The 114307-nt window shown below is 66.6% G+C and carries 107 protein-coding genes and 1 tRNA gene (1 of these 108 cut by a window edge); 73 read left to right on the forward strand and 35 right to left on the reverse strand.

Annotated elements, in window-relative coordinates; genetic code table 11:
- Positions 1 to 387 precede the first annotated feature (387 nt).
- Both U5809_RS23550 and U5809_RS23555 read left to right on the forward strand, forming a co-directional pair.
- Entirely contained in the window at positions 388 to 2463 is a 2076-nt protein-coding gene (locus U5809_RS23550; protein WP_322088312.1) for a molybdopterin oxidoreductase family protein, read from the forward strand.
- Positions 2464 to 2599: 136 nt separating this feature from the next.
- The gene (locus U5809_RS23555; RefSeq protein WP_176050949.1) at positions 2600 to 4273 is read left to right on the forward strand and encodes a long-chain fatty acid--CoA ligase; all 1674 of its coding nucleotides are present in this window, start codon (positions 2600 to 2602) and stop codon (positions 4271 to 4273) included.
- Positions 4274 to 4543: 270 nt separating this feature from the next.
- On the opposite strand, the gene U5809_RS23560 is transcribed toward U5809_RS23555, so the two are convergent.
- Positions 4544 to 5695 carry a porin gene (locus tag U5809_RS23560; RefSeq protein ID WP_322088313.1) on the reverse strand — a complete coding sequence of 384 codons (1152 nt, stop codon included), beginning with the start codon at positions 5693 to 5695 and terminating at the stop codon, positions 4544 to 4546.
- 279 nt (positions 5696 to 5974) lie between these two features.
- Here U5809_RS23560 and coq7 point away from each other — a divergent pair, with 279 nt between their 5' ends.
- The 18 genes from coq7 (at position 5975) to lpxC (ending at position 26147) form a co-directional block, all read left to right on the forward strand.
- Positions 5975 to 6598, forward strand: a complete 624-nt coding sequence (gene coq7 / locus U5809_RS23565) for a 2-polyprenyl-3-methyl-6-methoxy-1,4-benzoquinone monooxygenase (protein ID WP_282506591.1) — start codon at positions 5975 to 5977, stop codon at positions 6596 to 6598.
- Between the two features lie 386 nt (positions 6599 to 6984).
- Complete coding sequence (mraZ, locus tag U5809_RS23570) at positions 6985 to 7413, forward strand: division/cell wall cluster transcriptional repressor MraZ (protein ID WP_006477025.1); 429 nt, start codon at positions 6985 to 6987, stop codon at positions 7411 to 7413.
- A gap of 23 nt (positions 7414 to 7436) precedes the next feature.
- Entirely contained in the window at positions 7437 to 8378 is a 942-nt protein-coding gene (gene rsmH / locus U5809_RS23575) for a 16S rRNA (cytosine(1402)-N(4))-methyltransferase RsmH (RefSeq protein WP_034206320.1), read from the forward strand.
- Positions 8375 to 8716: a cell division protein FtsL gene (gene ftsL, locus U5809_RS23580; RefSeq protein ID WP_322088314.1), complete on the forward strand. Its 342-nt coding sequence runs from the start codon at positions 8375 to 8377 to the stop codon at positions 8714 to 8716. Before rsmH ends, ftsL begins: the two co-directional genes overlap by 4 nt.
- On the forward strand, positions 8713 to 10560 hold the full coding sequence (locus tag U5809_RS23585; protein WP_176050945.1) for a peptidoglycan D,D-transpeptidase FtsI family protein: 1848 nt from the start codon (positions 8713 to 8715) through the stop codon (positions 10558 to 10560). The genes ftsL and U5809_RS23585 overlap by 4 nt, the downstream gene beginning before the upstream one ends.
- Positions 10557 to 12095, forward strand: a complete 1539-nt coding sequence (locus U5809_RS23590; protein ID WP_322088315.1) for a UDP-N-acetylmuramoyl-L-alanyl-D-glutamate--2,6-diaminopimelate ligase — start codon at positions 10557 to 10559, stop codon at positions 12093 to 12095. Before U5809_RS23585 ends, U5809_RS23590 begins: the two co-directional genes overlap by 4 nt.
- On the forward strand, positions 12092 to 13498 hold the full coding sequence (locus U5809_RS23595) for a UDP-N-acetylmuramoyl-tripeptide--D-alanyl-D-alanine ligase (RefSeq protein ID WP_322088316.1): 1407 nt from the start codon (positions 12092 to 12094) through the stop codon (positions 13496 to 13498). Before U5809_RS23590 ends, U5809_RS23595 begins: the two co-directional genes overlap by 4 nt.
- A gap of 16 nt (positions 13499 to 13514) precedes the next feature.
- Positions 13515 to 14684: a phospho-N-acetylmuramoyl-pentapeptide-transferase gene (gene mraY, locus U5809_RS23600; protein WP_006477019.1), complete on the forward strand. Its 1170-nt coding sequence runs from the start codon at positions 13515 to 13517 to the stop codon at positions 14682 to 14684.
- A gap of 28 nt (positions 14685 to 14712) precedes the next feature.
- On the forward strand, positions 14713 to 16233 hold the full coding sequence (gene murD / locus U5809_RS23605; protein ID WP_322088317.1) for a UDP-N-acetylmuramoyl-L-alanine--D-glutamate ligase: 1521 nt from the start codon (positions 14713 to 14715) through the stop codon (positions 16231 to 16233).
- A complete protein-coding gene (ftsW, locus tag U5809_RS23610) occupies positions 16230 to 17513 on the forward strand; it encodes a putative lipid II flippase FtsW (protein WP_176050941.1) in 1284 nt (427 codons plus the stop codon). The genes murD and ftsW overlap by 4 nt, the downstream gene beginning before the upstream one ends.
- A complete protein-coding gene (gene murG / locus U5809_RS23615) occupies positions 17510 to 18613 on the forward strand; it encodes an undecaprenyldiphospho-muramoylpentapeptide beta-N-acetylglucosaminyltransferase (protein WP_309290047.1) in 1104 nt (367 codons plus the stop codon). Before ftsW ends, murG begins: the two co-directional genes overlap by 4 nt.
- A complete protein-coding gene (murC, locus tag U5809_RS23620; protein WP_322088318.1) occupies positions 18610 to 20007 on the forward strand; it encodes a UDP-N-acetylmuramate--L-alanine ligase in 1398 nt (465 codons plus the stop codon). The genes murG and murC overlap by 4 nt, the downstream gene beginning before the upstream one ends.
- 1 nt (position 20008) lies before the next feature.
- Positions 20009 to 20950, forward strand: a complete 942-nt coding sequence (locus U5809_RS23625; protein WP_059236317.1) for a D-alanine--D-alanine ligase — start codon at positions 20009 to 20011, stop codon at positions 20948 to 20950.
- A 19-nt stretch (positions 20951 to 20969) separates the two neighbouring features.
- Positions 20970 to 21722 carry a cell division protein FtsQ/DivIB gene (locus tag U5809_RS23630; protein WP_205786305.1) on the forward strand — a complete coding sequence of 251 codons (753 nt, stop codon included), beginning with the start codon at positions 20970 to 20972 and terminating at the stop codon, positions 21720 to 21722.
- 26 nt (positions 21723 to 21748) lie between these two features.
- Complete coding sequence (ftsA, locus tag U5809_RS23635) at positions 21749 to 22981, forward strand: cell division protein FtsA (protein WP_006487138.1); 1233 nt, start codon at positions 21749 to 21751, stop codon at positions 22979 to 22981.
- Between the two features lie 116 nt (positions 22982 to 23097).
- Positions 23098 to 24294, forward strand: a complete 1197-nt coding sequence (ftsZ, locus tag U5809_RS23640; protein WP_021159911.1) for a cell division protein FtsZ — start codon at positions 23098 to 23100, stop codon at positions 24292 to 24294.
- Between the two features lie 188 nt (positions 24295 to 24482).
- Positions 24483 to 24989, forward strand: a complete 507-nt coding sequence (locus tag U5809_RS23645) for a peroxiredoxin (protein ID WP_322088319.1) — start codon at positions 24483 to 24485, stop codon at positions 24987 to 24989.
- A gap of 240 nt (positions 24990 to 25229) precedes the next feature.
- Positions 25230 to 26147 carry a UDP-3-O-acyl-N-acetylglucosamine deacetylase gene (gene lpxC / locus U5809_RS23650; protein WP_309290043.1) on the forward strand — a complete coding sequence of 306 codons (918 nt, stop codon included), beginning with the start codon at positions 25230 to 25232 and terminating at the stop codon, positions 26145 to 26147.
- Positions 26148 to 26226: 79 nt separating this feature from the next.
- Here lpxC and U5809_RS23655 read toward each other — a convergent pair whose 3' ends face one another.
- Positions 26227 to 26703, reverse strand: a complete 477-nt coding sequence (locus U5809_RS23655) for a DUF721 domain-containing protein (protein WP_322088320.1) — start codon at positions 26701 to 26703, stop codon at positions 26227 to 26229.
- A 257-nt stretch (positions 26704 to 26960) separates the two neighbouring features.
- Here U5809_RS23655 and secA point away from each other — a divergent pair, with 257 nt between their 5' ends.
- The 4 genes from secA (at position 26961) to U5809_RS23675 (ending at position 32473) form a co-directional block, all read left to right on the forward strand.
- Positions 26961 to 29759: a preprotein translocase subunit SecA gene (gene secA, locus U5809_RS23660; RefSeq protein ID WP_282506602.1), complete on the forward strand. Its 2799-nt coding sequence runs from the start codon at positions 26961 to 26963 to the stop codon at positions 29757 to 29759.
- A 143-nt stretch (positions 29760 to 29902) separates the two neighbouring features.
- A complete protein-coding gene (gene argJ, locus U5809_RS23665; RefSeq protein ID WP_322088321.1) occupies positions 29903 to 31144 on the forward strand; it encodes a bifunctional glutamate N-acetyltransferase/amino-acid acetyltransferase ArgJ in 1242 nt (413 codons plus the stop codon).
- 19 nt (positions 31145 to 31163) lie between these two features.
- Complete coding sequence (locus tag U5809_RS23670; RefSeq protein WP_322088322.1) at positions 31164 to 32033, forward strand: ATP-binding protein; 870 nt, start codon at positions 31164 to 31166, stop codon at positions 32031 to 32033.
- Entirely contained in the window at positions 32030 to 32473 is a 444-nt protein-coding gene (locus U5809_RS23675) for an NUDIX domain-containing protein (protein WP_039353126.1), read from the forward strand. The genes U5809_RS23670 and U5809_RS23675 overlap by 4 nt, the downstream gene beginning before the upstream one ends.
- Positions 32474 to 32533: 60 nt before the next feature.
- Here the strand turns inward: U5809_RS23675 and U5809_RS23680 are convergent, their stop codons facing one another.
- The 9 genes from U5809_RS23680 to U5809_RS23720 form a co-directional block, all read right to left on the reverse strand.
- Positions 32534 to 32734: a DNA gyrase inhibitor YacG gene (locus U5809_RS23680; RefSeq protein ID WP_174386149.1), complete on the reverse strand. Its 201-nt coding sequence runs from the start codon at positions 32732 to 32734 to the stop codon at positions 32534 to 32536.
- A gap of 25 nt (positions 32735 to 32759) precedes the next feature.
- Positions 32760 to 33515, reverse strand: a complete 756-nt coding sequence (gene zapD, locus U5809_RS23685) for a cell division protein ZapD (RefSeq protein WP_039353119.1) — start codon at positions 33513 to 33515, stop codon at positions 32760 to 32762.
- Positions 33516 to 33624: 109 nt separating this feature from the next.
- Positions 33625 to 34233, reverse strand: a complete 609-nt coding sequence (gene coaE / locus U5809_RS23690) for a dephospho-CoA kinase (RefSeq protein WP_322088323.1) — start codon at positions 34231 to 34233, stop codon at positions 33625 to 33627.
- A gap of 1 nt (position 34234) precedes the next feature.
- Entirely contained in the window at positions 34235 to 35146 is a 912-nt protein-coding gene (locus U5809_RS23695) for an A24 family peptidase (protein WP_322088324.1), read from the reverse strand.
- Positions 35147 to 35192: 46 nt separating this feature from the next.
- The gene (locus U5809_RS23700; RefSeq protein WP_322088325.1) at positions 35193 to 36404 is read right to left on the reverse strand and encodes a type II secretion system F family protein; all 1212 of its coding nucleotides are present in this window, start codon (positions 36402 to 36404) and stop codon (positions 35193 to 35195) included.
- Positions 36401 to 37678 carry a GspE/PulE family protein gene (locus U5809_RS23705; RefSeq protein WP_322088326.1) on the reverse strand — a complete coding sequence of 426 codons (1278 nt, stop codon included), beginning with the start codon at positions 37676 to 37678 and terminating at the stop codon, positions 36401 to 36403. Before U5809_RS23705 ends, U5809_RS23700 begins: the two co-directional genes overlap by 4 nt.
- A gap of 82 nt (positions 37679 to 37760) precedes the next feature.
- On the reverse strand, positions 37761 to 39053 hold the full coding sequence (locus tag U5809_RS23710) for an HlyC/CorC family transporter (protein ID WP_176050926.1): 1293 nt from the start codon (positions 39051 to 39053) through the stop codon (positions 37761 to 37763).
- A 142-nt stretch (positions 39054 to 39195) separates the two neighbouring features.
- Positions 39196 to 39272 (reverse strand) — tRNA-Pro (locus U5809_RS23715).
- Between the two features lie 180 nt (positions 39273 to 39452).
- On the reverse strand, positions 39453 to 40448 hold the full coding sequence (locus U5809_RS23720) for a polyprenyl synthetase family protein (protein WP_034182656.1): 996 nt from the start codon (positions 40446 to 40448) through the stop codon (positions 39453 to 39455).
- 210 nt (positions 40449 to 40658) lie between these two features.
- On the opposite strand from U5809_RS23720, the gene rplU reads away from it, so the two are divergent.
- The 4 genes from rplU (at position 40659) to proB (ending at position 43767) form a co-directional block, all read left to right on the forward strand.
- Positions 40659 to 40970, forward strand: a complete 312-nt coding sequence (gene rplU, locus U5809_RS23725) for a 50S ribosomal protein L21 (RefSeq protein WP_006025184.1) — start codon at positions 40659 to 40661, stop codon at positions 40968 to 40970.
- Between the two features lie 24 nt (positions 40971 to 40994).
- Positions 40995 to 41258, forward strand: a complete 264-nt coding sequence (gene rpmA / locus U5809_RS23730) for a 50S ribosomal protein L27 (RefSeq protein WP_006476999.1) — start codon at positions 40995 to 40997, stop codon at positions 41256 to 41258.
- Between the two features lie 187 nt (positions 41259 to 41445).
- A complete protein-coding gene (gene obgE, locus U5809_RS23735; protein ID WP_322088327.1) occupies positions 41446 to 42558 on the forward strand; it encodes a GTPase ObgE in 1113 nt (370 codons plus the stop codon).
- 90 nt (positions 42559 to 42648) lie between these two features.
- Positions 42649 to 43767: a glutamate 5-kinase gene (gene proB, locus U5809_RS23740; RefSeq protein ID WP_282506617.1), complete on the forward strand. Its 1119-nt coding sequence runs from the start codon at positions 42649 to 42651 to the stop codon at positions 43765 to 43767.
- 113 nt (positions 43768 to 43880) lie between these two features.
- Here the strand turns inward: proB and U5809_RS23745 are convergent, their stop codons facing one another.
- Positions 43881 to 44489, reverse strand: a complete 609-nt coding sequence (locus U5809_RS23745) for a CNP1-like family protein (RefSeq protein WP_176050923.1) — start codon at positions 44487 to 44489, stop codon at positions 43881 to 43883.
- A 13-nt stretch (positions 44490 to 44502) separates the two neighbouring features.
- Positions 44503 to 45150, reverse strand: a complete 648-nt coding sequence (locus U5809_RS23750; protein ID WP_176050922.1) for an RNA pyrophosphohydrolase — start codon at positions 45148 to 45150, stop codon at positions 44503 to 44505.
- Between the two features lie 218 nt (positions 45151 to 45368).
- Between U5809_RS23750 and U5809_RS23755 the strand changes: the two genes are divergently transcribed.
- Both U5809_RS23755 and U5809_RS23760 read left to right on the forward strand, forming a co-directional pair.
- Positions 45369 to 47105 (forward strand): proline--tRNA ligase, encoded by a 1737-nt coding sequence (locus U5809_RS23755; protein WP_322088328.1) that lies wholly within the window; start codon positions 45369 to 45371, stop codon positions 47103 to 47105.
- A 21-nt stretch (positions 47106 to 47126) separates the two neighbouring features.
- On the forward strand, positions 47127 to 47729 hold the full coding sequence (locus U5809_RS23760) for a MarC family protein (protein ID WP_048251148.1): 603 nt from the start codon (positions 47127 to 47129) through the stop codon (positions 47727 to 47729).
- A gap of 78 nt (positions 47730 to 47807) precedes the next feature.
- Here U5809_RS23760 and U5809_RS23765 read toward each other — a convergent pair whose 3' ends face one another.
- Together U5809_RS23765 and ffh are read right to left on the reverse strand one after the other, a co-directional pair.
- Entirely contained in the window at positions 47808 to 48359 is a 552-nt protein-coding gene (locus U5809_RS23765; protein ID WP_282506623.1) for a hypoxanthine-guanine phosphoribosyltransferase, read from the reverse strand.
- Positions 48360 to 48453: 94 nt separating this feature from the next.
- Entirely contained in the window at positions 48454 to 49821 is a 1368-nt protein-coding gene (gene ffh / locus U5809_RS23770; RefSeq protein WP_282506624.1) for a signal recognition particle protein, read from the reverse strand.
- An 89-nt stretch (positions 49822 to 49910) separates the two neighbouring features.
- Here ffh and U5809_RS23775 point away from each other — a divergent pair, with 89 nt between their 5' ends.
- The 7 genes from U5809_RS23775 to U5809_RS23805 all read left to right on the forward strand — a co-directional run bounded on the left by U5809_RS23775 (position 49911) and on the right by U5809_RS23805 (position 57866).
- A complete protein-coding gene (locus U5809_RS23775) occupies positions 49911 to 50804 on the forward strand; it encodes an inner membrane protein YpjD (protein ID WP_046544887.1) in 894 nt (297 codons plus the stop codon).
- A gap of 13 nt (positions 50805 to 50817) precedes the next feature.
- Positions 50818 to 51135, forward strand: a complete 318-nt coding sequence (locus tag U5809_RS23780; protein ID WP_322088329.1) for a PP0621 family protein — start codon at positions 50818 to 50820, stop codon at positions 51133 to 51135.
- Positions 51132 to 51722, forward strand: coding sequence for a 1,6-anhydro-N-acetylmuramyl-L-alanine amidase AmpD (gene ampD / locus U5809_RS23785; protein ID WP_322088330.1), 591 nt, complete (start codon positions 51132 to 51134; stop codon positions 51720 to 51722). The genes U5809_RS23780 and ampD overlap by 4 nt, the downstream gene beginning before the upstream one ends.
- Positions 51723 to 52184: 462 nt before the next feature.
- The gene (locus tag U5809_RS23790; protein WP_282506627.1) at positions 52185 to 55181 is read left to right on the forward strand and encodes a ribonucleoside-diphosphate reductase subunit alpha; all 2997 of its coding nucleotides are present in this window, start codon (positions 52185 to 52187) and stop codon (positions 55179 to 55181) included.
- 363 nt (positions 55182 to 55544) lie between these two features.
- Complete coding sequence (locus U5809_RS23795) at positions 55545 to 56756, forward strand: ribonucleotide-diphosphate reductase subunit beta (RefSeq protein WP_014898151.1); 1212 nt, start codon at positions 55545 to 55547, stop codon at positions 56754 to 56756.
- Between the two features lie 83 nt (positions 56757 to 56839).
- Positions 56840 to 57166, forward strand: a complete 327-nt coding sequence (locus U5809_RS23800; protein ID WP_282506628.1) for a hypothetical protein — start codon at positions 56840 to 56842, stop codon at positions 57164 to 57166.
- A gap of 28 nt (positions 57167 to 57194) precedes the next feature.
- Positions 57195 to 57866, forward strand: a complete 672-nt coding sequence (locus U5809_RS23805) for a histone H1-like DNA-binding protein (protein ID WP_282506629.1) — start codon at positions 57195 to 57197, stop codon at positions 57864 to 57866.
- A gap of 242 nt (positions 57867 to 58108) precedes the next feature.
- On the opposite strand, the gene U5809_RS23810 is transcribed toward U5809_RS23805, so the two are convergent.
- The 10 genes from U5809_RS23810 to U5809_RS23855 form a co-directional block, all read right to left on the reverse strand.
- On the reverse strand, positions 58109 to 58582 hold the full coding sequence (locus U5809_RS23810; RefSeq protein WP_282506630.1) for a glycine zipper 2TM domain-containing protein: 474 nt from the start codon (positions 58580 to 58582) through the stop codon (positions 58109 to 58111).
- Positions 58583 to 58601: 19 nt separating this feature from the next.
- Positions 58602 to 59540: a carbohydrate kinase family protein gene (locus U5809_RS23815; protein ID WP_322088331.1), complete on the reverse strand. Its 939-nt coding sequence runs from the start codon at positions 59538 to 59540 to the stop codon at positions 58602 to 58604.
- Positions 59541 to 59625: 85 nt separating this feature from the next.
- Positions 59626 to 60129, reverse strand: coding sequence for a thiol peroxidase (gene tpx / locus U5809_RS23820; RefSeq protein ID WP_027783488.1), 504 nt, complete (start codon positions 60127 to 60129; stop codon positions 59626 to 59628).
- A gap of 74 nt (positions 60130 to 60203) precedes the next feature.
- Positions 60204 to 61547: a DUF3426 domain-containing protein gene (locus tag U5809_RS23825; protein WP_322088332.1), complete on the reverse strand. Its 1344-nt coding sequence runs from the start codon at positions 61545 to 61547 to the stop codon at positions 60204 to 60206.
- Between the two features lie 45 nt (positions 61548 to 61592).
- Entirely contained in the window at positions 61593 to 62495 is a 903-nt protein-coding gene (prmA, locus tag U5809_RS23830; RefSeq protein WP_034186386.1) for a 50S ribosomal protein L11 methyltransferase, read from the reverse strand.
- 2 nt (positions 62496 to 62497) lie between these two features.
- The gene (gene accC / locus U5809_RS23835) at positions 62498 to 63865 is read right to left on the reverse strand and encodes an acetyl-CoA carboxylase biotin carboxylase subunit (protein WP_124455338.1); all 1368 of its coding nucleotides are present in this window, start codon (positions 63863 to 63865) and stop codon (positions 62498 to 62500) included.
- A gap of 86 nt (positions 63866 to 63951) precedes the next feature.
- The gene (gene accB, locus U5809_RS23840) at positions 63952 to 64425 is read right to left on the reverse strand and encodes an acetyl-CoA carboxylase biotin carboxyl carrier protein (protein WP_322088333.1); all 474 of its coding nucleotides are present in this window, start codon (positions 64423 to 64425) and stop codon (positions 63952 to 63954) included.
- Between the two features lie 66 nt (positions 64426 to 64491).
- Positions 64492 to 64944 carry a type II 3-dehydroquinate dehydratase gene (gene aroQ, locus U5809_RS23845; RefSeq protein ID WP_282506633.1) on the reverse strand — a complete coding sequence of 151 codons (453 nt, stop codon included), beginning with the start codon at positions 64942 to 64944 and terminating at the stop codon, positions 64492 to 64494.
- 194 nt (positions 64945 to 65138) lie between these two features.
- Positions 65139 to 65690 carry a TlpA disulfide reductase family protein gene (locus U5809_RS23850; RefSeq protein ID WP_322088381.1) on the reverse strand — a complete coding sequence of 184 codons (552 nt, stop codon included), beginning with the start codon at positions 65688 to 65690 and terminating at the stop codon, positions 65139 to 65141.
- A gap of 7 nt (positions 65691 to 65697) precedes the next feature.
- A complete protein-coding gene (locus tag U5809_RS23855) occupies positions 65698 to 66342 on the reverse strand; it encodes a UDP-N-acetylmuramate--alanine ligase (protein WP_282506635.1) in 645 nt (214 codons plus the stop codon).
- A 248-nt stretch (positions 66343 to 66590) separates the two neighbouring features.
- Between U5809_RS23855 and mpl the strand changes: the two genes are divergently transcribed.
- The 18 genes from mpl (at position 66591) to U5809_RS23945 (ending at position 86463) form a co-directional block, all read left to right on the forward strand.
- Positions 66591 to 67976, forward strand: coding sequence for a UDP-N-acetylmuramate:L-alanyl-gamma-D-glutamyl-meso-diaminopimelate ligase (mpl, locus tag U5809_RS23860; RefSeq protein ID WP_176050907.1), 1386 nt, complete (start codon positions 66591 to 66593; stop codon positions 67974 to 67976).
- Positions 67973 to 68542 (forward strand): YqiA/YcfP family alpha/beta fold hydrolase, encoded by a 570-nt coding sequence (locus tag U5809_RS23865; RefSeq protein ID WP_282506637.1) that lies wholly within the window; start codon positions 67973 to 67975, stop codon positions 68540 to 68542. Before mpl ends, U5809_RS23865 begins: the two co-directional genes overlap by 4 nt.
- Before the next feature lie 80 nt (positions 68543 to 68622).
- The gene (locus U5809_RS23870; protein ID WP_322088334.1) at positions 68623 to 70710 is read left to right on the forward strand and encodes an RNB domain-containing ribonuclease; all 2088 of its coding nucleotides are present in this window, start codon (positions 68623 to 68625) and stop codon (positions 70708 to 70710) included.
- The gene (aroE, locus tag U5809_RS23875; protein WP_322088335.1) at positions 70707 to 71573 is read left to right on the forward strand and encodes a shikimate dehydrogenase; all 867 of its coding nucleotides are present in this window, start codon (positions 70707 to 70709) and stop codon (positions 71571 to 71573) included. Before U5809_RS23870 ends, aroE begins: the two co-directional genes overlap by 4 nt.
- A gap of 14 nt (positions 71574 to 71587) precedes the next feature.
- The gene (mtgA, locus tag U5809_RS23880; RefSeq protein ID WP_322088336.1) at positions 71588 to 72325 is read left to right on the forward strand and encodes a monofunctional biosynthetic peptidoglycan transglycosylase; all 738 of its coding nucleotides are present in this window, start codon (positions 71588 to 71590) and stop codon (positions 72323 to 72325) included.
- Positions 72326 to 72750: 425 nt separating this feature from the next.
- The gene (locus U5809_RS23885; RefSeq protein WP_322088337.1) at positions 72751 to 74361 is read left to right on the forward strand and encodes a S10 family serine carboxypeptidase-like protein; all 1611 of its coding nucleotides are present in this window, start codon (positions 72751 to 72753) and stop codon (positions 74359 to 74361) included.
- An 82-nt stretch (positions 74362 to 74443) separates the two neighbouring features.
- The gene (locus tag U5809_RS23890; protein WP_322088338.1) at positions 74444 to 74845 is read left to right on the forward strand and encodes an EF-hand domain-containing protein; all 402 of its coding nucleotides are present in this window, start codon (positions 74444 to 74446) and stop codon (positions 74843 to 74845) included.
- Between the two features lie 349 nt (positions 74846 to 75194).
- Positions 75195 to 76094: an IclR family transcriptional regulator gene (locus U5809_RS23895; protein WP_282506648.1), complete on the forward strand. Its 900-nt coding sequence runs from the start codon at positions 75195 to 75197 to the stop codon at positions 76092 to 76094.
- Complete coding sequence (locus tag U5809_RS23900) at positions 76091 to 77116, forward strand: 2-dehydro-3-deoxygalactonokinase (RefSeq protein ID WP_282506649.1); 1026 nt, start codon at positions 76091 to 76093, stop codon at positions 77114 to 77116. Before U5809_RS23895 ends, U5809_RS23900 begins: the two co-directional genes overlap by 4 nt.
- Positions 77117 to 77138: 22 nt before the next feature.
- Positions 77139 to 77816, forward strand: coding sequence for a 2-dehydro-3-deoxy-6-phosphogalactonate aldolase (locus U5809_RS23905; RefSeq protein ID WP_322088339.1), 678 nt, complete (start codon positions 77139 to 77141; stop codon positions 77814 to 77816).
- A complete protein-coding gene (locus U5809_RS23910; RefSeq protein WP_322088382.1) occupies positions 77816 to 78595 on the forward strand; it encodes an SDR family oxidoreductase in 780 nt (259 codons plus the stop codon). Before U5809_RS23905 ends, U5809_RS23910 begins: the two co-directional genes overlap by 1 nt.
- A gap of 102 nt (positions 78596 to 78697) precedes the next feature.
- Positions 78698 to 79693 carry an arabinose ABC transporter substrate-binding protein gene (locus U5809_RS23915; RefSeq protein WP_176050898.1) on the forward strand — a complete coding sequence of 332 codons (996 nt, stop codon included), beginning with the start codon at positions 78698 to 78700 and terminating at the stop codon, positions 79691 to 79693.
- A gap of 68 nt (positions 79694 to 79761) precedes the next feature.
- The gene (araG, locus tag U5809_RS23920; RefSeq protein ID WP_322088340.1) at positions 79762 to 81273 is read left to right on the forward strand and encodes an L-arabinose ABC transporter ATP-binding protein AraG; all 1512 of its coding nucleotides are present in this window, start codon (positions 79762 to 79764) and stop codon (positions 81271 to 81273) included.
- Between the two features lie 70 nt (positions 81274 to 81343).
- Positions 81344 to 82360, forward strand: a complete 1017-nt coding sequence (gene araH / locus U5809_RS23925; protein WP_166964877.1) for an L-arabinose ABC transporter permease AraH — start codon at positions 81344 to 81346, stop codon at positions 82358 to 82360.
- Between the two features lie 28 nt (positions 82361 to 82388).
- A complete protein-coding gene (locus tag U5809_RS23930; protein ID WP_322088341.1) occupies positions 82389 to 83204 on the forward strand; it encodes an SDR family oxidoreductase in 816 nt (271 codons plus the stop codon).
- Positions 83205 to 83254: 50 nt separating this feature from the next.
- The gene (locus U5809_RS23935) at positions 83255 to 84316 is read left to right on the forward strand and encodes an aldose 1-epimerase (protein WP_322088342.1); all 1062 of its coding nucleotides are present in this window, start codon (positions 83255 to 83257) and stop codon (positions 84314 to 84316) included.
- A gap of 39 nt (positions 84317 to 84355) precedes the next feature.
- A complete protein-coding gene (gene pyrF, locus U5809_RS23940; RefSeq protein ID WP_282506655.1) occupies positions 84356 to 85183 on the forward strand; it encodes an orotidine-5'-phosphate decarboxylase in 828 nt (275 codons plus the stop codon).
- Between the two features lie 221 nt (positions 85184 to 85404).
- Positions 85405 to 86463 (forward strand): haloacid dehalogenase-like hydrolase, encoded by a 1059-nt coding sequence (locus tag U5809_RS23945; RefSeq protein ID WP_322088343.1) that lies wholly within the window; start codon positions 85405 to 85407, stop codon positions 86461 to 86463.
- Positions 86464 to 86499: 36 nt separating this feature from the next.
- Here the strand turns inward: U5809_RS23945 and U5809_RS23950 are convergent, their stop codons facing one another.
- Genes U5809_RS23950 through thiL form a run of 3 tightly spaced genes read right to left on the reverse strand, consistent with a single transcriptional unit; the run spans position 86500 to position 88565 of the window.
- Positions 86500 to 87000 (reverse strand): CinA family protein, encoded by a 501-nt coding sequence (locus U5809_RS23950; protein WP_034186407.1) that lies wholly within the window; start codon positions 86998 to 87000, stop codon positions 86500 to 86502.
- A 31-nt stretch (positions 87001 to 87031) separates the two neighbouring features.
- Positions 87032 to 87577 (reverse strand): phosphatidylglycerophosphatase A, encoded by a 546-nt coding sequence (locus U5809_RS23955; RefSeq protein ID WP_322088344.1) that lies wholly within the window; start codon positions 87575 to 87577, stop codon positions 87032 to 87034.
- Positions 87567 to 88565 carry a thiamine-phosphate kinase gene (thiL, locus tag U5809_RS23960; protein WP_322088345.1) on the reverse strand — a complete coding sequence of 333 codons (999 nt, stop codon included), beginning with the start codon at positions 88563 to 88565 and terminating at the stop codon, positions 87567 to 87569. The genes U5809_RS23955 and thiL overlap by 11 nt, the downstream gene beginning before the upstream one ends.
- A gap of 134 nt (positions 88566 to 88699) precedes the next feature.
- Between thiL and U5809_RS23965 the strand changes: the two genes are divergently transcribed.
- The 4 genes from U5809_RS23965 (at position 88700) to U5809_RS23980 (ending at position 93342) form a co-directional block, all read left to right on the forward strand.
- Positions 88700 to 91042: an NADP-dependent malic enzyme gene (locus U5809_RS23965; RefSeq protein WP_279612985.1), complete on the forward strand. Its 2343-nt coding sequence runs from the start codon at positions 88700 to 88702 to the stop codon at positions 91040 to 91042.
- Positions 91043 to 91417: 375 nt separating this feature from the next.
- Positions 91418 to 91849, forward strand: coding sequence for a ribonuclease domain-containing protein (locus U5809_RS23970; protein WP_006476946.1), 432 nt, complete (start codon positions 91418 to 91420; stop codon positions 91847 to 91849).
- 16 nt (positions 91850 to 91865) lie between these two features.
- On the forward strand, positions 91866 to 92429 hold the full coding sequence (locus tag U5809_RS23975) for a barstar family protein (protein WP_322088346.1): 564 nt from the start codon (positions 91866 to 91868) through the stop codon (positions 92427 to 92429).
- Between the two features lie 205 nt (positions 92430 to 92634).
- Positions 92635 to 93342, forward strand: coding sequence for a hypothetical protein (locus tag U5809_RS23980; RefSeq protein ID WP_322088347.1), 708 nt, complete (start codon positions 92635 to 92637; stop codon positions 93340 to 93342).
- A gap of 78 nt (positions 93343 to 93420) precedes the next feature.
- Here the strand turns inward: U5809_RS23980 and U5809_RS23985 are convergent, their stop codons facing one another.
- The 3 genes from U5809_RS23985 to speE all read right to left on the reverse strand — a co-directional run bounded on the left by U5809_RS23985 (position 93421) and on the right by speE (position 95598).
- A complete protein-coding gene (locus U5809_RS23985) occupies positions 93421 to 94188 on the reverse strand; it encodes a 16S rRNA (uracil(1498)-N(3))-methyltransferase (protein WP_322088348.1) in 768 nt (255 codons plus the stop codon).
- Positions 94189 to 94205: 17 nt separating this feature from the next.
- Positions 94206 to 94622 (reverse strand): VOC family protein, encoded by a 417-nt coding sequence (locus U5809_RS23990; RefSeq protein WP_129513689.1) that lies wholly within the window; start codon positions 94620 to 94622, stop codon positions 94206 to 94208.
- A 118-nt stretch (positions 94623 to 94740) separates the two neighbouring features.
- Positions 94741 to 95598: a polyamine aminopropyltransferase gene (speE, locus tag U5809_RS23995; protein ID WP_322088349.1), complete on the reverse strand. Its 858-nt coding sequence runs from the start codon at positions 95596 to 95598 to the stop codon at positions 94741 to 94743.
- A 215-nt stretch (positions 95599 to 95813) separates the two neighbouring features.
- On the opposite strand from speE, the gene tkt reads away from it, so the two are divergent.
- Together tkt and gap are read left to right on the forward strand one after the other, a co-directional pair.
- Positions 95814 to 97886 (forward strand): transketolase, encoded by a 2073-nt coding sequence (gene tkt / locus U5809_RS24000; RefSeq protein ID WP_282506663.1) that lies wholly within the window; start codon positions 95814 to 95816, stop codon positions 97884 to 97886.
- An 87-nt stretch (positions 97887 to 97973) separates the two neighbouring features.
- Positions 97974 to 98984, forward strand: a complete 1011-nt coding sequence (gene gap / locus U5809_RS24005; protein WP_166964849.1) for a type I glyceraldehyde-3-phosphate dehydrogenase — start codon at positions 97974 to 97976, stop codon at positions 98982 to 98984.
- Positions 98985 to 99073: 89 nt separating this feature from the next.
- Here gap and U5809_RS24010 read toward each other — a convergent pair whose 3' ends face one another.
- Positions 99074 to 99964, reverse strand: coding sequence for a LysR family transcriptional regulator (locus U5809_RS24010; protein ID WP_322088350.1), 891 nt, complete (start codon positions 99962 to 99964; stop codon positions 99074 to 99076).
- A 151-nt stretch (positions 99965 to 100115) separates the two neighbouring features.
- Here U5809_RS24010 and U5809_RS24015 point away from each other — a divergent pair, with 151 nt between their 5' ends.
- The 4 genes from U5809_RS24015 to U5809_RS24030 all read left to right on the forward strand — a co-directional run bounded on the left by U5809_RS24015 (position 100116) and on the right by U5809_RS24030 (position 104572).
- Positions 100116 to 100889: an SDR family NAD(P)-dependent oxidoreductase gene (locus tag U5809_RS24015; protein ID WP_282506665.1), complete on the forward strand. Its 774-nt coding sequence runs from the start codon at positions 100116 to 100118 to the stop codon at positions 100887 to 100889.
- 142 nt (positions 100890 to 101031) lie between these two features.
- On the forward strand, positions 101032 to 102480 hold the full coding sequence (locus tag U5809_RS24020) for an MFS transporter (protein ID WP_322088351.1): 1449 nt from the start codon (positions 101032 to 101034) through the stop codon (positions 102478 to 102480).
- A 69-nt stretch (positions 102481 to 102549) separates the two neighbouring features.
- The gene (locus U5809_RS24025) at positions 102550 to 103503 is read left to right on the forward strand and encodes a 2-hydroxyacid dehydrogenase (RefSeq protein WP_322088352.1); all 954 of its coding nucleotides are present in this window, start codon (positions 102550 to 102552) and stop codon (positions 103501 to 103503) included.
- Between the two features lie 10 nt (positions 103504 to 103513).
- A complete protein-coding gene (locus U5809_RS24030; RefSeq protein ID WP_322088353.1) occupies positions 103514 to 104572 on the forward strand; it encodes an L-idonate 5-dehydrogenase in 1059 nt (352 codons plus the stop codon).
- A gap of 105 nt (positions 104573 to 104677) precedes the next feature.
- On the opposite strand, the gene U5809_RS24035 is transcribed toward U5809_RS24030, so the two are convergent.
- Positions 104678 to 105877, reverse strand: coding sequence for an MFS transporter (locus U5809_RS24035; RefSeq protein ID WP_322088354.1), 1200 nt, complete (start codon positions 105875 to 105877; stop codon positions 104678 to 104680).
- A gap of 306 nt (positions 105878 to 106183) precedes the next feature.
- Here U5809_RS24035 and cynR point away from each other — a divergent pair, with 306 nt between their 5' ends.
- Complete coding sequence (gene cynR / locus U5809_RS24040; RefSeq protein ID WP_282506670.1) at positions 106184 to 107074, forward strand: transcriptional regulator CynR; 891 nt, start codon at positions 106184 to 106186, stop codon at positions 107072 to 107074.
- A 36-nt stretch (positions 107075 to 107110) separates the two neighbouring features.
- Here cynR and U5809_RS24045 read toward each other — a convergent pair whose 3' ends face one another.
- Entirely contained in the window at positions 107111 to 107833 is a 723-nt protein-coding gene (locus U5809_RS24045; protein ID WP_322088355.1) for a FadR/GntR family transcriptional regulator, read from the reverse strand.
- Positions 107834 to 108046: 213 nt separating this feature from the next.
- Between U5809_RS24045 and U5809_RS24050 the strand changes: the two genes are divergently transcribed.
- The 3 genes from U5809_RS24050 (at position 108047) to U5809_RS24060 (ending at position 111028) form a co-directional block, all read left to right on the forward strand.
- Entirely contained in the window at positions 108047 to 109369 is a 1323-nt protein-coding gene (locus tag U5809_RS24050) for a C4-dicarboxylate transporter DctA (RefSeq protein WP_322088356.1), read from the forward strand.
- A gap of 103 nt (positions 109370 to 109472) precedes the next feature.
- A complete protein-coding gene (alc, locus tag U5809_RS24055; protein ID WP_322088357.1) occupies positions 109473 to 110480 on the forward strand; it encodes an allantoicase in 1008 nt (335 codons plus the stop codon).
- Positions 110481 to 110494: 14 nt separating this feature from the next.
- Complete coding sequence (locus tag U5809_RS24060; RefSeq protein WP_322088358.1) at positions 110495 to 111028, forward strand: ureidoglycolate lyase; 534 nt, start codon at positions 110495 to 110497, stop codon at positions 111026 to 111028.
- A 102-nt stretch (positions 111029 to 111130) separates the two neighbouring features.
- Here the strand turns inward: U5809_RS24060 and fur are convergent, their stop codons facing one another.
- Positions 111131 to 111559 (reverse strand): ferric iron uptake transcriptional regulator, encoded by a 429-nt coding sequence (gene fur / locus U5809_RS24065; RefSeq protein ID WP_011350926.1) that lies wholly within the window; start codon positions 111557 to 111559, stop codon positions 111131 to 111133.
- A 141-nt stretch (positions 111560 to 111700) separates the two neighbouring features.
- Here fur and bamE point away from each other — a divergent pair, with 141 nt between their 5' ends.
- The 4 genes from bamE to U5809_RS24085 form a co-directional block, all read left to right on the forward strand.
- Complete coding sequence (bamE, locus tag U5809_RS24070) at positions 111701 to 112522, forward strand: outer membrane protein assembly factor BamE (RefSeq protein WP_282506675.1); 822 nt, start codon at positions 111701 to 111703, stop codon at positions 112520 to 112522.
- A 63-nt stretch (positions 112523 to 112585) separates the two neighbouring features.
- A complete protein-coding gene (gene dapB, locus U5809_RS24075) occupies positions 112586 to 113383 on the forward strand; it encodes a 4-hydroxy-tetrahydrodipicolinate reductase (RefSeq protein ID WP_282506676.1) in 798 nt (265 codons plus the stop codon).
- An 18-nt stretch (positions 113384 to 113401) separates the two neighbouring features.
- The gene (locus U5809_RS24080; RefSeq protein WP_322088359.1) at positions 113402 to 114070 is read left to right on the forward strand and encodes a MotA/TolQ/ExbB proton channel family protein; all 669 of its coding nucleotides are present in this window, start codon (positions 113402 to 113404) and stop codon (positions 114068 to 114070) included.
- Positions 114071 to 114094: 24 nt separating this feature from the next.
- On the forward strand, positions 114095 to 114307 hold the 5' end (the start) of the coding sequence (locus U5809_RS24085) for a biopolymer transporter ExbD (RefSeq protein WP_322088360.1). The gene runs 246 nt beyond the window's last position; the window shows 213 of its 459 coding nt (coding positions 1–213); the start codon lies at positions 114095 to 114097; the stop codon falls past the right edge of the window.

The following is a 114307-nucleotide window of genomic DNA, read 5'->3' on the forward strand; positions in this document are numbered from 1 at the left end:
TAATCGTCAGGCTCCCTAAGCCAAGAACCCTCGCCCGAAAGGCGGGGGTTTTTGCATTGGTGCGGCAAAAATGTGCGTGGAATCGAGAGACGCCATTGGAGCCGCCCAAGCCACTCCTCCAAGAAACAGTCGCGGTACCAAATTCTCCCGCTGATCGATATCAGACGCGATTTATCGGCTTACTGAGCCCATCATCGATCAAAATTCGCGCTCCGTCCTCTCCGCTTCTCGCCGAACACCGCAGTGTGTAATCGGCCTCCCGTTCTCCACGGCTCCCCGAGTCATCAGTTGATCTTCGGTCAGATAACCCACGATCCGAACGAAATGAACGCTTTATTCGGCGTGTCCACGTAAAATTTGCGAATCCCCCTCTCTGCATTCAAAACGATGAACGCCGCCACACAGGTAGCCCGGGCCGTTTGCCCGCACGATTGTCCGGACACGTGCGCGATGCGCGTGACCGTCGAGAACGGCAAGGCGATCAAGGTCACGGGCGATCCCGACCATCCGCCGACACAAGGCGTGCTGTGCACGAAAGTCAGTCGCTACGCCGACCGTGTTCATCATCCCGATCGCCTGACGGTTCCGCTCAAGCGAGTCGGCGTGAAGGGGGAGGGGCGCTTCGTGCCGATCAGCTGGAGCGAGGCGTTCGACGAGATCGGCCGTCGTCTCGGTGAAATCGCTGCACGTGCGCCGGAAGCGATCGTGCCGTACAGCTACGCGGGGACGATGGGGCTCGTGCAGGGCGAGGGCATCGCCCAGCGCTTCTTCCACAAGCTCGGCGCATCGCGGCTCGAGCGCACGATCTGCGCGGCAGCTGGCGCGGCGGGGCTGCGATACACGTATGGCGGCAGTCTCGGCATGCACCTCGAGCACTTCGAGGAAAGCGAGCTGATTCTTATCTGGGGCGCGAATCCGATCGCGTCGAGCCTGCACTTCTGGACGCGCGCGCAGGAGGCGAAGCGCCGCGGCGCCCGTCTCGTCGCGATCGACCCGTATCGCTCGCTGACTGCGGAGAAATGCCATCAGCACATCGCGCTGAAGCCCGGTACCGACGGCGCATTTGCGCTCGGCATGATGCATGTGCTGATGACCGAAAACCTGCTCGATCACGAATACATCGCCAGCCATACGCTTGGTTTCGATGCGCTTAAAGAGCGCGCAATGTCCTATCCGCCGGATCGCGTTGCGCAGATCTGCGGTATCGATGCGACCGAGCTGGTGGATCTTGCGCGTCGCTACGGCGCGACCCGCAAGGCGTCGATCCGCCTCAACTACGGCATGCAGCGCGTTCGTGGCGGCGGCAATGCCGTGCGCGCGATTGCAAGCCTGCCGGCGCTGACGGGCGCGTGGCGCGATCGGGCTGGCGGGCTGTTGCTTTCGTCGTCGGAATCCGCGCCGGTCAACCAGGCGGCGCTGCTGCGTCCGGACCTGATGCCCGGTTGGCCGCACAAGCTGCCGCGCATCATCAACATGAACGCGATCGGCGACGCGCTGCTGCACGCGGGCGACGCGACGTTCGGGCCGAAGGTCGAGGCGATGATCGTGTACAACTCGAACCCGGTCGCGGTCGCGCCGGACTCTTCGAAGGTCGCCGAGGGTTTTGCTCGCGAGGACCTGTTCACGGTCGTTCTCGAACATTTCAAGACGGATACCGTCGATTTCGCCGACATTGTGTTGCCGGCGACCACGCAGCTCGAGCATCTCGATATTCACAAATCGTACGGCCATACGTACGTGATGGCGAACCTGCCGTCGATCCCGCCGGTGGGTGACGCGCGGCCGAACACGGAGATCTTCCGTGGCATCGCGCGCAGCATGGGGCTCGACGAGCCGGCGCTGTATCACAGCGATGAAGAGGTCGCGCGCGTCGCGCTCCGCTGGGATGACCCGGCACTCGACAGCGACTGGGAAACGTTGAAGCGGGAAGGCTGGCTGAAGCTCAAGCTGCCGGATGCGCCTTTTGCGAACGGCGGTTTCCGCACCCCGTCAGGCAAGTGCGAGTTCTACAGCGCGCGGCTTGAACAGATGGGCATGGACCCCGTTCCCGACTACCTGCCGCCGTTCGAATCGGCCGAAGCCGCGCCCGAGCTCGCTGCGCGTTATCCGCTGGCGATGATCTCGCCGCCGGCGCGCCACTTCCTGAACAGCACGTTCGTGAACGTCGACAGCCTGCGTACGACGGAAGGCGAGCCTCATCTCGACATCCATCCGTCCGACGCCGATGCGCGCGGCATCGCCGAGGGTGACGTCGTGCGCATCTTCAACGACCGCGGATCGATGCAGGCACTCGCGCGAATTACCGATCGCGCGCGTGCGGGCCTCGTCGTCGGGCTGTCGATCTGGTGGAAGAAACTGTCGCCGGATGGCCGGAACGCAAACGAGGTGACGAGCCAGGCGCTGACCGATCTCGGCAATTCGGCGACCTTTTACGATTGTCTTGTCGAAGTTGAGCGAATTTGATCGAATATCGCCTTATGATCGGACGAATGTCCTCGGAAGTTCGAAGTGGACATCTAACTCTGTTGTCTCGGGGCGGGGGAGCCGTTACGATGCGTTTTAGCACGACCATTCGAAAATCTGTGAGGAGACGCGCAGTATGGATAAAATTTGGCTGAAATCGTACCCACCCGGCGTTCCAGCCGAAATTGACGCGTCCCCCTATCCTTCTGTCCCGGACCTGCTCGACGAAAGCTTCCGGCAGTATCGCGATCGCACCGCGTTCGTCTGCATGGGCAAGGGCATCACGTACGGTGAACTCGACAAGCTGTCGCGGCAGTTCGGCGCGTGGCTGCAGTCCCGTGGCCTTGCACGCGGCGCGCGCGTCGCGATCATGATGCCGAACGTGCTCCAGTATCCGGTGGCGATCGCCGCCGTACTGCGCGCCGGTTATGCCGTCGTCAACGTCAACCCGCTCTATACGCCGCGCGAGCTCGAGCATCAGTTGAAGGACAGCGGCGCGGAGGCGATCGTCATCCTCGAGAATTTCGCGTCGACGTTGCAGTCCGTCATCGCCAATACGGCCGTCAAGCACGTCGTCGTCGCATCGATGGGCGACCTGCTGGGCATCAAGGGATGGCTCGTCAATTACGTGGTACGCAACGTGAAGAAGATGGTGCCTGCGTGGCAGCTGCCTTCGTTCACGCGCTTCAAGGCTGCGCTGTCGGAAGGCGCGCGGCAGGCATTCAAGCCGCAGAAGATCGGCCCCGACGACGTCGCATTCCTGCAATACACGGGTGGGACAACCGGCGTCGCGAAGGGCGCAACGCTGTTGCACCGGAACATCGTGTCGAACGTGTTGCAGGCCGGCGCCTGGCACCATCCGGCTCATGCGAAGTACCCGGACGTGAAACAGTTCGTGACGGTCGTCGCGCTGCCGCTGTATCACGTGTTCGCCCTGACCGTCTGCGGTTTCCTGACGATGCGTACGGGCGGCATGGGCATCCTGATCCCGAACCCGCGCGACATCGCCGGCATGATCAAGGAACTGAAGGGCTATCAGATCTCGACGATTCCGGCGGTCAACACGTTGTACAACGCGCTGCTGAACCATCCCGAATTCAACCAGCTCGACCTGTCGAAGCTCGTGATCGCCAACGGCGGCGGCATGGCGATCCAGGAAGGAGTCGCGAAGCGCTGGTATGAAAAGACCCATACCGCGATCATCGAAGGATACGGGCTGTCCGAAACGTCACCGGTGGCGACCTGCAACCCGGTGACGGCAACCGAATACAGCGGGACGATCGGCTTGCCGCTACCGTCGACCGAGGTGGCGATCCGCGACGATGCCGGCAACGACGTGGCGCTCGGCGAACCTGGCGAGATCTGCATCCGCGGGCCGCAGGTGATGGCAGGCTACTGGAACCGGCCGGACGAGACCGAGAAGGTCATGTTCCCGGACGGCTTCTTCAAGACGGGCGATGTCGGCGTGATGGACACGCGCGGCTACGTGAAGATCGTCGACCGGAAAAAGGACATGATCCTCGTCTCCGGCTTCAACGTGTATCCAAACGAAGTCGAGGACGTGGTGGCGTCGCATCCGGGCGTGTTCGAGGTGGCGGCGGTCGGCGTGCCTGACGAGCATTCCGGCGAAGCCGTGAAGCTGTTCGTCGTGAAGAAGGATCCGGCGCTCACCGATAAAGACATCCTGGCCTACTGCAAGGAACGGCTCACCGGCTACAAGCGGCCGAAGCTGGTCGAATTCCGCACGGAACTGCCGAAAACGAACGTCGGCAAGATCCTGCGGCGCGAGCTGCGCGACGGACGCGCGTAAGTCACCGCGAGATTGAACGGAAAAGCCCGGCCGACGCCGGGCTTTTTTGTTTTCGGCTGAGGTGGATCGGGAGCGGCCGTGTTCCGCCGCGGGCCATGTGCGGCCGGTCGCGTGTCCCGACACGACGGACGCACATGGCGCACCGGTGGCGCTTCCGCCGCGATCAGCCGGCCGATTCCCGGCGCTTCGGTCTCGCGTTGCAGCCGCACCGGAAAAGAAAAAGGCGCCCGAAGGCGCCTTCAATATGCTGCGGCTTGTCAGGCAAGCTGATTAGAACTTGTGACGGATACCGACGCGCGCTGCGACCTGGTTGGCGGAGCTCGAACCGGCGAGGCCGTTGATCGCTGCCGTTGCCTTCAGGACGTCGCCGTTCGCGTCGAGCACGTTGCCCGAAGCGTGTTGATACACGCCGATTGCGTAGACGTCCGTGCGCTTCGACAGGAAGTAGTCGACGCCCAGCGAGCCTTGGTGGTACTTGGCTGCCGAGTTGCCGTCGATCTTGCTGCCTTGCGTGTAGTCGTACGCTGCGCCGAGAATCAGCGCCGGGGTCAGCTGATACTTGAAGTTGATTTCGCCGTTGTTGAACGTCGCGGTCTGGTTCACGAACGGGCCTGCCGAGAAGCCCTTGAACTTCGTGTTCGAGTACGTCGCGCCGATCGTTGCTGCGCCGAACGTGTAGGCGCCGCCTGCACCGATGACCTGGTACGTGTTCGCGTTGTTCGCGTACGCGCCGTAGATCGGCGACGAAACCGACGACGATGCCGAACCGTTGTTGAACATGCCGCCGAACTGGTTCGGCGTACGTGCGTTCAAGTAACCAACGCCGAGGACCAGCGGGCCGTTGTTGTAGCCTGCGCCGAGCGACCAGACCTGGTTCTTCGAGAACTGGCCTGCCTGGCCACCGAAGCTGTACAGGCCGCCGAACGTGAAGCCGCCGTAGCTCTGGCTCGTGAACTTGACCGCGTTGTTCACGCGATAGGCGTTGTTGAAGTTATCCAGGTCGCCCGGGTGAGCGGCGATGTAGCCACCCCACTGGTCGCCTGCCTCGAGCGGGCCGACGAAGTCGACGACGGAGTCGTACTGACGACCCAGCGTGACCGTGCCGTACTGGCTCGACAGGCCGACGTAAGCCTGACGGCCGAACATCAGGCCGCCCTGACCGAGCTTGCCGCTGTTCACGTCGAAACCGTTTTCGAGGGTGAAGATCGCCTTGAGGCCGCCACCGAGGTCTTCGGTGCCGCGCAGGCCGAACCGGCTGCCTTGCATCACGCCGCTGGCCATGCTGTACAGATGCTTGCCGCCTGCGTTGTTGTTGAAGAGCAGGCCTTCATCGATGATGCCGTAAAGCGTCACGCTGCTTTGCGCTTGGGCAGCGCCAGCGAACGCGCCCAGCGCGACGAGCGCGAGAAGCGACTTTTTCATTAACGGATCTCCAAGAATCACTGAATTTTTTTGGCGGGGCAGATAGTTATGTTCTGTTGACGGGCCCCATCAACTTCGCAAGAAGTCGGACGTAATGTAGCAAAACCGGTTTTTGCCACAAAGCGAAATGCCGTGGCGCAAGGCCGCCATGTTTCCTTTATGCAACAATGGTTAAAATCACGGGTTAACCGCAATTTCCGCTGAATAATCAAGTCGGTTACGCAGCGGACTCGTGCCCTTGCCGCTCGCGGCGGCACCTGCAGCCAGGAGAACAGGAACGTGTTGGATGAACTGATCAGCGAATTCGATCGCGGCTTGCGATCGCTGACCGGCATTAGCCGGATGAGCCGCCCGGTGCCCGCGCCGGCCGAGGCGCCGGACGTCGAGTTGACGCCCGCGGAACGGACGCATGCCGCCGGGCTGATGCGTGTGAACCACGTCGGCGAGGTCTGCGCGCAGGCGCTCTACCAGGCGCAGAAGCTCACCGCGCGCACGGCGTCGGCGAAGGCGATGTTCGAGGAAGCCGCGCGCGAGGAAGAGGATCACCTCGCGTGGACCGCGCACCGCCTGAAGGAGCTCGATTCGCGCCCGAGCCTGCTGAACCCGCTGTGGTATGCCGGCGCGCTCGCGATCGGCGTGGCGGCCGGCACGCTCGGCGACAAGGTCAGCCTCGGCTTCATGGCCGAGACGGAGCGGCAGGTCGAGAATCATCTCGAAGGCCATATGTCCGAGCTGCCGGCGGCCGACGTGGCGTCGCGCGCGATCGTCGACCAGATGCGGATCGACGAGGTGAAACACGGCAAGGCCGCGACCGACGCAGGCGGGATCGAACTGCCGCTTCCCGCGCGGATGCTGATGCGCGCCGCGTCGAAAGTCATGACGAGCACTGCGTACTATCTCTGAAATTTGCGCCGGGGCGACGCGTGACGCCGCCCCGGTTCGCCGCCCCCGATACCGCCCGCCGCCCCCTCGTTTTCCCACCCCCAAAAGCCCCGTCCGCACGCCAGTCTGGCCCGTCTTTCTCACGTATCACCTTCACAAGTTGCACTAGCTCTTTCATTTATAACGGTTTTTGGAATGAGGGGTCGCATGAGCATGTGCGCGTAAGTCCTTGTTCTAACTAACAAAATTCGTCAAAAAAGCGGGCCGCTCCCTTGACCGTGCCACACCCTTCCTCTAAAGTGGGAGACAGTGTGAGAAAGTGTATTTTTGTGTGATTTAGCAGGCTATTCCGGCTAAATTCTCAGCATTGAGCGGGTGCTTCGGTGCCCTGAACGGGAGAGCGGATCGTGTTCCAAGGGGCGTCGGCGCTGACGCTCGATGCGAAAGGGCGGATGTCGGTGCCGTCTCGCTATCGCGAAGCGCTGCAAGGACAGGCAGAAGGACGGGTGACTGTGACCAAGCACCCGGACGGCTGCCTGTTGCTGTTTCCGCGCCCCGAATGGGAAGTATTCCGCGCCAAGATCGCCGCGCTGCCGATGGACGCGCACTGGTGGCGGCGAATTTTTCTCGGCAATGCGATGGACGTCGATCTCGACAGCGCGGGCCGGATTCTTGTATCGCCCGAGCTGCGCATGGCAGCCGGACTGGAAAAGGAAGTCATGTTGTTGGGAATGGGTAGTCACTTCGAGCTGTGGGATTCGCAAACCTACAACGCGAAGGAGCAGGCAGCGATGGCGCAGGGCATGCCCGATGCGCTGAAGAATTTCACGTTCTGATTGCGGTGACGGAGACGCCCGCGATGGGAAATGAATTGCGGCATCGGACGGTGCTATTGGATGAAGCGGTCGAGTCGCTCGTGACGCGGCCGGACGGCGTGTACGTCGACGGTACGTTCGGGCGGGGCGGTCATAGCCGCGCGGTGCTCGCGCGGCTGGCGCCGGCCGGACGGCTGATCGCGTTCGACAAGGATCCGAGGGCGATCGAGACGGCGCAGGGTATCGAGGATGCGCGCTTCTCGATCGTGCATGACAGCTTTGCATCGATGCGCGACGCGCTTGCGGCGCGCGGCGTCGAGAAGGTGTCGGGTGTGTTGCTGGACCTGGGCGTGTCCTCGCCGCAGGTGGACGATCCGGCGCGCGGCTTCAGCTTCCGCGCCGATGGTCCGCTGGACATGCGAATGGATCCGACGCGTGGCGAGTCGGCGGCCGAATGGCTCGCGCGGGCTTCGGTGCAGGAATTGACGGAGGTGATACGGGATTATGGGGAAGAACGGTTTGCTTTTCAGATTGCAAAGGCGCTTGTTGCTCGCCGGGCAGAGTCCGACCGTCTTGGGCCTCTCGACACCACGGGCGAGCTTGCCCAAATCGTGGGTCACGTCGTCAAAACCCGTGAGAAGGGCAAGGATCCGGCAACCCGCACCTTTCAGGCTATACGGATTCACGTCAATCAAGAGCTTGCGGACCTGCAAGTCGTACTAGACGCGGCACTGTCGTTGCTGGAGCAAGGGGGGCGGCTGGTGGTCATCAGCTTTCATTCACTCGAGGACCGGATCGTCAAGCGATTCATGCAGGCGCACGCGAGTGCGCCTGCGGTCGATCGTCGCCTGCCGATCCGCGCCGTCGACCTCCCGAGCCCGCCGCTCAAGATCATCAGCCGCCAGTTTCCGAGTGAAGCGGAAGTCGCCGCGAATCCGCGCGCGCGCTCGGCCGTGATGCGCATTGCGGAGCGCGTCACGCCATGAGCCGCTTCAATATCTTCCTGCTGATCATCGTGATGGGTTGTGCGCTGTCGGTCGTCAACTCGTCGAACCAGCAGCGGCAGATCTTCATCCAGCTGCAGCGCGCGCAGTCGCAGGAGCGTCAGCTCCAGCAGGACTACGCGCAGCTTCAATATCAGCAGAGCGCGCTGTCGAAGACGTCGCGCATCGAGCAGCTCGCGAACGATTCGCTGAAGATGCAGCCGATCTCGACCGGCCGCACGCAATACCTGACGCTGCCGACGGGCGCCGCGAAGGCGATCGACGCGCCGATCCCGGCTTCGGCCGACACGGCAGGCAAGGGCAAGGGAGGCGCGCGATGAAGCCGTCCCAGAAGCGCCAGAACGTGAAGTTCTCGTCCAGCCCGGTGCTCGGCGTGCATCTGCCGATGTGGCGCTCGAAGTTCGTCGTGTTCCTGCTGTTCATGGCGTTCGTCGCGCTGGCCGCGCGGGCGTTCTGGATCCAGGGGCCCGGCAACGCGTTCTATCAGAAGCAGGGCGAGAGCCGCTACCAGCGCACGCTCGAATTGCCCGCGACGCGTGGCAAGATCCTCGACCGTAATGGGCTCGTGCTCGCGACGAGCCTGCCCGTGCGCGCGATCTGGGCGATTCCCGACGCGGTGCCGGACGATCTCGACGCCGACAAGGTCAACCAGCTCGGCAAGCTCCTCGGCATGACGCCGAAGGAACTGCGCGTGAAGCTGTCGGAAGACAAGGGGTTCGTCTACGTGAAGCGCCAGGTGCCGCTCGACGTCGCGGACAAGGTCGCCGCGCTCGACATTCCCGGCATCTACCAGCGCAACGAATACAAGCGCTTCTATCCGGAAGGCGAGATCACCGCTCACCTGATCGGCTTCACGAACGTCGAGGACGAAGGGCAGGAAGGCGTCGAACTCGGCGACCAGAAGATGCTGTCCGGCACGTCGGGCGTGCGTCGCGTGATCAAGGACCGGATGGGGCACATCGTCGAGGACGTTGCCGAGCAGATCCCGCCGCACAACGGGACCGACGTCGACCTGTCGATCGACAGCAAGATCCAGTACATCGCGTACGCGAATCTGAAGGCCGCCGTCGAGAAGTTCAAGGCGAAGGCCGGCGCGGCGATGGTCGTCGACGTGCGTACCGGCGAAGTGCTCGCGCTCGTCAACTATCCGACGTACAACCCGAACGACCGCTCGCGCATGACGGGCGAGCAGCTGCGCAACCGGATCATGACCGACGTGTTCGAGCCGGGCTCGATCATGAAGCCGTTCACGGTGTCGCTCGCGCTCGACCTGCACCGCGTGACGCCGAACACGCTCGTCGAAACGGGCAACGGGCATTTCGTGCTCGACGGCGCGCCGATCACCGACGACGCGGGTTTCGGCACGCTGACGGTTGGCGGCGTGATCCAGAAGTCGAGCAACATCGGCGCGACGAAGATCGCGATGACGATGCGGCCCGAGGAAATGTGGAATATGTATACGAGCATCGGCCTCGGCCAGGCGCCGAAGGTCGGGTTCCCGGGCGCGGTGGCCGGCCGCCTGCGTCCGTGGAAGAGCTGGCGCCGTATCGAGCAGGCGACGATGTCGTACGGCTACGGCCTGTCGGTGTCGCTGTTCCAGCTCGCACGCGCGTACACGGCGATCGCGCACGACGGCGAGCTGATGCCCGTGACCATTTTCAAGACCGACCCCAATCAGCCGATCGCGGGCACGCAGGTGTTCAACCCGACCACCGCGCGCGAAGTGCGTGCGATGCTCGAGACGGTGGTCGCGCCGGGCGGCACGTCGCCGGATGCGGCCGTGCCGGGCTATCGCGTCGGCGGCAAGAGCGGTACCGCATACAAGCATGAAGGTCACGGCTACACGCGCAAGTACCGCGCGTCGTTCGTCGGGATGGCGCCGATGCCGAATCCTCGCATCGTCGTCGCGGTGTCGGTCGACGAGCCGACCGCCGGCAGCCACTTCGGCGGCCAGGTGTCCGGCCCCGTATTCTCGGCGATCGCCGGCGACACGATGCGCGCGCTGAACGTCCCGCCGAACATGCCGATCAAGCAGCTCGTCGTGTCTGACGATTCGCCGGCAGCACCGGCTGCAACGGGGCCGCAAAAGCTGGCCGCGGGAAGCGGTGCGAAGCATATGATCGTGTCCAGCACGACGCGTAATTCACCAGGAGTTGTTCGATGAGCGCCGCCCGCAGTTCCCATCCGGCGCATCAGCAGATCGCAGCCGCGCTTGCGTGGCTGCGTCAGCATGTGGCCCCCGCGGCGCAACTGCATGCCGACACGCGCAGCCTCAAGGCTGGCGACGTGTTCGTTGCGTATGCGGTCGACGGTGCAGACAACCGCGCTTTCATCTCCGCTGCCGTCGCACAAGGCGCGGCCGCCGTGCTGTATCAGCCGGAAGGGCTGGCCGAAGCGCCGGCCGTACCCGTTGCGCTCGCGGTGCCGGCGCTCGACCAGCTCGCCGGCGAGATCGCCAGCGGCTGGTACGGCGATCCGAGCGACAGCCTGCTCGCGGTCGGCGTCACGGGGACGAACGGCAAGACGTCGTGCACGCAATGGATCGCCGCCGCGCTGACGGCGCTGCACCAGCCGTGCGCGGTAATCGGCACGCTCGGCACCGGGATGCCCGGCCAGCTCGTGCCGACCGGCTTCACGACGCCCGACGCGCCGCAGCTTCAGCGCAGCCTTGCGCAATTGCGCGATGCGGGCGCGAAGGCCGTGGCGATGGAAGTGTCGTCGCACGCGCTGCATCAAGGCCGCGTGAACGGCACGGCCTTCGATATCGCGGTATTTACGAACCTCACGCAAGATCACCTCGACTATCACGGCACGTTCGATGCGTACGAAGCCGCGAAGGCGAAGCTGTTCGCGTGGCGCGGCCTGCGCACGGCCGTGATCAACCGCGACGACGTGGCCGGTCAACGTCTGCTCGAGAAGCTGGCCGGCCGCGTGCGCACGATCGCGTACGGGATCGGCGACGCACCGGCGCCCGAGGCCGATCGCGAACTGGTCGCGCTCGACGTGCGCGCCACCGCGACCGGCACGGCATTCCGCCTGCGTTCGTCGTGGGGCGACGCGGACGTCGAGGTCGGCACGCTCGGCACGTTCAACGTCAGCAACCTGCTTGCCGTACTCGGCTCGCTGCTCTCGGCCGACGTGCCGTTCGATGCGGCGCTCGCCGAGGTCGAGCGGCTCGAGTCCGTCAACGGCCGGATGCAGCGGCTCGGCGGCCGGCTGCAGAACGACGAACCGCTCGTCGTGATCGACTACGCACATACGCCCGATGCGCTCGAAAAGACGCTGGATGCGCTGCGCCCGATCGCCACGGCGCGCGGCGGCCGGCTCGTCTGCATGTTCGGCTGCGGCGGCGATCGCGATGCGACGAAGCGCCCGCTGATGGGCGCGATCGCGGAGCGGCTCGCCGACGAGGCCGTCGTCACGAGCGACAACCCGCGCAGCGAAGATCCGCGGCGCATCATCGACCAGATCGTCGCGGGCATGACCGCGCCCGATCACGCACGTCGCATCGAGGATCGCGCGAGCGCGATCCTGCAGGCCGTGCGCGGCGCCGCACGCGAGGATGTCGTCGTGCTGGCCGGCAAGGGCCACGAGGCCACGCAGGAAATCATGGGCAAGAAGCGTACGTTCTCCGACCAGGATCACGCGCGGCTCGCGCTGGCAGCGCGCGCGACGCACGGCAAGGGAGGCGGCGAATGACGATGCTCAGTCTCGGCGAAGCCGCCCGCCTGATTCCCGGCGCAACCGTCCACGGCGACGCGGGCGTCACGTTCGATCGCGTATCGACGGACAGCCGCACGGCCGGCCCCGGCGACCTGTTCGTCGCACTGAAAGGCGAGCGCTTCGACGCGCACGACTTCCTCGGTGACGTCGCCGCGCGCGGCGCTGCCGCGACGCTCGTCGCGCACGTGCCGGCCGGCGTCGCGATTCCGGCGATCGTGGGCGGCGAAACGCGCGCCGCGCTCGGCGCGCTCGCACACGGCTGGCGCAAACGATTCGCGCTGCCGCTCGTCGGGGTGACGGGCAGCAACGGCAAGACGACCGTCAAGGAAATGATCGCGTCGATCTTCGCGGCGGCGGTCGGCGCCGACGCACGGCTCGCGACGGCCGGCAACCTGAACAACGATGTCGGCCTGCCGCTGACGCTGCTGCGCCTGTCGGCCCAGCATCGTCTCGCGGTGATCGAGATCGGGATGAATCACCCGGGCGAGACCGAAGTCCTCGCGCGCCTCACGGCGCCGACGGTCGCGCTCGTCAACAACGCGCAGCGCGAGCACCAGGAATTCATGGCGACGGTGGAAGCCGTCGCGCTCGAACACGCGGCCGTGATTCACGCGCTGCCGCCGGACGGCGTCGCGGTGTTCCCGGCCGACGACGCGTACGCGGGCATCTGGCGCGTCGCGGCAACCGGCAACCGGATCCTCGATTTCGCGCTGCACGACGCCGAGCGGCAGAACGCCGCGCAGGTCATCGGCCGCCTGCACGGCGGCGAACTCGCGATCGACACGCCGGCCGGCGCCGTCACGGTGCGGCTGCGTGCGCTCGGCGAGCACAACGCGCGCAATGCGCTGGCCGCGACGGCCGCGGCGCTCGGCGCCGGCGTCGCGCTGTCGGCAATCAGGCAGGGCCTCGAATCGTTCGAACCGGTCAAGGGCCGGCTGCAGGTGAAGCAGGCGATCGCCGGCAGCCTCGCGGGCGCGACGGTCGTCGACGATACGTACAACGCGAACCCCGATTCGATGCGTGCCGCGATCGACGTGCTCGCCGCGCATCCGGCACCGCGCGTGCTGGTGATCGGCGACATGGGCGAGGTCGGCGACGAAGGGCCGGCCTTCCACCGCGAGATCGGCGCCTATGCGCGCGATCGCGGGATCGATGCGCTGTTCGCGCACGGCGACGCATCGCGCGATGCGTGCACGGCGTATGGCGACACGGCGCGCCACTTCGACGACGTCGGTGCGCTCGTGGCGGCGCTGCTCGCGGCCGGTTACGGCGCGCAGGCGACGGTGCTCGTGAAGGGCTCGCGGTACATGAAGATGGAGCGCGTGGTCGACGCGCTGACGAACCAACCCGCGGCGGGCACTGCGCCCGCGGCACACTGAGTAGAAGGAAGGAAGCATGCTGCTGGCGCTGGCGCAATGGCTGCAAGGAGACGCAAGCTTTTTGCGCTTGTTCACGTACCTCACGTTCCGGGCGGTGATGGCCACCATCACCGCGCTGGGGATCGGGCTCGTGTGCGGACCGTGGGTGATCCGCAAGCTGACGCAAATGAAGGTCGGGCAGGCCGTGCGCAAGGACGGCCCGCAGACCCACCTCGTCAAGTCCGGCACGCCGACGATGGGCGGCGTGCTGATCCTGATCGGCATCGCGGTCGCGACACTGCTGTGGGGCGACCTGACGAACCGTTTCATCTGGATCGTGATGCTCGTCACGTTCGGCTTCGGCGTGATCGGCTGGGTCGACGACTACCGCAAGGTCGTCCACAAGGACCCGCGCGGGATGTCGTCGCGCGAGAAGTATTTCTGGCAATCGGTGATCGGGCTGTTTGCGGCCGTCTACCTCGCGTTCAGCGTGTCCGAGGCGAACAATGTGCGCGTGTTCGACCTGTTCATGGCCTGGGTGAGGAGCGGCCTGTCGATGGGGCTGCCGGCACGCGCCGACCTGATGCTGCCGTTCCTGAAGTCGATCAGCTATCCGCTCGGCGTGTGGGGCTTCATCGTGCTGACCTACTTCGTGATCGTCGGCGCGAGCAACGCGGTGAACCTGACGGACGGCCTCGACGGCCTCGTGATCATGCCGGTCGTGCTGGTTGGCGCGTCGCTGGGTGTGTTCGCGTACGTGATGGGCAGCGCGGTCTATTCAAAATACCTGCTGTTCCCACACATCCCGGGCGCGGGCGAACTGCTGATCTTCTGTTCCGCGATGGGTGGGGCAGGGCTTGCGTTCCTCTGGTACAACACGCACCCCGCGCAGGTGTTCATGGGCGACGTCGGCGCGCTGGCGCTCGGCGGCGCGCTCGGCACGGTCGCGGTGATCGTGCGCCAGGAAATCGTGCTGTTCATCATGGGCGGTATCTTCGTTGCGGAAACGCTGTCGGTGATGCTGCAGGTTTCGTGGTTCAAGTACACGAAGAAGCGTTATGGCGAAGGGCGGCGCCTGCTGAAGATGGCGCCGCTGCATCACCATTTCGAATTGTCCGGTTGGAAGGAAACGCAGGTGGTCGTGCGTTTCTGGATCATCACGCTGATGCTGTGCCTGTTCGGTCTGACCACCCTCAAGCTGCGGTAAAGGAAAGGTAACAAGGATGTCTGGCGAGATGTTTGGAGATCGGCAACGGCCGATGGTGCTCGTACTGGGGCTCGGTGAATCGGGTCTCGCGATCGCGCGATGGTGCGCGAGGCACGGGTGCCGGCTGCGTATTGCCGATACCCGCGAGGCGCCGCCCAACCTTGCCGCGCTGCAGGCCGAAGGCATCGATGCGGAATTCGTCGGCGGCGCGTTCACGCCCGCGCTGCTCGACGGTGGCATCGAACTCGTCGGGCTGAGCCCCGGCCTGTCTCCGCTCGAACCGGCGCTCGCTGCGCTGGTCGCGGCCGCGCACGAGCGCGGGATCGCGGTGTGGGGCGAGCTGGAATTCTTCGCGCAGGCGCTGCGCGCGCTCGGCACGAGCGGCTACCAGCCGAAGGTGCTCGCGATCACCGGCACCAACGGCAAGACCACGACGACGAGCCTCACCGGCCTGCTGTGCCAGCGTGCGGGCAAGAAGGTCGCGGTCGCCGGCAACATCAGCCCGGCGATGCTCGACCGGCTCGCGAACGCGATCGACGAAACGGCGCTGCCCGACGTCTGGGTGCTCGAACTGTCGAGCTTTCAGCTCGAGACCGCGCGCACGTTCGCGCCCGATGCGGCCACGATCCTCAACATCACGCAGGATCACCTCGACTGGCACGGCAGCTTCGACGCGTACGCGCAGGCCAAGGGCCGGATCTTCGGCGCGACGACGACGCGCGTGCTGAACCGCGACGATTCGGCCGTGATGAAGTTCGCACCGGCGGCCGGTGCGGCCGGTGCGGCCGACGCGCCGCGCACGGTCACGTTCGGCCTGAACGAACCGGTGCAGGACGGCGACTACGGGCTGTCGCGCGACAACGGTATCGCATGGCTGGTGGAAGCCGTCGATCGCGACGCGCCCGATGAAGTGGCGACGACCCGCCGGCGCAAGCGCGACGCGGCCCATACGCCCGACATTGCACAGAAGCGCCTGATGCCGGCCGACGCGCTGCGGATTCGCGGGTTGCACAACGCGGCGAACGCGCTGGCCGCATTCGCGCTCGCACGCGCGATCGACCTGCCGGCCGCGCCGCTGCTGCACGCGTTGCGCGAATACCGCGGCGAAGCGCATCGCGTCGAAGTGATCGCGACGATCGACGACGTCGACTACGTCGACGACAGCAAGGGTACGAACGTCGGCGCGACGGTCGCCGCGCTAGACGGGCTCGCACAGAAGATCGTGCTGATCGCGGGCGGCGACGGCAAGGGGCAGGATTTCGCACCGCTGGTCGCGCCGGTCGCGCGCTGGTGCCGTGCGGTGATGCTGATCGGCCGCGATGCGCCGGCGATCCGCGACACGCTCGCCGAAACGGGCGTGCCGCTCGCCGACCACGTGACACTCGAAGGCGCCGTGCATGCGGCCGCCGATCTCGCGGAGCCGGGCGATGCGGTGTTGCTGTCGCCCGCGTGCGCGAGCCTCGACATGTTCAGGAACTACGCCCATCGCGCGGATGTGTTCCGCGCGGCGGTCGACGAAATCGCCATCGACAAAGGAGCGACGCCATGAGCTGGTCCGATCGCCTCGTCTCCCGTTTCAACGACCGGCGCGACACCGGCGGCAATGCCGCGGGCGGTCGCGTCGCGTCGGCCACGCGTGCCGCGACGGGCGGCCTCGCGAGCGTCGTCAACGGCGTGCGCCCGAGCCGTTCGCGGATGCTCGACTTCGACTACTCGCTGTTGTGGGTCGCGATCGCGCTGCTCGGGCTCGGCGTCGTGATGGTGTATTCGGCGTCGATCGCGATGCCCGATTCGCCGAAATACGCGTCGTATCACGATTACGCGTTCCTGATGCGCCACTGCATCTCGCTCGCCGTCGCGTTCATCGCGGCGGTGATCGCGTTCCGCGTGCCCGTCTCGACATGGGACAAGTACGCGCCGCATCTCTTCCTGATCGCGCTCGTCGGCCTCGTGATCGTGCTGATCCCGCACGTCGGCAAGGGCGTGAACGGTGCGCGCCGCTGGATTCCGCTCGGCATCACGAACATGCAGCCGTCGGAAATCATGAAGCTCGCGGTGACGATTTACGCGGCGAACTACACGGTGCGCAAGCAGGAATACATGCAGAGCTTCGCGAAGGGCTTCCTGCCGATGGCATTCGCGGTCGGCCTGGTCGGTGCGCTGCTGCTGCTCGAGCCCGACATGGGCGCGTTCATGGTGGTCGCCGCGATCGCGATGGGCGTGCTGTTCCTCGGCGGCGTGAACGGCAAGCTGTTCGGCGGCCTCGTCGCGACGGCGGTCGGCACCTTCACGATGCTCGTGTGGCTGTCGCCGTGGCGTCGCGAGCGGATCTTCGCGTATCTGGATCCGTGGGACGAGCGCTACGCGCAGGGCAAGGCGTACCAGCTCACGCACTCGCTGATCGCGTTCGGCCGCGGCGAGTGGTTCGGCGTCGGCCTCGGCGGCAGCGTCGAGAAGCTGAACTACCTGCCGGAGGCCCATACCGACTTCATCCTCGCGGTGATCGGCGAGGAACTCGGCTTCGTCGGCGTGCTGGTCGTGATCCTGCTGTTCTACTGGATCGTGCGCCGCGCGTTCGAGATCGGTCGCCAGGCGCTCGCGCTCGACCGCACGTTTGCGGGCCTGATGGCGAAAGGCATCGGCATCTGGTTCGGCGCGCAGACGTTCATCAACATGGGCGTGAACCTCGGGTTGCTGCCGACCAAGGGCCTGACGCTGCCGCTGGTGAGCTACGGCGGCTCCGGCATCCTGCTGAACTGCGTCTCGCTCGCGGTGCTGCTGCGGGTCGACTACGAAAACCGGGTGCTGATGCGCGGAGGGAAGGTATGACCGCGTCGCAACGCACGCTGATGGTGATGGCAGGCGGCACCGGGGGCCACGTGTTCCCGGGGCTCGCGGTCGCGCACCGGATGGAAGCGGCGGGCTGGCGCGTCGTATGGCTCGGCAATCCGGCCGGGATGGAAGCGACGCTCGTGCCGAAGCACGGCATTCCGATGGAGTACGTGCGGTTCGGCGGGCTGCGCGGCAAGGGCCTGAAGACCAAGCTGACGCTGCCGGTCAACCTGCTGCGCGCATGCTGGCAGAGCCTCGGCGCGCTGCGTCGCGTGCGGCCGGACGTCGTGCTCGGGATGGGCGGCTACATCACGTTCCCGGCGGGCGTGATGACCGCGCTGTCGGGGCGTCCGCTCGTGCTGCATGAACAGAATTCGATCGCAGGCCTGACGAACAAGGTGCTCGCGAAACTCGCGAAGCGCGTGCTCGTCGCATTCCCCGGCGCGCTGCCGCACGCGGAATGGACGGGCAACCCGATTCGCGCGGAACTTGCGCGCACGGAACCGCCCAAAGCACGCTATGCGTCGCGTAGCGGCCCGCTGAACGTGCTGGTCGTCGGCGGCAGCCTCGGTGCGGCCGCGCTGAACGAAGTCGTGCCGCGCGCGCTGGCGCTGCTGACGCCGGGCGAACGCCCGCGCGTCGTGCACCAGGCCGGCGTGAAGCACATCGAAGCATTGAAGACGAATTACGAAGCGGCCGGTTTCGCGGCCGGCGAAGACGTGCGGCTCGTGCCGTTCATCGACGACATGGCGGCCGCGTATGCGGCGGCGGATCTCGTGATCTGCCGGTCGGGTGCGATGACGGTGTCGGAGATCGCGGCGGTGGGCGTGGCGGCGCTGTTCGTGCCGTTCCCGTACGCGGTCGACGATCACCAGACGACCAATGCCGCGTTCCTCGCCGATGCGGGGGCGGCCGTGCTGGTGCAACAACGCGACCTGTCGGCGGAACTGCTCGCCGACTGGCTGCGCGGCCAGTCGCGGGCATCGCTCGCGGACATGGCGGAACGTTCGCGCTCGCTGGCGAAGCCCGAGGCCACCGACGAAGTCGCGCGCGTGTGCGCGAAGGCGGCCGGCGCGAACCTGGAAGAACTGCAATGAAACACATCGTCAAACACATTCATTTCGTCGGGATCGGCGGCGCGGGTATGAGCGGCATCGCCGAAGTGCTCGTCAACCTCGGCTACGAGGTCAGCGGCTCGGATCTCTCGCGCAACGCGGTGACCGATCGCCTCCAGGCGCTCGGCGCACGGATCGCGATCGGCCACGACGCGGCGAACATCGAGGGCGCGAATGCGGTCGTCGTGTCGACGGCCGTGCGCTCCGACAACCCGGAAGTGCTGGCCGCGCGCAGCCAGCGCGTGCCGATCGTGCAGCGCGCGGTGATGCTCGCGGAGCTGATGCGCCTGAAGCAGGGGATCGCGATCGCCGGCACGCACGGCAAGACCACGACGACGAGCCTCGTCGCGAGCGTGCTCGCGGCAGGCGGCCTCGATCCGACCTTCGTGATCGGCGGCCGGCTGATCAGCGCCGGCGCGAATGCGCGGCTCGGCACGGGCGATTTCATCGTCGCCGAGGCCGACGAGTCGGATGCGTCGTTCCTGAACCTGTATCCGGTGATCGAAGTCATCACGAACATCGACGCCGACCACATGGATACCTACGGGCACGATTTCGCGCGGCTCAAGCAGGCGTTCATCGAATTCACGCAGCGCCTGCCGTTCTACGGCAGCGCGGTCGTGTGCGTCGACGATCCGAACGTGCGCCAGATCATCCCGTTCATCTCGAAGCCGGTCGTGCGCTACGGCCTGTCGCCGGACGCGCAGGTGCGTGCCGAGAACATCGACGCGCGCGACGGCCGCATGCATTTCACGGTGATCCGCGAAGGGCGCGCGCCGCTCGCGGTGGTACTGAACATGCCGGGCCTGCACAACGTGCAGAACGCACTCGCGGCGATCGCGATCGCGACCGACCTCGGCGTGACGGACGACGCGATCCAGCTGGCGCTCGCGGAATTCAACGGCGTCGGCCGGCGCTTCCAGCGTTACGGCGAGGTGCCGACCGCGGACGGCGGGCAGTACACGCTGATCGACGATTACGGCCATCACCCGGTCGAGATGGCCGCGACGATCGCGGCCGCGCGCGGCGCGTTCCCGGGGCGCCGCCTCGTGCTGGCGTTCCAGCCGCACCGCTACACGCGCACGCGCGACTGCTTCGACGATTTCGTCAACGTGCTGTCGACGGTCGATGCGCTGGTGCTGACGGAAGTCTACGCGGCCGGCGAGGCCGCGATCCCGACGGCCAACGGCGACGCGCTGTCGCGTGCGCTGCGCGCGGTCGGGAAGGTTGACCCGGTGTTCGTCGCGACGGTCGACGACGTGCCGGACGCATTGGCGAAGGTCGCGCAGAACGGCGACGTGGTGATCACGATGGGTGCGGGATCGATCGGCGGCGTGCCGGCGAAGCTCGTGCAACACATTCAACAGAAGGCATGACATGAGCGGGATCGATCCGAAACGTTTCGGCAAGGTGGCGGTGTTGTTCGGCGGCGAATCCGCCGAGCGCGAGGTGTCGCTGACCTCGGGCCGCCTCGTGCTGCAGGGCCTGCGTGACGCGGGCGTCGATGCGCATCCGTTCGACCCGGCCGAGCGGCCGCTGTCGGCGCTGAAGGACGAAGGCTTCGTGCGCGCGTTCAACGCGCTGCACGGCGGCTACGGCGAGAACGGCCAGATCCAGGGCGCGCTCGATTTCTACGGCATTCGCTACACGGGCAGCGGCGTGCTCGGGTCGGCGCTCGGCCTCGACAAGTTCCGCACGAAGCTCGTATGGCAGCAGACGGGCGTGCCGACGCCGCCGTTCGAGACGGTGATGCGCGGCGACGACCTGGCCGCGCGCGCGACCGACATCGTCGCGAAGCTCGGCCTGCCGCTGTTCGTGAAGCCGGCGAGCGAAGGCTCGAGCGTCGCGGTGCTGAAGGTGAAGACGGCCGACGCGCTGCCGGCCGCGCTCGAGGAAGCCGCGACTCACGACAAGATCGTGATCGTCGAGAAGAGCATCGAAGGTGGCGGCGAATACACCGCGTGCATCGCCGGCGATCTCGACCTGCCGCTGATCAAGATCGTGCCGGCGGGCGAGTTCTACGACTACCACGCGAAGTACGTCGCCGACGACACGCAGTACCTGATCCCGTGCGGCCTGCCGGCCGAACAGGAAGCGGAACTGAAGCGCATCGCGCGCCGCGCATTCGACGTGCTTGGCTGTACCGACTGGGGCCGGGCGGATTTCATGCTCGACGCGGCCGGCAATGCGTATTTCCTGGAAGTGAACACGGCCCCCGGGATGACCGACCACTCGCTGCCGCCGAAGGCCGCGCGCGCGGTCGGCATCAGCTATTCGGAGCTGGTCGTGAAGGTGCTGTCGCTCACGCTCAACGACTGACGCAGGAACGGAACGACGTATGTGGAACAACGTTCGCCAACTCAACCTTGCCGCCAGCGCGCTGTACGCGCTGTTGCTGCTCGTGTTGGCGGCGGCCGGTTGCTACTGGCTGATTCAGCGCCCGACGTTCGCGCTGCGGGAAATCCGGATCGACGGCGATACCGAGCACATCAACTCGCCGACGGTGCGCGCAGGCGTGGTCGGCCGGCTGAAGGGCAATTTCTTCACGGTCGATCTCGATACGGCGCGCGCCGCGTTCGAGCAGATGCCATGGGTGCGCCACGCGAGCGTGCGTCGCGTGTGGCCGAATGCGCTGGCTGTCACGCTGGAGGAGTACAAACCGCTCGGGACCTGGGGCAGCGATCAGCTGGTGAGCGTCGACGGCGAGCTGTTCACCGCGAACCAGGGCGAACTGGAGCAGGAACTGCCGGCGTTCGACGGCCCGGAAGGCAGTGCGAAGGAAGTCGTCACGCGGTATCGCGACTTCGGGAAATGGTTTGCGCCGCTGAAGGCGGCGCCGGAAGAAGTGACGCTGTCGGCGCGGTACGCGTGGACGGTGAAGCTGTCGAACGGCATGCAGGTCGAGCTGGGCAAGGAACGCAACAGCGAATCGCTGCATGACCGAAGCCAGCGTCTGGTCGCGGCCTGGCCGGCGGTCACGGAGCGCTGGGGCAACGACATCGAGTACGCGGACCTGCGCTATCCGAACGGATTCGCGATTCGCGCGGCAGGCATGCGGTTCCTGACCGATACCGACAAGCGCAAGAAGTAACGAGAGATCACACGCAAGAGCACTTTATGAGCAAAGACTACAAGGATCTGCTGGTTTCCCTCGACATCGGCACGTCGAAGGTGGTGGCCATCGTCGCCGAGCTGAAGGGCGAGGGTCACTACGAGGTGATCGGTCTCGGCCAGAGCGAGTCGAAGGGTCTGAAGAAAGGTGTGGTGGTCAACATCGAGGCCACCGTGCAGTCGATCCAGCGCGCGCTCGAGGAAGCCGAGCTGATGGCCGACTGCAAGATCACCAACGTGTTCACGGGGATCGCGGGCAGCCACATCCGCAGCTTCAACTCGAGCGGGATGGTCGCGATCAAGGACAAGGAGGTCACGCAGACGGACGTCGCGCGCGTGATCGAGACCGCGAAGGCGATCAACATCCCGACCGACCAGCAGGTGCTGCACATCCTCACGCAGGAATTCATCATCGACGGCCAGGAAGACGTGCGCGAGCCGATCGGGATGAGCGGTATCCGCCTCGAGGTGAAGGTGCACATCGTGACGGGCGCGGTGAGCGCCGCGCAGAACATCGTCAAGTGCGTGCGCCGTTGCGGGCTGGAAGTGAACGACCTGATCCTGCAGCCGCTCGCGTCGTCGCTGGCCGTGCTGACGGAAGACGAGAAGGATCTCGGCGTGGTGCTGGTCGACATCGGCGGCGGCACGACGGACATCGCGATCTTCGCCGAAGGCGCGATCCGCCACACGGCGGTGATTCCGATCGCCGGCGACCAGATCACGAGCGATATCGCGATGGCGCTGCGCACGCCGACGCCGGATGCGGAAGACATCAAGGTCGGCTACGGGATCGCGAAGCAGGCGCTCGCCGATCCGGACGAAATGGTCGAAGTGCCGGGCCTCGGCGAACGCGGCCCGCGCACGCTGTCGCGTCAGGCGCTCGCGGCCGTGATCGAGCCGCGCGTCGAGGAACTGTTCTCGCTCGTGCAGCAGGTCGTGCGCGAATCGGGTTACGAAGAACTGCTGAGCTCCGGCGTGGTCATTACTGGCGGTGCATCGATGATGCCCGGCATGGTCGAGCTCGGCGAAGACATTTTCCTGAAACCGGTGCGCATCGGCGCGCCGGAATATGCAGGCGGCCTCTCCGACGTCGTGCGCAATCCGCGCTACTCGACGGCGATGGGGCTGCTCGTCGAAGGCAGTGCCCAGCGCATGCGCGGCCGCAAGGTCGCCGTGCAGTCCGGCAACGCGGGGCAGGTGTTCTCGCGGATGAAGGAATGGTTCCTGAGCAACTTCTGACGAACTGAACCGAATTGAAATTCGCGCCGGTGCCGGCGGCTGGCGCGCGACAGGGGGTTGCCCGATCTCCTGCCGAATAACGGCCGATTAGCAGTCATTCTCTTGACGGAGGCAACATGGAATTCGAAATGCTGGAAACCGAGACCAACGGCACCATCATCAAGGTGGTCGGCGTTGGCGGCGCTGGCGGCAATGCCGTCCAGCACATGATCAACCGCGGCGTGCAGGGCGTCGACTTCATCGTGATGAACACGGACGCTCAGGCGCTGTCGCGTTCGCGTGCATCGTCGGTGATCCAGCTTGGCAACACGGGCCTCGGCGCCGGTGCGAAGCCGGAAATGGGTCGTGCGGCAGCGGAAGAAGCGCGTGAGCGCATCGCCGACGCACTGCGCGGCGCGCACATGGTGTTCATCACCGCCGGCATGGGTGGCGGCACGGGCACGGGCGCGGCACCGGTGGTCGCGCAGATCGCGAAGGAGATGGGCATCCTGACGGTTGGTGTCGTCAGCAAGCCGTTCGAGTTCGAAGGTGGCAAGCGCATGCGCGTCGCCGAAGCAGGTTCGCAGCAACTGGAGGATCACGTCGACTCGCTGATCGTCGTTCTGAACGACAAGCTGTTCGACGTGATGGGCGACGACGCCGAGATGGACAAGTGCTTCCAGTGCGCGGACGACGTGTTGAACAACGCGGTCGCAGGCATCGCTGAAATCATCAACGTCGATGGTCTCGTGAACGTCGACTTCGAAGACGTGAAGACGGTGATGGGCGAGCAGGGCAAGGCGATGATGGGCACGGCGACGGTTGCCGGCGTCGATCGCGCACGCCTCGCGGCGGAACAGGCCGTGGCGAGCCCGCTGCTCGAAGGCGTCGATCTGTCGGGTGCGCGCGGCGTGCTGGTCAACATCACGTCGAGCCGTTCGCTGCGCCTGTCGGAAACGCGCGAAGTGATGAACACGATCAAGAGCTACGCGGCGGAAGATGCGACGGTGATCTTCGGTGCGGTGTACGACGACGCAATGGGCGATGCACTGCGCGTGACGGTCGTGGCAACGGGTCTGGGCCGTGCGGCGAAGAAGCAGCAATCGGCACCGATGACGCTGCTGCGCACGGGTACGGACAACCAGCCGGTCAGCGCGGTGTCGCACGGCTATGCACCGGCCCATCACGTCAGCACGGCAGACTACGGCGCGCTGGATACGCCGGCGGTGTGGCGCAATTCGCGCGAAACCGCGGCATCGCACGTGCAGGCGCTGCAGGAGAAGGGTGTCGACACGTACGACATCCCGGCTTTCCTGCGCAAGCAGGCTGACTGACGCAAACACAGGCGAAGCCGCGGCGAAACTGCCGCGGTATCGCCGGCGTGACGGATGCTACGGACCACGACAGGCCGCGTCGACTGCGACGCCGGGCCGGGAAACGTGCCCTCTTCGCTCAAGCGAGGCGGGATGGGCCGTGCTGTCCGCAACACGCTGAAAAACCGTATCGCTATGAGGGACCAGCCATGATTCAAGTGGGCGACGCGCTGCCCGACGCGCAGTTGTTCGAGTTCATCGACGACGCGCGCGACGGGTGCACGCTGGGGCCGAACGCCTACAGCGTGCGCGACCAGGTTGCGGGAAAGCGGGTGGTGATCTTCGGATTGCCGGGCGCTTTCACGCCGACCTGCTCGGCGCAGCATGTACCGGGCTATGTCGAATACGCCGAGCAACTGCGCGCGGCGGGTATCGACGAGATCTGGTGCGTGTCCGTCAACGACGCATTCGTGATGGGCGCATGGGGACGTGATCTGCACACCGCGGGCAAGGTGCGCATGATGGCGGACGGCAGCGCGGCTTTCACTCATGCGCTGGGGCTGACGCAGGATTTGTCCGCGCGTGGCATGGGAATTCGTTCCCTGCGCTACGCGATGGTGATTGACGGCGGTGTGGTCAAGACGCTGGCCGTCGAGGCGCCGGGCAAATTCGAAGTGAGCGATGCGGCGAGTGTTCTCGCGACGTTGACGTCCTGATCGTGCGGTGCGCCGTTGCCTGCCGGCAACGCTGCTCACCGGCCTCAGGGCAGTTGTAACACGGGCTGATGACCGGAAACGCCTCCGTTCCGGGCATCGGCCCGTCCCGTATCGGCGCGGGTAAACTGTCGAAACAGATTGATACGCAGTTTCAAACAGCGTTGAATAGGGAATTACGCTATAATCCCGTCTATCGAATACAACTCCTGATTGATGTTTTCAATCACGACGAAGAACACCATGTTGAAGCAGCGCACCATCAAATCCATCGTCAAGACCGTGGGTATCGGTGTCCACTCGGGCCACAAGATCGAGTTGACGCTCCGTCCCGCCGCACCGGGCACGGGCATCGTCTTTTCACGTGTCGACCTGCCCACGCCGGTCGACATTCCCGCGTCGGCGATGTCGATCGGCGACACGCGGCTCGCGTCGGTGCTGCAGAAGGATGGCGTGCGCGTGTCGACCGTCGAGCACCTGATGTCCGCGTGTGCTGGCCTCGGCATCGACAACCTGTACGTCGACGTGACGGCCGAGGAAATCCCGATCATGGACGGCAGCGCGGCTACGTTCGTGTTCCTGATCCAGTCCGCCGGTATCGAGGAGCAGAACGCGCCGAAGCGCTTCATCAAGGTGAAGAAGCCGGTCGAAATCCGGGATGGCGACAAGTTCGCGCGTCTCGATCCGTATTTCGGCTTCAAGCTGAAGTTCTCGATCGATTTCCGTCACCCGGCCGTCGACAAGACGGGCCAGGAGCTCGAAGTCGATTTCGCGACCACGTCGTACGTGCGCGAGATCGCGCGTGCGCGCACGTTCGGCTTCGCGCACGAAGCCGAGATGCTGCGTGAGATCGGCCTGGCGCGCGGCGGCAGCATGGACAACGCGATCGTGCTCGACGAGTACCGCATCCTGAACAACGACGGGCTGCGCTACGACGACGAATTCGTGAAGCACAAGATGCTCGACGCGATCGGCGACCTGTACGTGATCGGTCATCCGCTGCTGGCGTCGTACACCGCGTACAAGTCGGGTCACGGCCTGAACAACGCGTTGCTGCGCGAGCTGCTCGCGCACGAAGACGCGTACGAGATCGTGACGTTCGACGATCCGCAGGCTGCGCCGAAGGGCTTCGCGTTCGACGCGCAGACGGCCTTCGCGTAACCGGCGTTCAGCGCAAGTGACAAAAAAAGCGGCCTGGGCCGCTTTTTTGTTGGCCGGCCGCTGCCGGTGAGCGGTGCCGTCAACGTGGCTTCGCGCCGTGCCGGGCGGCCATTCGCGCAAGCGCGTCCTGCAGCGGCGACGGTTCGAGATGATCGGCGAGATCGCGCAACGCGGCGGCGCCGACCGAGGTCATCCGCGCCTGCTTCACGTGCGGCGGCTCCGGCGCGTCCTTCGGCCGCACGCGCACGCGCAGCGTCGATACGGCCCAGCCGCGCTTCTGGAGATCGCCGAGCAGCCGCGGCTCGACTTGCCGCAACCGGGCAGCCAGCGCATTGTGCGCGGCAAAGAGGGTCAGGGTGCCGTCCTTGATGAAGCCAGGTTCGACATGATTCGCGAGGTATTCGGGCAGGAGCGCGGCGAGGTCGCGCTGCAGCGACGCGATCTGCTCGACACCGGCGCGCAGCGCCGCAAATGCGTCGGTGCGGCCGAGCACTTCCGACACGGGTTGCGGGCGATAGGCGGCGAGCGGGCCGAAACGCTTGGAAAATCGGTTCATCGAGGCATTCTTCGGGCGCGCACGCGCGCGGAGGTTGCTGCCGATTGTACCCGCGCCGGCCCGTACCCGGGCGGCTTTCGCCCCGCCAGCCCGGCCGTCGGCGTGTAGTGCCCGTCCCGCCGAGACACGGGGCGCACGCCTCCCCGCGTGCTAAAATTCGACGTTTGAGTCCACTAATTCGCTAAGCCGCCGAGGCTCGGGCGTCGGGGCGCGCAACACGCGCCGGGCGCCGGTGCTGCGACGCAGGATCCGATCCGATGACAACCGGTTTTCTCCAGAAAATTTTTGGCAGCCGCAACCAGCGGCTCGTCAAGCAATACCAAAAGACCGTCACGACGATCAATGCGCTCGAAACGCAGATCGAGAAGCTGACGGACGACCAGTTGCGCGGCAAGACGGACGAATTCCGCCAGCGGGTCGCGGCCGGCGAGTCGCTCGACAAGCTGTTGCCCGAGGCGTTCGCGGTCTGTCGCGAGGCCAGCCGTCGCGTGCTGAAGATGCGGCACTTCGACGTGCAGATGATCGGCGGCATGGTGCTCCACTACGGCAAGATCGCGGAAATGCGCACCGGCGAAGGCAAGACGCTCGTCGCGACGCTGCCCGTGTACCTGAATGCACTGGCCGGCCGCGGCGTGCACGTCGTGACCGTCAACGACTACCTCGCGCAGCGCGACGCCGAATGGATGGCGCGCCTCTACAACTTCCTCGGTCTGTCGGTCGGCATCAACCTGTCCGGCATGGAGCACGACCAGAAGCAGCAGGCGTATGCCGCGGACATCACGTACGGCACGAACAACGAGTTCGGCTTCGACTACCTGCGCGACAACATGGTCTACGAGACCGATGCGCGCGTGCAGCGGGCCCTGAACTTTGCGGTCGTTGACGAAGTGGACTCGATCCTGATCGACGAGGCGCGTACGCCGCTGATCATTTCGGGCCAGGCCGAGGATCACACCGAACTGTACGTGCGGATGAACGCACTGCCGCCGCTGCTCGAGCGCCAGATCGGCGAAGAGAAGGCCGACGGCACGGGCGTCGAGAAGCCGGGCGACTACACGCTCGATGAAAAGGCACGCCAGGTGTTCCTGACGGAATCGGGCCACGAGAAGGCCGAGCGCCTGCTCGCCGAATGGGGCCTGATCGGCGAGGGCGAGAGCCTGTATGCGCCGCAGAACATCACGCTGATGCACCACGTGTACGCGGCGCTGCGTGCACACACGCTGTTCCACAAGGATCAGCACTACGTCGTGCAGAACGGCGAAGTGGTCATCGTCGACGAATTCACGGGCCGCCTGATGGCCGGCCGCCGCTGGTCCGACGGCCTGCACCAGGCCGTCGAGGCGAAGGAACACGTGAAGATCCAGAGCGAGAACCAGACGCTCGCCTCGATCACGTTCCAGAACTACTTCCGGATGTACGCGAAGCTGGCCGGCATGACCGGTACCGCGGACACCGAGGCATACGAATTCAACGAGATCTACGGTCTCGAGACGGTCGTGATTCCGACCAACCGTCCGCCGAAGCGGATCGACAAGCAGGACCAGATCTACAAGACGGCCAAGGAGCGCTACGACGCGGTGATCCGCGACATCCGCGACTGCTACGAGCGCGGCCAGCCGGTGCTGGTCGGCACGACGTCGATCGAGAACTCCGAGCTGCTGTCGCACCTGCTGAAGCAGGCCGGGCTGCCGCACGAAGTGCTGAACGCGAAGCAGCACGAGCGTGAAGCGGCGATCGTCGCGGAAGCCGGCCGTCCGAACCGCGTGACGATCGCGACCAACATGGCCGGTCGCGGTACCGACATCGTGCTCGGCGGCAATGCCGAGAAGCAGGCTGCATTCATCGAGGCCGACGACGCGATCCCGGCCGACGAAAAGGCACGCCGCATCCAGCAACTGCACGACGAGTGGGAAACGCTGCACGAGCAGGTGAAGGCCGCGGGCGGCCTGCACATCATCGGCACCGAGCGCCACGAATCGCGCCGGATCGACAACCAGCTGCGCGGCCGTGCGGGCCGTCAGGGCGATCCGGGCTCGTCGCGCTTCTACCTGTCGCTCGACGATCCGCTGCTGCGCATCTTCGCGGGCGACCGCGTGCGCTCGATCATGGATCGCCTGAAGATGCCGGAAGGCGAGGCGATCGAGGCCGGCATCGTCACGCGGTCGATCGAATCCGCGCAGCGCAAGGTCGAAGCGCGCAACTTCGACATCCGCAAGCAGCTGCTCGAATACGACGACGTGTCGAACGACCAGCGCAAGGTGATCTACCAGCAGCGCAACGAACTGCTCGAAGCGCACGACATCACCGAGACGATCACCGCGATGCGTCACGGCGTGGTCACCGAAGTCGTTCGCCAGTTCGTGCCGGAAGGCAGCATCGAAGAGCAGTGGGACGTGCCCGAGCTCGAGGAAGCGCTGCGCAACGACTGGCAGCTCGACCTCGCGATTCAGGAAATGGTGAACGAGTCGTCGTCGATCACGGCCGAGGAAATTCTCGACGCCGTGATGACGGCAGCCGACGAGCAGTACGAGAGCAAGGTCGCGATGGTCGGCCGCGAATCGTTCAGCGCGTTCGAGCGCTCGGTGATGCTGCAAACGGTCGACCGCCTGTGGCGCGAACACCTCGCGGCGCTCGACCACCTGCGCCAGGGCATCCACCTGCGCGGCTATGCGCAGAAGAATCCGAAGCAGGAATACAAGCGCGAAGCGTTCGAACTGTTCGCCGCGATGCTCGAGGCGATCAAGCAGGAAGTCACGCGCGTCGTGATGAACGTGCAGATCCAGTCGCCGGAACAGCTCGAGGAAGCCGCCGAGCAGATCGAGGAGCGCGCCGGTCATCTCGAGAATGTCGAGTACCAGCACGCCGACTACGCGGAAGCCGGTGCGCCGGTAGCGAACGTCGCGGCTGCCGCGGCGGCCACCGCTACGGCCGACATGGTCGGCAGCGCGATGACGCACAGCGGCCCCGGCGGCGAAATGCCGAAGGTCGGCCGCAACGACCCGTGCCCGTGCGGCAGCGGCAAGAAGTACAAGCAATGTCACGGGAAGCTGTCATGATCGACGGCGGCGCGCGTCACGCGTGCCGCTTCGTTCCAGCTTCGAGTAACTGATGCGAGTTGCGGCGGCCCGCGCGTGCGGCCGCCGGTTCTTCCAATCGATGCCGGCGCATGCCGGCATTTTCCATCCGGCAGGTGTGCCCCATGGCTGTCAATTTTCCGTCGATCGATCCCGCCCAACTGCATCCCGTCGCCGGCGTCACGCTCGGCTGGGCGGAAGCGAATATCCGCAAGCCGAATCGCAAGGACGTGCTGGTCATCTCCGTCGATGAAAGCGCGACGGTCGCGGGCGTGTTCACCGAAAACCGTTTCTGCGCCGCGCCGGTCACCGTTTGCCGCGAGCATCTGGCGAAAGTGCGCGCGGGCGGCGCGGGCATCCGCGCGCTCGTCGTGAATACGGGCAATGCGAACGCCGGCACCGGCGAGCCGGGCCTCGTAAACGCCCGTGAAACCTGTACGGAACTCGCCCGCCTCGCGGGCATCGAGCCGGCGCAGGTGCTGCCGTTCTCGACCGGCGTGATCCTCGAGCCGCTGCCGATCGATCGCCTGAAGGCCGGCTTGCCGGCCGCGCTCGCGAACCGCAAGGCCGCGAACTGGTTCGACGCCGCGCAGGCGATCATGACGACCGACACGCTGCCGAAGGCCACGTCGCGCCAGGTGGCGATCGACGGCCACACGGTCACGCTGACGGGCATCAGCAAGGGCGCGGGCATGATCAAGCCGAACATGGCGACGATGCTCGGTTTCCTCGCATTCGACGCGAACGTCGCACAGCCGGTGCTCGACACGCTCGTGAAGGAAGTCGCCGATCGCTCGTTCAACTGCATCACGATCGACGGCGATACGTCGACGAACGACTCGTTCATCCTGATCGCATCGGGCAAGAGCACGCTGCCGGCCATCACGTCGACCGATTCGCCGGCCTATGCGGCGCTGCGCGATGCGGTGACGGAAGTCGCGCAGGCGCTGTCGCAACTGATCGTGCGCGACGGCGAAGGCGCGACGAAATTCATGACGGTGCAGGTCGAGGGCGGCAAGAACGTCGCCGAATGCCGCCAGATCGCCTATGCGATCGGCCATTCGCCGCTCGTGAAGACGGCCTTCTACGCATCCGACCCCAACCTTGGCCGGATTCTCGCGGCGATCGGCTACGCGGGCGTCGCGGATCTCGACGTCGGCAAGATCGACCTCTATCTCGACGACGTGCTCGTCGCGAAGGCAGGCGGCCGTAACCCGGCCTACCAGGAAGAGGACGGCCAGCGCGTAATGAAGCAGAGCGAAATCACGATCCGCGTGCTGCTCGGCCGCGGCGACGCGCAGGCCACCGTCTGGACGTGCGACCTGTCGCACGATTACGTGAGCATCAACGCGGATTACCGCTCCTGATCGGGAGCGTTCGAACGACATGGACAAGCTTGAACAGTTTCTGACGCGCGCCGAAGCGCTGCTCGCCCGTCTCGAGGGGGTGCTGCCACCCGCGCCGGCGGCCGTCGACTGGACCGCCGCCCACGCATTCCGCTGGCGCAAGCGCCAGGGGCGCGGTTACCTGCAGCCGGTGCCGGCCGTGTCGTCGATCACGCTCGGCGACCTGCACAACATCGATCGCCAGAAAGGGTTGATCGAGCAGAACACGCGGCAGTTCGTGCAGCAGAAGCCAGCCAACAACGTGCTGCTGACCGGCGCACGTGGTACCGGCAAGTCGTCGCTGATCAAGGCGTGCCTGAACGCGTATGCGCAGGACGGGCTGCGCCTGATCGAAGTCGACAAGGACGACCTGCACGATCTCGGCGACATTGTCGACCTGATCTCGCAGCGTCCCGAGCGGTTCATCGTGTTCTGCGACGACCTGTCGTTCGAGGAAGGCGAATCGGGCTACAAGGCGCTGAAGGTTGCGCTCGACGGCTCGATCGCCGCGCAGTCGGACAACGTGCTGATCTACGCGACGTCGAACCGCCGCCACCTGCTGCCCGAGTACATGAGCGACAACGAGTCGTACAAGCATCTCCCGGATGGCGAGATTCACCCCGGCGAAGTCGTCGAGGAAAAGATCTCGCTGTCGGAGCGCTTCGGCCTGTGGGTCAGCTTCTATCCGTTCAAGCAGGACGACTATCTCGACATCGTCGCACACTGGCTGCGCCACTTCGGCTGCCCGGACGCGGAGATCGAGTCCGCGCGTGGTGATGCGCTCGTGTGGGCGCTCGAGCGCGGTTCGCGGTCGGGGCGCGTCGCATGGCAGTTCGCGCGTGACTGGTCGGGCCGAAAGGAGCAGGCATGAGCGCGGATCTCGCACAAGGCGCCGTGCGCGCACCGGATGGCCGCAAGGTGACCGAAGTCGCGGTCGGCGTGATGGTCCAGCCGGACGGCAGTTACCTGCTCGCGCAGCGCCTGCAGGGCAAGCCGTATGAAGGTTACTGGGAGTTTCCGGGCGGCAAGCTGGAGGCCGGCGAAAGCGTCGAGGACGCGCTCGCGCGCGAACTGCACGAGGAACTCGGCATCGAAGTCACCGCCAGCCATCGCTGGCACACGCTCGAGCACGATTATCCGCATGCCTACGTGCGGCTTTATTTCTGCAAGGTGACGGGCTGGACGGGCGAGCCGCACAGCAAGGAAGGGCAGGCGTTCGTATGGCAGCAACTGCCGGTCGCCGTTGCGCCGCTGTTACCGGCGGCGCTGCCGGTGCTCGAACTGCTCGAGAAGGAAGCAGCGTCGAACTGACGCCGTGACGGCCTGCCGGAAAGGCGGGCCATATCGCCGGCGGGCGGTGCCGCCTGCCGCTCAGCTGTCGCGACGGCCGTCCGTGCCGTCTTCTTCCGACGAGGGGCCCTCGTCGGAAGCGCCGCCGATCCGGTACTTTTCCGCGGCCCATGCGCCGAGGTCGAGCTGCTTGCAGCGGGCCGAACAGAATGGGCGGAACTGATTTTCAGGCGTCCAGCGCACTTCGGCGCCGCACGACGGGCATTTCACAACGGTAGTCATACGAAAGCGATCCGGCACGCGGCCGTTACAGATTGCACAGTGTCAGATGGAACGGCACGTCGATGTCCACCGCGCGCGGCCGCACATCGCCGTCCTGCATGGTGAACCGTACCCACAGCATGTATTTGTTGGCGCTCGCTTCGGGAATGACGCGCAGCTCCGGCGGCACACGTACCTGCATCAGCTGGTAGGTGCGGCCCGACAGCATTTGCTGATAGCTGCCCTGCATCGCCATCACCTTCGACGCCTGGCCCGATTCGCGCGCGAGCCGCAGCACGATCGTCACGGCGTCGCGCAGCGGCAGCATCGGCAGGATCCACTTCGCGATGTCCTGGCGCCGCTGCTCGGCGGGCCATTGCTGCCACGCATAGTACGACGGCAGGTCGAACTTGCACGTGCCGCCGGGAATCACCGCGCGGCTGCGGATGCTGGCGAGCCATTCGTTGTCGACGAGGTGCTGGCCGGTCTTGCCCTGCATCTGCGCGAGATTGGCCAGCGTCTGCTCGATTTCGCCGAGCACGGCCTCGAGCGCATTCTGCTCGATGCCCGGATTGCCGCGAAAGGGAGCGAGCGTCTGGCGTTGACGTTCGAGCTCCTTCATCAGATCCGATTTCAGGTCCGCGCGGCCCGTTACCTCGGCGATTTCGAACAGCGTCGTCAGCGCGACGTGGTGTTCACGCGGGTCCTCCTGAGCCAAAAAGAACGCGAAGCGCTCGAAGAGATCTTCGAGGCGCAACAGCGTGCGAATTCGCTCGTTGAACGGATACTCGTAAAGAATCAAGCGCGCTCGCCTCTTGGGTAGGGATTGAAACAATGCAGGACATTCTAATGCTCACTCTCTACCCTAGCAACGCGCCAATTTCGTACACCATCACGATCGCGCGCGATGCTCAGTGCGCGGCGGCCGCGAACGCGACATAGCGTTGGTGCAGTGCGTCGACCTGCGCGGCGAGTGCATCGGGCGTAACCGCGTCGTTGACGATCACGTCGTCGGCCGCCGCGAGGCGGGCTTCGCGCGTTGCCTGTCGCGCGATGATCGCTTCGACCTGCTCGCGCGTGAAGCCGTTGCGCCGCATCACGCGCGCGATCTGCGTTTCGACCGGGCAATCGACGACAAGCACACGATCGCTGCGCGTCTTCCAGTTGCCTGACTCGACGAGCAGCGGCACGACGAACATCACGTACGGGCCCTGCGCTTCGCGTGTCTCGCGATCGGTCTCCGCGCGGATCAGCGGATGCGTGATCGCTTCGAGGCGCCGGCGCGCATCGTCGTCGCTGAAGATCAGCGTGCGCATCTTCGCGCGATCGAGCGAGCCGTCGGCGGCAACGAAGCCGAGGCCGAACGCCTGTTCGATCGCGGGCATCGCAAGGCCGCCGGGAGCGGTTATGCGGTGGGCGATCAGATCGGTATCGACGAGCGACGCGCCGCGGGCGCCGAACAGGTCGGCGACGGTCGTCTTGCCGCTGCCGATGCCGCCCGTGAGTCCTACTGCGAACATGTCAGCCTCCGAGCGCGAAATAGAAAGGCGTGCCGAAAAACAGCGTCGCGACGCCGCCGGCCGCGAGGAACGGGCCGAACGGAATCGGCTCCTCGAAGCGCATGCGGCCGCGCCAGGTCGCGACGAGCCCGACGATCGCGCCCGTCACCGCGGCGAACAGCACGACCTGCGGCAGCGCGGCCCAACCCATCCACGCGCCGAGTGCGGCAAGCAGCTTCAGGTCGCCGAAGCCGATGCCCTCGATGCCGCGCAACCATTTGAACAGCCAGTAGATCGACCACAGGAACAGGTAGCCGGCCATCGCACCGATCACGGCCGAGCGCAGCGACGTGAACGTGCCGCCGAGATTCAGCGCAAGCCCGGCCCAGAGCAGCGGCAGCGTCATCGAATCGGGCAGGTAGCCGGTGCGGATGTCGATCGCGCTCATCGCGAGTAGTGCGGCGCACAGTGCGAACGCGGCGAGCGCGGCGAGCGTCGGGCCGAACGCGGCGAGCGAACCGGCGGCGAGCAGTGCGCACGCGAGCTCGACGAGCGGATAACGGATGCCGATCGCGTGGCCGCAGCGGCGGCAGCGCCCGCGCAGCATCAGATAGCTGACGAGCGGGATGTTCTCCCATGCGCGCAGCACATGGCCGCAATGCGGGCAGGCACTGCGCGGGCGCCACAGGTCGTAGCGCGGCGGATAACCGTCGTCGGGCGCGGCGCTGGCGTTGCCGGTCGCTTCATCGATCTCGGCCTGCCACGCGCGCTGCATCATCACGGGCAGCCGGTGCACGACCACGTTCAGGAAGCTGCCGATGCAAAGGCCGATGACGACCGCGAACGCGTACTGCAGCGCGGGCGGCAGCATCGCCAGCGCGAGCAACGTGCTCTCGGGCGAATCGGGAACGGCGGACAGGGGCACGGGCGTCATGAGGCTCAAGGTTCGGACTTAAAAGGCGACAGAATCGGTTGCGATGCTACACCACGTTGCCGAGCTGAAGGATGGGCAGGTACATCGCGATCACGAGGGCGCCGACGAGCGCGCCCAGGACGATCACGATCAGTGGTTCGCCGAGCGCGGCGAGCGCATCGAGACGTGCGTCGAGCTGGCGTTCGCACAGCGCGGCGATGTCGGCGAGCATCGTGTCGAGCGCGCCGGTTTCCTCGGCGACGGCGATCGGCTGGACGACGTCGTCCGGAAAGCAGCCGGCCGACTGCATCGCATCGGCGAGACGTGCGCCGCGCAACACGCGTGCCGCGATGTGCGCGGTGGCGTGCGCGAACACGGGGTGGCCGGCCGTGCGCTCGAGCGTGGCGAAGGTGTCCGCGAGCGGCACACCTGCGCCGAGCAGCGTCGCGAGCGAACGGCACCAGCGGGCGGCCGCGTAACGCTCGAGCACGCTGCCTGCGAGCGGAGCGCGCAGCAGGTGCCGCGCGACTGCATGGCGCAACGGCGCCGACCGCCGAAGCGCGTGATGCGCGGCGAGCGCCGCTGCCGCAGCGCCGGCCGCGAGCATGCCGCCCCACGTCGACAGCGCGGCGGAGAGCGCGAGCAGTGCGCGGGTCGGCGCGGGCAGGGCCGCGCCGAATCCGTCGAAGATCTGCCGGAATGTCGGCACGACCCATACCATCAACGCGACCGAGATCGCGAGCGCGAACAGGATGACGGCAGCCGGATACGCGAGGGCGGCCCGCAGCTTGCGCCATTGCGCGTCGGCGCGCTCGCGGTGTTCCGCGACGCGTGTCAGCACGATGCCGAGCGAGCCGGACGCTTCGCCGACTTCGATCAACTGGCGATAGAGCGTGCCGAACTGCGACGGATAGCGTGCGAGCGCATCGGCGAAGCGCCGGCCGCCGACGATCTCGCGGGCGAGGCCCGCCGCAATGCGCGGCAGGCCGTCGCGCGATCGTGTATGGGCGAGCGTCTCGAGCGACGGTGCGAGCGGCAGCCCGGCCTGCAACAGGCTCGCGAGCTGGCGCGTGAAACGCGTGACCTCGCGGGCGTCGGCGGTCGGCGGCCGGGCCGGCCCGCGGACGTCGAGCGACAGCACCGCGATGCCGTCGCGCGCGAGCGTGGCGCGCGCGGCTGCGGCGTCGAAAGCGACGACGGTCCCGTGGCGCAGCGTGCCGTTGCGACGGCGGCCGCGCCAGGCGAAGCGGGTTTCGCGCGGTGGCGTGCGCATGTTCATACCGCGGGGGTGGTGGCGACGGCTTCCGCGATGCTCGTCGTGCCGTCCCGCACGCGGGCGAATGCCGCGTCGCGCAGGTTGCGCACGCCTTCGGCCGCCGCGCATTGCGCGAGCTCGCCGACGCTTGCCCGCGCGACGATGCGTTCGGCCAATTCAGGCGAGACCGGCATCGTCTGATGCAGCCCGATGCGGCCGCGATAGCCGATCCCGTGACAGGCGGCGCAGCCGCGCGCGACGAACGGCCGCCATCCGTCTGCCAGCGCCGCCGGGTCGCAGCCGGCTTCCCGCAGCACGTGCGCCGGTGCATCCGACGGCACACGGCATGCGACGCACAGACGCCGGACGAGGCGCTGCGCGGTGACGAGTTGCAGCGCGGCGGCGAGGTTATACGGTGCGACGCCGATATCGAGCATGCGTGCGATGGCGGCCGGCGCGTCGTTCGTATGCAGCGTCGACAGCACGAGATGGCCGGTCTGCGCGGCCTTGATCGCGACGTCGGCCGTTTCCGCATCGCGGATCTCGCCGACCATGATGATGTCCGGATCCTGCCGCAACAGCGCACGCAGCGCCGTCGCGAATGTGAGCCCGGCCTTGTCGGCGACGCCGACCTGGTTGATCCCGTCGAGCTGGATTTCGGCGGGATCCTCGACCGTGCAGACGTTGTGCGCGTCGCGATCGAGCATCTGCAGTGCGCAATACAGCGACAGCGTCTTGCCGCTGCCGGTCGGGCCCGTGACGAGCACGAGGCCGTGCGGTGCGCGTATCGCGGCCTCCATCGCGGCGGCCTGCTGTGTGTCGAAGCCGAGCCGCGTGAGCGTGAGATCGGGCGGCAGCGTTTCGAGGCGCCGTAGCACGAGCTTTTCGCCGAACAGCGTCGGCAGCGAACTGACGCGGTAGTCGCCGCGCGTACGGCCGTCGATCGCGATGCGCAGCCTGCCGTCCTGCGGGAGCCGCCGCTCGGCGATATCCATGCGCGCGAGCACCTTGATCCGCGTGACGAGCGCGTCGCGCAGGTGCACGGGCGGCTGCGCATGGTCGTGCAGCACGCCATCGATGCGCAGGCGGATGCGCCAGCCGGTTTCGAACGGTTCGACGTGGATGTCGGATGCGTCGCGCACGCGTGCCGCGTGCAGCGTGTCCGTCAGCAGCCGCACGGCCGGTGCATCGTCGAGCTGGGCCGCATCGAGTGCGCGAGGCGCGGCGACAGGCGGCGCGTCGGAGCGGGTGGGCGACGGCTGCGTGCGCAGCGGCGCCCCGGGAGGAGGGAAGGGCATGTGAGCCGGCACGCTGGCCGCCTGTTGACGTGACCTGCAGATGGTCGCGCGTCGCGGGCGGCGCCGGCAGTCAGCCGTTCGGCTAGCGGCCGGTGGCGCGTGCGGTGCGCGAGCCGCGCGGCTTGAAGAGCTTGACGGTGCGCACGGCCTGATCGTCGCTGCGCATCACCTCGAGCATCACGTCGCCGATTTTCAGGCACACGTCGTCTTCCGGAATTTCCTCGAGGATTTCGAGCACCAGTCCGTTCAGCGTCTTCGGCCCGTCGGTCGGCAGCTTCAGGTGCAGCCAGCGGTTCAGTTCGCGCAGCGGCATGCTGGCCGAGACGATGCATTCGCCGTTCTCGTCCCAGCCGCCCGCGCGTTCGCTGCGCGGCATCGACGTCGTGAATTCGCCGATCAGTTCCTCGATGATGTCCTCGGGCGTGACGAGCCCTTCGAGCTCGCCGTACTCGTTGACGACGAGCGCGGTCCGCTGCCGCGTTTCCTGGAAAAACTGCAGCTGCTGGACCACCGGCGTGCCCGACGGCACGTAGTACGGCTCGGAGAGCAGCGTGCGCAGCGTCTCGCGGTCGAACTCCTGGTTGTGCAGCGCGGTGAGCGTCTTGCGTACGTGCAGCACGCCGAGCACCCTGTCGATGTCGCCTTCGTAGACGACGAGCCGGTTGTGATAGCAGGTCTCGAGCTGGTGCAGGACGTCGTCGAGCGGCGCGTAGAAGTTGAGCGACTCGATCTGGCGGCGCGGCACCATCACATCGTCGACCGTGATGTTCTCGAGGTCGAACAGGTTGAGCAGGATGCTGCGGTGCTTGGTCGGCATGAAACTGCTCGATTCGAGCACGATGGCCCGGAGCTCGTCGGCCGACATCCGCTGGTCGCGGCCCTTCTTCGTGTTGATGCGCAGCACCCACAGCACGCCGTTCGCGAGCGCGTTGACGAACCAGACGACCGGCTTGAACACGCGCATCAGCGGCGCGATCACGAGGCTCGCGGGCAGCGCGATGCGTTCGGGGAAGGTCGCGCCGACGATCTTCGGCGCGATTTCCGCGAACACGATGATCAGGAACGCGACGATGCCGGTCGCGATCGACAGCGCGAGGTTGTTGCGGCCGAACGTATGCAGCGCGAGCGACGTCGTCAGGACCGGGATGATCGTGTTGAACAGGTTGTTGCCGATCAGGATCACGCTGAGCAGCAGGTCAGTGCGCGTGAGCAGGCCTTGCGTGGTCTTCGCGCCGAGCGCGCCCTGGCCGGCGAGATGCTTCAGCCGATGGCGGTTGAGCGCCATCATCGCGGTCTCGGAAATCGAAAAGAAGCTGGAACAGAGGAGAAGCAGGAAGACGGCGCCGATTTGCGCCCATAAGGGAATTTGGTCCACGCGTCGGAATGGGCAGTGAAGGACAGGGATGGAGGGAATATAGCAGAGGCCGGCGACCGCGATGTGTCGTGCGCGACACGAGGGGCCCGCGGCGGCCGGGTAAAAAAAAACCGTGCACATGGTGCACGGTTTTTTACAAATCTGGTCGGGGTGAGAGGATTCGAACCTCCGGCCTCTACGTCCCGAACGTAGCGCTCTACCAGGCTAAGCTACACCCCGATTTGGACTCTTCCGATTTCGCAGTCTTCTTCAAGACCGCTGCGTCGTCGAGCAAGAACATAACTATAACGACGTTTCTTCAGAAAGGGAAGACCTTGGAGAAGAAAATTTTCGAGACAGGTGATTTCCCCGTCTCGAACGCGCGTCGTCGCAACCGTGGCGACGACGTGCGCGATTGACTTACGACTGTCGCGACGTCGAATACGAGCACAGCGCGAGCAGGCTTTCCTTGTAGATCGAATCGGGGAACGCCGCGATTGCTGCCGCTGCGGCCTGTGCTTCCTGGCGTGCGCATTCGAGCGTGTGATCGAGCGCACCCGAGCGCGTGATCGCTTCGAAGATCGTGTCGAAGCGATCGGTGCCGCCCTGTTCGATCGCCTCGCGCGCCAGCGCCGATTGCTCGGGCGTGCCGCGTTCGATCAGATAGATGAGCGGCAGCGTCGGCTTGCCTTCGCGCAGGTCGTCGCCGGCATTCTTGCCCATGGCCTCGACGGTGCCCGCGTAGTCGAGCCAGTCGTCCATGATCTGGAATGCGGTGCCGATCCGGCGCCCGTATTCGGCGGCGGCGGCTTCGGTCGGCGCATCGGCGCCCGCGAGTACCGCGCCCAGGCGGGCCGACGCCTCGAACAGCTTGGCCGTCTTGTAGCGGATCACCTGCATGTAGCGCGTTTCGTCGACGTCGGCGTCGTGCATGTTGAGCAGCTGCAGCACCTCGCCTTCGGAAATGATCGTCGTCGCTTCGGACAGGATCTCCATCACGCGCATCTTGCCGACGCCGACCATCATCTCGAACGAGCGCGAGTAGAGGTAATCGCCTACCAGCACGCTCGCCGCGTTGCCGAACAGCGCATTGGCGGTCTGCCGGCCGCGGCGCAGCTCTGATTCGTCGACGACGTCGTCATGCAGCAGCGTGGCCGTGTGGATGAACTCGACGACGGCGGCCAGCACGTGCCGCTGGTGCGACGTTTCGCCGAGCGCGCCGGCGACGAGCAGCAGCAACGCCGGACGCAGCCGCTTGCCGCCCGCGCCGATGATGTACTCGGCGATCTGGTTGATCAGCAGCACGTCGGACGCGAGGCTTTGCCGGATAACGCGATTCACCTGCTCCATGTCGCTGGTGATCGGGGCGAGCAGGTGGGCGGCGCTGAGGGTGGGGGAGGCGGTGGACGACGACATGATGATGGAATTGGGTGATGCGGCGGATTATAAGTCGAATCCGCGAAATCCCGGTCTGTCAGACGTGCCGCAGCCGTGATTTTGGCCGTTCGGCCAGGGCTTGCGCGCGGCAATCGTCGATCGGTTTTGACTTCGGTGCTAAGCCCATGTATAATCACGTGTTTTCCGCGCGTGGTGTGCGGAAAAATTGGATCCAGAGTGAGGTTCTCAATGTACGCGGTCATAAAAACCGGCGGCAAGCAGTACAAGGTTGCCGTTGGCGAAAAACTCAAAGTAGAACAGATACCGGCTGACATTGACGCTGAAATCACGCTCGACCAGGTTCTCGCAGTGGGCGAAGGCGAATCGATTAAGTTCGGTACGCCGCTGGTCAGTGGGGCTTCCGTCAAGGCCACCGTTGTGTCGCACGGTCGTCATGCCAAGGTCACCATCTTCAAGATGCGTCGCCGGAAGCACTACCAAAAGCACGGCGGCCACCGCCAGAACTACACTGAGCTGCGCATCGACGCGATCAACGCGTAAGCGCCTCGGTAAAGGAGCAATCAGATGGCACACAAAAAGGCAGGCGGCTCTTCCCGGAACGGCCGCGACTCCGAGTCGAAGCGTCTCGGCGTGAAAGTGTACGGCGGCCAGGCAATCAATGCCGGCGGCATCATCGTGCGTCAGCGCGGTACGCGCATGCACGCAGGCGAGAACGTCGGCATGGGCAAGGATCACACCCTGTTCGCGCTGGTTGACGGTCACGTCAAGTTCGCGACGAAGGGCGCGGACAAGAAGCATCTGGTCATCGTTGTCCCGGCGGCTGCCTAAGTCAGGCACCTACGGGCTTCGTAGCCGAAAGGCCCCGCAGTCTTCGCGGGGCCTTTTTTTATTTGGTCGCCGGGCGCAGGTGCGTGCCGGCGGCCCTCGCGCAACCGGCGTACGATCGGCCGAATGGCAGATTGTTCAAGCGTGCCGGCGCGCGGCACAATAGCGGAAATACTGGGCGGAGTGACGAATGAAGTTCATTGACGAAGCACGAATCGAAGTCATCGCCGGCGACGGAGGCGATGGCAGCGCGTCGATGCGCCGCGAGAAATTCGTCCCGTTCGGCGGGCCGGACGGCGGCGACGGCGGCCGGGGCGGTAGCGTCTACGCGATCGCCGACCGAAACATCAACACGCTGATCGACTACCGATACGCGAAGAAGCACCTCGCGCGCAACGGCGAAAACGGCCGCGGCTCGGATTGCTACGGCAAGGGCGGCGACGACGTCACGCTGCGCATGCCGGTCGGCACGATCATCAACGACATGGATACCGGCGAGCTGATTGCCGACCTGACCGAGCACGACCAGCAGGTGATGCTTGCCCAGGGCGGCTCCGGCGGCCTCGGCAACCTGCATTTCAAGTCGAGCACGAACCGTGCGCCGCGCCAGAAGACGGACGGCAAGCCGGGCGAGCGGCGCATGCTGAAGCTCGAGCTGAAGGTGCTCGCCGACGTTGGCCTGCTCGGCATGCCGAACGCAGGCAAGTCGACGTTCATCTCGTCGGTGTCGAACGCGCGGCCGAAGATTGCCGACTACCCGTTCACGACGCTTGCGCCGAATCTCGGCGTGGTGCGCGTCGGCCCGAGCAAGAGCTTCGTGATCGCCGACATCCCGGGGCTGATCGAGGGTGCGGCTGAAGGCGCGGGCCTCGGGCATCAGTTCCTGCGCCACCTGCAGCGCACGGGCGTGCTGCTGCATCTGGTCGATCTCGCGCCGTTCGACGAAAGCGTCGATCCGGTCGCGGAAGCGACTGCGATCGTCGGCGAGCTGCGCAAGTACGACGAAGCGCTGTACGAGAAACCGCGCTGGCTCGTGCTCAACAAGCTGGACATGGTGCCGGAAGACGAGCGCGAAGCGCGCGTCGCCGATTTCCTCGACCGTTTCGGCTGGGACGGCCCCGTGTTCGAGATTTCGGCATTGACGGGCCAGGGCTGCGAAGCGCTGTGCTACGCGATCTACGATTACCTGTCTGAACATTCGGACGCGCACCGTGCGGCAAAGGCGGAAGATCTTGCGGCGGACGTGCGTTTCCGCGATGCGCCGCCGGCAGACGGCGGTGCAGTGCCGGGCGACGACGCCTGAGCGATTCCGGAATGCGCCGGGCGTGCCGCCCGGCGTCGGCGTTCAATCGCGCCCGGCCGGGCAGGCATCAGATACAGGAGACAGTGCAGGATGCGTTCGATCATCGCGGATTCGAAGCGATTGGTGGTGAAGGTGGGTTCCAGCCTCGTGACCAACGACGGAAAGGGGCTCGATCATGCTGCAATCGGCCGCTGGGCAGCCCAGATCGCCGCGTTGCGTGCGCAGGGCAAGGAAGTCGTGCTCGTCAGTTCGGGTGCGATTGCCGAAGGGATGCAGCGGCTCGGCTGGAGCAAGCGGCCGCGGGAAATCGACGAGTTGCAGGCCGCCGCGGCAGTCGGCCAGATGGGGCTCGCGCAGGTCTATGAGAGCCGCTTCACCGAGCACGACATCCGCACCGCGCAGATCCTGCTCACGCACGCCGACCTGGCCGATCGCGAGCGCTACCTGAATGCGCGTTCGACGCTGCTCACGCTGCTGCGGCTCGGCGTCGTGCCGATCATCAACGAGAACGACACGGTCGTCACCGACGAAATCAAGTTCGGCGACAACGACACGCTCGGCGCGCTGGTCGCGAACCTGATCGAAGGCGATGCGCTGATCATCCTGACCGACCAGACCGGGCTGTTCACGGCCGATCCGCGCAAGGACCCGAACGCGACGCTCGTCGCCGAGGCCAATGCGGGCGCACCGGAACTCGAGGCGATGGCTGGTGGCGCCGGTTCGAGCCTCGGTCGCGGCGGGATGCTGACGAAGATCCTCGCGGCGAAGCGTGCGGCACACAGCGGCGCCAACACCGTGATCGCGAGCGGCCGGGAGACCGACGTGCTCGTGCGCCTGGCGGCGGGCGAGGCGATCGGCACGCAGCTGATCGCGCGTACCGCGCGGATGGCGGCGCGCAAGCAATGGATGGCCGACCATCTGCAGGTGCGCGGTCATGTCGTGATCGACGCCGGCGCAGTCGAAAAGCTGACGGCCGGTGGCAAGAGCCTGCTGCCGATCGGCGTGATCGACGTGCAGGGCGCGTTCGCGCGCGGCGAGGTGATCGCGTGTGTCGGCCCCGACGGGCGCGAAGTGGCGCGCGGGCTCACGAACTACAGCAGCGCGGAAACGAAGCTGATTCACCGCAAGCCGAGCGGCGAGATCGAGACGGTGCTCGGCTACATGCTGGAGCCCGAACTGATCCATCGCGACAACCTCGTGCTGGTGTGATCGCCGGCCACGGTTTCGGCACTCCAGGCAGTCCAATGAAAAAGCCCGCGCGATGCGGGCTTTTTTCATGCGGCATGGTGACTGGTGACGCGGATGGCCCGCGCCGCGCGCCGTCAGCGCAACTGCGTCATCGCGGTGCGGTGGAACCGGATGTTTTCCAGGATCTGCCGGGTCGAGCCTTGCGGCATCTTGTTCGAGCAGAAGTAGTCCTGATAGAGCGCGGAGTGGTAGGCGTTCAGCTCGCCGTTCTCGATGCGCCGCCAGTCGTTCTCGACGGTGCGATCCCAGCCGTTGTGGTCGGAGTTCAGGCCGGCATATTGGCGCCATTCGTAGGTGTCGCAGCGGATGCCTTCGTAGTTCACATTGCGCGCGCCGGCCGGGCTCGTGATGACGACCGCGTAGCGCACGACGCCATCGGTGCCGACGTCGAGCGACTTCGCATCGACGAAGAACTTGAGCGGCGTGTTCTGCGAGACGTTGAACGGCAGCAGGTCGCCCGTTTGCGGCAGCGGCGGCAGCGTGTCGACCGTGTTTTCCTTCCAGTTCCCCTGACGGTCAAGCAGATAGACGAACTCGCTGTCATCCTTGTTGGACGGCGCTTTCGAATTCGCGCAGCCGGCCAGGGCAGCCATCGCGGCGATCGATGCGAGCGCGAGAGCAATCGCTTTCAATATGCATTCCTCGTAAAAAAAGGGCGCGACACCAAGGTCGCGCCCGGTCATGCAGTCCGACTCGTCATTTGCCGACGATCACGTGGGGCGGCATCTCGTCGAGCGTGCTCGCTTCCACTTCGATCTCCGAACAGACTACCGATGTGTCGACAATCGTCAGCGTCTGCTGGGCCTGTATGCCAATGACGCGCGGATAGCGCGACATTCGCGGCCCACGCGGCTTCTCGGCTCGCTGCGCCGGGCGGCGCAGGAAGCGCGACAGTTCCGTCAGCGCCAACTGATAGACATCCCGCTTGAACTCGATCACCGCATCGAGCGGTACCCAGTACTCGTTCCAGCGCCACGCATCGAACTCCGGGTGGTCGGTCGCGCGCAAGCAAATGTCGCAATCGCGTCCAACCATCCGCAGCAGGAACCAGATCTGCTTCTGGCCGCGGTAATGACCGCGTACTTCGCGTTTGATGAACTTGTCAGGCACCTCGTAACGCAACCAGTCGCGCGTGCGACCGATTATCTTGACGTGTTCCGGATGCAGGCCCGTTTCCTCGTGCAGTTCCCGGTACATCGCCTGCATGGGGGTCTCGCCATACTTGATCCCACCTTGAGGAAACTGCCAGGAATGCTCGCGGAGCCGCTTGCCCCAAAACACCTCGTTGCGCGCGTTCAAGAGGATGATGCCGACGTTCGGGCGAAAGCCTTCACGATCCAGCATACAACCACCTTCGAATCCTTTAAAATTGCTTTGATTATAAACAGATAACGGGCGCTGCGCACCGTGACGGAGCGAATCCGCACGGGGTACACCGGCTGAATTGTCCCTGATTAGTCTGCTACGTCGTCTGCGCCATCGTCGTTCGTCGCGCGCAGCTTTTTCACCTTGAAACTTTTTCGGGCGCCCCGCCAGGGGGCGCCGTTTTTGGAACCGTCCGCATGAAAGCTTCCCGTTTCTTTATCGGCACCCTGAAAGAAGCTCCCGCCGACGCAGAGATCGTCAGCCACAAGCTGATGGTCCGCGCCGGCATGATCCGTCGCGTCGCCGGCGGCATCTATAACTACCTGCCGGTCGGCCTGCGTTCGATTCGCAAGGTCGAAGCGATCGTGCGCGAGGAAATGAACCGGGCGGGCGCCATCGAGCTGCTGATGCCGGCCGTGCAGCCGGCCGAGCTGTGGCAGGAATCGGGCCGCTGGGAACAGTACGGCCCCGAGCTGCTGCGCTTCAAGGACCGCAAGGACAACGACTTCGTGATCGGGCCGACGCACGAGGAAGTCGTCACCGACATCGCGCGCAACCAGATCAAGAGCTACCGGCAGATGCCGGTGAACTTCTACCAGATCCAGACGAAGTTCCGCGACGAGATCCGCCCGCGCTTCGGCGTGATGCGCGGCCGCGAATTCATCATGAAGGACGCGTATTCGTTCGACAAGGACGCGGCCGGCCTGAACGAGTCGTATCGCAAGATGTACGACGCGTACGTGCGCATCTTTACGCGCCTCGGCCTCGAGTTCCGTGCGGTCGCGGCCGACAGCGGCTCGATCGGCGGCAACTTCTCGCACGAATTCCACGTGATCGCCGATACCGGCGAGGACGCGATCGCCTACTGCCCGACCTCCGAGTTCGCGGCGAACATCGAGGCGGCCGAAGCGTTGCCGCTGATCGCCGAACGCGCAGCGCCGGCCGAGGCGATGGCGAAGGTCGCGACGCCCGGCAAGGCGAAATGCGAAGCCGTCGCCGAACTGCTGGCGATCCCGCTCGAGCGCACGATCAAGTCGATCGTGCTCGCGACCGACAACGAAGGCGCCGAGCCGACCATCTGGCTGGTGATGCTGCGTGGCGACCACGACCTGAACGAGATCAAGGTGTCGAAGCTGCCGGGCCTGAAGAACCACCGCTTCGCGACCGAGCAGGAAATCGTCGAGTGGTTCGGCACGCCGCCGGGCTATCTCGGCCCGGTCGGCACGAAGAAGCCCGTGAAGGTGATCGCGGACCGCACGGTCGCGAACATGAGCGACTTCGTCGTCGGCGCGAATGAGGTCGACTATCACATCGCCGGCGTGAACTGGGGCCGCGACCTGCCGGAACCGGACGTCGCCGACGTGCGCAACGTGAAGAAGGGCGACGCGTCGCCGGACGGCAAGGGCGTGATCGACATCTGCCGCGGCATCGAAGTCGGCCACGTGTTCCAGCTCGGCACCAAGTACTCGGAAGCGATGGGTGCGACGTTCCTCGACGAGTCGGGCAAGCCGCAGCCGATGCTGATGGGCTGCTACGGCGTCGGCGTCACGCGCATTCTCGGCGCGGCGATCGAACAGAATTTCGACGACCGCGGCATCATCTGGCCCGAGTCGATCGCGCCGTTCGAAGTCGTGCTGTGCCCGATGGGCTATGACCGCAGCGAGATGGTTCGCGAAACGGCCGACAAGCTGTACGCGGAACTCGTCGCGGCCGGCATCGACGTGATCCTCGACGATCGCGGCGAGCGCCCGGGCGTGATGTTTGCCGACTGGGAACTGATCGGCGTGCCGCACCGCCTCGTGATCGGCGAGCGCGGCCTGAAGGAAGGCAAGGTCGAGTACCAGGGCCGCCGCGACGCCGAAGCGACGCTGCTGCCGGCCGACGAAGCTGCGGCGACGGTCGCGGAGAAGATCCGCGCCGCGCTCGCACGCTAAGCACGGCGACCGGGGGACACGATGGAATACACGTTCCTGTCGGCCACCGTACTCCTGGTGCTGATCACCGATCCGCTCGGCAACATCCCGCTGTTCATTTCGGCGATGCGGGATGTGCCGCGCGAGCGGCGCGTGAAGCTGATCCTGCGTGAAGTGGGGATCGCGTTCGTGATCCTGCTGTTCTTCATGGTGGTCGGCGACCGCTTCCTGCGGATGATGAGCCTCACCGACCTGTCGCTGCGGCTCGGCGGCGGGATCGTGCTGTTCCTGATCGCGCTGCGGATGATCTTCCCGCATCCGGATGGCGCGCTCGGCAGCGATCCGCGCGCGGGCGGCGAGCCGTTCATCGTGCCGCTGGCGATTCCGGCGCTGGCCGGGCCGTCCGCGCTGGCGACGGTGATGCTGCTGACGTCGCAGGCGCCCGGCAAGATGCTCGAGTGGGTCGGTGCGCTGACGGTCACGATGATCGTCTGTGCGATCACGCTGGTACTGGCCGAACGGATCCAGCAATGGCTCGGCGAGCGGACGGTTGCCGCGTTCGAGCGGCTGATGGGCCTCGTGCTCGTCGCGATCTCGGTCGAGATGCTGCTGGCCGGCATCCGCGCGTTCGTGCACCAGTTATAAGGCGGCACGCGCACGAAAAAAAGCGGCGCTCCGGGAAACCGGAGCGCCGCTTTTCTTATAGGGCGGGCAGGGCGACGGTCAGACGTTGGTGGTCAGCGCGCGGATCGTCGGCAGGTTGCGCCAGTAGCCCTTCGCGTCCATCCCGCAGCCGAACACGTAGCGGTCCGGCACCGGGAAGCCGCAGAAGTCGGGGTGCAGCGGCTTCGCCTTCGCGAGCGTCTTCTCGCACAGCACGGCCGACATGAAGCGCTGCGCGCCCATGTCGAGGATCCGGTCGCGGATCGCGGCCATCGTCTCGCCTTCGTCGAGGATGTCGTCGAGCACGAGCACGATGCGGTCCTTCACCGATTCGCGCGGCGCGACGCGCCAGTGCATCTCCGGGCTGCCCTGCGTCGTATTGCGGTAGCGGGTCAGGTGGATGTAGTCGAATTCGAGCGGGAAATCGAGATGCGGCAGCAGCATCCCGGTAAACACCGCGGCGCCGCCCATCACCGAGAGAACGAGCGGGAACGCGTCGCCGATCTCGGCGCGGATCGCGTCGGCCATCTTGGAGATCGACGCGTTGACGGCATCGGCCGACACGATCTCTTCGGAGTGGTTGAAAATGTGGAGGGCTTCTTCGCGGTTCATGTGTTCTGGCGGGCAGTCGGTATACAAATAAGAATGAAGCAGAACGGCGGGCGCGCGCTACAGCAAAAACCCGCGCGCCGGCCGACGGGCGGAATCAGCGCATGCCGGGCATCATGCCCTTCAGGCCGCGCATCATCTTCTGCATGTTGCCGCCCTTCAGCTTCTTCATCATCGTACGCATCTGGTCGTACTGGTTCAGCATCCGGTTGACTTCCTGCACCGGCACGCCCGCGCCGGCTGCAATGCGGCGCTTGCGCGTCGCCTTGATGATTTCGGGCTTCGCGCGCTCGGCCGGCGTCATCGAGCTGATGATGCCTTCCATCCGGCGGATCGACTTCTCGGCCTGGCCCATGTCGGCGCCGGCGGCCGCCTGCTGGAATTGCGCGGGGAGTTTATCCATCAGCGACGACAGGCCGCCCATGTTCTTCATCTGCGAGATCTGCGCGCGGAAATCGTTCAGGTCGAAATCGCCGCCTTTCTTGACCTTGTCGGCGAGCTTCTGCGCGGCCTGCACGTCGACGCCGCGTTGCGCCTCCTCGACGAGCGCGAGGATGTCGCCCATGCCGAGGATCCGGTTCGCCATCCGGTCGGGGTGGAACACTTCCAGGCCGTCGAGCTTCTCGGCGACGCCGACGAACTTGATCGGCTTGCCCGTGATGTGACGCACCGACAGCGCGGCACCGCCGCGCGAGTCGCCGTCGAGCTTGGTCAGCACGACGCCGGTGAGCGGCAGCGTGTCGTTGAACGCCTTCGCGGTGTTGACCGCGTCCTGGCCGAGCATCGCGTCGACGACGAACAGCGTTTCGGCCGGCTTCAGCGTGCCGTGCAGCGCGGCGATTTCCTGCATCATCGCCTCGTCGATACCGAGGCGGCCGGCCGTATCGACGATCAGCACGTCATGGTAGTGGCGCTTCGCCCAGTCGACGGCCGCGACCGCGATGTCGACGGGCTTCTGGTCCGGCGTGGACGGGAAGAAGTCGGCGCCGACCTGTTCGCTCACCGTTTTCAGCTGCATGATCGCGGCCGGGCGATATACGTCGCACGACACGGTCAGCACCTTCTTCTTGTACTTCTCGCGCAGCAGCTTCGCGAGCTTGCCGACGGTCGTGGTCTTGCCCGCGCCCTGCAGGCCGGCCATCAGGATCACGGCGGGCGGCGTGACAGCCAGGTTCAGCTCGGCGGCCTTGCCTTCGTAGTCGCCGCCGATCACGGCGGTCAGTTCCTTCTGGACCACGCCGACGAGCGCCTGGCCCGGCGACAGGCTGCTGATCACTTCTTCGCCGAGCGCCTTTTCCTTGACCTTGGCGATGAATTCGCGGACGACGGGCAGCGAGACGTCAGCCTCCAGCAGCGCGAGACGCACCTCGCGGAGCATCTCCTGCGTGTTCGCCTCGGTAAGCCGGGCTTCGCCGCGCAGCGTCTTGACGACGCGCGCCATCCGTTGAGTGAGATTGTCGAGCATGGGGAGCGATGGACAGTGGGGCCCGAAGGCGCGGCGGAACCGAACAAAGGGAGCCGTCGCGGGAAGGGGGCCTAGTGTAAACTTCGAACATGGATATTGTACTGTATGCCCTCACCGCATTCCTGTACGGCGGCCTCGCCGTCGCAGGCTGGCGCACGCACCGCCAGGGCGCGACGCCGCTCGTCGCGAGCGTGCCGGCCGTGCCGGTTCCCGCGTCCGCCGCGTCCGGGATGAGCGGGGCCGGCCGAGCGCTGCTGTTCGCCGCGCTCGTCGCGCACGGCGTACTGCTCCATATGACGATCTTTCCGAACGACTCGATGGTGTTCGGCTTCGCGTTCGCGCTGTCCGCGATGTTCTGGCTCGGCGCAGGCATCTACTGGATCGAGAGCTTCTTCTTCCCGCTCGACAGCCTGCGCCTGCTGGTCTTGCCGCTCGCGTGCGGCGCGTCGCTGCTGCCGCTCGTGTTCGGCGGCGTGCGGGTGCTTCCTTATGCCGCAGCGCCGCTGTTCAAGCTGCACTTCCTGATCGCGAACATCGCGTACGGCCTGTTCGCGATCGCCGCGCTGCACGCGATCCTGATGCTGATGGTCGAGCGGCGCCTGCAATCGCTGAGGAGCGGCGGGCGCGACGGCTCGACGGGCTGGATCGCGAGCTGGCTCGAAACGCTGCCGCCGCTGCTCACGCTCGAGAAGCTGCTGTTCCGCCTGATCGGCGCCGGCTTCGTGCTGCTCACGCTGACGCTCGCGTCGGGCATCCTGTTCAGCGAGCAGGTCGACGCGCGCGCGCTGCGGCTCGACCACAAGACCGTGTTCGCGATCCTGTCGTGGCTGATGTTCGGCGGTCTGCTGGTTGCGCGCAAGACGTCGGGCTGGCGCGGCCGTGGCGCCGCGCGCTGGGTGCTCGTGTCGTTCGCCGCGCTGCTGCTCGCGTATGTCGGCAGCCGGTTCGTTTTCGAGGTGCTGCTGCACCGTTCCGTGGTTTGAACGCAGGTTTCCGATGCGACAGATTCTTCTCCTGATTCTTCTCTTCTTCGCGGGTTCCTGGCTCACGCGCAAGCTGCGCCAGGCCCAGGAGCAAGCGCAGGCCCGCACCGGCCGCGGCGCGGGTCACGACGGCGCGCCCGGTGCCGGCGGCGCCGGCGCCGCGCGCCCGAACGGCGACGCGCGCTCGCTGCCCGAGCCGATGGTGCGCTGCGCCGAATGCGGCGTGCATGCGCCGAAGGGCGACGCGGTCGCCGCGGGCGGCGAATACTTCTGCAGCACCGAGCACGCACAGCGCCACGCCGCGCGTGCAAGCGGTCACGACGCACGATGAGCGACGCGCCGTTGTTGTCGGTCGACGCGAACGGCTGGGTGCGCGAAGCGCGCCATGCGCCGTCGCCGAACTTCGAGGTGCGGCCCGCGGGTGCGGTGCCGACGCTCGTGATCGTCCACAACATCAGCCTGCCGCCCGGCGAGTTCGGCGGCGACGCGATCGAGGCGCTGTTCCTGAACCGCCTCGACTGCGATGCGCACCCCTATTACCAGAGCCACCTGCGCGGCGTGCGCGTGTCCGCGCACTTCCTGATCCGGCGCGGCGGCGAGCTCGTGCAGTTCGTGTCGTGCGACGAGCGCGCGTGGCACGCGGGCTCGTCCGAGTTCTTCGGCCGGGTGCGCTGCAACGACTTCTCGATCGGCATCGAGCTCGAAGGCGCGGACGACGTGCCGTTCGACGATGCGCAATACGCGGTCCTGGCCGCGCTCTCCCGCGCGCTCGCCGGGCACTATCCGGTCGACGCATTCGCGGGGCACTCGGACGTCGCGCCGGGCCGCAAGACCGACCCGGGCCCGCACTTCGATTGGCAACGCTTCGCGAGCGATGCCGGTTTTTCCGCCGAATACTTTCCTTTCCGTCAGCACTGATCGCAGGGTTTTTGAGCCGGCGAAATTTTTTTTTCCGACCAATGCCTTGTCACGTCTGCCCCTCCGGGCGGCCGGTGTGATGTCAATACCTTCAGCGCAAATTATCCGTTTTGACCTCCTTCGAATGTCCACTATACTTGGTGCCAGTTGAGTAGTTCTGTACTAGATATAGTGTGTGTCGCAGGGGAAACCCGAGCGGCACCGGCCGGCGGGCAACGCCGGCGGACAGGGTTCTCAGGGCGGCGCGTCAGGCCGGGTGGTCCGGGCGTCGCGATCAGCGCAGCGAACATCGACGGGGCAGGGGATACATGACGAAGCACACGACCGGATCGGTTGTCGCGCATCGACCCAACCGGCTTCCCCGGCGCATCGCTCGCCTCTTACCGCTCGCGCACCACGTTGCGCAGCGTTCGTTTTAATCCGCGGTTCTCTCCGCACCATCCAACACCAGGAGCTTTGCACATGCAAACCACCGACAACGCGACGTCCCAGTACGAGAGCGCCTCGAGCCGTCCGCTCGGCGGGACCGAACAGGGCGCGAAGGCGCTCGCGCCGCAGGCCACGTTCGCCGACTACAAGGTGATCCGCCGCAACGGCAGTGTGGTTTCGTTCGAACCTTCGAAGATCGCGATCGCGGTGACCAAGGCTTTCCTGGCCGTCAACGGCGGGCAGGGCGCGGCATCGGCGCGCGTGCGCGAGCAGGTCGAACAGCTGACGCAGAACGTCGTGCGCGCACTCGTGCGCAGCCGCCCGAACGGCGGTACGTTCCATATCGAAGACATCCAGGACCAGGTCGAACTCGCGCTGATGCGCGGCGGCGAGCACAACGTCGCGCGTGCGTACGTGCTGTATCGCGAGAAGCGTCACCTCGAGCGCCAGCATGCGGGCGAGGAAGCAGCGGCAGCGGGCGGCGAGTCGAGCACTGGCATCAACGTCGTCGACAACGGCGTCACGCGTCCGCTCGACCTGAACGCGCTGCGCGCGCTGATCGTGTCGTCGTGCGAAGGCCTCGGCGCTGCGGTTAACCCTGACCCGATCGTCGCCGAAACGGTGAAGAACCTGTACGACGGCGTGCCGATGAGCCAGGTCTACGACTCGGCGATCCTCGCAGCGCGCACGATGATCGAAAAGGATCCGGCATACAGTCAGGTCACGGCCCGCATCCTGCTGCACACGATCCGTCGCGAGATCCTCGGCGAGGAAGTCGTGCAGGCCGAGATGTCGGCCCGCTACGCGGAATACTTCCCGCAGTTCCTGAAGCGCGGCGTCGACGCCGGCCTGCTCGACGACAAGCTGCTGCAGTTCGACCTGAAGCGCCTCGGTGAAGCGCTCGACGCGAACCGCGACCTGCAGTTCGGCTACCTCGGCCTGCAGACGCTGTACGACCGCTACTTCCTGCACGTCGAAGGCAGCCGCATCGAAATGCCGCAGGCATTCTTCATGCGCGTCGCGATGGGCCTGTCGCTGAACGAGATCGACCGCGAAACGCGCGCGATCGAGTTCTACAACGTGCTGTCCAGCTTCGACTTCATGAGCTCGACGCCGACGCTGTTCAACTCGGGCACGCACCGCTCGCAGCTGTCGTCGTGCTACCTGACGACGGTCGCGGACGATCTCGACGGCATCTATGAAGCGCTGAAGGAAAACGCGCTGCTGTCGAAGTTCGCCGGCGGTCTCGGCAACGACTGGACGCGCGTGCGTGCACTCGGCTCGCATATCAAGGGCACGAACGGCAAGTCGCAAGGCGTGGTCCCGTTCCTGAAGGTCGTGAACGATACGGCCGTCGCGGTGAACCAGGGCGGCAAGCGCAAGGGCGCGGTCTGCGCGTACCTCGAATCGTGGCACCTCGACATCGAGGAGTTCCTCGAGCTGCGCAAGAACACCGGTGACGACCGCCGCCGCACGCACGACATGAACACGGCGAACTGGATTCCCGACCTGTTCATGAAGCGCGTGATGGAAGGCGCCGACTGGACGCTGTTCTCGCCGTCGACCTGCCCGGACCTGCACGACAAGTTCGGCGCCGATTTCGAGAAGGCTTACACGGCTTACGAAGAGAAGGTCGCACGCGGCGAGATCAAGCTGTTCAAGAAGATCCCGGCGGCGCAGCTCTGGCGCAAGATGCTCGGCATGCTGTTCGAGACGGGCCACCCGTGGATCACGTTCAAGGATCCGTGCAACGTGCGCTCGCCGCAGCAGCACGTCGGTGTCGTCCACTCGTCGAACCTGTGCACGGAAATCACGCTGAACACGAGCGACACCGAAATCGCGGTGTGCAACCTCGGCTCGGTGAACCTCGTCGCCCACCTGGTGAAGCAGGCCGACGGCAGCTACGCGCTCGACCACGACAAGCTGAAGCGCACGATCAGCGTCGCGATGCGCATGCTCGACAACGTGATCGACATCAACTACTACGCGGTGCCGAAGGCGCGTAACTCGAACCTGAAGCACCGTCCGGTCGGCATGGGCATCATGGGCTTCCAGGACTGCCTGCACCTGCTGCGCACGCCGTACGCGTCGACCGAAGCAGTCGAGTTCGCCGATCGTTCGATGGAAGCGGTGTGCTACTACGCGTACCACGCGTCGACCGAGCTGGCCGAAGAGCGTGGCCGCTACTCGAGCTACCGCGGCTCGCTGTGGGATCGCGGCATCCTCCCGCAGGACACGCTGAAGCTGCTGGCCGAAGCGCGCGGCGGCTATGTCGAGGTCGACACGTCGGAGTCGCTCGACTGGACGACGCTGCGTTCGCGGATCGCCACGCACGGCATGCGCAACTCGAACTGCGTCGCGATCGCGCCGACGGCGACGATCTCGAACATCATCGGCGTGTCGGCCTGTATCGAACCGACCTTCCAGAACCTGTACGTGAAGTCGAACCTGTCGGGCGAATTCACGGTGGTGAACGAGTACCTGGTGCGCGACCTGAAGGAACGCGGCCTGTGGGACGAAGTGATGGTCGCCGACCTGAAGTACTTCGACGGCATGCTGTCGCGCATCGACCGCATCCCGGCCGACCTGCGCGCGATCTACGCGACCGCGTTCGAAGTCGACCCGACGTGGCTGGTCGAAGCGGCATCGCGTCGCCAGAAGTGGATCGACCAGGCGCAGTCGCTGAACATCTATATGGGCGGCGCGTCGGGCAAGAAGCTCGACGAGGTCTACAAGCTCGCATGGCTGCGCGGCCTGAAGACGACCTACTACCTCCGCACGATGGCGGCGACGCACGTCGAGAAGTCGACGGTCGCACACGGCGCGCTGAACGCGGTGCCGACGAGCGGCGGTTCGAGCAGCGGCGGCGCGCAAGGCGCAGCCGGCGGCTTCGGCGCGGCAGGCGGCGCAGCATCGTCGTCGGGCGCAGTCGACGCGGCACCGGCACTCGCGCCGGTCGAGGCCGACGGTCCGGTGTGCACGATGCGTCCGGGCGATCCCGGCTTCGACGAGTGCGAAGCGTGCCAGTAACGCAACGCGCCTGACCTGAAGAAGGTTCGGGCGGCGCACACGACGACCGATCGAGGTTGAAGTGTGCGCCGCTCTCAACTAAAAAAATGATAAGGAATCTGTAACGCGGCACCTGCGTTGCAGGCAGTGACAAGCGATCGAAACATCCCCGACGACGTCGCGTTTCGATCAGCGTTCGATGCGTCGAGCGCACCTCGCGATACACACGCGACTCACGTCGCGCGCTGCATGAACGACGAAGCGTTGCTCAAAGTGTTGTATCGAGGTCGCAAGGCGAATCGAAAAAAGGATTTTTCGTGAGCGAACCCTTTTATCGCTCAGGAAAAGATGGTACAAACCGTTCTAAATTGATGGTGAGAATTTATGCTCAACTGGGATGACGAGAAGACTGCCGTAACCCCCGCGAGCGGAGCGCAGCAAAACGCGATGCGCACCTCCGCCGGGATGGCTGTCGGAATGCAGGCTGCAACGCCTGCCGCCCATCAGGTCCGTGACATTTTCGAAGGCGATCTTGCGGTGCCGCCGCAAGCATCGGCTGTTCCCGCCGGCGGTTCGGAAGCGCGGGTCAATGTCGCCGACAAGCGCATCATCAACGGCCAGACTGACGTGAATCAGCTGGTGCCGTTCAAGTACAAGTGGGCGTGGGAAAAGTATCTGGCCGGTTGCGCGAACCACTGGATGCCGCAGGAAATCAACATGTCCCGCGACATCGCACTGTGGAAGGACCCGAACGGTCTGACCGAGGACGAGCGCCGCATCGTGAAGCGCAACCTCGGCTTCTTCGTGACGGCCGATTCGCTCGCGGCGAACAACATCGTGCTCGGCACGTACCGCCACATCACGGCGCCCGAGTGCCGGCAGTTCCTGCTGCGCCAGGCGTTCGAGGAAGCGATCCACACGCACGCGTACCAATACATTGTCGAATCGCTCGGTCTCGATGAAGGCGAGATCTTCAACGCGTACCACGAGGTCACGTCGATCCGCGCGAAGGACGAATTCCTGATTCCGTTCATCCACACGCTGACGGATCCGGCCTTCAAGACCGGCACGCTCGAAGCGGACCAGAAGCTGCTGAAGTCGCTGATCGTGTTCGCCTGCATCATGGAAGGCCTGTTCTTCTATGTCGGGTTCACGCAGATCCTCGCACTCGGCCGCCAGAACAAGATGACGGGTGCTGCAGAGCAATATCAGTACATCCTGCGCGACGAGTCGATGCACTGCAACTTCGGCATCGACCTGATCAACCAGATCAAGCTCGAGAATCCGCATCTCTGGACCGCGGAATTCCGCGCCGAGATCCGCGAGCTGTTCAAGCAGGCTGTCGAACTCGAATACCGCTACGCCGAAGACACGATGCCGCGCGGCGTGCTGGGTTTGAACGCGTCGATGTTCAAGAGCTATCTGCGCTTCATCAGCAACCGCCGTTGCCAGCAGATCGGCCTCGATCCGCTGTACCCGAACGAGGAAAACCCGTTCCCGTGGATGAGCGAGATGATCGACCTGAAGAAGGAACGCAACTTCTTCGAGACGCGTGTGATCGAGTATCAGACGGGGGGCGCGCTGTCCTGGGAATAACCCGCAGCAGCGAACCCGTCACGTGATGTGAGCAGCCGGTGGCCTCTCGGCGCCGGCCCAAGGTTTAGGAGCAAGAACGCCTGATGCAAAGCATGCCCGGTGCCTCAACGGCCCAACGATACGACCGGCACTTTGCGAACCCTTCAGTGGGATGGGCAAACTTCCCTCCGGATAAAGCGGACGGCCGTGTGGCGGTCCGCTTGATCAAGCGATTAGGGGTAGCGGCGCGAGGTGCGCCGGCTACCGACTTGATTTGGCGCGCGAGGCCGAGTGGTCACGCGCGCCATACCGTATTCATTAGCGTAAGCGCGTGGTATCCGCGTACGCCGATGAATAGCCCGCTTCGAAGCGCACGTCCTGAACAGCGTCCGCGGGAAGCGGGTTTTGACGAAGGGTGTAGTTTGAACTGACTCTCATCTGAACCTGAAGGAGAACAACATGGCTACTGCCAAGAAGAAACCGGCTGCTAAGAAGGTTGCTGCCAAGAAGACCGTTGCGAAGAAGGCTGCTGCTCCGGCGAAGAAGGCCGCTGCAGTGAAGAAGGTCGCAGCGAAGAAAGTCGCAGTGAAGAAGGTTGCTGCGAAGAAGGCAGCACCGGCGAAGAAGGCCGCTGCGAAGAAGGTTGCAGCCAAGAAGGTCGCAACGAAGAAAGTCGCAGTGAAGAAGGTTGCTGCGAAGAAGGCGGCACCGGCGAAGAAGGCCGCTGCGAAGAAGGTTGCAGCCAAGAAAGTCGCAGTGAAGAAGGTTGCTGCGAAGAAGGCAGCACCGGCGAAGAAGGCTGCTGCGAAGAAGGCAGCGCCGGCGAAGAAGGCTGCTGCCAAGAAGGCTGCGCCTGCCAAGAAGGCTGCTGCCAAGAAGGCTGCGCCTGCGAAGAAGGCCGCTGCGAAGAAGGCTGCGCCTGCCAAGAAGGCTGCCCCTGCGAAGGCGGCTGCTGCTCCGGCGAAGAAGGCTGCTGCCCCGAAGAAGGCTGCTGCTCCGAAGAAGGCCGTCGTGAAGAAGGCTGCGCCGGCAACGACCGCGTCGACCGCATCGGTTGCGCCGGCATCGGGCGCGAAGACCGCGCTCAACCCGGCAGCTGCATGGCCGTTCCCGACCGGCAGCCGTCCGTAATCACGGCTGACCAGCACCACCCGGACACTCACGTGGTGTCCGTGGGTTGAGTAGCGCTACTCAATCAGTCCCGCCATCTGGCTCAGGTGGCGGGATTTTTTTCGTCCGCATTCGCCGAGGCGTCGAGGGGCGTACGCCGGCTGCCCGTACGCCGACTGCGGCGAGTACGGACGAAAAAAAACGCATGTGCAGCTTCGCACATGCGTTCGACCGCGGCTTGCGCCGCGCGCTGAGGATACCGGTTAGTGCGTGACGCGCGTGACGCCGCCGCTCGACAGCAATCGCACACGCTCGCCGGCGCGGAACGCTTCGCCGCTTGCCGCTTGCGTGATCGAGCGCAGATCGCCGTTGTCGAGGCGCACGGTGATTTCGACACCGTTCGCCGTGCTGAGGTTTTCGCCGACCGCGTTACCCGCGACCGCGCCGACGAGGCCGCCGGCGATTGCCGTCAGGATCGAGCCTTTGCCGCCGCCGATCGCGCTGCCTGCGACCGCGCCGAGTGCGCCGCCGCCGAGCGTGCCGATCGCGCTGCCGCCGCCGTCGGACTGGATGCGTACCGCGCGGACGCTTTCGACCGTGCCCATGCGGACCGTCTGTTCGCGCTGCGCCTGGCCGACGCTATAGACATCGGCCGAACCGGGTGCCGTGAAGCAGCCGGCGAGCGTCAGCGTGGCCGTCAGCATGGCCGCGAGCGTGAGGGTTTTTTTCATCAACATCTTTGCTCTCCCACAATATTCATTTGAGACTGTAACCGAATGCAGTCTCGAAGCGCGCGTCGATTTCGGCGCGCGTCAGTACGTAAGTCTGGGGCCCCTGGTGGGCGATCTTGAGCGAGCCCATCAGGCTCGCGAGGCGCCCCGTGGTTGCCCAGTCGAGGCCATGCTCGATGCCGTACAGCAGACCGCCGCGGAAGGCATCGCCACAGCCGGTCGGATCGGCGATGCGCTCGGCCGGCACGACAGGAATCTGCTCCGTGCCTTGCTTGTGGCGGATGGTCGCGCCATGTTCGCCACGCGTAATGACGAGAGCGTCGACCCGGCTGGCGATTTCATCTTCGGACCAACCCGTCTTGTCGCTCACCAGCTTCGCCTCGTAGTCGTTGACCGCTACATAGGTCGCAAGTTCAATGCTGCGGCGCAGCGTCGCACCGTCGAACAGCGGCAGACCCTGGCCCGGGTCGAACACGAACGGCACACCGGCCTTGGCGAGCTCTTCCACGTGCTGCACCATCCCGTCGAAGCCGTCCGGGCCGACGATCGCGAGCTTGATGTCCGGCGCGTCGCCCGCATGGTTCAGGTGCGACTGCATCATCGCGCCCGGGTGGAACGCCGTGATCTGGTTGTTGTCGAGATCGGTCGTGATCATCGCTTGCGCCGTATACGTATCGGGCAACACACGAACGTGGTCGCGGCGCAGGCCGAGCTGGTCGAGCCGGTCGAGATACGGCTGCGCGTCGAGCGCGCCCATCGTCCCCATCACGCGCGCATCGCCACCCAGCAGGTGCAGCGCGTACGCGATGTTGCCCGCGCAGCCGCCGAATTCGCGGCGCATCGTCGGCACGAGGAAGCTCAGGTTGATGAGGTGCACCTGGTCGGGCAGGATGTGCTCGCGGAACCGCCCTTCGAAGGTCATGATGGAGTCGTAGGCGATCGAGCCGCAAATCAGCGTAGCCAAGGTGTGCGTTCCTGTAGAAATGAGGGACCCTGCGCGACAACGCCGCGCGAAGGGCGCGGCGCGGCAGGGGAAAGCGGTAGAAAGCTTACTTCAGTGCGGCGAGCGCTGCGTCGTAGTTCGGCTCGTCCTTGATTTCGCCGACGAGTTCCGCGTGGATCACCTTGTCCTGCGCGTCGAGCACGACGACCGCGCGTGCGGTCAGGCCGTTCAGCGGGCCGCTCGTCACGTCGACGCCGTATGCGTTCGCGAACGCGCGGCCGGTGCGGAACGTCGATGCCGTCACGACATTCTCGAGGCCTTCGGTCGTGCAGAAGCGCGTGGCGGCGAACGGCAGGTCGGCGGACACGACGACCACGACCGTGTTGTCGAGCGACGATGCAGCTTCGTTGAACTTGCGGGTCGACGTCGCGCAGGTCGGCGTGTCGAGGCTCGGCACGATGTTCAGCACCTTGCGCTTGCCGGCGAAGCTGGCGAGCGACAGGTCGGCGAGGTCCTTGCCGACCAGCTTGAAATCGGCGGCTTGGGCGCCGACGGCCGGGAACGTGCCGGCGAGATCGATCGGGTTGCCACCCAGCGTAACTTTGCTCATGTTCGTGCTCCGAAATAGCGCGCCGTTCGAGGCGCGCGGGTTGAGACGGGCGCGCATGCGCGCGCCGCGGCGCGTCACGGATAGAAGATCTGGACGCGGAAATTCGACGCAGGCGTGCCGTTCGTTTCGAGGCGAACGACCATCGTCTGCGTGGTGCCGGGCGGCAGCCCGGCGTCGATCGGCGTGCCCGGGCGCACGTAGTCGCGCGGCGCGAGCACGCGGCGCACGGTCACGTGATTGGTGTCGTCGAGCAGCGTAAGTTCGAGCGACGGATACGCGAGCGCGACGCGGAAGCGGTTCGTCAGCGGTACCTTCAATTCGAGTTCGCGCGGCCCGTCGAGCTGGCGCAGATCGGTTGCGTCGAGCCGCAGGCCGTCGATCGCGCGCGGCGGCGCGACCGTGCAGCCGAGCGGCGCGCAGGCCTGCCGGAACCAGCCCTGCGTGACGGGCCAGTAGATCATCAGTGTTTCACGTTGCCACCACGCGAGCTGCGCGACGAGCAGCACGGCCAGCACCGCGGCGACGAGGCCGCCGAAGAAACCGCCGAGCATCCCGCGCTGCTGCGGCGCGCGCGTCTCGCGCGTGACGGCGAAGTGCGGGCGATCGTCGTCGTTCAGTGCGGCCGGGAACGGTGCGGCCGGCTCGCCGGCTGCGGGCGCGGTCTTGTCATGCGCGGTGAACGCACCGGGCTCGGATCCGGTTTCGGGTTCAGGTTCGGTGACGGCCGGTGCCGGTGTGAACGCAAAACGCGGCTCGCGCGGCGCGCGGTCGTCGTCCGGCACGGTGAAGTGCGCGTGGCCGGCGGGTTCGGCGGCTTCGGGGGGGGCTTCCGGTTCCGACGGAACATGGGCGACGAAGCGGGGCTCGCGCGGATCGCGCTCGACTGGCGCGGGCGAGGCGGCGGTGTCGGGTTCCGTCTGCTGCGAATGCGGTTCGGCCGTTAGCGCGACGTCAGTCGAAGATGCGTCGAGTTCGGTCGGGGACGGGAACGGCGCGGGCGTACCCGACAGGTGAACGACGCCGGCTTCCGTGGACGGGAGCGCGAGCGGTACCAAAGGCTCGGTGCGTACGGTCTCGACGCTGTGCTGCAGCGACGGATCGACGCCTGCGTCGAGCCACGGCGCCCACATGTCCCAGCCTTCCGGCTTGTAGTCGGAGTCGGACGGCGACCCGGCCGGGGCGTCGACGTTGAACAGCCTAGCGGGCGGGGCCGGATGGTGTGCGTCGTCGTCCGGCGCCGCAGCCGTTTCGGTCAGTGCCGGTTCGGGCTGCTGCGCATGCTCGGGGACGAGCGATTCGGACGCGTTGAAGACTTCGTGGCAATGGCCGCAGCGCACGAACCCTTCATGCAGCGAGAGCTGTTCCTGCTGCAGCCGGAAGACGGTTTCGCAATGAGGGCAGCGCGTCGCAAGAAGCATGTCGAGCCGGGCGGCCTGCTGGCCAGAGTGAAGGACAGCGCTATTCTAATGGCTTTCGCGCCGGGTTCCGGCAAGGCATACCCAACCTTCGTGTTCACGCCAGACCGAGATGTCGACGTAGCGCGCGTAGACGGCGGCGACTTCGTCCGCCTGGCGCGCGAGCACGCCCGACAGCGCGATGCGCCCGCCCGGTTTGACCTTCGATGCGAGCATCGACGCCATCAGCTTCAGCGGGTTCGACAGGATGTTCGCGACCACGATGTCGAATTCACCGTCCGGGCATGCGTCGGGCAGCCCGTACGTGACTTCCGCACGGTTGCGCTCGCTGTTCTGGCGCGCCGATTCGACGGCTTGCGGATCGATGTCGATGCCGATCACGGGGTTCGCCCCGCATTTCTTCGCGAGGATCGCGAGAATGCCCGAGCCGCAGCCGTAGTCGAGCACCGACTGGCCGGGTTTAACCGACTGTTCGAGCCACTCCATGCACAGGCGGGTAGTGGGGTGGCTGCCGGTGCCGAATGCGAGGCCCGGATCGAGTTCGAGGACGAGCGCATCGGGATCGGGCGCATCGTGCCACGACGGCACGACCCAGATCCGCTCGCCGATCGGGATCGGCTCGAACTGCGATTGCGTGAGCCGCACCCAGTCCTGTTCCTCGACTTCGCGGACGACGAACTTCGGCGTTTCGGCGATGCCGATCTCGTTTGCAGCCGCGGCCAGCAGCACGGCCGGCTCATGGTCGGCCGACAGCAGCGCGACCACGCGCGAGTGCTGCCACGCGGTGCGGTCGGGCACGAGGCCCGGCTCGCCGAAGAGCGGCTGTTCGTCGGGCGTGTCGGCGTCGGCGTCCTCGACGGACACCGACAGCGCGCCGAGGTCGAGCAGCGCGTCGGACAGCGCCTCCGCATGCTCACGGGCCAGTTCGACGACGAGTTCGCGATAGCTCATGCTTACGCTTCTTCCGGTGCGACCTGCTGCTTCTGCGCGAGCCGGTTTTCGAGGTAGTGGATGCTGGTGCCGCCTTCGACGAACTTCGAGTCGATCATCAACTCGCGGTGCAGCGGGATGTTGGTCTGGATGCCTTCGACGACCATTTCCGACAGCGCGATGCGCATCCGGCGGATCGCCTGTTCACGCGTCGCGCCGTAGGTGATCAGCTTGCCGATCATCGAATCATAGTTCGGCGGCACGAAATAGCCATTGTAGGCATGCGAGTCGACGCGCACGCCGGGGCCGCCCGGCGTATGCCACGACGTGATCCGGCCCGGCGACGGCGTGAACTTGAACGGATCTTCGGCGTTGATCCGGCATTCGATCGCATGTCCGCGGAACTGGATGTCGCGCTGGCGCAGCGTGAGCTTCTCGCCGGCCGCGATGCGGATCTGTTCCTGCACGATGTCGACGCCCGTGATCAGCTCCGATACCGGGTGCTCGACCTGTACGCGCGTGTTCATCTCGATGAAGTAGAACTCGCCGTTTTCGTACAGGAATTCGAACGTGCCGGCTCCGAGGTAGCCCATCTTCTTGCACGCGTCCGCGCAGCGGTCGCCGATGCGGTCGATCAGGCGGCGCGGAATACCGGGCGCCGGCGCTTCCTCGATCACCTTCTGGTGGCGGCGCTGCATCGAGCAGTCGCGTTCACCCAGCCAGATCGCGTTCTTGTACGCGTCCGACAGCACCTGGATCTCGATGTGGCGAGGGTTCTCGAGGAACTTCTCCATGTACACCTGCGGGTTGCCGAACGCACGGCCGGCTTCCTCGCGGGTCATGTTGACCGCGTTGACGAGCGCGGCCTCGGTGTGTACGACGCGCATCCCGCGCCCGCCACCGCCGCCTGCCGCCTTGATGATGACCGGATAGCCGATCGCGCGCGCAATCTTGACGATCTCCTTCGGATCGTCCGGCAACGCGCCTTCCGAGCCCGGCACGCACGGCACACCGGTCTTGATCATCGTCTGCTTCGCGGTGACCTTGTCGCCCATCATGCGGATCGTTTCCGGGCGCGGGCCGATGAACGTGAAGCCCGACTGCTCGACGCGTTCCGCGAAATCGGCGTTCTCCGACAGGAAGCCGTAGCCGGGGTGGATCGCTTCGGCGTCGGTGACTTCCGCGGCGCTGATCAGCGCCGGCATGTTCAGATAGCTCAGGTTCGACGGGGCCGGGCCGATACAGACGGCTTCGTCCGCGAGGCGCACGTACTTGGCTTCCTTGTCGGCTTCCGAGTAGACGACCACCGTCTTGACGCCGAGCTCGCGGCACGCGCGCTGAATGCGCAGCGCGATTTCACCGCGGTTGGCAATGAGGATTTTTTCAAACATAGCGAGTATTCGTCTCTTCGAGGGGCGCGCGAACGGCGCCTGGCGAGCATCGGCGGCGCGCGGCCGACAGGGGCCGCGCGGCGGGCTTAGCCGATCACGAAAAGCGGCTGGCCGTATTCGACGGCCTGGCCGTTCTCGACGAGGATTTCCTTGATCACGCCGGCCTTGTCCGACTCGATCTCGTTGAGCAGCTTCATCGCTTCGATGATGCAGATCGTCTGGCCTTCCTTGACCGTGTCGCCGACCTGGACGAACGGGTCCGCGCCCGGCGACGGTGCGCGATAGAACGTGCCGACCATCGGCGACGTCACGATGTGGCCCTGCGGGACGGCCGGTGCGGCAGCGCCGCCCGCGGCCGGCGCGGCAGCGCCTTCGGTCGGCAGCGCGACCGACGGAGCGGGCGCGCTGACTTGCGGGGCATACCCAGCCGTCGGCTGCACGTAGACCGGCGGCGCGTTCTTGACGATGCGCACCTTGCCTTCGCCTTCCGTCACTTCCAGCTCGGAGATGCCGGATTCGGAAACGAGGTCGATCAGAGTTTTCAGCTTACGAAGATCCATCGGGAATTCCCCTTTCAATACGTGAAAGCGCCGGTTAGGGGCCGGCGCTGAATCTAGATCGCGAAATCAGCCGCGCGACGTGCCTTGCAGCTTGTCCAGCGCGTACTCGAGCGCGTACAGATAACCTTTCCAGCCGAGCCCGCAGATGACACCTTCGGCCTGGTCGGAAAAGTAGGAGTGGTGCCTGAACGCTTCGCGGCGATGGACGTTCGACAGATGAACCTCGACGAACGGGATGCCAACGCCTGCGATCGCGTCCCGGATCGCGACGCTCGTGTGCGTATACGCGGCCGGATTGATCAGGATGAAATCGGTCTGTTCCTCCCGCGCGGCCTGGATGCGGTCGACCAGCGCACCTTCATGGTTGCTCTGGAACGACGACAGCTCGGCACCGGCTTCCCCGGCGCGCGCGGCAAGCGCCTGATCGATCTGTGCGAGCGTGACGCGGCCGTACACCTCCGGTTCCCGGGTGCCGAGAAGGTTCAGGTTGGGGCCGTGCAGCACCAGCAATCGTGTCATGGTCGCTTCTATTTCTGCGGAATTGCGCGAACTTTAGCGCTATTTAGAGAAATTTGTCTAGTTTTGCCGAACGGCCGGGCGCGCCGGACCTGCAAGAATTACCGGCATGGATGCAAAGTATCGGCGAATTCACGCGAAATTGCGGCGATCGACGGGCAAATCGCCGCCAACTTGCGGGCCGCCGTTCGGGCCGGTTACAGCGCGTCGAGCGTCTTTTTCAGCTCGGCCGGTTGGATTTGTCCCAATTTTGTCTCGCGAATCTTGCCGGTTTCGTCGATCACGACCGTAAACGGCAGCGCGCCGGCAGTATTTCCAAAATTACGGGCCAGATCGGCGCCTGCATAACCGCTGACGAAGACCGGATAGTCGACCTTCACCTTTTGCAGAAAGTTCTTCACGTTCTGCTCGGAATCGACGCCGATCCCGATGAAACGGATGCCTTTCTGCTTGTACTGGTGTGACAGCGCGACGAGCTCGGGCATCTCCTCGACGCATGGGCCGCACCACGACGCCCAGAAATTGACGACGACCTTCTGGCCCTTGAAGGCGGCCAGTGTGGCCGGCTTGCCGTCGGTGCCCGTCAGCGACGACGCCCACAACTGCTCGACCGGGTTGCCCTGCGCGGTGGGCGCGGCGACGGCGACGCCGTCGTCGGCGCTGCCGCGGAACCAATGGCCGGCGGTGAGCCCGCCGGCAACGGCGGCGGCCGCGACGACCGCGAGCGCCAACATGCGTTTCATCATCATCGTTGAATCATTCCGGTTCGGAAGGGGTCTTGCCTGCTTCGACGAGCGCACGCAGCGCGGCGGCATCCGCGCGGGCGACGCGGCCGCGCGCGTCGGCCTTGACCGCGCCGCGCAGGTCGTCGCTCGCATAGAGCGCGAGATGGATGCCGATCGCATCCACGTCGCGCCGCGGGCGCCACAGGAAGCTGAGCGTCTCGACGTCGGCGCGGCCCGCGAAGTGCCGCGTCTCGGATACGTCGTACTGGACGTTCTGGTTCAGCAGGTAGATGGCGACGTCCTTCGGGTTGTCGGTGAATGCCTGCAAATGGATATCCGAATGGGCGTTCGCGGTGCCGTTCAGCACGGCACCCGTCACATAAGGATGGAACTCGGCGAGCCGGCGCATCCAGTCGAGCGCGATCTCGCGCAGGCGGCGCAGTTCGTCCGGCTGCGTGTCGCTCTGGAACAGCGCGAGGTACTCGCGCAGTTCTTCCTCGATCTGGTCGTTATCCGGCAGCCATTCGCCGGCAACGCGCGAATCGCCCAGCAACTGGCGCGCGGCCTTGCGTTTCGCGCCGGCGTAGTCGAGGCCGTCCTCCGCGATCAGGCGGGCGGCGGATTGGGCGATTTCCTCGCGGACGCGCCACGGGTCGAGAAGGGATTTGCGAGACATGATCCGGCAATCATACTCGATCGCCGAAGCGCCCGAGCGCGGGTGCGGCGGGCTGCTATCCGGCACGCGGCCGGCGTTCGCTTGCATCGTTCGGGCCGCCGGGCAGCGCGGGCCGTCAGTTACAATAGCCATCTTTGTGTCGCGGCAAAAGTCGTTGGCCAGGCGCCGGTCGCGCGGCTCGTCCGGCGCACCGCACACACATCCTTTCCGAATCGACGGCGCCCGGCGGCGCGAAAGCATTCATCTCTATGCACATCCACATTCTTGGCATCTGCGGCACCTTCATGGGCGGTCTCGCCGTACTCGCGCGCGAGGCGGGCCACACGGTGACGGGTTGCGACGCGGGCGTCTATCCGCCGATGAGCACGCAGCTCGAGGCGCAGGGCATCACGCTGATCGAGGGCTACGGTGCCGAACAGATCGACCTGAAACCGGACTTGTTCGTGATCGGCAACGTCGTCACGCGCGGCAATCCGCTGATGGAGGCGATCCTCGATCGCGGCCTGCCGTACGTGTCGGGCCCGCAGTGGCTGGGCGAGCACGTGCTGGCCGGCAAATGGGTGCTCGCGGTCGCGGGCACGCACGGCAAGACGACCACGTCGTCGATGCTCGCGTGGCTGCTGGAAGACGCGGGCCTGAATCCGGGCTTCCTGATCGGCGGCGTGCCGCTGAACTTCGGCGTGTCGGCGCGGCTCACCGATTCGAGCTTCTTCGTGATCGAGGCCGACGAGTACGACACCGCGTTCTTCGACAAGCGCTCGAAGTTCGTCCACTACCGGCCGCGCACGGCGGTGCTGAACAACCTTGAATTCGATCACGCCGACATCTTCCCGGATCTCGCCGCGATCGAGACGCAATTCCATCATCTCGTGCGTACCGTGCCCGGCGTCGGCCGGATCGTCACGAACGGCCGCTCGGACGCGCTCGAGCGCGTGCTGGCGCGCGGCTGCTGGAGCGAGGTCGAGCGGTTCGGCGTCGACGGCGGCTGGCAGGCGCTGCCGGCCGAGGACGGCGTGCCGGTCGACGAGCGCTTCGCGGTGTACTCGAAGGCCGAGCGCGTCGGCGAAGTCGCGTGGCAGGTGCAGGGCGATCACAACCGGATGAATGCGCTCGCGGCGATTGCCGCTGCGCGCCACGTCGGCGTGCCGCCCGCGCAGGCTGCCGAATCGCTCGCGTCGTTCCGCAACGTGAAGCGCCGCATGGAAGTGCGCGGCAGCGTCGACGGCGTGACCGTCTACGACGATTTCGCGCACCATCCGACTGCGATCGAAACCACGATCGCCGGCCTTCGTGCGCGCATCGGCCGCCAGAATGCCCGCATCCTCGCCGTGCTCGAGCCGCGCTCGAACACGATGAAGCTCGGCGTGATGAAGTCGCAGTTGCCGGCCAGCCTCGCCGATGCCGATCTCGTGTTCGGCTACGGCGCCCCGACGGGGCGCGATGCACTCGGCTGGAATCTCGCCGAAGCGCTGGCGCCGCTCGGCGATCACGCGCGCGCGTTCGACGATCTTCATCTGCTGGTGAAGGCGGTGGTCGAGGCCGCGCGCCCTGGCGACCACGTGCTCGTGATGAGCAACGGCGGCTTCGGCGGCGTGCACCAGAAGCTGCTCGATGCGCTCGGGAGCCGCACGTGATCCTGTATCTGCACGGTTTCCGGTCGTCGCCAGAATCGCAGAAGTCGCGGCAGCTCGCCGCGCGCATGGCCGAACTCGGCCGCACCGACGAGTGGCGGTGCCCGTCGCTGTCGGTGTCGCCGCTCGAGGCGATCGCGGTCGCGGAAGCCGAGGTGGCCGGTGCGCGCGACGTCACCGTCGTCGGCAGCTCGCTCGGCGGCTATTACGCGACGTGGCTGGCCGAAAAGCACGGCTGGAAGGCCGTGCTGCTGAATCCGGCCATCGTGCCGCAACGTGATCTCGAGCAGCATCTGGGCGAACAGCCGCTGTACCACGGCGGCGGCACGATCGTCGTCGAACGCCGTCACCTGCATGAGCTCGACGCGCTGCGCGTGCCGGCGATCACGCGCGCCGAACGCTACTATCTGTTCGCGGCGACCGGTGACGAAGTGCTCGATTATCGCGAGATGCTGGCCCATTACCCGGGCGCGAAAACCCGCGTGATCGACGGCAGCGATCACGGGATCAGCGAATTTGCCGACTATGTCGACGACGTTCTCGCCTTTTGCGACGAAAAGACGTCTTGAACCGGCCATGTGCCGATCGAATCCCCATCATCATGCGGCGCCGCCAATGTGGCGCCGGGCAGTCTGAACGAGAGTACTGAGTGAACGTTTTCTTCGAGGAATCGGGCAGTTTCAAGGCGGGCAGCGTGCTGTCGCGCCAGGGCGATGCATTTCAGGTCGAGTTGCCCGGCGGGCGGCGGGCAAAGGTACGCGCGAAAGACGTGCTGATCGAATTCGAGAAGCCGGCCGCGGGCGAGCTGATGCAGGAGGCCGACACGGCCGCGCAGCAGATCGATCTGGATTTTCTGTGGGAATGCGCGCCGGCCGACGAGTTTGCCTATACGGCGCTGGCCGCCGAGTACTTCGGCACGACCTATGGCCCGGTCGAGCGCGCGGCGCTCGTGCTGCGGCTGCATGGCTCGCCCGTCTACTTCCGCCGCAAGGGTCGCGGCCAGTACCAGCGCGCGCCGGAAGAGCAGCTCAAGATGGCGCTCGCGTCGCTCGAGCGCAAGCGCCAGCAGGCGCTGGTGCAAGCGCAGTATGAAGAGGAACTGAAGGCCGGCAAGCTGCCGGAAGCGTTCGCGGGCAAGGTGCTCGGGCTGCTGACGCGGCCGGACAAGAACGCGATCGAATACAAGGCGATGGAAGCGGCGGCCGGCGCGCGTGGCGTGTCGCCGGCGCGTCTGATGCTCGACTGCGGCGGCATCGCGTCGCCGCGTGCGCTGCACGAGGCGCGCTTCCTTGCGGAATTCTTCCCGCACGGCACGGGCTTTCCGCCCGTCACGGTCGGCGCGCTGCCGGACGACCTGCCGCGCGCGAACGTCGAGGCGTTCTCGATCGACGACGTCACGACGACGGAAATCGACGATGCGTTCTCGGTCGAGCATCTGTCGGACGGCCGGGTGCGGATCGGCGTGCACATCGCGGCGCCGGCGCTCGGCATCGTGCGCGGCGACGCGGTCGATGCGATCGCGCGCACGCGCCTGTCGACCGTCTACATGCCGGGCGACAAGATCACGATGCTGCCGGACGACGTCGTCGACGTGTTCACACTGAAGGAAGGCGATTACCGTCCGGCGCTGTCGCTGTACATCATCGTCAACCGCGAAACGCAGGACATCGTCGCGAACGAGACGCGCGCCGAGCTGGTGTTCGTGAAGAACAACCTGCGCCACAACACGCTCGACGAGCTCGTCAACGAAGAGACGCTCGCGGCCGGCACCGGCGAGTATCCGCACAAGGACGACATCGCCGTGCTGTGGCCGCTCGCGCAGGCGCTGTTCGAGAAGCGCCAGGTCGCGCGCGCAGGCTACGGCCTGAAGCGCGAGGTGCAGCGCAACACCGACTACAACTTCTACGTCGAAGGCGAGCAGGTGTCCATCACGCCGCGCCGCCGCGGGTCGCCGCTCGACCTGATCGTGTCGGAGCTTGCGATCCTCGCGAACTCGACCTGGGGCGCGTTCCTGCACGACCACACGGTGCCGGGCATCTATCGCTCGCAGCGCGGCTTCGGCGCACCGGGCCCGAAGCGCACGCGGATGCAGACGACGGCCGCGCCGCACGAAGGCCTCGGCGTGCCGCAGTACGCGTGGAGCACGTCGCCGCTGCGCCGTTACGTCGACCTCGTGAACCAGTGGCAGCTGCTCGCGTGCGTGCAGCATGGCGTCACCGCGAAGCTCGCCGCGCCGTTCAAGCCGAAGGATGCCGACCTGTACGCGGTCGTTCAGGGCTTCGACGACACCTACACGGCCTACGCCGACTACCAGCGCCGGATGGAGTACTTCTGGTGCCTGCGCTGGCTCGCGCAGGAGCAGAAGAAGCACGTGGTCGCGAGCGTCGTGAAGGGCGATCTCGTGCGCCTCGAGGAAATTCCGTTGCTGCTGCATGTGCCGGGCCTCGGTGTGCATGCGCGTGGCACGCGCGTGCTGCTTGACGTGATGTCGCTCGACGAGCTGACGATCGAAGCGTCGGTGCGGCTGCTGAACGTGCTCGATGCGCCGGCCGTGACGAGCGGCGACGCGGCCGAGGAAGAGGATGACGCCGAAGGCGGCGACGACACGCTGGTCGACGCGGAAGACGCGTCGGCGGAAACCGAGGCGGAAGCGCTGGCCGAAGCCGGCAGCGCGGACGCAGGTGCCGGCGGCGAAGCCGCGGGCGGCAACGAGAGCGAAGAGGGGCGCGCATCATGAACGCGATTGCGTCGACGAGCGGCGCCGACCGCTATGTCGTGTTCGGCAACCCGGTGGCGCACAGCAAGTCGCCGTTCATCCACGCGCAGTTCGCCGCGCAGACGGGCGAGGCGATCGACTACGCGCACCGGCTCGCGCCGGTCGACGGCTTTGAAGCCGCCGTGCGCGCCTTCGTCGCCGAAGGCGGCCGCGGCGCGAACGTGACGGTGCCGTTCAAGCTCGAAGCGCATGCACTGGCCGATTCGCTGTCGCCGCGCGCGGCGGCGGCAGGCGCGGTGAACACGCTGCGCATCGATGCCGACGGCCGTATCCACGGCGACAACACCGACGGCGTCGGCCTCGTGCGCGACATCGAAGCGAATCTCGGCGTGTCGCTCGCGGGCGCACGCATCCTGCTGCTCGGCGCGGGCGGTGCGGCGCGCGGCGTCGTGCTGCCGCTGCTCGACCGTGCGCCGCTGTCGATCACGATCGTGAACCGCACGGCGAGCAAGGCCGAGGCGCTCGTCGGCCAGTTCATGCAGGCCGCGCACGATGCGGGCTGCACGCTCGCGGGCGGCGGTCCCGACGTGGTGCGCGCGGAGCCGTACGACGTGGTGATCAACGCGACGGCCGGCAGCCTCGATGCCGCCCTGCCGGAATGCGACGTAGCCGCGTTCGGCGCGGGCACGCTCGCGTACGACATGATGTACGGCGCGCAGCCCACTGTGTTCATGCAGCATGCGGCGTCGCTCGGCGCGCGCACGGCTGACGGGCTCGGGATGCTCGTCGAACAGGCGGCCGAATCGTTCTTCATCTGGCGCGGTGTGCGGCCGGACGGCGCACCGGTGCTGGCCGCGCTGCGCCAGGCGCTCGCGGCGAGCTGACCGGAGCGCGGCACGTGGTGGCGGTGAGCGACACGCAGCGCACGCGACCGGTGAGCCTCGCTCGCTGGATCGTCTATGCGGGATCGGTGTTCGCGGGCGCGTGGCTCGCGACGCAGCTGTTCTATCTCGCGCAGATCGCGTTGTGGTCGTTCGTGAACCCGGGCTCGACCGCGTTCATGCGCACCGACGCGTGGTGGCTGTCGCGCGCCACGCCGCCCGCGCAGATCCAGCATCAGTGGGTGCCGTACGACCAGATCTCGCGCAACCTGAAGCGCGCGCTGATTGCCTCCGAAGATTCGACCTTCGCGACCAACAACGGCTACGACGTCGATGCGATCCTGCAGGCGTGGGAGAAGAACAAGGCGCGCGGCAAGATTGTCGCGGGCGGTTCGACGATCACGCAGCAGCTCGCGCGCAACCTGTTCCTGTCGCGCGAGAAGAGCTACATCCGCAAGGGCCAGGAGCTCATCATCACGTGGATGCTCGAAGCGGTGCTCGACAAGGAGCGCATCTTCGAGATCTATCTGAATTCGATCGAGTGGGGCCGCGGCGTGTACGGCGCCGAGGCGGCCGCACGCTATTACTACAAGATCCCTGCGAGCCGGCTCGGCGCATGGCAGTCGGCGCGTCTCGCGGTGATGCTGCCGAAGCCGCGCTGGTTCGACGCGCATCGCGGTTCGGCCTACCAGGCGCAGCGCGCGGCGGTCATCGCGCGCCGCATGGGCGCGGCCGAGCTGCCGCAATCGGAGTGAACGGCGCGAGCGCGCCGTCGCATTGTCCGTTCCGTCGCCCGTGCGCCATTGGTGCGCTGCAGCGCATTCATGTCGCGCGCATTTCGGGCCACATCCTTTAGACGAATTCGTCTATTTCGCTTTACTGAGCAATGCCCGCGACCGTGTGGTTTTGTTTGCCGATATGGCACGAAATCCGCTTTTTTTAGTCACCACGGGTAAACGCGAAAGTCGCTGAAAGCAACGTGAAATGCAACGTTTCACGATTCGAAGCATTCCTGAAAGGTGTGCGCCGCACCCTCCGCCAGCCAAATATTTCAAAATTTTTCAAAGCTGACGGGCTCGCGTATATTGGCCAGCGCCTCGGCTTATCGGCCGCAATCGAGGCGGGGGGCGGCTTATCCGGCTGCTCGACACAAAAAACATCCGAGAGAAGGAAAGCAACGATGCCAGCGAGCAAAGCGAAGCTGTTGTTGGGGGTGGTGTTTTCTTCGCTGATTCTGACGGCCTGCAACGACGACGTGACATCGTCCGCTGCTGCGAGCGCCGACAATTCAGCCGATCCCGCCAGTCAGGTGGACAGGGCGTACAACGATCCCAATAGTTATTCGTCGAGCGCGAACGCGTCGCTCGACGCCTCCGCCGCGGTCGAAAAAGCGGCTGTCACGCATCACCAGATCACCCTGAACGGCAAGACGATCCGGTACACGGCCACGGCCGGCCACCTCGTCGCGCGCAATCCGCAGACCGGCGCGCCCGAAGCGTCGTTCTTCTACGTCGCCTACACGGCCGACAACCAGCCCGCGGCTAAGCGGCCCGTCACGTTCCTGTACAACGGCGGCCCGGGCTCGGCATCGGTATGGCTGCACCTCGGCTCGTTCGGCCCGCGCCGGATCCAGACGGGCGACCCGAATGCGAACACGTCGACGTTCCCGTTCGTCGACAACCAGGAAAGCCTGCTCGACACGACCGACCTCGTGTTCGTCGATGCGATCGGCACCGGCTTCTCCGAAGCGATCGCACCGAACACGAACCAGACGTTCTGGGGCGTCGACCAGGACGGCGGCGCGTTCCGCGATTTCGTCACGCGCTACCTCGCCGTGAACCAGCGCAGTGCTTCGCCGAAATACCTGTTCGGCGAATCGTACGGCACGCCGCGCACCGACGTGCTCGCGAACCTGCTGGAGACGGCCGGCGTGAAGCTCGACGGCGTCGTGCTGCAGTCGTCGATCCTGAACTACAACACGAACTGCGACATGGCGAGCGACTACATCGGCAACTCGAACAACGGATCGAGCCCGGTGAGCTGCGCGGGCTTCGTGCCGTCGTACGGGACCGTCGGCGCGTACTACCAGCTCGACAATCCGAACCCGTCGAGCCTGCCGCAGTACGCGGACCAGATGCGCCTGCTGACGGCCGGCAGCTACGCGCCCGCCGTGAACGCGTACCTCGCGAGCCATACGCCGCCGCCGCCGAACCTCGTCACGACGATGGTGAATTCGACCGGCGTGAAGCAGTCGCTGTGGAATGCGAACTTCAACGTGATCCCGACCTTCTTCGACAACAGCTTCCAGTTGTCGCTGGTGCCGGGCACGCTGATCGGCCGCTACGACGCGCGCGTGAACGTGCCCGTGTCGAGCCCGCTCGCGGCGGACGGCGATCCGTCGAGCTCGTTCATCACGAAGCCGTTCACCGACACGATCGGCAGCTACTTGCCGAACGAGCTGAAGTACACCGCGCAGTCGGCCTATTCGGTGAGCAGCAATGCGATCAACACGTGGGACTGGACGCACGACGGGCTCGCGATGCCCGACACGATCCCCGACCTGGCAGCGGCGCTGACGCTGAACCCGCAACTGAAGGTGCTGTCGCTGAACGGGTATCACGACATCGCGACGCCGTTCTACCAGACCGAGCTGGACCTCGCGCGGCTCGGAACCCAACCGAACCTGACGATCAAGGACTATCAGGGCGGACACATGGTCTATCTCGACGATACGTCGCGTCCGCAGGAGAAAGCCGACCTCGTGACCTTCTACAACGCGGCCGCGCACTGATGCTGCGCCGGGCCGGCGACGGGCGCCCGCGGTGGCGCCGTTCGCCGGCCGTCGACGACCTCATTCCAGACTGGAGCCTGATATGAAGAAACGTTTCATCGTCGTTGCCGCGGCGCTCGCTTGCGCCGGCGCCGCAGTATCCGTATCCACGTTCGCGCAGGCGAGCGACGCCGCCGCACCGGCGCGTGCGCGCCAGGCGCAGCTCGGCGATCCGTACGTGCCGCCGGCCGCTCGAAAGGCGACCGCCGGCACGCAGACGACGGGCGCCGCGCTGCATGCGCAGGTGGTGCGCAAGCTCGCGAGCCAGTTCAGCGCGGCCGATACGCAGAACACGGGTGCGATCACCGAATCGCAGGCGCGTGCGGCTGGCCTCGGCTATGTCGCGAACCACTTCCGGCAGATCGACGCGGGCGGCAGCGGCCGCGTGTCGTTCGCGGACGTGCAGCGCTACATGCAGGCACGCAGCACGAGCAGCCAGCAGTAAGCGCGGCGTATCGTGGGCAAACGGGGGCGGAACCTGCGACATGGCGGGTTCCGCCCCCGTGTTCATGGTGCGGCCGTTGCGTCGCACCTGCCGCCGGCATTTGCTGAATTCTCATTATCTGGACAACGCATTCAAATATTGGAGACGAGTGCGTGCGCTCCTACAATCCGAAGCACATCGACAGCTTCGGACCCACGCATCGCGCGGCGCCCGTCGCACACGGAGACACCTTCCATGAAGTTCGCCGGGCGCTTTACTCGGTGCATCGACCGCCGCCACGCCGCAGCACGGAACCCCGTTCCGGCGCCGCGCGAGCGGCTTCACCGATTCCGTTGAAGAAGCCCGTTCCATGACCAAGATGCCCGATTCCCTTACCCTCGACGCCCGGCGCGCGACGCCGGACGATGTATCGCTGACCGACAGCATCGGCGCGACCAGTACGCCGCTGGATCTCGCCGCGCAGCAGGCCGGCACGCAGACGCTGCTGCGCGGTCTCGCGATCCTCGAGGCGATCGCGAACGGCGCGCGCGACATGCGTGCGATCGGCGCGGCGCTCGGGACGACGCGCAGCACCACGCACCGTCTCGTCAGCAGCCTCGTGCAGGCGCGCTACCTGCGCCAGGTGCAGGGCGGCTACCTGCTCGGCCCGAAGCTGATCGAGCTCGGCACGATCGCGCTCGAGCAGATGCCGCTCACCGCGGTGGCGCGGCCGCATCTCGAAGCGCTCGCGGAAGCGACGCTCGACACGATCCACCTCGGCGTGCGCGACGGCGACGACGTGCTGTACATCGACAAGATTCCCGGCACGCGCGGCCTCGAGATGCGCTCGCGCGTCGGTCACCGGATGCCGCTCGCGTCGACCGGCATCGGCAAGGCGATGATGCTCGACCTCGATCCGGACCTGTGGCGCTCGCTGTTCGAAGCCGCGCGGCGCGCGCTGGCCGGCGTCAATTTCAAGCCCGACAACCGGCCCGAGACGAGCGCGTTCCTGCAGCGCATGGCCCACTACGCGGCCGGCGGCTATACGTTCGACCTCGAGGAAAACGAGGCGTCGATCCGCTGCGTGGCCGCACCGATCCGCGATGCGTCGGGCACGGTCGTCGCGGCCGTGTCGGTCGCAAGCACCATTCCGTACATGCCGCACGACCGGATGGACGAACTGATTCCACTCGTGCAGCGCGAAGCGCGAGCCATTTCCGCGGAACTGGGCTGGAGCCCGCCGCAGGGTACCCGCAGGATCAAACGATGAGCAATTCGACCCGGCCCGTTCCGGATGCCAGCTCCGCCACCCCGTCGCTGATCGCGCTCGACTGGGGCACGACGTCGCTGCGTGCTTACCTGTACGACGCGCACGGTGCGTTGCTCGACACGCGCAGCCGCGCGGCGGGCGTGATGCAGGTGCCGGGCGGCGGCCCGCGTGCGTTCGACGCCGTATTCGAGGAAGCGTGCGGCGACTGGCTCGACCGCACGCCGGGCCTGCCGGTGCTCGCCGCCGGGATGGTCGGCAGCGCGCAAGGCTGGCGCGAGGCGCCGTACGTTGCGGTGCCGGCCGGTGCCGACGCGCTCGTCGCGGGCCTCATCACGGTGACGACGTCGCGTGGCGCGACGGTCTCGATCGTGCCGGGCGTGATTGCGACGGGCGAACTGCCCGACGTGATGCGCGGCGAAGAAACGCAGATATTCGGTGCACTCGCGAGCGATCCGATGCTTGGCGCCGATCGTTCAGGGGTACTGATCGGCTTGCCGGGCACGCATGCGAAATGGGCGTGGGTGAAGGACGGGCTGATCGAACGTTTTCAGACCTTCATGACGGGCGAGCTGTTCGCGGTGTTGCGCGACCACACGATTCTCGGCCGCACGATGCGCGTGGGTGCCTCACCCGACCGCGCTGCGTTCTTGCGCGGCGTGTCGGTTGCACGCGGTGCGCAGCGCACGGGGTTGCTCGCGACGATTTTCAGCACGCGCACGCTCGGGCTGACCGACCGGCTTGCGCCCGATGCGCAGGGCGATTACCTGTCGGGCCTGCTGATCGGCCATGAGCTCAACGCGCTCGATGCGATGCTCGCGGAGCGCGGCGTCGCGCTCGCGGACCAGCCGTTGCTGCTGATCGGCGCCGCCGCTTTGTGTGCGCGCTACGTCGATGCGCTGCAGGTATTCGGCCACACGCACGCGCAGGTCGTCGCGCATGCAACCGAGCGTGGCCTGTGGCGGATCGCGTCGCGCGCCGGGCTCGTGAGCGCGGACGGCGAGCCCGTCTGCGCCAACCCATGAAACGATTGCAGAGGAATCCCTGATGTCGTCCGACCTTACGTTACCCGCGCCGTACGCGCCCCATGCAGCACTGATGCGCGCGTTCGACGCGTGCCCGCTGATCGCGATCATGCGCGGGATCATGCCCGCCGAAGCGGCCGACCACGGCCATGCGCTGTACGAAGCGGGCTTCCGGATCGTCGAGGTGCCGCTCAACTCGCCGGATCCGTTCGACAGCATCGCGGCGCTGCGGCGCGCGCTGCCCGACGACGCGATCGTCGGGGCGGGCACCGTGCTGCGTGCCGAGTACGTCGACCGTGTGCAGGATGCGGGCGGCGCGCTGATCGTGATGCCGCACAGCGACGCGGCCGTGATCCGCCGCGCCCGCGAGCGTGGCCTGGCGAGCGCGCCGGGCGTCGCGACGCCGACCGAAGCGTTCGCGGCACTCACGAACGGCGCCGACGTCCTGAAGATGTTCCCGGCCGAGCAACTGGGCGTGGTCGTCGTAAAGGCATGGCGCGCGGTGATCGACCGTGCGGTGCCGCTGATCCCGGTCGGCGGAATTTCGCCCGACAACATGGCGCCGTTCCTCGACGCGGGTGCGAACGGCTTCGGGCTCGGCTCGGCGCTGTTCCGGCCCGGCCAGTCGGCCGACACGACGGCGGCGAACGCACGCGCGTTCCAGGCCGGCTTGCGCGTCGCGCGCGGCGGAGCCGCATGATGCGCCGCCTCGCGGACAAGGTCGCGATGGTGACGGGCGCGGGCCGGGGCATCGGCGCCGCGATCGCCCGCGCATTCGTTCGCGAGGGCGCGGCCGTCGCGCTCGTCGATCTCGACTTCGCGCAGGTGCAGCACACGGCGGCCGCGATTGCGCGCGAATTCGACGGCGCGCGCGTGCTGCCGCTGCAGGCGGACGTCGCGCGGCAGGATGCGGTACGCGATGCGCTCGCGCAGACCGAGGCGGCATTCGGCCCGCTCGACGTGCTCGTGAACAACGCAGGCATCAACGTATTCGCCGATCCGCTGACGATGACCGACGACGACTGGCGCCGCTGCTTCGCGGTCGATCTCGACGGCGTGTGGCACGGGTGCCGCGCGGCGCTGGAGGGGATGGTCGAACGCGGTCGCGGCAGCATCGTGAACATCGCGTCGACGCACGCATTCCGGATCATCCCGGGCTGCTTTCCGTACCCGGTCGCGAAGCACGGCGTGCTCGGTCTCACGCGCGCGCTCGGCATCGAATACGCGGCGCGCAACGTGCGCGTGAACGCGATCGCACCGGGCTACATCGAGACGCAGCTCACGCGCGACTGGTGGGACGCGCAGCCCGATCCGGCTGCCGCGCGCGCCGAGACGCTCGCGCTGCAGCCGACGAAGCGCATCGGCCGGCCGGAGGAAGTCGCAATGACGGCCGTGTTCCTGGCGTCCGACGAGGCGCCGTTCATCAATGCCGCATGCATCACCGTCGACGGCGGGCGTGCGGCGCTGTACCACGACTGACGCAACGATTCGAAAGACCGCACGTGCGACGGCCGCGCGCACGCTGCGTCGAAACCAACAAGCGGCTGCATCCTGTTCGATGAAGACAAGGAGACACTGGAGATGAAACGCAGAACGTTCGTAACGCTGGCCGCCGCGGCCGCGGTGGTGATGGGGAGCCCGGTCGTGCACGCGGCCGACCCGGTCAAGATCGGCTTCCTGGTGAAGCAGCCGGAAGAGCCGTGGTTCCAGGACGAGTGGAAGTTCGCCGAGATGGCCGCGAAGCAGAAGGGCTTCACGCTCGTGAAGATCGGCGCGCCGTCCGGCGAGAAGGTGATGAGCGCGATCGACAACCTGTCGGCGCAGAAGGCGCAGGGCTTCATCATCTGCACGCCCGACGTGAAGCTCGGGCCGGGCATCGTCGCGAAGGCGAAGTCGCACAACCTGAAGATGATGACGGTCGACGACCGCCTCGTCGACGGCGCGGGCAAGCCGATCGAGGCCGTGCCGCACATGGGGATCTCCGCGTACAACATCGGCAAGCAGGTCGGCGACGGCATCGCGGCCGAGATCAAGAAGCGCGGCTGGGACATGAAGGACGTCGGCGCGATCGACATCACCTACGAGCAGTTGCCGACCGCGCATGACCGCACGAGCGGCGCGACCGATGCGCTGGTGGCCGCCGGCTTCCCGAAGGCGAACGTGATCGCGGCGCCGCAGGCGAAGACCGACACGGAAAACGCATTCAACGCGGCCAACATCGCGCTCACGAAGAACCCGCAGTTCAAGCACTGGGTGGCGTACGGCCTGAACGACGAGGCCGTGCTCGGCGCGGTACGCGCGGCCGAAGGGCGCGGCTTCAAGGCTGACAACATGATCGGCATCGGCATCGGCGGTTCCGATTCGGCGCTGAACGAGTTCAAGAAGCCGCAGCCGACGGGCTTCTACGGCACCGTGATCATCAGCCCGAAGCGCCACGGCGAGGAAACCTCGGACCTGATGTACACGTGGATCACGCAGGGCAAGGCACCGCCGGCGCTGACACTGACGACGGGCATGCTCGCGACGCGCGACAACGTGTCGAAGGTACGCGACGAGATGGGGCTTGCGTCGAAGTAAGCGGCCCGCCGGCTGCCGCGGCGATGCGGCGGCCGGCGGTCGATCGATTCCGGAAGTGGAGAGACGACGTGTCAGCGGCACTGCGTTTTGACAATATCGGCAAGGTATTTCCCGGCGTGCGCGCACTCGACGGCATTTCGTTCGACGTGCATGCGGGCGAGGTGCATGGCCTGATGGGCGAGAACGGCGCGGGCAAGTCGACGCTGCTGAAGATTCTCGGTGGCGAATACCAGCCCGACGCGGGCAGCGTGCTGGTCGACGGCCAGCCCGTGCAGTTCGCGAATGCGGCTGCGTCGATAGCGGCAGGCATCGCGGTGATTCACCAGGAGTTGCAATACGTGCCCGACCTGACGGTCGCGGAGAACCTGCTGCTCGGCCGCCTGCCGAACGCGTTCGGCTGGGTGAGGAAGCGCGAGGCGAAGCGCTACGTGCGCGAGCGGCTCGCGGCGATGGGCGTCGATCTCGATCCCGACGCGAAGCTCGGGCGGCTGTCGATCGCGCAGCGGCAGATGGTCGAGATCTGCAAGGCGCTGATGCGCAATGCGCGCGTGATCGCGCTCGACGAACCGACGAGTTCGCTGTCGCATCGCGAGACCGAGGTGCTGTTCAAGCTCGTCGACGACCTGCGCGCGCAGGGCCGTGCGCTGATCTACATCTCGCACCGGATGGACGAGATCTACCGGCTCTGCAATGCGTGCACGATCTTCCGCGACGGGCGCAAGATCGCGTCGCACGAATCGCTCGCCGACGTGCCGCGCGAACGGCTCGTCGCCGAGATGGTCGGGCGCGAGATTTCGGACATCTACCATTACGCGCCGCGCGCGCTCGGTGACGTGCGGTTCTCCGCCGAAGGCGTCGACGGCCATGCGCTGCGCGAACCGGCGAGCTTCTCGGTGCGCGCGGGCGAGATCGTCGGGTTCTTCGGGCTGGTCGGCGCGGGCCGCAGCGAGCTGATGAGGCTCGTGTACGGCGCGGACCACCGGCGCGCGGGCGTGCTGACGCTCGACGGCGCGCGCATCGACGTGAAGCGCACCGGCGACGCGATCCGCCACGGCATCGTGCTGTGCCCCGAGGACCGCAAGGAAGAAGGGATCATCGCAATCGCGTCGGTCGCGGAGAACATCAACATCAGCTGTCGCCGCCATTCGCTGCGCGCGGGGTTGTTCATCAACCGCAAGGCCGAAAACGAAACGGCCGACCGCTTCATCCAGCGGCTGAAGATCAAGACGCCGAACCGGCGCCAGAAGATCCGCTTCCTGTCGGGCGGCAACCAGCAGAAGGCGATCCTGTCGCGCTGGCTCGCGGAGCCCGACCTGAAGGTCGTGATCCTCGACGAGCCGACGCGCGGGATCGACGTCGGCGCGAAGCACGAGATCTACGACGTGATCTACCGGCTCGCGGAGCGCGGCTGCGCGATCGTGATGGTGTCGTCGGAACTGCCGGAAGTGCTCGGCGTGTCCGACCGCATCGTCGTGATGCGCGAAGGCCGGATCGCCGGCGAGTTGCCGCGCGAACAGGCGAACGAGCACGCGGTGCTGAGCCTCGCGCTGCCGCAGACGAGCGCGGTCGAGGCGGCCTGACGTAGGCCCCGACATTCGAATCGAACACGCGCGGCGCGGGCCGCGCGATGCAGGAGCAGGAGACACCATCATGCAAGTCAACGAAAACCTTGCCAGCGCCGCCGTGAAGCCCACGGCCGACGCGCTGGTTCCGCAGCAGAGCGACCGCCAGAAGTGGTGGCAGCATCTGACCGAATACAGCCTGATCGCGATCTTCGCGGTGATGTTCATCACGATGTCGCTGACCGTCGATCACTTCTTCTCGATCGACAACATGCTCGGCCTCGCGCTGTCGATCTCGCAGATCGGCATGGTCGCGTGCACGATGATGTTCTGTCTCGCGTCGCGCGACTTCGACCTGTCGATCGGCTCAACCGTCGCGTTCTCCGGCGTGTTGTGCGCGATGGTGCTGAACGCGACCGACAACACGTTCGTCGCGATCATCGCGGCGGTCGCGGCCGGCGCCGCGATCGGCTTCGTGAACGGCGCGGTGATCGCGTACCTGCGCATCAACGCGCTGATTACGACGCTCGCGACGATGGAAATCGTGCGCGGGCTCGGCTTCATCGTGTCGAAAGGGCAGGCGGTCGGCGTGTCGTCGGACACCTTCATCGCGCTCGGCGGGTTGTCGATGTTCGGCGTGTCGCTGCCGATCTGGGTCACGCTGCTGTGCTTCATCGCGTTCGGCGTGCTGCTGAACCAGACCGTGTACGGCCGCAACACGCTCGCGATCGGCGGCAATCCCGAGGCATCGCGACTCGCGGGGATCAACGTCGAACGGACGCGCGTGTACATCTTCCTGATCCAGGGCGCGGTGACGGCGCTCGCGGGCGTGATCCTCGCATCGCGCATCACGTCGGGCCAGCCGAACGCCGCGCAGGGTTTCGAGCTGAATGTGATCTCCGCCTGCGTGCTCGGCGGCGTGTCGCTGATGGGCGGTCGCGCGACGATCTCCGGCGTCGTGATCGGCGTGCTGATCATGGGCACCGTCGAGAACGTGATGAACCTGCTGAACATCGACGCGTTCTACCAGTACCTGGTGCGCGGTGCGATCCTGCTCGCGGCCGTGCTGCTCGACCAGCTGAAGAACCGCGGCGTACGCGACTGACCGACCTGTTTCCACGGAGACGAACCGCATGACCATCGACACTTCCGCGTCCGGCCCGCAGGCAGCGAGCCTCGAGCGCTACGCACGCTACCCGAGCCTCGAGGATCGCGCGGTGCTGATCACGGGCGGCGCGACCGGCATCGGCGCGGCGTTCGTCGATCACTTCGCCGCGCAGGGCGCACGCGTCGCGTTCGTCGACCTCGACGCGGCCGCCGGCGCCGCGCTGGCGGACAGCCTTGCGCATGTGTCGCACGTACGTCACGCACCGCTGTTCATCCAGTGCGACCTGACCGACATCGACGCGCTGCGCCATGCGATCGACGCGATCCGTGCGCGTATCGGCGCGATCGCGGTGCTCGTGAACAACGCGGCGAACGACACGCGCCATGCGATCGGCGACGTGACGCCCGATTCGTTCGACGCGGGCATCGCGGTGAACCTGCGCCACCAGTTCTTCGCCGCGCAGGCGGTGATCGACGACATGAAGCAGCAGGGCGGCGGCGCGATCATCAATCTCGGTTCGATCAGCTGGATGCTGAAGAACGGCGGCTATCCCGTCTACGTGATGGCGAAGGCGGCTGTGCAGGGCCTGACGCGCGGTCTCGCGCGCGACCTCGGCCCGTTTGGCATCCGCGTGAATTCGCTGGTGCCGGGCTGGGTGATGACCGACAAGCAGCGCCGGCTGTGGCTCGACGACGCGGGCCGTGCGTCGATCAAGGCTGGCCAGTGCATCGACGCCGAACTGCTGCCGGCCGACCTCGCACGGATGGCGCTGTTTCTCGCGGCCGACGACAGCCGGATGATCACCGCGCAGGACGTGATCGTCGACGGCGGCTGGGCCTGACCGTTCGCACCGAACTGCATCGTTTCTTCGACGAAGGAAAGGAGTTCACCATGACCGCCACGTCCTCGCGCGCATCGACGTCCACCAGCCAGTCGCGCCGCGCGCGCCTGGCCGCCGCCGCGCAGCCGGTCAGCCCCGGCCCGCAGACGGCCGCCTTCGCGCAGGGCGTCGGCGCCGCGCATGCGGCCGCCGTGACGCTGTCGAACGCGTCGCTGCGGCTCGACGTGCTGCCGCACCTCGGCGGCGGCATCGCGCGCTTCGACTGGCGCGGCGACAACGGCGCGCTGATGCCGGTGTTCCGCCGCTGCGAACACCCGGAGGCCGCGACGGACCCGAACGAGCTCGCGTGTTATCCGCTGCTGCCTTACTCGAACCGGATCGGCGACGGGCGGTTCGAGTGCGATGGACGCAAGGTCGCGGTGCCGCGCAATCGCCGCGACGAGCCGCTGCCGATCCACGGCGACGGCTGGCTCGCGCCGTGGCAGGTGGACGATGCGACCGACACGACGCTGCAGTTGTCGCTCGATCGCACCGGCGGTGCGCCGTATGCGTTCCGCGCGATCCAGTCGTTCGAACTCGACGACGCGACGCTGTCGATCGCGCTGACGATCGAGAACGCGGGGCGCGCACGGCTGCCGTTCGGTCTCGGCGTGCATCCGTTCCTCGTGCGCGACGCCGTGACCGAACTGGCCGCGGCGGCTGGCGGGCTGTGGCTGTCGGGCGCCGATTTCCTGCCGGTGCGGCACGTGAGCGTGCCGCCGGCCTGGCAGTTCGGCGTCGCGTATCCGCTGCCGGCCGCGCTCGTCAATCACGCGTTCACCGGCTGGGGCGGCCACGCGACGGTGAGCTGGCCGCGCCGCGGGCTGTCGCTGACGGTCGCGGCCGACGCCGACGCGTACGTGCTCTACACGCCGCCGGGCGAGGATTTCTTCTGCTTCGAGCCGGTCGATCATCCGATCAATGCGGTGAACCTGCCGGGCGGCGCGACCGCGCACGGGATGACGCTGCTCGCGCCCGGCGAGCGGCTGACGCGGCGGTTCGCGTTCACCGTCGAGCGTGCCGATGCACGCGGTAATGCCGCGACACGCGAGGGACGCCGGCGACGCGGGTAAAATACGCGGTCTACCAACGGTTTGCCGCGAGTACCCGCCATGTCTTCCCCGCTTACTTTCATTGAATCGCTGCGCGCCGCGTGGCAGCGCACGAATTCGCTGCTGTGCGTCGGCCTCGATCCCGAGCCGTCGCGTTTCCCCGTGCAGTTCGACGGCCAGCCCGACGCGATCTTCGAATTCTGCCGGCAGATCGTCGACGCGACCGCGCAATACGCGAGCGCGTTCAAGCCGCAGATCGCCTACTTCGCCGCGCATCGCGCGGAAGACCAGCTCGAGCGCCTGATCGCGCACATCCACCTCCAGCATCCGGGCCTGCCCGTGATCCTCGACGCGAAGCGCGGCGACATCGGCAGCACGGCCGAGCAGTACGCGCGCGAAGCGTTCGAGCGCTATCGCGCGGACGCCGTCACGGTGAACCCGTACATGGGCTACGACTCGGTCGAGCCGTACTTCGAGCACGATGGCAAGGGCGTGATCGTGCTGTGCCGCACGTCGAACCCGGGCGGTTCCGATCTCCAGTTCCTCGAAACGGGCGGCCGCCCGCTGTACCAGGTCGTGGCCGACCTCGCGGCGAACAAGTGGAACGCGAAGAACGGCCAGCTCGGCCTCGTGGTCGGCGCGACGTTCCCGAAGGAAATCGAGATCGTGCGCGGGATCGTCGGCGACATGCCGCTGCTGATTCCCGGCATCGGCGCGCAGGGCGGTGACGTGCAGGCGACCGTCAACGCGGGACGCACGGCCGACGGCACCGGCATGATGGTCAACTCGTCGCGCGCGATCCTGTACGCGAGCAAGGGCGAGGATTTCGCCGAAGCCGCGGCGCTCGCCGCGCAGAAGACGCGCGATACGATCAACGCGCATCGCTGATCGCGGTTGGTGACGGCTGCCCGCACGGGCGGCCGGCTCCGGCAGGCCCGCGTTCGCGGGCCGGTGTCGCTTTCTTCGCTTTACCCCCTCCGTTTCCCCGCCGCACTGACGCGCACGGGCAACTTCCCGTCGCTTCCGCACTGCATGCCCGCGCGCCAATCGCGCGATGCTCCCGCTTGTCATCGATCTGTAACGAAACTGTCAAGAAAGGGAGTGACGCCATGCCCAAGCTTTCCCGACGTTTTCTGAGCGCGCTTGCCGCATCGCTGTGCATGAGCTTCGCCCACGCGGCGGACCTGTCGCACTGGCCGGCCGATAGCGCGAAGGCGCTGAACGCGATGATCGCCGCACACGCGCACCGCGGCGACTACGCGGTATTCGACGCCGACAACACGACCTACCGCTACGACCTCGAGGAGTCGCTGCTGCCGTACCTCGAGAACCGCGGCGTGCTGACGCGCGACACGCTCGACCCGTCGCTGAAGCTGATCCCGTTCAAGGATTCCGCCGACTACAAGGAATCGCTGACGAGCTATTACTACCGGCTCTGCGAGATCGACGATCTCGTCTGCTACCCGTGGATCGCGCAGGCGTTCGCCGGGCAGTCGCTCGCCGACCTGAAGCGCCACGTCGACGCGATGCTCGCCGACGGCAAGCCGATCCCGATCCGCTACTGGCAGGGCGACAAGGTGGTCGACGGCACGGTGAACCCGCCGCGCTTCTTTCGCGGGATGCAGGAGCTGTACAACGCGCTGCGCGAGAACGGCATCGAGGTCTACGTGATGACGGCCGCGCACGAGGAGCTCGCGCGGCTCGTGCTGTCCGACCCGAAGTACGGCTACAACGTGAAGCCGCAGAACGTGATCGGTGTGACGACGCTGCTGCGCAACCCGGCGACCGGCGCGCTGACCACGTCGCGACTGCAGATCAAGGCCGGCAAGTACGACGAGGCGGCGAACCGCGGCCTGGTGATCACGCCGTTCCTGATGAACCCGATGACGTGGTACGAAGGCAAGCTCGGCTCGATCGTCGGCTGGATCGACCAGTGGAAGAAGCCGGTGCTCGTCGCCGGCGACACGCCGACGTCCGACGGCTACATGCTGCTGAATGCGACCGACGTCGCGCGCGGCGGCGTGCGCGTGTGGGTCAACAAGAAGGACAAGCAGATGGCGCAGATCCGCACGTGGTCGGACGAATCGGCCGCGAAGCAGAAGTCGCTCGGCCTGCCGGTGACGGCGGACAAGAACTGGATCGTCGTGAAGCCCGACGCGATTCAGTAAGCGGGCAAGCGGGGCGCGTCACGCGCCCCGGCCCGATCAGCCTTCGCGTTCGTCGAGCAGCTTCAGCAGCCCGCGCAGCGCATGCGCGGCTGCCTGCGTGCGGATCTGCTCGCGGTCGCCCTTGAACACGAGCGTCTCGACGTCGGTATGCAGCCGGTTGCTCCAGCCGAACGACACGGTGCCGACCGGCTTCTTCTCGCTGCCACCGGCCGGGCCCGCGATGCCCGTGACGGACAGCGCGACCTGCGCGCGGCTGTTGCGCAGTGCGCCTTCGGCCATCGCGCGCGCGACGGGCTCGCTGACGGCGCCGTGCTTGTCGATCAGGTCGGGCGGCACGCCGATCATCTCGATCTTGGCCTGGTTCGAGTACGTGACGAAGCCGCGCTCGAACCACTGGCTGCTGCCGGAGATGTCGGTGATCGCCGCGGCGATCATGCCGCCGGTGCAGGATTCGGCGGTGGCGAGCGTGAGGTGCTCGTCACGCAGCTTGTTGCCTGCGCGGATCGCAAGCTGATGGACGACGGAATCGGTTGGCATGCGCGTGGGGAAACGGGAGTCGGGAAATCGGTCAGCCGACGACGGAGCGCCACAGGGCGATCACGAGCAGCGTCATGAACGCGGCGACCAGGTCGTCGACCATGATGCCGGGCCCGCCCTTCAGGCGGCGGTCGAAATAGCGGATCGGCGGCGGCTTGAGCATGTCGAAGAAGCGGAATGCGACGAACGCCCACAGCTGGCCGATGAAGGTCGCGGGCGTGACGAACAACATCACGAGCCAGATCGCGACGATCTCGTCCCAGACCACGGCGCCCGGATCGGACGTGCCCATCTTCTTCGCAGTGAAACCGGTGATCCACGTGCCCGCCACGAAGCCGACGGCGATCAGCGCCCACCATTCGGGCACCGTCAGGTAGCGGTTGAGCAGGACGAAACTGAGCCAGCCGAACAGCGAGCCGAACGTGCCGGGCATGATCGGCGCGAGCCCGCTGCCGAAGCCGAGCGACACGATGTGCGCCGGGTGCGACAGCATGAAGCGCGCGGTCGCGCGCTGCGGCGCATCGGGTGCGGCGCCGGTCTCGGCCGCGGCGTGCGCGGGCGTCGGGTCAGTCTGCATGGAAGTGATCGAAGCCGTGCAACGTGAGAGCGAGGGGCGCGCCGGCGGCGTCGTGCCACGTGATCGCGGGTTGCGCCGACGGCGCGGACAACGCGCGTATTGTACCGATTCGCGTGACCGGCACGCCGGCCGTCGCGCCGGCCGCCTCGACCGCCGCGCGGGCCGCGGCCGGCGCGGTGAAGCACAGTTCGTAGTCGTCGCCGCCCGCCAGCGTGCAGCGGCGCTGCACGTCGGGCGACAGCGTCGCGAGCGCGGCCGAGCGTGGCACCGCGTCGGCGTCGATCTCGGCGCGCACGTTCGAGCGCGTCAGGATGTGCTGCAGGTCGCCGGCGAGACCGTCGGAAAGGTCGAGCGCCGCGTGCGCGACGCCGGCAAGCGCCAGGCCGAGCGCGATGCGCGGTTCGGGCCGCTCGAGCGCGCGCCGGAACGCGGCCGCTTCGTCCGCGCCGGCCGCCCATTCGCCGCGCGCGACGCCGAGGCCCGCGCGTGCATCGCCGAGCGTGCCGGACACCCACACGTCGTCGCCGTCGCGCGCGGCGTCGCGCCGCAGCGCCGCGTCGGGCGCGACTTCGCCGAATACGGTCACGCACAGGTTCAGCGGCCCGCTCGTCGTGTCGCCGCCGATCAGCTCGCAGCCGTAGCGCTCGGCGAGCGCGAACAGCCCGTTGCTGAAGGCCTCGAGCCACGCCGCGTCGGCGCGCGGCAGCGCGCACGCGAGCGTGAATGCGCGCGGCTCGGCGCCCATCGCCGCGAGGTCGGACAGGTTGACCGCGAGCGTCTTGTGGCCGAGCGCGTCGGGCGTGACATCGGGGAAGAAGTGGCGGCCCTCCACCAGCATATCCGTCGAAATGGCCAGCAATTTCCCGGATCGGGGCGTGATCAGCGCGCAATCGTCGCCGATGCCGAGCGTCGACGCGCGGGCGCCCTGCGCGGCGCGGCGCGTGAAGAAGCGTTCGATCAGCGAAAACTCGGAAAGGGCGGCTGGCACGGCGGGTAATCCGAAACGATTGAAGGAACGGCATTGTACGAGGCAAGCGGCTGCGTTCCTGCGCCGTTCTGCCCATTTTTGTCGCGGCTGTTGCACCCGAATCGCCGGTCTGGCGGCAGATGATTGGCGCTACAATGCCGTCGAACAGTTATTCTAATCCGCCCGCCACGAGACACATGTCTACTCAAGCCTCCTCCAAAGCCAAGCTCCGCGAAGCCGCGCTCGACTATCACGAATTCCCGACCCCCGGGAAAATCGCGATCGCCCCGACCAAGCAGATGATCAACCAGCGCGACCTCGCGCTCGCGTATTCGCCCGGCGTGGCGTACGCGTGCGAGGAGATCGTCGAGAATCCGCTCAACGCGGCGCGCTTCACCGCGCGCAGCAACCTGGTCGGCGTCGTCACGAACGGCACGGCGGTGCTCGGTCTCGGCAACATCGGCCCGCTCGCGTCGAAGCCGGTGATGGAAGGCAAGGCCGTACTCTTCAAGAAGTTCGCGGGCATCGACGTGTTCGACATCGAGCTGAACGAGTCGGACCCGCACAAGCTCGTCGACGTGATCGCCGCGCTGGAGCCGACCTTCGGCGGGATCAACCTGGAAGACATCAAGGCGCCCGACTGCTTCATCGTCGAGCGCGAGTGCCGCAAGCGGATGAAGATCCCGGTGTTCCACGACGACCAGCACGGCACCGCGATCGTCGTGGCCGCGGCCGTCACGAACGGCCTGAAGGTCGTCAACAAGGACATCAAGAAGGTCAAGCTCGTCGCCTCCGGCGCGGGTGCGGCCGCGCTCGCGTGTCTCGACCTGCTGGTCGACATCGGCCTGCCGCTCGAGAACATCACGGTGACCGACCTGGCCGGCGTGGTCTACAAGGGCCGCACCGAGCTGATGGATCCGGACAAGGAGCGTTTCGCGCGCGAAACCGACGCCCGGACGCTGGCCGAAGTGATCGACGGCGCGGACATCTTCCTCGGCCTGTCGGCTGCCGGCGTGCTGAAGCCGGAGATGGTGAAGGGCATGGCCGAGCGCCCGCTGATCCTCGCGCTCGCGAACCCGACGCCGGAAATCCTGCCGGAAGCGGCGCTCGAAGTGCGCCCCGACGCGATTCTTGCGACCGGCCGCACGGATTACCCGAACCAGGTCAACAACGTCCTGTGCTTCCCGTTCATCTTCCGCGGCGCGCTCGACGTCGGCGCGACGACGATCACGCGTGAAATGGAGATCGCGGCCGTCAACGCGATCGCCGAGCTCGCGCAGCACGAGCAGAGCGACATCGTCGCGACCGCGTACGGCATCCAGGATCTGTCGTTCGGGCCCGAATACCTGATCCCGAAGCCGTTCGATCCGCGCCTGATCGTGAAGATCGCGCCGGCCGTCGCACAGGCGGCGATGGACGGTGGCGTCGCGACGCGCCCGATCGAGGACATGGAGGCGTACCGCGTCCACCTGCAGCAGTTCGTGTATCACAGCGGCACGACGATGAAGCCGATCTTCCAGATCGCGCGCGCCGCGCAGGAAGAGAAGAAGCGTGTCGTGTTCGCGGAAGGCGAAGAAGAGCGCGTGTTGCGTGCCGTTCAGATCATCGTCGACGAGAAACTGGCCAAGCCGATCCTGATCGGTCGCCCGTCGGTGATCGAGCACCGTATCCAGCGCTACGGCCTGCGCCTGAATCCGGGCGTCGACTTCACGGTCGTCAACACCGAGCACGACGAGCGCTACCGCGATTTCTGGCAGACGTATTACAAGCTGATGGCGCGCAAGGGCATCAGCGAGCAGCTCGCGCGCGTCGAAATGCGCCGCCGCACGACGCTGATCGGCGCGATGCTGGTGAAGAAGGGCGAAGCGGACGGGATGATCTGCGGCACGATCAGCACCACGCACCGTCACCTGCACTTCATCGACCAGGTGATCGGCAAGCGCCCGGGCTGCAGCGTGTACGCGGCGATGAACGGCCTCGTGCTGCCGGGCCGCCAGATTTTCCTCGTCGATACGCACGTGAACGTCGATCCGACCCCGGAGCAACTGGCCGAGATCACGATCATGGCGGCGGAAGAAGTGCGCCGTTTCGGCATCGAGCCGAAGGTCGCGCTGCTGTCGCACTCGAATTTCGGCACGAGCAATGCGCCTTCGGCGAAGAAGATGCGCGATACGCTCGCGATCCTGCAGGAACGCGCGCCGGAGCTGAAGGTCGACGGCGAGATGCACGGCGACGTCGCGCTCGACGCGGCGCTGCGCAAGGAAATCCTGCCGGAATCGACGCTGGAAGGCGAAGCGAACCTGCTGATCCTGCCGAACATCGACGCCGCGAACATCGCGTACAACCTGCTGAAGACGGCCGCCGGCAACAACATCGCGATCGGGCCGATCCTGCTGGGCGCCGCGCAGCCGGTGCACGTGCTGACCGAATCGGCGACCGTTCGCCGCATCGTCAACATGGCGGCGCTGCTGGTCGCCGACGTGAACGCCACGCGCTGAGCCAAAACGAACGCGCCAGGCCGGTCGAACCGGCGTGGCGCGTCGGGAAAATTGTAAACAAAAGAAAAAAGAGGCGTGCCCGCAATGGGCACGCCGCGGGTAGGGCGCAAACGCGCTTCCCTCAAGGCAACAGCAGCATCTCTCCACTCCTGGTAACGAGCGAGGCAAGGAGGCAGGTCTTGCCATAAGAGAGATGCCGCCTTTATTTTATCCTATGTAAGATAAATGTAGTGTGATTTCGGTAAAAAATGCACAATTCCGGGTATCACGACGCTTTCGATTCCCAAACGGACATTGATTCGCGCGGCCAATAACGCTACGCTAACGCCTTTGTTGGTCGTCAACTACTTGATTTAACAGCGGGAACCCTGGTTCATGGCACGCAAGTGGCTCCGCAACGGCGCGCTCGCGTCCGTATTCGCGATGTTCGCGATGGGTATCGTCGGCACGCCGACGGGCAGTCTGGTTTCCGCCGCTTACGCACGGGAGGCCGTTCCGGCCGACGTGGCCGCCAGCGGGCTCGATACGATTCCGACTGCCAGTCTTCCGCGCGAGGCCGTGACCACGCTGGGCCTGATCGGCGCGGGCGGCCCCTATCCGTACGAGAAAGACGGCGTCGTATTCGGCAACCGCGAGCGGATCCTGCCGAAGGCGAAGCGCGGCTACTACCATGAGTACACGGTGCCGACGCCGCGTGCCCGCAATCGTGGGGCGCGCCGGATCGTCTGTGGCGGGCCCTTGCGCCGGATCGACAACTGTTATTACACGGGCGACCACTACAACAGTTTTAAACGTATTGTTGAATGACTTCGGGACGAATGGCATGAGCGACTCCATCTACGCGCACGATACGGCGGCGGCGGAACTGTTCGCAGCCGGCGACGGCAATCTGTTTCAGCGCGTGATTCAACTGCACGCGGCGGCACAGGCTGGCAGCACGCCGGAGCAACAGGAAGCCGAGCCCGGGCTTTCATCGAACGAGGAGCCTATGAGCCTTTTCACGACCGTGCGACCCAATCTCGTGCAGTCGATCCGCGCGTTCCGCGTGCAGGATCTCGCCGACGAAGCCACCCGGCTCGGCCAGCACTTCCTGTTCGCGTATTGCGGCGCCGCGCAGTCGAAGCAGGAAGTGATGGAAACGATCGCGACGTCGTTCCTGTTTCCGAAGCATTTCGGGAAGAACTACGACGCGCTGTACGACTGCCTGACCGACCTCGTCGCGAAGGCCGGCGCGCAGCCCGGTTTCGTGATCGTCCTCGAAGGGCTGCCGATCGCGCAGAAATTCGACAAGGAAGGGCGCGAGACGCTGCTCGACGTGTTCCGCGAGGCGGCCGAGTTCTGGGCCGAGCGCAAGGTCGCATTCCGCGTGTTCTACTCGTTCGCGTAAGCACGCATCGGCCTGCGGCCGATCCGGCAAGAAGCCCGCCTCGAGCGGGCTTTTTTGCGTCTGCGCGACGCGTACGGTGCGCCCGTCGCTTGCCGACATCGGCCTTTCATCTGGCGCCATTTTTCGAGACAATCGCGGTCGGCCCGGCTGCGGCAGCCGCCGCACCGGGTGCGTACAACAAACATCGAGAGAGGGCTGTCTTCCCATGAATATTTCCCGTTCCGCACGCGCCGTCGTGCTGCCCCTGCTGGTCGCGGCCGGCGCCGTGCATGCCGCGCCGCTGACGCCCGAGCAGACCGTCGACCTTTACATCGGCGCACTCGTCAACGGCGACGTGTCGAAAGCCCGCGAATTCAACGATGCGGTTCGCGCGAGTTACAGCGGCAAGGACGCGCTCGACATCGAGCGGCTGTCGACGATGGGCGAGTCGATGCGCAAGGACATGGCCGACGGGATACTGGAGCCGATGCCGCCGAAGGCGAGTGCCGCGTTGCGTCCGTCGGTCGAGAGCATGGCCGCCGCTTATCAGCGCGCGCTCAACCGCTCGGCATGCAAGACGACCGGGTCGTCGCAGCGACCGAACCCGTACGTCAAGGGCGCGACGATCGCGACGGTCGAATTTGCTTGCCGCGTGGCCGATGCGGGGCCGGGCGCGAAGGCGCTGGAGGTGAGGCTGGGGCCGAATCGGCGTGCGAAGAGCGAGGCGGCGCGCATTGCGTCGTTCAAGACGATCTTCACGGGCATCGCGCAGGTGCTGGACGATGCACCGGTGACGCACCCGGTGACGGGCAAGATCGACATTTACAGCCTCGAGGAAGGCGGCTGGACGACCGGTAGCCCGGGAGACGTGCTGACGCCGGTGGTCGAGGCGTTGTCCGATTCGATGCCGCACGGCGCGTCGAGCGACAAGTAACGTGCGATAAACCGCGGCGTCAGCGTCGCGTGCGAGCGGGGTAGGGCCGTGCCGCGTCGCGGCGGCACACCCTGCTCGTTACCACCCGCCCCAACGCGCGGCCAACGCCGCGAGCACGGCCGCACCGGCCGTCTCGGTGCGCAGTACGCGCGGCCCGAGCGACAACGCGGTGAATCCGCGGGCGCGCGCCGCGTTTTCCTCGTCGGGCGACAGCCCGCCTTCGGGGCCGATCAGCAGCGTCACGGTGGCCGCGGGCGGCGCGTCGGGCAGCGACGCAAACGGGATGCTTGCACGCGGCGACAGCAGCAGCCGCAGCTCGCCGTCGGCCGGCGTGGCAGGCAGCGTGTCGAGCCACGCGTGGAAGCTGGCGACGGGCGCAACCTCGGGTACACGGTTGCGTCCGCACTGTTCGCACGACGCACGCACGACGCCGCGCCAGTGTGCGACGCGCTTGTCCGCGCGTTCGCCGGACAGCTTCACGACGCCGCGCGCGGTCGACAGCGGCACGACCGCCGCGACGCCGAGCTCGACGGCTTTCTCGATCACCCAGTCCATCTTGTCGCCGCCGGCGATACCTTGCGCGAGCGTCACGCGGTAGGGCGGTTCGGCTTCGGCCGGTTCGAACGTGTCGATCCGTGCGATCGCGCTGCGCTTGTCGATCTCGACGAGCCGCGCGCGGTACTGGCCGCCGCTGCCGTCGAACAGCGCGAGCACGTCGCCGGGCTGCAGGCGCAGCACCTGTGCGTGGCGTGCGACGTCGGCCGGCAATGCGAGCGTGGCGTCGGCGCGCAATGCGGCGTCGACGAAAAAGCGCGGCACGGCCGCGGTGGTGGTGGCTTCGTTCATGCGTGTTGCGGTGTCGGTCATGCGTGGAGACGGTGTCCGAGCGCCCATCGGTAGCCGTCGAGATCCTCGATCTGCGCGAAGCGGTCGCCCCAGAACTGGTCCTGCGGCGCGCTCAGCGATTTCGCGCCCGCGTCGAGCGCGCGCTGCCAGGTGGCGTCGACGTCGTCGACATACAGATAGAACGATTGCGGTGCGGTCGTGTTCGCGCTTTTCGGCGTGAGCGCGGTCGAGCCGAACGCGCCTTCGGGCGCGAACATCACGATCAGCTGGCCGCGGTAGGTCATCTCGACGTGCATGATCGCGCCGTCCTCGTCGTGCACGTCGCGCAGTTCGAAGCCGAAGGCGGTCTTGAAGAAATCGATGGCCGCGCGCGCGTTGCGCACGGCCAGGTAGGGTGTCAACCAAGGCACGTTGGCCGGACGTGGATCGGTCATGAAAATCTCCTGTGGGACCAGGTGGGCGCGGCATCCGGGTCGCTCCGGTTCCGTGCTTCGCACGGCGAACCATGCAGGACCTCGACGGAAAAACGGAACGATGCGGCCGACCGGACGTTCAGCGGCGAACGCCCAGTGTATCGCGCAGCGCGCACGGCAGGGCAAAGAGGGACGCATGCAGCCGCGCATCGTAGTAGCGCAGGCCGTGGACGCGGCGGGCCGCGAGCCGTTCGTCGATGTCGTGCGCGAACAGCGCGGCCGCGTCGAGCGTGTCGCTCGCGATCACCATCAGCCACTGCGAGCCGTACAGCGGCACGTGCGCGGACAACGGATCGACGACCGCAAAGCTCGCGCGCAGGTCGTCGAGCAGCGCGGCGATGCGCGACGCGTGGAACACCGGCGAACCGAGATGCATCGAGATCGCGCCGCACGGCGTGAGAATGCGCTTGAGCCGCGCGTAGAACGCACGCGTATAAAGGCCGGCCGCCGGCGAATCGGGCGGCGTGAGGTCGAACACGACGAGGTCGAAATGCTCGACGGTCGACTCGACGAAGTGCGCGGCGTCGCCGATCACGACCTCGACACGCGGGTCGTCGAGCGCGCCCTGGTGCACGTCGTCGAGGTAGCGGCGCGCCATCCCGATCACTTCGTCGTCGAGCTCGGCGATCACGATCCGCTCGATGCACGCGTGCTTGAGCAACTGGCGTGCCGCGCCGCCGTCGCCGCCGCCGAGCACGAGCGCCTTCTTCGGCGACGGGTGCGCGAGCGCGGCCGGGTGCGTCATGCACTCGTGATAGACGTATTCGTCCCCGACCGACGTCATCGGCCGGCCGTCCAGCGTGAACAGGCGGCCGAGCTGCGGCGTTTCCCAGACTTCGATCTGCTGGTGCGGGGACGCGACGTGCGCGAGCCGCCGGGCATTCGGGAAGCCGTAGGTGGCGTGGGGCGTAGGGTGAAAGAGAAGCGTGGTGCTCACGGGCGGGCCTTCGGGGCAGGCAGTTCCGACGTCTGAATTATAGGAGGCGGGCGGTTTGACGGAAAACCGTGCCGGAACACTACGCGCCGACAAGGGAAATGTCAGCCCATCTGTTAAAATGACGAGCTTTGCAGCCCCGTCCGTAGGCTCCGTCCGCTTCGCGTCCGTCAGGCGCCGCACCGCGCGCCGGGAACGATTGACGCTCGAGCTTCCGGATGCCGCCGTGCCCCCGTTTCCTCGACTCGTTCTCCGGACTCGACATGACGACTTCGTCTCCCGCCTCCACCACCCTGATGGCCAACGCGATCCGTGCGCTCGCGATGGACGCCGTCCAGCAAGCGAACTCCGGCCACCCCGGCATGCCGATGGGCATGGCCGAAATCGGCGTCGCGCTCTGGTCGCGCCATCTGAAGCACAACCCGACGAACCCGCACTGGGCCGACCGTGACCGCTTCGTGCTGTCGAACGGCCATGGCTCGATGCTGCTGTACTCGCTGCTGCACCTGACCGGCTACGACCTGCCGATCGAAGAGCTGAAGAACTTCCGCCAGCTGCACTCGAAGACGCCGGGCCACCCGGAATACGGCATCACGCCGGGCGTCGAGACGACCACCGGCCCGCTCGGCCAGGGCCTCGCGAACGCGGTCGGCATGGCGCTCGGCGAAGCGCTGATGGCCGACGAGTTCAACCGTGACGGCGCGAAGATCGTCGATCACCACACGTACGTGTTCCTCGGCGACGGCTGCCTGATGGAAGGCATCTCGCACGAAGCCTGCTCGCTCGCGGGCACGCTGAAGCTGAACAAGCTGATCGCGCTGTACGACGACAACGGCATCTCGATCGACGGCGACGTCGTGAACTGGTTCCACGACGATACCCCGAAGCGTTTCGAAGCCTACGGCTGGAACGTGATCCCGAACGTGAACGGCCATGACGTCGACGCGGTCGACGCGGCCATCGCGAAGGCGAAGCTGTCGGACAAGCCGACGATGATCTGCTGCAAGACGGTGATCGGCCAGGGCGCGGCCACCAAGGCGGGCGGCCACGACGTGCACGGCGCGGCGCTCGGCGCGGAAGAAATCGCGAAGACGCGCGAAGCGCTCGGCTGGAAGTGGGAGCCGTTCGTGATTCCGCAGGAAGTCTACGCGGCATGGGACGCGAAGGAAGCCGGCAAGCGCGCTGAAACCGAATGGGACGCGACGTTCGCTGCCTATCGCGCCAAGTTCCCGGCAGAAGCCGCCGAATTCGAGCGCCGGATGGCGAACAAGCTGCCGGCCGACTGGGCGCAGAAGGCTGCGGCGATCATCGCCGGCGCGAACGAGCGCGGCGAGACGGTGGCGACCCGCAAGGCGTCGCAGCAGGCGATCGAAGGCCTGGCTGCCGCGCTGCCCGAACTGCTCGGCGGCTCGGCCGACCTGACCGGCTCGAACCTGACCAACTGGAAGGCGTCGAAGGCCGTCCGCGCGAATCCGGAAGGCCCGGGCGTCGTGCTGGGCAACCACATCAACTACGGCGTGCGCGAATTCGGCATGAGCGCCGCGATCAACGGCCTCGCACTGCACGGCGGCCACAAGCCGTTCGGCGGCACGTTCCTGACGTTCTCCGACTACAGCCGCAACGCGCTGCGCGTGGCCGCGCTGATGAAGGTGCCGTCGATCTTCGTGTTCACGCACGATTCGATCGGCCTCGGCGAAGACGGCCCGACGCACCAGTCGATCGAGCACGTGTCGAGTCTGCGCCTGATCCCGAACCACGACGTGTGGCGTCCGGCCGACACGGTCGAGACGGCCGTCGCGTGGACCCACGCGATTGCGGCCGACCGTCCGTCGAGCCTGATCTTCAGCCGCCAGAACCTCGCATTCAACCCGCGTACCGACTCGCAGATCGCGAACATCGAGAAGGGCGGTTACGTGCTGAAGGACTGGGACGAAGAGATCGTCGCGCGCAAGATCATCCTGATCGCGACGGGCTCGGAAGTCGAACTCGCGATGAAGGCCGTCGAGCCGCTCGCGCAGCAAGGCATCGCGGCCCGCGTCGTGTCGATGCCGTCGACCAACGTGTTCGACCGCCAGGACGCCGAATACCGTGAACGCGTGCTGCCGCACGGCGTGCGCCGCGTCGCGATCGAAGCGGGCGTGACGGCCTTCTGGCACAAGTACGTCGGCCTCGAAGGCGGCGTCGTCGGGATCGACACGTTCGGCGAATCGGCGCCGGCCGGCGTGCTGTTCAAGTACTTCGGTTTCACCGTCGAGCACGTCGTCGAGACCGCCAAGGCCGTGCTGGCCTAAAGACATACGCGACGCGCGCCACCCCTCGCGCGCGTCGCACCGTGAAGCTGCACGAAACGAATTTTTTCAGCCATCAGGAGATAGACCATGACGATTCGCGTCGCAATCAACGGCTACGGCCGTATCGGCCGCAACACGCTGCGCGCGTTCTATGAAAACGGCAAGAAGCACGATCTCGAGATCGTCGCGATCAACGACCTGGGCGATGCGAAGACCAACGCGCACCTGACCCAGTACGACACCGCGCACGGCAAGTTCCCGGGCGAAGTGTCGGTCGACGGCGACTACCTCGTCGTGAACGGCGACAAGATCCGCGTGCTGGCGAACCGCAACCCGGCAGAACTGCCGTGGGGCGAGCTGGGCGTCGACGTCGTGATGGAATGCACGGGCTTCTTCACGACGAAGGAAAAGGCGAGCGCGCACCTGAAGGGCGGCGCGAAGAAGGTGATCATCTCGGCGCCGGGCGGCAAGGACGTCGACGCGACGATCGTCTACGGCGTGAACCACAACGTGCTGAAGGCCGAGCACACGGTCATCTCGAACGCATCGTGCACGACGAACTGCCTCGCGCCGCTCGTCAAGCCGCTGAACGACAAGATCGGCCTCGAAACCGGCCTGATGACGACGATCCACGCGTACACGAACGACCAGGTGCTGACGGACGTCTATCACGAAGACCTGCGCCGCGCGCGTTCGGCCACGCACAGCCAGATCCCGACGAAGACGGGCGCTGCTTCCGCCGTCGGCCTCGTGCTGCCGGAACTGAACGGCAAGCTCGACGGTTACGCGATCCGCGTCCCGACGATCAACGTGTCGATCGTCGACCTGTCGTTCATCGCCAAGCGCGACACGACGGTCGAGGAAGTCAACGCGATCATGAAGGAAGCATCGGAAGGCGCGCTGAAGGGCATCCTCGGCTACAACGAAGCACCGCTGGTGTCGATCGACTTCAACCACAACCCGGCTTCGTCGACGTTCGACGCAACGCTGACCAAGGTGTCGGGCCGCCTCGTGAAGGTGTCGAGCTGGTACGACAACGAGTGGGGTTTCTCGAACCGCATGCTGGATACGGCTGTCGCATTCGCGAACGCGAAGTAATCCCGCACGTTGCGCGGCCGCCGCAAGGCGGCTTGCGCAGCGAACGAGCCCGGCCCGGTTTTCCGGCCGGGCTTTTTTGTTGCCCGCCGTTATTGCATTGACGCTGCCGTCACCTGCTCGAGCGCGGCGACGAACGCGCGCTTCAACGGGCTGTCGAGGTCAGTCCACGCGAGGCCGATGCCGGTACGATGCCCGGCCAGATCGAGCGGCCGCGCGAGCACGTTCGGCGGCAGCGCGCTGGCGGCTTCCGCCGGGATCAGCCCGATCCCCATTCCCGCCGCGACGAGCGCGAGCATCGTCGTGAATTCCCCGAACTCCTGTGCGATCTCGAGCGTCGTGCCCGCGCGGCTCAGCGCGAGCAGCATGTCGTCGTGAAAACCGGGCGCATAGCGGCGCGCGAGCACGAACGCCGGCTGGCCGCGCAGCGCGGCCGGTGAAATCGCGTCGTGCGCGGCCAGCGGATGGTCGAGCGGCAGCGCGACGACGAAGCCTTCCTCGAGCACCACGCGCGTGTCGATGCCCGCATACGCGGCCGGCAGCCGGATCATCCCGAAATCGATCCGCCGGTCGCGCAGCGCGGCGATCTGGTCGGGCGTCGGCATGTCCTTCAGTTCGAGCGTGATCAGCGGATAGCGCTCGCGCATCGTGCGCAGCACGGCCGGCAGCAGTGCGGGCAGCACCGACGACACGAACGCGATCCGCAGCGTGCCGATCTCGCCGCGGCTCGACAGCCGCGCCATCTGCTCAGCGCGCGCAGCCTGCTGCAGCGTGGCGCGTGCCTCGGGCAGGAACACGCGCCCCGTGTCGCTCAGTTCGACCTTGTGCCGGTCGCGCTCGAACAGGCGCGCGCCCAGTTCTTCCTCGAGCGCCTTGATCTGCATGCTCAGCGCGGGCTGCACGATGAACAGGCGCTGTGCGGCGCGCCCGAAATGCAGCTCTTCCGCGAGCGTGACGAAGGCGCGCAATTGCTTGAGTTCCATGGTCGGCGGGCACCCGTGAGCGGTAATCAGATTTCATGATAACCGGATCAAAAACAACCATTGGCGCGAGGCCCGGCAGCCGGCCGAAGATAGCGTCAACGTGAGACCGGCCGCGACGGGCAGCCGGCTCACCTGGCACGAGGAGACACGCATGACCAACGCGCTTGAACGGTTCCGCCTCGACGGCCGCCGCGCATTGATTACCGGTTCCGGACGCGGGATCGGGCTGACGCTCGCCCGCGGGCTGGCCGAAGCCGGCGCCGCGATCGTCATCAACGATCGCAATGAGGAGAAGGCCGCGACGCTCGCGCGCCACTTCCGCGAGGAAGGTTTTGCTGCCGACCATGCGGTGTTCGACGTCACCGAACACGCGCAGGTGCGCGCGGCGATCGACGATTTCGAGACGCGCGTCGGCGCGATCGACATTCTGGTGAACAACGCGGGCATTCAGCGCCGCGCGCCGCTCGACACATTCGAACCCGACGACTGGCAGGCGCTGATGCGCGTGAACCTCGACGGCGTGTTCAACGTCGCGCAGGCCGTCGCGCGGCACATGATCGCGCGCGGCCACGGGAAGATCATCAACATCTGCTCGGTGCAGAGCGAACTCGCGCGCCCGACGATCGCCCCGTATGCGGCGACCAAGGGCGCGGTGCGGATGCTGACGAAAGGGATGTGCGCCGACTGGGCGCGCCACGGCATCCAGGCGAACGGCCTCGCGCCCGGCTATTTCGAAACCGAACTGAATCGCGCGCTGGTCGACGACGCGGCGTTCTCGGACTGGCTGTGCAAGCGCACGCCGGCCGGCCGCTGGGGGCGCGTCGACGAGCTGTGCGGCGCGGCGATCTTCCTCGCGTCGGCCGCGTCCGATTTCGTGAACGGCCAGACGCTGTTCGTCGACGGCGGCCTGACCAGCGCCGTCTGAGCGGCGGCGCGAGCGCGCCGTTGCGCCGGCTCGCGCCGGCATCCGAATTTCCAAAAGAGCCCGCCGCACGAGCGGGCCGATGTCCCGGTCGCGCGAGTCGCGGCCGGGTTCCGGAACGGAAGGCAGGAGACAGGAGACAACGATGGATCGCATTTCCCCGCCGCCCGCGCGGCACGATGCAGGGTCCGGTACGCCGGGCGAAGCCGTCGAGCGCCGCGGCGTCGACACGAAGCAGCTCAATCGCGCGGCATGGACCTGCTCGCTCGGCAGCGCGCTCGAATACTACGATTTCGCGTTGTACACACTCGCGTCGGCGCTCGTGTTCGGGCCGCTGTTCTTCCCCGCGCAGACCGCCGAGATGCGGCTGATCGCGAGCTTCGGCACCTACTTCGTCGGCTTCGCGGTGCGCCCGCTCGGCGGTGTCGTGTTCGGCGTGCTCGGCGACCGGATCGGCCGCAAGTTCGTGTTGACCGCGACGGTGCTGCTGATGGGCGTCGCGAGCACGCTGATCGGCGTGCTGCCGACCTTCGCGACGGCAGGCTACTGGGCCCCGGCGCTGCTGATCCTGCTGCGCATCCTGCAGGGCCTCGGCGCCGGCGCGGAGCAGGCCGGCGCCGCGGTGCTGATGACCGAATACGCGCCGCCGGGCAAGCGCGGCTTCTATGCGTCGCTGCCGTTTCTCGGCATCCAGCTCGGCACGGTGCTCGCGGCCGCTGTCTATTTCCTGCTGCTCGCGAACCTCGACCGCGTCACCGACGGCTGGGGCTGGCGCGTGCCGTTCCTGTTCAGCGCGGTGATCGTCGCGGTCGGGATCTACATGCGTGTGCGGCTGCACGAGTCGCCGACCTTCGTGCGGCTCGAGAAGCGCGCGCAGGTCTCCGCGAACCCGTTGAAGAGCGCCGTGCAGCATTCGAAACGCTCGCTCCTGATCGGCATCGGCCTGCGGATGGCCGAGAACGGCGGCTCGTCGATCTACCAGGCGCTCGCGGTCAGCTATCTCGCCGGCGTGATCGGGATGAAAGGGCCGATCGGCGCGCTCGCGCTGGTGTGCGCGGCGACCGTCGGCGCATGCACGGTGCCGCTAGCCGGCCGGCTGAGCGACCGCTTCGGGCGCGTGCGCGTGTATCGCACGTTCGCATGGCTGCAACTCGCGCTCGCGTTTCCGGTGTGGTGGATCTTCAGCCAGGGGAACGTGGTCGCGAGCGTGATCGCGATCTCGGTCGCGCAGGGCTTCGCGAACTGGGGGATGCTCGGTGCGCAGGCCGCGCTGCTGCCCGAACTGTTCGGCGCGCGCCATCGCTACATGGGCGTGTCGTTCTCGCGCGAAGTGTCGGCCGTGCTCGCGGGCGGGATCGCGCCGCTCGTCGGCGCAACGATCATCGCGACCGTGATCGCGCTGCACGGCGGCGACCACGCGGCCGGCGTGCGCGCCTGGGTGCCGATCGCCGCGTATCTGGTGCTGCTGACGCTGATCACGCTGTTCACGACATCGCGGATGCCCGAAACGCTGAACCGCGATCTCGACGATCCGCTCGACGCTGCACAGGCCGCACCGGCGCCGGATGCCGATGCGCTCGCGCGGCACGCATGAACGAGCCGGGCGGCCGATGCGGCCCGGCATGCTTTCGCATTCCACTTATCTCGACAGGAGCAAGCGCAGATGGCGCACGAATCGACCCAGCGGCCCGACCTGCTGATGACGGGCCCTTACCAGCCGTGGGACGACGCATGGCTGGCCGGCTATGACGTCCACCGGCTGTGGGAAGCCGCCGACCGCGCGGCGTTCCTCGCCGAACACGGCGCCGGCGTGCGCGCGATCGCGACCCGCGGCGATCTCGGCGCGAATGCCGAACTGATCGCCGCGCTGCCGGCGCTCGAGATCATCGCGTGCTACGGCGTCGGCACCGACGCGATCGATCTCGCCGCCGCGCGTGAGCGCGGCATCCGCGTGACCAACACGCCGGACGTGCTGACCGGCGACGTTGCCGATCTTGGCGTCGGGCTCGCGCTCGCGATGATGCGCCGGATCGGCGCCGGCGATGCGTACGTGCGCTCCGGCGCCTGGCGCGACGGCGACATGCCGCTCGTCACGCGGCTCTACGGCAAGCGCGTCGGCGTGGTCGGCTTCGGCCGGATCGGCTCGACCATTGCACGCCGGCTGTCCGGCTTCGACGTCGAGCTCGGCTACTTCGACGTCGCGCCGCGCGCGGACAGCCCGCACCGCTTCTTCGGCGATCTCGCCGAGCTGGCCGGCTGGTGCGACCTGCTGATCGTCACGCTCGCGGGCGGGCCGGCGACGCGTCATCTCGTCGGCGCCGCCGTGCTCGACGCGCTCGGGCCGCAAGGCTATCTGGTGAACGTGTCGCGCGGCACGACCGTCGACGAACCGGCGCTGCTCGACGCGCTCGAGCGCAATGCGATCGCCGGCGCCGCGCTCGACGTGTTCTGGAACGAGCCGCGCGTCGACCCGCGTTTCCTCGCGTTGCCGAACGTGCTGTTGCAGCCGCACCATGCGAGCGGGACGATCGAGACGCGCCAGGCGATGGGCTGGCTCGTGCGCGACAACCTCGCCGCGCACTTCGCCGGCGCGCCGCTGCTCACGCCGGTCGTCTGAGGAGGCTGTCATGCGTATGCGTTGCATGTGTGTCGTGATCCACGGGCCGAACGACCTGCGGGTGGAAGAGCAGGACGCGGGCGAGATCGGCCCGGGCCAGGTGCGCGTCGACGTCGCGATGGGCGGCATCTGCGGCTCCGATCTCCATTACTTCCGGCACGGCGGCTTCGGTGCGATCCGGTTGCAGCAGCCGATGGTGCTCGGCCACGAGGTGGCCGGCACGGTCGCGGAAGTCGCGCCGGACGTGACGTCGGTGAAGGTCGGCGATCGTGTCGCGGTCAATCCGAGCCGCCCGTGCGGTGCGTGCCGCTACTGCCTCGAAGGGCTGCCGAACCAGTGTCTCGACATGCGCTTCTATGGCAGCGCGATGCGGATGCCGCACGTGCAGGGCGCGTTTCGCAACGCGCTCGTGTGCGACGCGGTGCAGTGCGTGCCGGTGGCCGATCACGTGCCGCTGTCGCTCGCGGCGCTCGCCGAGCCGTTCGCGGTCGGGCTGCATGCGGTGTCGCGCGCGGGCCCGCTGATCGGCAAGCGCGTGCTCGTGTCGGGTTGCGGGCCGATCGGCGTGCTGGCCGTCGCGGCGGCGCGCGTGCACGGCGCGGCGGAGATCGTCGCGACCGACGTCGTCGAGGCGCCGCTGGAAGTGGCGAGCGCGCTCGGCGCCGACCGCACGATCAACGCGGCGGCCGATGCCGGGTGGGTCGAGCGTTACAGCGCGGACAAGGGCACGTTCGACGTGATGATCGAATGCTCGGGCAATGCGCGCGCACTGCGCGACGGGCTCGACGTGATGCGTCCGCGCGGTGTCGTCGTGCAACTCGGGCTCGGCGGCGATGTCAGCCTGCCGCAGAACGTCGTGGTCGCGAAGGAGCTGTCGATCTGCGGATCGTTCCGCTTTCACGCGGAATTCGCGCTCGCGGTGCAATTGATCAACGCGGGGCGTGTCGACCTGCGGCCGGCCGTCACGCGCGTGTTCCCGATGCGCGACGCGAATCTCGCGTTCGAACTGGCCGGCGACCGGCAGCGCGCGATGAAGGTGCTGGTCGATTTCGCGGACGCGGCCGCATGATGGTCCGGCGCTAGCGCGCGACGGAATCGACGTCGTCAAAAAAGGCACGCCCGCGAATTGCGCTGCGTGCCTTTTTTCGTCGTGGCGCGCAGACGGATTACCGCATTACTGCGTGACCTGCCGCGTGCCGACGCGTTGCGACGCGAGCCACAGCGCGATCAGCACGCCCGACAGCGCTGCACCGGCGATGCATACGCCGCGCCAGCCGTCGAGGCCGTACGCGAAGCTCGCCGCGAACGACCCGAACGCGCCGCCGATGAAGTAGCTCGTCAGGTAGATGGTCGTCACGCGGCTGCGCGCGTTGCCGGCCAGCGCGTAGATCACGCTCTGGTTCGAGATGTGCATGCCCTGCACGCCGATGTCGAGCAGCAGGATGCCCGCGATCAGCGCCGCGAGCGAGTGCGCGCCGGTCGCGATCAGCGCGAACGACGCGAGCACGGCGGCCGCGAACAGCCCCGTCGCCGCATTGCCGTGGCCGCGATCGACCAGCCGGCCGGCCGACGTCGCCGCGAGCGCGCCCACCGCGCCGACGATGCCGAACAGGCCGATCTGGCCTTCGGAATAGCTGTACGGCGGCTGGCTCAGCAGGAACGTGAGGCCCGTCCACAGCAGGCTGAAGCACGCGAACACGAGTGCGCCATAGGTCGAGCGCAGCGCGATCAGCGGTTGCGCGCGCACCAGCGCGACGAGCGACTTCATCAATGCCGCATAGTCGAGGCGGGTGTCGCGGCGATCCTTTGGCAGCTTCACGGCGAGCACGCCGGTCAGCGCGAGCACCATCACCGCGGCGACGCCGTACACCGCGCGCCAGCCGAACCCGTCGGCGATCGCGCCGGCCGCGACGCGCGCGAGCAGGATGCCGAGCAGCAGGCCGCTCATCACGGTGCCGACCGCGCGGCCGCGCGAGCGCGCGTCGGCGAGCGATGCCGCGAACGGCACGAGCAGCTGCGTCGAGCAGGTGACGAAGCCGACCGCGACGTTCGCGACGACGAACATCGTGAAATTCGTGCTGAACGTGACAGCGACCAGCGCGACGACGTTGAGCATCAGCAGCCGCACGATCAGCGTATGGCGGTTGACCGCGTCGCCGAGCGGGACGATCAGCAGCAGGCTCGCCGCATAGCCGAGCTGCGTCAGCGTGACGAGATAGCCGAGTTCGGTCGGCGCGCGGCCGAAGCTGTGCGCGATCGCGGCGAGCAGCGGCTGCGCGTAGTAGATGTTGCCGATGACGATGCCGCACGCGCAGGCGAACAGCAGCGTCATGCCGCGGGTCAGGGGAGGGTGGTTGTCTTGATGCGGTTCCATGGTCGCGAAAAACAGCGGCGCCGGCCGGCGGCACGGGGCCGTCGGCTGCGCGGGGTGACGGAAATCGGGGCCGGCGTCAACGGATTGGCGGTGAACCGATGCGCGCCGGGCGGATCGCGGCCGGGCCGTGGTCGGGCGGCGGATCGTCGTGCGGCGGGCGCAGGCAGGGCGGGCCCGGGCGTGCCGCTCCGGTGCGGTGACAGGCGATGCACAGGAGCGGATGTGCGTATGATGCGGAAATTGTCCCATAGCGTCCAAGACTGGATCGTTATGGCATCCATTGGTTTTGCCAATACATTGGCCGCGATGCTACTCCGCCATATCCGCTATTTCCTGGCCGTCGCCGAGCAGCGCAGCTTCACGCGCGCGGCCGACGCACTGCACGTGTCGCAGCCGACGCTGTCGCAGCAGGTGCGCCAGCTCGAGGAAACGCTCGGCGTGCAGTTGTTCGATCGCTCGGGCCGCACGGTGCAGCTCACCGAATTCGGCGAAGTCTATGCGCGTCATGCGCGCGCCGCGCTGCACGAGCTCGATACGGGGCAGCGCGCGCTGCACGACGTCGCCGATCTCGGCAGCGGGTCGCTGCGGCTCGCGATGATGCCGACCTTCGCGGCCTACCTGAGCGGCTCGCTGATCGACGGCTTCCATACCGATTACCCGAACGTCGCGCTGACGATCGACGCGATGCCGCAGGAGCGCATCGAGGCGCTGCTCGCCGACGACCGGCTCGACGCGGGTTTCGCGTTCATGCCGCCGCGCGCGCCGGACATCGACGCGCTGCCGCTGTGGGACGAGCCGCTCGCGCTCGTGACGGGTCGCACGCACCGTCTCGCGCGGCGCCGCCGCGCGCTGACGCCGGCCGAGCTCGGCGGCGAGCCGCTGGTGCTGCTCAGCCGTGCGTTCGCGACGCGCGAGAGCATCGACCGGTACTTCATCGAGCATGGCGCGCGGCCGAAGATCGCGATCGAGACGAATACGATCAGCGCGGTGCTGGAGCTCGTGCGGTGCGGCCGGCTTGCGACGGTGCTGCCCGACGCGATCGCGCGCGAGAGCGGCGACCTGTGCGCACTGGAGCTCGATCCGCCGCTGCCGGCCCGTACGGCCGCGCTGCTCACGCGCAAGGGCGCGTATCGCAGCGTCGCGGCGCGCGCGTTCATCGAGCGCGCGCTCGCGTATCGCGATCCGTCGGGCGGGTGACCGGGACGACCGGGCGGCCTGGGCGCCGGCGGCGCGTTACGCGCCCGGTGTCGGGAAGAAGATGCCCGCGCGCTGCGCGGCGTTCGCGATGTGCGTTTCGATCGCGGTGCCTGCGGCGGCGGCATCGCGGGCGATCAGCGCGTCGAGGATCGCGCGGTGCTCGTGCCACGTCGACAGCAGCAGCTCGCGCCGGTAGAACGGCATGCGCTGGCTTTCCTTCATGATGTCGGCGCTGCTGCGCAGCACCGATTCGATCGCCGCGTTGCCGGCGAGATGAATGATCCGCATGTGGAAGTCGAAGTCGAGCCGCGACGCTTCGTCGATCGCGTTGTCGGTCAGCGCGACGTGCAGGTCGGCGAGGTTGTCCTCGAACCACGCGATGTCGGCGTCGCTGACGACGTGCGCGGCCATCCGCGCGGCAAACCCTTCGAGCGCATAGCGCATCTGGTACGTGTCGGGCGGCGACGACTGCTCGGCGAACTGCCACGGATGCGCGGCCGAGGCCTGCGCGCTTTCGACGTAGACACCCTTGCCCGCACGGATGCGCAGCATCCCGAGTGCCTCGAGCGTCGACAGCGCCTCGCGCAGCGACGCGCGGCTGATCTCCAGCTCCTCGGAGAGCTGGCGCTGGGCCGGCAGCAGGCTGCCGACCGGATAAACGCCTGCCTCGATCCGGTCGCGGATCGTCGCGATGGCGGCGTCGGTCACGGTATGCGGAACGTTTTTCATGATGTGAACTTTGGCCGGTCTGACCGGCATTGTAATCCGCACGCGGGCGGTGCATGACTGCCCTACGGGAAAGCCACGATCCGCCCCTTTCCAGTGCACCGGAACCGGGCGCGCAGGGGGCGGGAAATCCCTATTTCGTCCGTCCTTGACGCCACTATATCGGCTTCCTACTATCCACCATAACATCACTGGTCTTACCAGTATGAACAGACGAAACTGCAACCGTTGGATCGGGAGAGCGCCGTGTCGAAATTCCTTAATTCGCTGTTTGGCCGGGTAGTCGTCGCATTGATTCTGGGGGTCGCGCTGGGCGCGTTCTTCCCGCACTTCGCCGAGTCGCTGCGGCCACTCGGCGACGGCTTCCTGAAGCTCATCAAGATGGTCATCGGCCCGATCGTGTTCTGCGTCGTGGTCAGCGGGATGGCCAATGCGGGCGACCTGAAGAAGGTCGGCCGGGTCGGCCTGAAGGCCGTCGTCTACTTCGAGGTGATGACGACGCTCGCGCTCGGCATCGGGCTCGTGCTCGCGTGGCTCACGCGCCCGGGCGTCGGGATGAACATCGACCTGCGCTCGCTCGACGCGGCGTCGCTCGCGTCGTACGCGAAGAACGCCGAAAGCCTGAAGGACACGGCCGGCTACCTGATGAAGATCATCCCCGAGACCGCGATCGACGCGTTCGCGAAGGGCGACATCCTGCAGATTCTCGTGTTCGCGGTGCTGTTCGGCTCCGCGCTGTCGCTGCTCGGCGACAAGGCGCAGCGCGTCAACTCGCTGGTCGAGGAACTGTCGCACGTGTTCTTCCGGATCATCGGCTTCATCATCAAGCTCGCGCCGCTCGGCGTGCTCGGCGCGATCGCGTTCACGACCGGCAAGTACGGCGTCGCATCGCTCAAGCAGCTCGGCTATCTCGTCGCGGTGTTCTACCTGAGCTGCTTCGTGTTCGTCACGGTCGTGCTCGGCACGGTGATGCGGATCGCGGGCTTCTCGGTGTTCAAGCTGATCCGCTACCTGCGCGAGGAACTGTCGATCGTGCTCGGCACGGCGTCGTCGGACGCGGTGCTGCCGCAGGTGATGAGCAAGCTCGAATACATGGGCATCAAGGATTCGACGGTCGGTCTCGTGATCCCGACCGGCTATTCGTTCAACCTCGACGGCTTCTCGATCTACCTGACGCTCGCGGTGCTGTTCATCGCGCAGGCCACCAACACGCCGCTGTCGACGCATGACCTGATCGTCGTGCTGCTCGTATCGCTCGTCACGTCGAAGGGCGCGCACGGCATCCCCGGTTCGGCGATCGTGATCCTCGCGGCGACGCTGTCGGCGATCCCCGCGATTCCGGTGCTCGGCCTCGTGCTGATCCTACCGGTCGACTGGTTCGTCGGCATCGCCCGCGCGCTGACCAACCTGATCGGCAACTGCGTCGCGACGGTTGTCGTCGCGGTGTGGGAGAACGACATCGACCGCGCCCGTGCGAAACGCGTGCTGAACCGCGAGCTGCGTTACGTGCCGGCCGACGAGGCAGGCAGCACGGCGCCGGTTGCCGGCGACCAGGCTCACGCGCTCTGAGCGCGATCCCGCGCGAAGCGGCTTCCCCGACCGTTTCGCGCGATTGAATTTCCCACGGCCGGCCCGACGATGCGCCGGCCCCTGACAAGATAGTGGAGACGACATGGCAGCCCCCATTCTCGATCCGAACGCGCCTGCGTTTACGCGGCGTTACATGAACCTCGCCGACCCGCGCCTCGGTGCGCAGGCGCTCTTTGCCAGCGACGAATTCTTCGCGCCGAAGGAGCGCATGCTGAATCCCGAGCCGGCCGTGTTCATTCCCGGCAAGTACGACGACCACGGCAAATGGATGGACGGCTGGGAAACGCGTCGCAAGCGTACGACCGGCCACGACTTCTGCGTGGTCCGCCTCGCTCGGCCGGGCGTGATCTACGGCGTCGACCTCGATACGAGCCACTTCACCGGCAACTTCCCGCCGGCCGCATCGATCGAGGCGTGCGCGGTCGACGGCGACACGCCGCCCGACGACGCCGCGTGGCGCACGCTCGTCCCCGCGACGACGTTGCAGGGCAATTCGCATCACTACGTGAGCGTCGACGACGCGCAGCCGGTCACGCACCTGCGCGTGAACCTGTATCCGGACGGCGGGCTCGCGCGGCTGCGCGTGTATGGCCAGCCGCAGCGCGACTGGCGCCACGTGCCGGCCGGCGAGCTCGTCGATCTCGCGGCGATCGAGAACGGCGGCTATCTGGTGGCCGCGAACAACCAGCACTTCGGGCCGGCATCGCAGATGCTGATGCCGGGGCGCGGCGCGAACATGGGTGACGGCTGGGAAACGCGGCGCCGCCGCGAGCCCGGCAACGACTGGGCGATCGTCGCGCTCGCCCGGCCGGGCATCATTCGCCGCGTCGAGGTCGATACGGCGTTCTTCAAGGGCAACTTCCCCGACCGCTGCTCGCTGCAGGCCGCGCATGTCACGGGCGGCACCGACGATTCGCTCGTCACGCAGGCGATGTTCTGGGCTGAACTGCTCGGCGAACAGAAGCTGCAGATGGATCACGTGCACACGTTCGATCAACTCGCGGCGCTCGGCCCCGTCACGCACGTGCGTTTCAACATCTTCCCGGACGGCGGCGTGTCGCGCCTGCGTCTGTGGGGCGAGCCGGCCTGAAGGAGGGCAACGTCATGACCGGATCCCGCATCCTGCGCGTCGAGCGCCTGACCCGCGAGGCGTTCGCCCCGTTCGGCGACGTGATCGCGCTCGAAGGCGCGCGGCACTTCCCGATCAACGGCGGCACGACCGAGCGCTTTCACGATCTCGCGACGATCGATGTCTGCGCGGACGGCGGCCGGCCGCTCGTCAGCGTGTTTCGCGCGCAGCCGCGCGCGCTGCCGGTCGCGGTCACGCTGATGGAGCGCCATCCGCACGGCAGCCAGGCATTCATTCCGCTCGCGGCCGTGTCGCGCTATGTCATCGTCGTCGCGCCGGCCGGCGACTTCCGGCCCGAGGCGATGCGCGCGTTCCTCGCCGTTGGCTGGCAGGGCGTGAACTATGCGAAGGGCGTCTGGCACCACCCGCTGCTGGCACTGGACGCGGTCAGCGATTTCGTGATCGTCGATCGCGGCGGCCCGCAGCCGAACTGCGACGAGATCCCGCTCGATGTCGCCTGGGCGCTGGAATTCGAGCCGGCCCTGGTGAGCGTCGAAGGGCATTCGTAAGCGTTCCGGCCCCGCGCGCGCAACACGACCCGAAAAGAAACACGGCCCGGGCGGCGAGATGCCGGCCGGGCCGTGCTGCGTGCGAGACGCGCGAATCAGCGATCAGTGCTTGCGGTGCGGGCAGTTTTCGGTCGTGCACGAACCGTACATCGCGAGCGAGTGCTCCTGGAGCCGGAAGCCGCGCTCCTTCGCGATCGCCTGCTGGCGGCCTTCGATCTCGGCATCGAAGAATTCCTCGACGCGGCCGCAATCGAGGCACACGAGGTGGTCGTGGTGCGAGCCTTCGTTCAGCTCGAACACGGCCTTGCCGGATTCGAAGTTGCTGCGCGTGAGCAGGCCGGCCTGCTCGAACTGCGTGAGGACGCGGTAGACGGTGGCGAGCCCGATGTCGAGCTGCTCGTTGAGCAGGTTCCGGTAGACGTCTTCGGCCGTCAGGTGGCGCACCGGGCTCTGCTGGAAGATCTCGAGAATCTTGAGGCGCGGTAGGGTGGCCTTTAGCCCGATATTCTTGAGATCCGTCGGATTGGTCATGGCTAGGCATCCCTAGAGTACAATGCAGGGCTTCAATGTTACCGGCTTTTCGCCGTTCCAGAAACACGCGCGGCCTGTACGCGGGCCAGCACGGTGAAGGAAATGATCCCAGAATCGCTTTCGCACTTTCAGAGGAGTCGCATGCGGAGTGCCATCATCGCTGCCGCCGCCATCGTCGCGCTGGCGGGTTGTTCGTCGTACGACAGCGTGACGCAGCGCATTGCGCAGAGCATCACGCCCTATCGGATCACCGTCGTGCAGGGCAACTTCGTATCGCAGGAGAAAGCCGCGCAACTGCAGGTCGGCATGACGCGCGAGCAAGTCCGGGCATTGCTCGGCACACCGCTGCTGGCGGACATGTTCCACGCCGACCGCTGGGATTACCTCTTCTACTTCAAGCGCGGCTCGACATCGATCGTCCAGCAGCGCGATCTCGTCGTGACCTTTGCGGGCGATCGCCTCGCGGGCTGGACGGGCGCCGACAACCTGCCGTCCGAGCTCGACCTGCTGGCCGACATCGACGGCGACCGCGGCGGCAAGAAGGCGAAGGCGGCCGCAGCGGCGAAGAAGGCTTCGGAAGCCGCCGCGGCGAGCGCCGCGCAGGCGCAGGCAGCGGCGAGTACGCCGGTGCCGGATGTCGTCGCCAGCCCGTCCGTCGCGCCGGCCTCCGGCGCAGCGGTCGACCAGGATGCGAACGCGCAGGCTGCCCGCGCGGCGAACCGCGCGACCAACCAGGTGTCGGGGCAGGGTTCGGCCGCACGCCGTTTCACGCCGTCCGCGCAGGCTTCGGGCGGCGCGCCGGTACCGGGCGGCCAGCCGCCGGGCGCCGCGCCGGCGATCCAGCCGCAGTTCCAGTTCCATCGTCCGCCGCAGCCGAACGTGTCGAACGAGGCGTCGCCGCCGGTCGGCCCGCAAGGCTCCGACAACCTGCAGAACCAGCCGCTCACCGCGCCGGCGCAGTAAGCCCGGCTTGCGGAACCAGGGCGGCTCGCGCCGCCCGCCTTTAGACCTGTCGTGTAGAAAGCCATGAAGATTGCGATTGCCGGCGCATCGGGCCGAATGGGCCGGATGCTGATCGAAGCCGTTCTCAACGATACCGACGCGCAGCTCGTCGGCGCGCTCGATCGCGCCGATTCGCCGTTCCTCGGCCAGGACGCCGGTGCGTTCCTCGGCAAGGAAACCGGGATCAAGCTGACCGACGACCTCGACGCCGTGTTCGCGCAGGCCGACTACCTGATCGATTTCACGCGTCCGGAAGGCACGATGGCCCACATCGCGGCCGCGCTGCGCCACGACGTGAAGCTCGTGATCGGTACCACCGGCTTCACCGCCGAGCAGAAAGCCGAGCTGCAGGCTGCTGCGGCCAGGATCGGCATCGTGTTCGCGGCGAACATGAGCGTCGGCGTGAACGTCACGCTGAAGCTGCTCGAATTCGCGGCGAAGCATTTCTCGCACGGCTACGACATCGAGATCATCGAGGCGCACCACCGCCACAAGGTCGATGCGCCGTCGGGCACCGCGCTGATGATGGGCGAAGCCGTCGCCGGCGCGCTCGGCCGCTCGCTCGACGAGTGCGCCGTGTATGGCCGCCACGGCGTGACGGGCGAGCGCGACCCGTCGTCGATCGGCTTCGCGGCCGTGCGCGGCGGCGACATCGTCGGCGATCACACCGTGCTGTTCGCCGGGATCGGCGAGCGCATCGAGATCACGCACAAGTCGTCCAGCCGCGTGTCGTACGCGCAGGGCGCGTTGCGCGCGGTCCGCTTCCTGTCGGCGCGCGACGCCGGCCTGTTCGACATGCAGGACGTGCTCGGCCTGCGCTGACCCCACGGGGAAACTCCGATGGCGATACCCACCGGCGTTGTCCACTACCTCGAAAGCGGCGATGCGATCACGCATGCGGTCGCCTATGTGCTGCTGGCGATGTCCATCGCCAGCTGGTGCTTCCTTTTCATGAAAGCCTGGCTCCTGGTCCGCGCGAAGCGGCAGGGGCCGCGCGCGCTCGCCGCGTTCTGGCGCGCACCGTCGCTCGACGCGGGCATAACCGCGCTCGCCGGCGCCGATCGCGAGCGCGTGTTCGTGCCGCTCGCCGAAGCCGCGCGCGACGCGGCCGACGACCACGACCCGACCGTGCTGGCGGCGCGCGTCGAGCGCAGCGAACGCGTGCTGCGCGCATTGCGCCATGCGATGCTGCGCTCGCAGCGGCGTCTCGAATTCGGCCAGGTGCTGCTCGCGTCGATCGGCAGCACCGCGCCGTTCGTCGGGCTGCTCGGCACCGTGTGGGGCATCTACCACGCGCTCGGCAGCATCGCCGCGAGCGGGCAGGCGCAGATCGAGAACGTCGCGGGGCCGGTCGGCGAGGCGCTGATCATGACCGCGTTCGGGCTCGTCGTCGCGATTCCCGCGGTGCTGGCCTACAACATCCTCGGGCGGCTCGTCCGGCAGCTCGCCGAGGAACTCGACGGTTTCGCGCGCGACCTGCACGTGTTCGTGTGCGCAGAGGGCGCCTGACGCGCCGGCCCGGGAGGAGCGACCATGGCATTCGGCGGGCTCGAGCACCACAAGACGTCCGCGCCGATGGCGGAGATCAACATGACGCCGCTGATCGACGTGATGCTCGTGCTGCTCGTCATCTTCATCATTACCGCGCCGCTGATGACGCACGCGATCCGGCTCGACCTGCCGAAGGTCGCGGCCAGCGTTGCGCGCGACACGCCGCAATCGGTCACGCTGTCGATCGACGACGCC

The organism is Burkholderia sp. BCC1999, from assembly GCF_905339975.1.
Classification (GTDB): domain Bacteria; phylum Pseudomonadota; class Gammaproteobacteria; order Burkholderiales; family Burkholderiaceae; genus Burkholderia.

Bases quoted from the DNA above. Each gene is read 5' to 3' on its own strand.
- U5809_RS23550 (WP_322088312.1), top strand. From the start codon at position 388: ATGAACGCCGCCACACAGGTAGCCCGGGCCGTTTGCCCGCACGATTGT.
- U5809_RS23555 (WP_176050949.1), top strand. From the start codon at position 2,600: ATGGATAAAATTTGGCTGAAATCGTACCCACCCGGCGTTCCAGCCGAA.
- U5809_RS23560 (WP_322088313.1), bottom strand. From the start codon at position 5,695: ATGAAAAAGTCGCTTCTCGCGCTCGTCGCGCTGGGCGCGTTCGCTGGC.
- rsmH (WP_034206320.1), top strand. From the start codon at position 7,437: ATGGGAAATGAATTGCGGCATCGGACGGTGCTATTGGATGAAGCGGTC.
- ftsL (WP_322088314.1), top strand. From the start codon at position 8,375: ATGAGCCGCTTCAATATCTTCCTGCTGATCATCGTGATGGGTTGTGCG.
- U5809_RS23585 (WP_176050945.1), top strand. From the start codon at position 8,713: ATGAAGCCGTCCCAGAAGCGCCAGAACGTGAAGTTCTCGTCCAGCCCG.
- U5809_RS23590 (WP_322088315.1), top strand. From the start codon at position 10,557: ATGAGCGCCGCCCGCAGTTCCCATCCGGCGCATCAGCAGATCGCAGCC.
- U5809_RS23595 (WP_322088316.1), top strand. From the start codon at position 12,092: ATGACGATGCTCAGTCTCGGCGAAGCCGCCCGCCTGATTCCCGGCGCA.
- mraY (WP_006477019.1), top strand. From the start codon at position 13,515: ATGCTGCTGGCGCTGGCGCAATGGCTGCAAGGAGACGCAAGCTTTTTG.
- murD (WP_322088317.1), top strand. From the start codon at position 14,713: ATGTTTGGAGATCGGCAACGGCCGATGGTGCTCGTACTGGGGCTCGGT.
- ftsW (WP_176050941.1), top strand. From the start codon at position 16,230: ATGAGCTGGTCCGATCGCCTCGTCTCCCGTTTCAACGACCGGCGCGAC.
- murG (WP_309290047.1), top strand. From the start codon at position 17,510: ATGACCGCGTCGCAACGCACGCTGATGGTGATGGCAGGCGGCACCGGG.
- murC (WP_322088318.1), top strand. From the start codon at position 18,610: ATGAAACACATCGTCAAACACATTCATTTCGTCGGGATCGGCGGCGCG.
- U5809_RS23625 (WP_059236317.1), top strand. From the start codon at position 20,009: ATGAGCGGGATCGATCCGAAACGTTTCGGCAAGGTGGCGGTGTTGTTC.
- U5809_RS23630 (WP_205786305.1), top strand. From the start codon at position 20,970: ATGTGGAACAACGTTCGCCAACTCAACCTTGCCGCCAGCGCGCTGTAC.
- ftsA (WP_006487138.1), top strand. From the start codon at position 21,749: ATGAGCAAAGACTACAAGGATCTGCTGGTTTCCCTCGACATCGGCACG.
- ftsZ (WP_021159911.1), top strand. From the start codon at position 23,098: ATGGAATTCGAAATGCTGGAAACCGAGACCAACGGCACCATCATCAAG.
- U5809_RS23645 (WP_322088319.1), top strand. From the start codon at position 24,483: ATGATTCAAGTGGGCGACGCGCTGCCCGACGCGCAGTTGTTCGAGTTC.
- lpxC (WP_309290043.1), top strand. From the start codon at position 25,230: ATGTTGAAGCAGCGCACCATCAAATCCATCGTCAAGACCGTGGGTATC.
- U5809_RS23655 (WP_322088320.1), bottom strand. From the start codon at position 26,703: ATGAACCGATTTTCCAAGCGTTTCGGCCCGCTCGCCGCCTATCGCCCG.
- secA (WP_282506602.1), top strand. From the start codon at position 26,961: ATGACAACCGGTTTTCTCCAGAAAATTTTTGGCAGCCGCAACCAGCGG.
- argJ (WP_322088321.1), top strand. From the start codon at position 29,903: ATGGCTGTCAATTTTCCGTCGATCGATCCCGCCCAACTGCATCCCGTC.
- U5809_RS23670 (WP_322088322.1), top strand. From the start codon at position 31,164: ATGGACAAGCTTGAACAGTTTCTGACGCGCGCCGAAGCGCTGCTCGCC.
- U5809_RS23675 (WP_039353126.1), top strand. From the start codon at position 32,030: ATGAGCGCGGATCTCGCACAAGGCGCCGTGCGCGCACCGGATGGCCGC.
- U5809_RS23680 (WP_174386149.1), bottom strand. From the start codon at position 32,734: ATGACTACCGTTGTGAAATGCCCGTCGTGCGGCGCCGAAGTGCGCTGG.
- coaE (WP_322088323.1), bottom strand. From the start codon at position 34,233: ATGTTCGCAGTAGGACTCACGGGCGGCATCGGCAGCGGCAAGACGACC.
- U5809_RS23695 (WP_322088324.1), bottom strand. From the start codon at position 35,146: ATGACGCCCGTGCCCCTGTCCGCCGTTCCCGATTCGCCCGAGAGCACG.
- U5809_RS23700 (WP_322088325.1), bottom strand. From the start codon at position 36,404: ATGAACATGCGCACGCCACCGCGCGAAACCCGCTTCGCCTGGCGCGGC.
- U5809_RS23705 (WP_322088326.1), bottom strand. From the start codon at position 37,678: ATGCCCTTCCCTCCTCCCGGGGCGCCGCTGCGCACGCAGCCGTCGCCC.
- U5809_RS23720 (WP_034182656.1), bottom strand. From the start codon at position 40,448: ATGTCGTCGTCCACCGCCTCCCCCACCCTCAGCGCCGCCCACCTGCTC.
- rplU (WP_006025184.1), top strand. From the start codon at position 40,659: ATGTACGCGGTCATAAAAACCGGCGGCAAGCAGTACAAGGTTGCCGTT.
- rpmA (WP_006476999.1), top strand. From the start codon at position 40,995: ATGGCACACAAAAAGGCAGGCGGCTCTTCCCGGAACGGCCGCGACTCC.
- obgE (WP_322088327.1), top strand. From the start codon at position 41,446: ATGAAGTTCATTGACGAAGCACGAATCGAAGTCATCGCCGGCGACGGA.
- proB (WP_282506617.1), top strand. From the start codon at position 42,649: ATGCGTTCGATCATCGCGGATTCGAAGCGATTGGTGGTGAAGGTGGGT.
- U5809_RS23745 (WP_176050923.1), bottom strand. From the start codon at position 44,489: ATGACCGGGCGCGACCTTGGTGTCGCGCCCTTTTTTTACGAGGAATGC.
- U5809_RS23750 (WP_176050922.1), bottom strand. From the start codon at position 45,150: ATGCTGGATCGTGAAGGCTTTCGCCCGAACGTCGGCATCATCCTCTTG.
- U5809_RS23755 (WP_322088328.1), top strand. From the start codon at position 45,369: ATGAAAGCTTCCCGTTTCTTTATCGGCACCCTGAAAGAAGCTCCCGCC.
- U5809_RS23760 (WP_048251148.1), top strand. From the start codon at position 47,127: ATGGAATACACGTTCCTGTCGGCCACCGTACTCCTGGTGCTGATCACC.
- U5809_RS23765 (WP_282506623.1), bottom strand. From the start codon at position 48,359: ATGAACCGCGAAGAAGCCCTCCACATTTTCAACCACTCCGAAGAGATC.
- ffh (WP_282506624.1), bottom strand. From the start codon at position 49,821: ATGCTCGACAATCTCACTCAACGGATGGCGCGCGTCGTCAAGACGCTG.
- U5809_RS23775 (WP_046544887.1), top strand. From the start codon at position 49,911: ATGGATATTGTACTGTATGCCCTCACCGCATTCCTGTACGGCGGCCTC.
- U5809_RS23780 (WP_322088329.1), top strand. From the start codon at position 50,818: ATGCGACAGATTCTTCTCCTGATTCTTCTCTTCTTCGCGGGTTCCTGG.
- ampD (WP_322088330.1), top strand. From the start codon at position 51,132: ATGAGCGACGCGCCGTTGTTGTCGGTCGACGCGAACGGCTGGGTGCGC.
- U5809_RS23790 (WP_282506627.1), top strand. From the start codon at position 52,185: ATGCAAACCACCGACAACGCGACGTCCCAGTACGAGAGCGCCTCGAGC.
- U5809_RS23795 (WP_014898151.1), top strand. From the start codon at position 55,545: ATGCTCAACTGGGATGACGAGAAGACTGCCGTAACCCCCGCGAGCGGA.
- U5809_RS23800 (WP_282506628.1), top strand. From the start codon at position 56,840: ATGCAAAGCATGCCCGGTGCCTCAACGGCCCAACGATACGACCGGCAC.
- U5809_RS23805 (WP_282506629.1), top strand. From the start codon at position 57,195: ATGGCTACTGCCAAGAAGAAACCGGCTGCTAAGAAGGTTGCTGCCAAG.
- U5809_RS23810 (WP_282506630.1), bottom strand. From the start codon at position 58,582: ATGTTGATGAAAAAAACCCTCACGCTCGCGGCCATGCTGACGGCCACG.
- tpx (WP_027783488.1), bottom strand. From the start codon at position 60,129: ATGAGCAAAGTTACGCTGGGTGGCAACCCGATCGATCTCGCCGGCACG.
- U5809_RS23825 (WP_322088332.1), bottom strand. From the start codon at position 61,547: ATGCTTCTTGCGACGCGCTGCCCTCATTGCGAAACCGTCTTCCGGCTG.
- prmA (WP_034186386.1), bottom strand. From the start codon at position 62,495: ATGAGCTATCGCGAACTCGTCGTCGAACTGGCCCGTGAGCATGCGGAG.
- accC (WP_124455338.1), bottom strand. From the start codon at position 63,865: ATGTTTGAAAAAATCCTCATTGCCAACCGCGGTGAAATCGCGCTGCGC.
- accB (WP_322088333.1), bottom strand. From the start codon at position 64,425: ATGGATCTTCGTAAGCTGAAAACTCTGATCGACCTCGTTTCCGAATCC.
- aroQ (WP_282506633.1), bottom strand. From the start codon at position 64,944: ATGACACGATTGCTGGTGCTGCACGGCCCCAACCTGAACCTTCTCGGC.
- U5809_RS23850 (WP_322088381.1), bottom strand. From the start codon at position 65,690: ATGATGATGAAACGCATGTTGGCGCTCGCGGTCGTCGCGGCCGCCGCC.
- U5809_RS23855 (WP_282506635.1), bottom strand. From the start codon at position 66,342: ATGTCTCGCAAATCCCTTCTCGACCCGTGGCGCGTCCGCGAGGAAATC.
- mpl (WP_176050907.1), top strand. From the start codon at position 66,591: ATGCACATCCACATTCTTGGCATCTGCGGCACCTTCATGGGCGGTCTC.
- aroE (WP_322088335.1), top strand. From the start codon at position 70,707: ATGAACGCGATTGCGTCGACGAGCGGCGCCGACCGCTATGTCGTGTTC.
- U5809_RS23885 (WP_322088337.1), top strand. From the start codon at position 72,751: ATGCCAGCGAGCAAAGCGAAGCTGTTGTTGGGGGTGGTGTTTTCTTCG.
- U5809_RS23890 (WP_322088338.1), top strand. From the start codon at position 74,444: ATGAAGAAACGTTTCATCGTCGTTGCCGCGGCGCTCGCTTGCGCCGGC.
- U5809_RS23895 (WP_282506648.1), top strand. From the start codon at position 75,195: ATGACCAAGATGCCCGATTCCCTTACCCTCGACGCCCGGCGCGCGACG.
- U5809_RS23900 (WP_282506649.1), top strand. From the start codon at position 76,091: ATGAGCAATTCGACCCGGCCCGTTCCGGATGCCAGCTCCGCCACCCCG.
- U5809_RS23905 (WP_322088339.1), top strand. From the start codon at position 77,139: ATGTCGTCCGACCTTACGTTACCCGCGCCGTACGCGCCCCATGCAGCA.
- U5809_RS23910 (WP_322088382.1), top strand. From the start codon at position 77,816: ATGCGCCGCCTCGCGGACAAGGTCGCGATGGTGACGGGCGCGGGCCGG.
- U5809_RS23915 (WP_176050898.1), top strand. From the start codon at position 78,698: ATGAAACGCAGAACGTTCGTAACGCTGGCCGCCGCGGCCGCGGTGGTG.
- araH (WP_166964877.1), top strand. From the start codon at position 81,344: ATGCAAGTCAACGAAAACCTTGCCAGCGCCGCCGTGAAGCCCACGGCC.
- U5809_RS23930 (WP_322088341.1), top strand. From the start codon at position 82,389: ATGACCATCGACACTTCCGCGTCCGGCCCGCAGGCAGCGAGCCTCGAG.
- U5809_RS23935 (WP_322088342.1), top strand. From the start codon at position 83,255: ATGACCGCCACGTCCTCGCGCGCATCGACGTCCACCAGCCAGTCGCGC.
- pyrF (WP_282506655.1), top strand. From the start codon at position 84,356: ATGTCTTCCCCGCTTACTTTCATTGAATCGCTGCGCGCCGCGTGGCAG.
- U5809_RS23945 (WP_322088343.1), top strand. From the start codon at position 85,405: ATGCCCAAGCTTTCCCGACGTTTTCTGAGCGCGCTTGCCGCATCGCTG.
- U5809_RS23950 (WP_034186407.1), bottom strand. From the start codon at position 87,000: ATGCCAACCGATTCCGTCGTCCATCAGCTTGCGATCCGCGCAGGCAAC.
- U5809_RS23955 (WP_322088344.1), bottom strand. From the start codon at position 87,577: ATGCAGACTGACCCGACGCCCGCGCACGCCGCGGCCGAGACCGGCGCC.
- U5809_RS23965 (WP_279612985.1), top strand. From the start codon at position 88,700: ATGCCGTCGAACAGTTATTCTAATCCGCCCGCCACGAGACACATGTCT.
- U5809_RS23970 (WP_006476946.1), top strand. From the start codon at position 91,418: ATGGCACGCAAGTGGCTCCGCAACGGCGCGCTCGCGTCCGTATTCGCG.
- U5809_RS23975 (WP_322088346.1), top strand. From the start codon at position 91,866: ATGAGCGACTCCATCTACGCGCACGATACGGCGGCGGCGGAACTGTTC.
- U5809_RS23980 (WP_322088347.1), top strand. From the start codon at position 92,635: ATGAATATTTCCCGTTCCGCACGCGCCGTCGTGCTGCCCCTGCTGGTC.
- U5809_RS23985 (WP_322088348.1), bottom strand. From the start codon at position 94,188: ATGAACGAAGCCACCACCACCGCGGCCGTGCCGCGCTTTTTCGTCGAC.
- U5809_RS23990 (WP_129513689.1), bottom strand. From the start codon at position 94,622: ATGACCGATCCACGTCCGGCCAACGTGCCTTGGTTGACACCCTACCTG.
- tkt (WP_282506663.1), top strand. From the start codon at position 95,814: ATGCCGCCGTGCCCCCGTTTCCTCGACTCGTTCTCCGGACTCGACATG.
- gap (WP_166964849.1), top strand. From the start codon at position 97,974: ATGACGATTCGCGTCGCAATCAACGGCTACGGCCGTATCGGCCGCAAC.
- U5809_RS24010 (WP_322088350.1), bottom strand. From the start codon at position 99,964: ATGGAACTCAAGCAATTGCGCGCCTTCGTCACGCTCGCGGAAGAGCTG.
- U5809_RS24015 (WP_282506665.1), top strand. From the start codon at position 100,116: ATGACCAACGCGCTTGAACGGTTCCGCCTCGACGGCCGCCGCGCATTG.
- U5809_RS24020 (WP_322088351.1), top strand. From the start codon at position 101,032: ATGGATCGCATTTCCCCGCCGCCCGCGCGGCACGATGCAGGGTCCGGT.
- U5809_RS24025 (WP_322088352.1), top strand. From the start codon at position 102,550: ATGGCGCACGAATCGACCCAGCGGCCCGACCTGCTGATGACGGGCCCT.
- U5809_RS24030 (WP_322088353.1), top strand. From the start codon at position 103,514: ATGCGTATGCGTTGCATGTGTGTCGTGATCCACGGGCCGAACGACCTG.
- U5809_RS24035 (WP_322088354.1), bottom strand. From the start codon at position 105,877: ATGGAACCGCATCAAGACAACCACCCTCCCCTGACCCGCGGCATGACG.
- cynR (WP_282506670.1), top strand. From the start codon at position 106,184: ATGCTACTCCGCCATATCCGCTATTTCCTGGCCGTCGCCGAGCAGCGC.
- U5809_RS24045 (WP_322088355.1), bottom strand. From the start codon at position 107,833: ATGCCGGTCAGACCGGCCAAAGTTCACATCATGAAAAACGTTCCGCAT.
- alc (WP_322088357.1), top strand. From the start codon at position 109,473: ATGGCAGCCCCCATTCTCGATCCGAACGCGCCTGCGTTTACGCGGCGT.
- U5809_RS24060 (WP_322088358.1), top strand. From the start codon at position 110,495: ATGACCGGATCCCGCATCCTGCGCGTCGAGCGCCTGACCCGCGAGGCG.
- fur (WP_011350926.1), bottom strand. From the start codon at position 111,559: ATGACCAATCCGACGGATCTCAAGAATATCGGGCTAAAGGCCACCCTA.
- bamE (WP_282506675.1), top strand. From the start codon at position 111,701: ATGCGGAGTGCCATCATCGCTGCCGCCGCCATCGTCGCGCTGGCGGGT.
- dapB (WP_282506676.1), top strand. From the start codon at position 112,586: ATGAAGATTGCGATTGCCGGCGCATCGGGCCGAATGGGCCGGATGCTG.
- U5809_RS24080 (WP_322088359.1), top strand. From the start codon at position 113,402: ATGGCGATACCCACCGGCGTTGTCCACTACCTCGAAAGCGGCGATGCG.